The following is a 115,343-nucleotide window of genomic DNA, read 5'->3' as shown; positions in this document are numbered from 1 at the left end:
AGAAGAACTTGTTCAAAGTAAATCAGGACTTTTAACAACAATAGCTATTGGATTACACGGAAAAGTTCAATATGCTTTAGAAGGATCAGTATTTGTTGGAGGAGCTGTTATTCAATGGCTTAGAGATGAATTAAGAATTATAAGTGATTCTAGTGATACTGAATACTTTGCTACAAAGGTAGAAGATAATGGGGGAGTATATGTTGTTCCTGCCTTCGTTGGATTAGGAGCTCCTTATTGGGATATGTATGCTCGTGGAACCATAGTAGGATTAACACGTGGAACTAATAGAAATCATATAATAAGAGCAGCACTTGAATCAATTGCATATCAAACAAGAGATGTGCTTGAAGCTATGATAAACGATGTTGGATATGATATAAATTGTATAAAGGTAGATGGAGGAGCTAGTAGAAATAATTTCTTAATGCAATTCCAATCAGATCTAGTTGGTAAAAAGGTAATTAAGCCTATAATTACAGAAACAACAGCTTTAGGAGCTGCTTACCTTGCAGGATTAGCAGTTGGATATTGGAGTGATAAAGAAGAAATAGCTAAGTTATGGTTTGCAAGTGAAGAATTTGAGCCAACTATTTCTGAAGAGAGAAGAAATAAATATCATAAGAAGTGGAAAAAGGCTGTTGAAAGATCAAAGGGATGGGCACTTGAAGATTAAAAAAAGCCTGGAAACATTTACAGAAATATGATATAATTAAATAAAAGTTAATAAATAATTTTAATTTTGTGTGTAAGAGAGAAGAGAGCTAGACACAAAAAGGATATTCTTATGTCTTTTTTGAGTTTGGTTCTTTTTTATTTTTAAAAAAGGGAGCGATATTTAATGATTTATGATGTAGCAATTATAGGATCTGGAGTAATAGGTGGAGCAATATTTAGAGAATTAACAAAGTATAATTTAAAGGTTGTAGAATTAGAAAAAGAAAATGACGTTGCTATGGGAGCATCTAAGGCAAATTCAGCAATTGTTCATTCAGGATATGATCCTGAACCAGGAACATTAATGGCAAAATACAATGTTGAAGGAAATAAGATGTTTGATAAGCTTTGTAAAGACTTATCAGTTCCTTTTAAGAGAAATGGATCATTAATTATAGGTTTTGATGAAGATGACCAAAAAGAATTAGAGGTTTTATATAATAGAGGAATTCAAAATGGAGTAGAAGGAGTAAAACTTTTATCAACAGAAGAAGTTTTAGAAATGGAACCAAACTTAAATAAAGATGTAAAAGGAGCTTTATTCTGCCCAACAGGAGGAATTGTTGGAGCATATGAATTTACTATAGCTCTTTCAGAAAATGCTATAGATAATGGCGGAGAATTAAGACTAAACTCTAAAGTTGTTAGTATTGAAAAAGATGAAAATTTCAAAATAAAACTTGAAAATGGAGACGTAGTAGAAGCTAGATTTGTAGTAAATGCAGCAGGTATTTATGCTGATAAGATTCACAATATGGTTTGTGAGGAAGACTTTAAGATAACTCCTAGAAAAGGTGAATACTATGTTTTAGATAAGAGCCAAGGAAGATTATTTGAAAAGACAATATTCCAATGTCCAACTAAACTTGGAAAAGGGGTTTTAGTTACTCCAACAGTTCATGGAAACTTATTAGTTGGTCCAGATGCTATTGATACTTGTGATAAAGATTCAGTTTCTACAGAGTATGATGGATTAGCTAAGGTTAGAGAAGTTTCCTTAAAAACAACTAACAAAGTTAATTTTAGAGAAAATATTAGAAACTTTGCAGGACTTCGTGCTATAGCCGATAAGCCTGACTTCATAATCGGAGAAGCTAAAGATGTTAAAGGATTCTTTGATGTAGCAGGAATAAAATCACCAGGTTTAAGTTCAGCACCAGCTATTGCAGTGGATGTAGTTAAAATGCTTGGTGAAAGTGGACTAGCTTTAGAGAAAAAAGATAATTTCAATGAAAAAAGAGAACAAGTACACTTTATAGAACTTTCTCCAGAAGAAAAAGCAAATTTAATTAAAAAAGATAGTAGATATGGAAGAATAATTTGTAGATGTGAAAATATAACTGAAGGAGAAATTGTTGATAGTATAAATAGAACTTTAGGAGCTAGAACTATTGATGGAGTTAAGAGAAGATGTCGTCCTGGTTGTGGAAGATGTCAAGGTGGTTTCTGTGGACCTAGAGTTCAAGAAATAATATCTCGTGAAACTGGTATGAATATAGAAGAAGTGCTTTTAGATAAAAATGGTTCATATATAATAAGTGGAAAAACAAAGTAGGAGGATTTAGTTATGAAATATGATTTAGTAGTTGTAGGTGGAGGCCCAGCAGGATTAGCAGCAGCTTATGAAGCTCATGAAAATGGAGTAGAAAAAATATTAATTATAGAAAGAGATAAAGAACTAGGTGGAATCTTAAATCAATGTATTCATAACGGATTTGGTCTTCATACCTTTAAAGAAGAACTTACAGGACCTGAATATGCTGGAAGATTTATTGATATGGTAGAAGGAACTAACATAGAAGTTATGTTAGATACAATGGTTTTAGAAATAGAAGGAAAAATAATACATGCTATAAATATTGAAAAAGGATATTTAACAATAGAAGCAGAATCTATAGTACTTGCTATGGGATGTCGTGAAAGAACAAGAGGAGCTATAAGTATTCCAGGAGATAGACCATCAGGAATATTCACTGCAGGGGCTGCTCAAAGATTTATCAACATGGAAGGCTACATGGTAGGTAAAAAAGTAGTTATCTTAGGCTCAGGAGACATTGGGCTTATAATGGCTAGAAGAATGACTCTTGAAGGAGCTAAGGTAGAGGCTGTTGTTGAGCTTATGCCTTATTCAAATGGATTAACTAGAAATATTGTTCAATGTTTAGAGGATTATGGAATTCCACTATACTTATCTCATACAGTTATTGATGTTAAGGGTGATGGAAGATTAGAAAAGGTTATTATAGCTAAGGTTGATGAAAATAGACAACCTATAAAAGGTACTGAAATAGAATTTGATGCTGATACATTATTATTATCAGTTGGATTAATACCAGAAAATGAGCTTTCAAAAAATGCAGGAGTTGAATTAGACCTTAGAACTAATGGACTTGTAGTTTCTGAAAGTATGGAAACAAATAGAGAAGGTATATTTGCCTGTGGTAATGTTGTCCATGTTCATGACTTAGTTGACTTTGTAACTGAGGAGGCTAAGAATGCAGGAAAAAATGCTGCTAAATATATTAAAGGTAAAAAGAGATTAAATCATTTCACTGAAATAAAAAATGGAGAAAATATAAGTTATACAGTTCCTCAAAAATTTGAAATTGAATCTTTAGATGGAAATTTAAATGTATTTATGAGAGTTAGAAATGTATTTAAAAATAAACAAATAGTAGTTAGAGATGAAGAAGGAAATGTTATTCAAAGCTTTAAGAAACCTCATGTTGTTCCTGCAGAAATGGAGAGAATTACAATTCTTAAAGATAAGCTAAAAAATGCTAAAGGAGCAATAACAATTTCATTAGAGGATGGTGAATAATAATGGTAAAAGAATTAATATGCATAGTATGTCCTAGAGGATGTCATTTAACAGTAGATACAGAGTTAGAAAAGGTTACAGGAAACACATGTAAAAGAGGAGAAATTTATGGATTAAACGAGGTTAAAAATCCAACTAGAATAGTAACCTCAACTGTTAAAATAGATGGTTGTGATAATATGGTTATACCAGTTAAAACAGAGGAACCTATTCCAAAGGGAATGATATTTGATGTAATGAAGGAAATTAACAAGGCTTCTGTTAAACTTCCAATTAAAGTTGGAGATGTAATTATAGAAGACGTTTTAGGAACAGGTGTTAGTATAGTTTCTGCAAAAACAGTTTCATAAATAAATTAAGAAAGGTATCTGAGTTTTCAGATACCTTTCTCTTTTAATACATCTAATATTATATGTACATTAATTAGGATAGAATAAACAGTCCTAACTAGTGAGTAGCTTAAAATAGATATTTAAATATTTAAATTGATTATGACCATTTAACGAGTGTATGCCATTTATGTAAAGCACCTCATAGTAATAATATATTTAATATTTAAATTAATGATTAACCCTTAAATACAAATTTTAGAGTGTATGCCGATTTTGTAAGGCACCCCTTTATTTACAATTTAAGATATTAACTTTATATCTTTTTTGCTACACTATTATATTAACCAATATATTTTTTAATATGCATTAAATTAAAAAAATTCTAGAATACTTGGAATATGAAGAATTTTAAATAATATGATTCATCAGAGTTCCAAAGTATAGGATGGTCTGCACTTTGAGTTCTAACTTCTATTTGTCTTAAAGTTCTTCTAGCATCATGAGCAGCTTCGGCTACAGTTTTCTTTAATTGTTCTTCATCCATATAATGTGAACAAGAGCATGTAGCGAAGTAACCACCTTCTTTAACCATTTTTATTCCTCTAAGATTTATTTCTTTATATCCTCTTATTGCTTGCTTAACAGTATTTCTTGATTTTGTGAAAGCTGGTGGATCTAAAATAACAACATCAAATTGTTTTCCTTCTCTTGACCAATCTCCTAATACATCAAAAGCATTATGCTTTTCAAATTTAACCCTATCTTGAAGGTTATTAAGCTCAGCATTTCTAGTAGCACAGTCTACAGCATGTTGAGATACATCTATTCCTAAAACTGATTTAGCCCCTGCTATACCAGCATTTAAAGCAAAAGAGCCAGTATGAGTAAAGCAATCTAAAACATCCATATCTTTACATATTCTATGCATTGCAGCCCTGTTTTCTTTTTGATCTAAGAAGAAACCAGTTTTTTGACCATTTTCTAAGTCAACTATGTATTTAACTCCATTTTCAACTATTTGTATATCTGTATCAAATGGTTCAGTTAAGAAGCCTTTTCTTTGCTCTAAACCTTCTATTTCCCTAGTTTTTATATCACTTCTTTCATAGACACCTTTAGCACCGTATTCTTCAACTAGAATTTTAACTATTAGATCTCTATATTTATCCATTCCAAGAGTTGATATTTGAATTACATAATAATCTTCAAATTTATCAACTGTTAGACCAGGAAGGAAATCAGCCTCTCCAAAGATGAATCTACATGAAGAAGTATCTATAACTTTCTTTCTATATTCCCATGCAGTTTTAAATCTTCTCTTGAAGAAATCTTCATCTATTTCTTCATCTATATCTTTAGTCATTATTCTTATAGTTATTTTACTTCTGTCATTTATATAGCCTTTTCCTAAGAAATAACCTTTATGATTGTAAACTTCAACTATATCTCCGTTTTCATAATCTCCATCATATTCGTTTATTTCATCAATATATATCCAAGGTCTGCCTTGTTCAGCTTTTTTGTTTTTACCTTTGTGTAAATAAAACTTACTCGCCATTTAAATAGCTCCTTCCAAAATAATTCTTATAAGATTATAACATATTCTAGGCTTTCCAATAGGTTTAAAATGCATTTAAGAAAAATAAATTAGTACTTTAGAATAATAAGATAATATTTAATATATATTTCTAATAAGAGTAATTTTAAGGATTGAAAAAAATGATAAAAGCTATAGTTATTCCTACACCTAAAAGATTAAAGAAATACATAAGAGATACTGACTTTAAAAAGAAAGCGAAATCTTTTGTTACTCCAGAGAGAGCTATTATATATGGAACCATAGGAACAGGTGTAACCATAATGTCTCTAAGTGATGTACCAGCTAAACCTTTTGTTATAGGAAGTTTATTATATCATGGTGTTGCTTATGAAATTTTAGAAAAGTGGTATGATGAGTATGGCAATGATGAAGAGCTTAGAGAAATGATGATGCAAAGTAGAGATTATTGGAATAATTTTTATATGAGATTTTAAAATTTATTTAGAGACTATTATATATTATTTCTATAGATAGAATGATAATAATAGTCTTTATATATTTATTGGAAAAGTAGAATTATTTATAATAAATAAAACTATATACAATATAAATTTAAAATTAAATATGATTTGAATACAAATAAATAATATTGATTAGGTTTTTATGAAAACATGACCAGTTATGTATTAAAACATGACCAGTTATGCAAAATGTATTGAAAATATTTATGAGATAAATACAATAAAATTATGAAATATATGGAACTTGTTGAGTTATTATGAAAAATATCTTAAAAACTAGTTCTTTTCAAATTCATTATATTCTCAAAGTTTGAGAAGAGCAGTGTTCGTTTAATTTAACAGGTTATATTTAGAATTGGGGGGGAATTTATGAATAAAAAAATTAAAAAAGTTTTATTAGGTTCTATTTTAGGAGTTAGTATGATTAGTTCTTTAGCGTATGCTAAAACTAATACAGCTAGTTTATATTCAGGATCATTTCAAGCAACAGCAAAACTAACAACTGTTCATAATTATACAACTAATAATGTTGCTGATGCAAGAATCGATAGGACTTCAAAATTTGATCCTGAAAAGGGGGTTTGGGTAAGATTATGGTATAATGATATGTATAATATGGGGTATGATAAAGGGCAAAGATATGCTTCAGTACATGGTGAAGTTTGGAGTTGTAAAACATTTAACTCATATAATTACATAGTAAATTGGGCTAATACTGATATTGAGTATGATAAAGAAATAATTTCTCAAGCCCCTTAGTTTAAATTAAAAAGAGTTACTAAACTTATGTTTTAGTAACTCTTATGTTATAAGGAGTTCTATATGAAAAATTTAATATATATATCATTTAAGCAACTAAAAGCACATAAAATAACATCTATTTTTTTATTGATAGGATTTTTGATTTCCATATTGCTCATTTCTATAGGTATTAGTAGCATTGAACAAGAAAAGAATATGATACTACAAAGTAGTGAGGGTTTTAGTAAAAATACAATTATACTGAATGTTAGTGGTAGGAATTCAGACATATTTAAATCATTTTATGAAATTAATAAAGATTTAAAATTAGAAAATAGAATTTCTTTTAAAAATTTAAGTTGTTATATTGAGGGAAGTAGTGAACTTATAAATTCAATTACAGCCGAGCAATTTAATAATGAGTGGAAATATCCTTTGAAAAGTGGAAGATATTTTTCAAAAGAAAATATTTTAAACGGAGATAAAGTTGTTTTAGTAAGTGAAAATTATGAAGATTTAATAAAAGAAGGATATTTAAATATTGATGATGAAGAATATGAGGTTATTGGAATTATCGGAAATAACTTTGAAGATAAAATAGTAATGCCTATTAATTCATTGCCTCAAAAGGTTATTTCTGATGAAGATTATTCGCCAAAAGAAATTTACATAGATAACTTTGAGATGTATCCTACTGATATAGTACAGAAATTAAAAAGTAAATTTGAACTTGATAATATAAATGTTAGTTATGGAGATAATAGTTCTTTAAAAAATAACGTTAGGTTAGATTTAAAATCTAATCCAATTTTATTTTCATCACTTTTAATTTATCTTATTTCAATAATTAATATGATCAATTTATCCTTTTACTGGGTTAATGATAAAAGAAAGGAAATAGCCATAAGAAAATCTTTTGGTATAAGTAATAAAAATATAAGTAAGTTAATAATTACAGAGTTTATTGAGCTTACGTTAATTACAACAATAATTGCATTAATAGTACAGTTAATATTAAGTTTATTATTAGAGAACTTAATAAAAATTCCTTTAAGTTTAACTATTAATAATTTTATTGTAGCTATAGCTATTTCTATTTTTAGTGGAGTTATAACTGCAATAATTCCAATAATTAAATCTATTAAAGTACAACCTATAGAAGCGCTTAAATTATAGAAACTTTATAAACTTAAAGTGAGGTGAGTAATACTATTATAAATTTATTAGAAGTAGAGTTATAATTAAATTTTATGATAGTTTAATAATATGGATAAAATGAAGTTAATTTTAAAGTCTATGTTAAAAAAAAAGATTGTTGTAATACTAATGATATTTCAATTAACAGTTTCTTTATTATTATTATTTAATTTAATAATTTCGCTAAATAGTGTTAGTTATTTAGAAAATAAAATAAAAAATAAAATTGATACTGAAAGAAGTTATCATTTAATTGTAAATGTAAAATTGGATAGTGGGGAACAGTGCAAAAGAATAAATGAATTTGAAAAAGAAGTAAGCAATCTAAAGGGAGTAGACGGTATTGGTTCATATGATTATACTAATGTTGCATATGAAGAATTAATAAATGATGATGACTATTTAAAAATAAGGGATGAAATAACATTAGGTACATATTCTCAAAATGCTCTTGAAGCCTCTGATATAATAAATTTAGATTGGTATATGTTTAAATTAATGAACATAGAGGTTTCAGAAGGAAAAAATTTAATTGAAAATGATTTTGAATCAGTTAATGAAATTACACCAATACTTATAGGAAATAAATTTTCTAATGTAATAAATGTTGGAACTATATTAACAGATGAAATTACTAAAAAAAAGTATATAGTAAAAGGAATTATGAAAAAAGGTACAGAGTGGTTTAATGAAGGAACATACACTCAATCTGAATTTGTTAATTTAGATAATGAATTTTTAGTGCCTTATACCGGAACTGATAAAGATAATTTAGATGTATCAGGTGGAAGACTTCAAAGTATATTTTATAAATTAGATTCTAATATAAATAGTTCATCTACCAATAAGCAGATAGAAGATTTATATAAAAAAATAGTTGGAGAAAAAACTATAACTAAGAGTATTCAACAAGAAGTCGACTATTTTAATAAAAATGGAAAATCTGTTAGAGAATTTTTGATGTTTATAATAGGATTTTTATTTATTTCTTCTATTATTGGTATGAGTAGTGTTATGATTTCTTCTATAAAAAGTAGAGTTAGAGAAATTGGAATACAAGTAATGGCTGGAGCTAGTAAGAAATATATTAACAGTTTAATAATAGGAGAAATATTATTAATAAATTTAATAAGTTTAGTAATTGTATTAGCAATAAGTATTTTTATATTTGATAATATTAAATCTATGATAACTGTATTTATAATAAGCACAAATATCATAATTGTTATTACCTTATTAACATCTATACTTCCATTGATATTTTTAAAAAGATTAACACCAAAGGAATTGATTGGAGGAATTGAGTAATGGAAATTATAAGGCTTATAAATATTTCTAAAAAGTATGGCAAAGAAAATAGAACAACAGCTTTAGAGAATATAAATTTAACTATTAATAAAGGTGAATTTATAGCTATAATGGGACCATCAGGTTCAGGAAAATCTACATTGCTTAATATAATTGGAACTATGGACAAACCTAGTGATGGAAGTTACTATTTAAATGGAGTTGATATTTCTAATTTAAAAGATGAGGAATTAAGCAATATACGAAATAAGCACCTTAGTTTTGTTTTTCAGCATTTTGCTTTAATGAAGAATTATAGTGTTTATGATAATGTAGAATTACCACTAATATTTAGAAGAATGAAAAAGCGTGAAAAGCAAATTTTAATTGAAAGTACTTTAAAAGAATTAAATATTATAAATCATATAAATAAGAAAGTAACAGAGTTATCTGGAGGACAACAACAAAGGGTGGCTATAGCAAGGGCATTAGTTAGTGGTGCAGAAATAATACTAGCTGATGAGCCAACTGGTGCATTAGATCAAAAAACAGGAATTGAATTAATGGAACTATTAGTAAAACTAAATAGTGAAGGAAAAACCATAATATTGGTAACCCATGATGAAAATATTGCTTCATTTTGTAGCAAAAAAATTATAATTAAAGATGGTAAGATAATTGAATAAAAAACTTTTAAATGTTTTTATTTTATTAACTTGCATAGAAATTAACGATGAAATCATACTTCTAACGCTATATCCTTTCTGACCACGAGAGTTATATTTTTTTGAAGATTAAATATAATATCATTTAAATCTAATTGAGATAAAATCAGCTCTAATTTTATTTCGGTTTGAAATTTGATGATTTTATCAAATATAACTAAACAATTTTGTTGTATAATTATATTGAAAGTTTTTCCTTTATTTATTTAGATTTGTTTTCACTTATACTATACAACATTTCGTGTAAACTTTATTATCCTTTTGATTATAGAAGTGGACATGAGCAAATTAAAAATATGAATTTTACTCAAGTAAAAAATAACCTAGAATTTATTAGGGAAAATATATATAATTAATATAGACTTTATAGCTAGGGGTGCCTTTGGCTGAGAGATAACATTTCGTTATTAACCCTTAAAACCTGATCTGGGTAATACCAGCGTAGGAAAGCCTGTAGAAAGTTTTATAATAGTATTTTATATGTTTAGATTATTATAACTTTTTATAAATTAAGCTACATCCTACATGGATGTAGCTTTTATTTTTTATTAGAAATGTTATAACCAACTATGATTATAAACTAAAAAGTGTATGAAGTTTTTAGTTAGATTTTATAAAACTTTGAGGTAATTCTTATTTGGGCTATTAGGTTTAATCATAAGATTAAAGGAGATATAGAATATGAGATTTACAGAAAAATTATTAAAAGAAGCAATGCCTATATGGGAAAAGTATTTAGATCACCCATTTATAAAGGAAATTGGAGAAGGAACTCTAGATAAGAATAAATTTAGAGAGTATTTAGTTCAGGATTACCTTTATTTAAAAGAATATGCTAAAGTTTTTTGTGCTGGAGTAGTTAAAGCTAAAACTATGGAAGAAATGAAATTCTTTTATAATTCAACAAAGGGAACTATGGAGGATGAAACAGCGGTACATATAGAATATTTAAAAGGATTTGGTATATCAGAATTAGAAGCAGAGAAAAGAGAATATAAGAGTACTACTATAAGTTATACAAGCTATATGCAAGCAATAGCGTTAACCGGAGATTTAGATGAGATTGCTATTGCAACTTTACCATGTACATGGAGTTATAGCTATATAGGAAAATATATTTCAAAAAAATACTCTAACAAATTACAGGGGAATTTCTTTAAACCTTGGATTGATGAGTATGCTTCTGATGGATTTGATAAGTTTACAGATGAGTGGTTAGCTTACGTAGATAAAAAATGTTCAAACTTATCTGAAGAAAAACAAAAAAGATTAATAGATATATTTAAAAGAGCTAGTTTGTACGAACTTGATTTTTGGAATATGGCGTATGATGAAGGTGAAAAATAATGAGTGTTTATTTAGTAGCTTTAATTGGAATTTTAATATTAGGTTTATACATATTAGATTTAAGAAAACATAAAATTACAACAAGAGAAATTATCATGATTGGACTAAGTGTAGCTATTTCTTATGTGCTTTATATGATACCTTTAGTTAGATATCCTCAAGGTGGTGGAATAACTTTCTTTTCTATGCTTCCAATAATGCTTTTATCATTAGTATATGGAAGAACTGTTGGAGTTACAGGAGGATTGATATTTGGGCTTTTGAAAATATTAAACGGAGCTTTTATAGTACACCCAGTACAATTTTTACTTGATTACATACTGTCAAATATGGCTTTAGGACTAGCGGGATCATTTGAAATAGATAAGAAATATAAAATATTCTTTGGCTCACTTATGGCTGGTAGTATAAGTACTTTTGTAAGCATAATATCAGGAGTGATTTTCTTTGGTCAATATGCTCCTCCAGGAATGAATTTATGGATTTATTCAATAATTTATAATACAAGTAGTGCAGGAGTTGAAAGTTTATTAACAGCTATAGTGATAACAATAATGCCAATAAAAATGTTAGCTAAAAGAATGAAGCCTATAAATAATATATAGAAAATTTTAATAAGGAGTTGCATCATAATTAAATTAGATTATTTGATGCAGCTCTTATTTTAGTTTTGGAAGAAACTTGAGTTTATATTATAATGAAAATAAGATTTGTTTTGAAAAGGATGGATAATCGATGAATTTAATAACTCTTGAAAATATAAGTAAGAGCTATTCAGAAAAAATTTTAGCTAATAATGTATCTTTAGGAATAAATGAAGGAGAGAAGATTGGTCTTATAGGAGTTAACGGAACTGGAAAATCTTCTTTCTTAAAAATAGTTGCTGGAGTTGAAGAACCAGACGAAGGAACAGTAACAAAGGGAAATAGAGTAAGAATAGAGTATCTTGCTCAAACACCAGATTATGATGATAATGCTACTGTTTTAGAGCAAGTTTTTAAGGGTAACTCAGAGGAAATGAGAATATTAAGAGAATACGAAGAGTTACTTGAAAAAATAGATAAGGGTGAAGTTAAAGATAGTGATTCTGAAAGATTAATAAAGCTTCAAGGAAAAATAGATGCTTTAAATCTTTGGGATATGGAAAGTGAAGCAAAGAATGTTTTAACTAAGCTTGGAATAACTAATTTTGAAGAAAAAGTAGGAAATCTTTCTGGAGGACAAAAGAAGAGAATAATGCTTGCAGCTGCCTTAATAACTCCTTGTGAATTATTAATATTAGATGAGCCTACTAACCATTTAGATAATGAAACTATAAGTTGGTTAGAAGAATACTTAAATAGTAGAAAAGGCGCTCTTTTAATGATTACTCATGATAGATACTTCCTAGATAGAGTAACAAATAGAATATTAGAATTAGATAGAGGTAGATTATTTAGCTATGATGGAAATTATTCTGTTTTCTTAGAAAAGAAGATGGAGAGAATAGCCATAGAAAAAGCCAGTGAGGAAAAAAGACAAAATCTTATGAGAAAAGAACTAGCTTGGGTAAGAAGAGGTGCAAAGGCTAGAACTACTAAGCAAAAAGCTAGACTTCAAAGATTTGATGAATTAGTAAATCAAGAAGGATTTATTGAAAATGAAAATATAGAAATCTCTGTTATGGGAACGAGATTAGGAAAGAAAATAATAGAGATAGAACACCTAAATAAAAGCTTTGGTGATAAAAAGATTGTTGATGATTTTAACTATATAGTACTAAGAAGTGATAGAATAGGTATTGTAGGACCTAATGGAATTGGTAAATCAACACTTATGGGAATGATTGAAGGAAAAGTAGCACCAGATAGTGGAGAAATAATAAAAGGTGAAACTGTAAAAATAGCTTGCTTCTCACAGGAAGATACACATATGCATCCAGAGATGAGAGCTATAGATTACATAAAAGAAGCAGGAGAGTATTTACAAACTGCCACAGGTGAAAGAATAACTGCATCACAAATGTGTGAGAAGTTTTTATTTGATGGAACACTTCAGTGGACAATGATAGGTATGTTATCTGGAGGAGAAAGAAGAAGACTTCACCTTTTAAGAGTTCTAATGGAAGCCCCCAATGTGCTTTTACTAGATGAGCCTACAAATGATTTAGATATTGAAACTTTAAATAGATTAGAAGATTATTTAGACGATTTTGGTGGAGTTGTCATAACTGTATCCCATGATAGATATTTCCTAGATAGAATTTGTAATAAGATATTTTCTTATGAGGGAAATGGAAAAATAGATATTTATACTGGGAACTATGGGGATTATCTTCTAAGCAAAGAAGAAGAGGCTGTTAATAATAAAGAAAAAGAAGTGGCTGTGGATAAAAATAAAAAAGAGCCATCTGTGGATAAAAATAAAAACAAGGGCAAAGTATTGAAGTTCTCATTTAAAGAGCAAAGAGAATTTGAAACTATAGATGAAGAAATAATGACTCTTGAAGAAAAAATAGAAGAATTAGATTCTTTAATGGCAAAACATGCATCAGAGTATGGTAGACTTCAAGAACTGATGGAAGAAAAGGCAAAAGTTGAAGAAGAATTAGCATTTAAATATGAGAGATGGGAATATCTTAATGAGTTAGCAGCACAAATAGAAGAAAACAAAAAGAATAAATAAAATTTATTATCCTAGATAAGATATTACTTAAGTGAATAAATTAAATTTATATAAATTTGTAGAATTTCTAAAGATTCGATTATATACTAAACTAAAGTTAGAATATACTTAATACTAATATATTGAGTCTAAGGAACGAGAGTTGGTAAAAAGGGGAGCGCTTATGCAAAAGTATTGTAAAAATCAAAATAATATAAATATTTTATTAGATCATGAAAGTGGAAGAGGCTTTAAGGTTACTTTTACTATTAATGAAGAAGGAGAAAGTAATATATTAGTTATTACTAGAGCTCCAAAATCACATAATGCTGAAGATTTAAAAAAAGAGTTAAATAAGGCTATAAAATATTTAATGAATAATGAGGATGAACTTGGAATAATAAAAGAAATAAGTTTTGTATTCCTATTTCCTGTTATTGAATATAGCAAGGATGTGCTAGAAGAAGTTTATAATACCAAAGGCGAGCTATTCCTATGTGGAAATGATGGATTTATTGAGAATGGAGAATACTTAAAAAATGACTTAATAATATTTGAAAGTCTAATAAATAGTTCTCACATAATATTTGCTTGGGGAGAGCCAACGTCTAAAGATATTAGAAAGGTATATGAAAGTAGATTACATTACCTTTTAAAAGGATTTAAAGTTGTTAAAAATAACTGCTTTGATTTAAAGAAGTTTTATTATGTAGGAACACTTACAAATCAAGGATATCCTAGAAACTATAGTAGTTGGTCTAAAAATTTACAATTAAATGAATTTGAAATTTAAATAAAAAGGGCATGTATCAAAATAATCTTAAATTTGATACATGCTTTTTGTTTTATAAGCTTTAATACAAAATAAATATTATGTAAAAGTAAAAAAGAGTACCCGAGGGTACTCTTTTAGGGAGATACAAAATTAAAACAGTAAATAAGTTTTGCTTAAAAGAATTATTGGTTGTCTTCAATTAATTCTTCAATTTTGTCTCTACATCTGCAACCTTTGCAAGAACCTTTAGTTGCACCAGTTTTTTCAGCTACTGCTTCCACTGTGTGTGCACCATTTTTGATAGCTTCCTTTATCTTTGCTCTTGAGATTGCTCTGCAGATACAAACTTTAGTCATTTTATCAATTACTTGTTGATTTAAATTATTGTTATCATTCATACTATTTTCCTCCTAATTATATCAAAGTAAAACAGCACGATTAACAAAAGGGAATGGAATGTATTTGATGATTTAATTATAAGTTAATTGATAAGAAAAGTCAACATTAAATAATAAAAATTATTTATTAATTTTTATTATTTGATATATAAGTCTTAACTTATAATATTAGGTTGTACAAAAATAGAATTTTTATTATAAAAGCAAATTAAATAATTAATGAAAGCTTTCAAATATATGGATTTGTTTCGTTGACTTTTTAAAAGTGCTATTATATAATTTCTTTAAAGACTGTGAACAGGGCAAGTACTTATATAGAACCTTATTCAGAGAGTAGTTGGTTGGTGTGAAACTATAGGTATATTTAAGGAAAATCACCTGGGAGTTGGAGACTGAAAGGAATATATTCTTATTAAGTTATCCCGTATATCCACGTTACAGGATGCGAGCATTATAGGTGCTTTTAATTACCTATCATAAAAACGTAAAATTTTAATATTTATAATTGAATTATATAGATAGGTTTGAACTTTAGGTGGTATAGCGAATATAACTTCGTCCTTTTAGGATGGAGTTTTTTTTATTTTACTTAATTAAGTCTGGCTAAATAATCAATTATAAGTAAATAATTAAAATATTAAACAAGAGAAGGAAAGGAGTTTCAATATGTATAAAAAAGTTGAATTACCTAAGGGTTTTGTAGGCGTAGAAAAAGAAGTTGCAAACCTTTGGAAAGAAAGAAACATAATACAAAAGAACTTTGACATGAATCAAGATGGTGAATACTTTACTTTCTATGATGGACCTCCAACAGCTAATGGTAAACCACACGTAGGTCACGTATTAACAAGAGTTATGAAAGATATAATCCCAAGATACAAAGTTATGAAGGGATATAAAGTTATAAGAAAAGCTGGATGGGATACTCATGGACTTCCAGTTGAGCTTGAAATAGAGAAGAAGTTAGGAATTTCAGGTAAACCTCAAATAGAGGATTACGGTGTTGAAAAATTCGTAACTGAATGTAAAGATAGTGTATTCACATATGTTAGCATGTGGGAAAAAATGACTGAGCAAATAGGTTATTGGGTAGATATGGAGAATCCATATGTTACTTACCATAATCCATATATAGAATCAGTATGGTGGGCTTTAAAACAAATGTGGGATAAAAAACTTTTATACAAAGGTTATAAAACAATGCCTTACTGCCCAAGATGTGGAACAAGTTTATCATCACACGAAGTTTCACAAGGATACAAGGATGTTAAGGACTTAACTGCTGTAGCTAAGTTTAAAGTTAAAGGAGAAGATAATAAATACTTCTTAGCTTGGACAACAACTCCTTGGACTTTACCTTCAAACGTTGCTTTATGTATAAATAAAGCTTATGACTATGTAGAAGCTAAGCAAGCTGAAGGAGATGAAATCTTCATTTTAGCTAAAGAATTAGCACCTAAGGTTTTAGGAGAAGGTTTTGAAATAGTTAGAGAGTTTAAAGGTGAAGAGTTATTAGGTATGGAATATGAGCAATTATTACCATTTGTAACTCCAACTGAAGGAAAAGCTTTCGTAGTTGTTCATGGTGACTATGTAACTTTATCAGATGGTACTGGTATAGTTCATATAGCTCCTGCTTATGGTGAGGACGATAACTTAATAGGAAAGCAAAATGGATTAGCATTCTTAAACTTAGTTGATTTAAGTGGTAACTTTGTAGAAGAAGTAACTCCATGGGCTGGAAAATTCGTTAAGAAATGTGACCAACAAATAGTTGATTACTTAAAAGAACAAAATAAATTATTTAAAGCTGAAAAGCATACTCACTCATATCCACATTGTTGGAGATGTGACACACCACTTCTTTACTATCCAAAGGAAAGCTGGTTTGTTGCAATGACAACTTTAAGAGACAAACTTTTAGCTAACAATGAAAAAATAAATTGGTATCCAGATAACATCAAGAACGGTAGATTTGGTAAGTTCTTAGAGAATGTTATAGATTGGGGTATCTCAAGAGATAGATATTGGGGAACTCCACTTCCAATATGGGAATGTGAATGCGGACATAGAGAATGTATAGGAAGTATTGAAGAATTAAAAACTAAAGGAATAAATGTTCCAGAAGATATAGAACTTCATAAACCATACATTGATAAAGTTCATTTAAATTGTCCTCATTGTAATAAAGAGATGAAGAGAACAGCTGAGGTTATAGACTGTTGGTTTGATTCAGGATCAATGCCATTTGCTCAACATCACTATCCATTTGAGAACAAAGAATTATTTGAAGCTAACTACCCAGCTCAATTCATATCAGAAGCTGTTGACCAAACAAGAGGATGGTTCTATACATTATTAGCAATATCAACTGCTATATTTGATAGAAATCCATTTGAAAACTGTATAGTTTTAGGTCACGTTCTTGATAAGAAGGGCTTAAAGATGTCAAAATCTAAGGGTAACGTAGTTGATCCATTTGAAGTACTTGATTCACAAGGTGCTGATGCTACAAGATGGCATTTCTATACTGCAAGTGCTCCATGGTTACCAACTAGATTTTCAATAGAGGATGTTGCTGAAACTCAAAGAAAATTCTTAAGCACATTATGGAATGTTTACTCATTCTATGTTTTATATGCAGAGTTAGACAACTTCAATCCATTAGACTACAAAGATTTCGTATCAGATAACGTAATGGATAAATGGATAATGTCAAAACTTAATACTTTAGTTAAGGATGTAGACGATCATTTAAATAACTATAGAATAACTCAAGCTGCTTTAGAAATAGAAGAGTTTACTGATGAGTTATCAAACTGGTATGTAAGAAGAAATAGAGCTAGATACTGGTCAGAAGAATTAACTGATGACAAGATAGGTGCATACACTACTTTATACAGAGTTTTAGTAACTTTATGTAAAGTTGCAGCTCCATTCGTACCATTTATAACAGAAGAAATTTATCAAAACTTAGTAGTTAACTTAGATGAAAATGCTTTAGAAAGTATTCACTTAGGAGCATGGCCAGAAGTTGATGAAAAGGCTATAGATAAAAAATTAGAAGAAAAAATGGATTTAGCTTATAAGATAGTTAAACTTGGAAGAAGTGCTAGAAATGGTGCTAACATCAAGAATAGACAGCCACTTTCAAAAATGCTTCTTTCAACTTCAGAGCTTCCAGAATATTATGGAGACATAATTAAAGATGAGTTAAACATCAAGGAAGTAGAGTTAGGAGCTGACCTTTCTAAATATGTTAACTTCGAAATTAAGCCTAACCTACCTGTTTTAGGAAGAGCTTATGGTAAGTTAATACCAGCTATAAGAAAAGAAATAGCTTCAAGAAACCAAATGGAATTAGCTCAAAAAATTCAAAATGGTGGAGTAGAAGTTATCACTGTAGATGGAAATGAAATAGAATTAAATGCTGAAAACTTACTTGTAACAATGCAAGGATTAGAAGGATTCGCATTTGCTGGAGAGGGATCAGTTGGTGTTGTTTTAGATACTACTATAACTGATGAATTAAGAGAAGAAGGTCATGTAAGAGAAATCATATCAAAAATCCAAAACATGAGAAAAGAAAGTGGATTTGAGGTTGCTGATAAGATAACTCTTTACGTAGCTGAAAATGATATGCTTTTAGATGTAATCAAGAAATTTGAAGATGTTATAAAGAAAGAAACTTTAACTGAAGAAATTGTTTATAACGGAGATGCTGATTACTCAGAAGCTAAAGTAAATGGTGAAATATTAAAAATGGCTGTTTCAAAAAGAGCTTAATTAAAATAAAAGAGAGCAATTACTTGCTCTCTTTTTTATGTAATTTATTTAGTCCAAAGTTCTTTAGGTCCTTCATTAACTAACTTTGAAAATCCGCCCATCATATTATAAAGTTCTGTAAAGCCGTTATCCTCTAAAATTTCACAGGCTTGCATACTTCTAGAACCTCTTCTACAGTAAACAAGTATTGGTGAATCTTCATATCCATCAAGTTCATCTATAGAGAATAGTAATCTTCCTAAAGGAATAAGTTTGGCATTTTTAATATAGCCATCTTCTTTATACTCTTCTTCAGTTCTTACATCTAAAATTAGTAAATCTTTATTTTCATCCATTAATTTTATAGATTCTGTTATATCTATATCTTTATACATTAAAGTTTCCTCCTAAAAATTCTCTTTTAGCTATTATAAATTTTAAAAAGTATGGTTAATATATCAATAAGTAATAATATATTTGATTATACAACATAATTCAATTATTTTAGAAAAATTTATAATATATAATAATTTTTGCATTGAATTAATATTTGAATTTTATTACAATTATTAATAAGAAAACGTTTTTTTGGAAAAAATTTAAAAGGAATTTGACCAAATTGCAGAAATATACATAAATTCCTTGTATAAATGTAAAGTTATCATTATAATATTGAAGTATTAAGAAATAGATAGGTAATAAGTTAGAGTATAGGAGTTGAGTTAGATGGCTGCTTCAATTAAAGACGTTGCTAGAGAAGCTGGAGTATCAATAGCAACAGTTTCAAGAGTATTAAATGACATAGACGTTGTAAACGAAGAAACTAAGAAAAAAGTTTTAGAAGCTATAAAAAAACTAGGATATAGACCTAATATAGTGGCAAGAAGTTTAAAAACACATAGAACAAGAACTGTAGGTATATTAGTACCTGATATATCAAACCAAATATATCCTGAAATAGTTAGAGGTGCTGAGGACGTAGCTAACATATATAAATATAATGTAATGTTATGTAATTCAGACTTAGATTTAGAAAAAGAAAAAGAATACTTAAGAGTTCTTAAGGAAAAAATGGTTGATGGTGTTCTTTACATGAGTTCATCACTAGGAGAAGAAACTTTAAATTTAATAAATGAATTAGATTTAAAAACAGTTTTAGTTGAAAATGATGAGCAAAATGGTAAATTCCCAAGTGTAACTATAGATAATGAAAAAGCTACATATGAAGCTACTAATCATTTAATTGATAAAGGTATGAAAAACATAGCTTTCATAGGTGTAGAAGGTGACCTAAATAATGCTTGGGGTAAAAGATACAAAGGATACCAAGCTGCATTAAAAGATGCTGGAATAGAAATGAAAGAAGAATTAACTTACTTTAAAAACTTAAAGGTTAAGACTGGATATGATGCTATTTTAGCAATGCTTGAAAATGGTCAAAAAATAGAAGGAATAATCTGTGCTTCAGATGAAATAGCTATGGGTGCTATAAACGCTTTAAGAGATAAAGGAATAAAGGTTCCTGAAGAAGTTAGCGTTATAGGATTTAATGACATAGATTTAGCACATGTATTCTATCCAAAATTAACTACTGTATCACAACCAATGTATGATATGGGATCAATAGCTATGAGAATGTTAATTAAAATAATAAATAATAAACCTTTAGATCAAGATCATTTTGTATTAGATCATGATTTAATAGAAAGAGATAGCTGTAAGTAATTAATGCATAAAAAATGCATAATCATTAGGTAACATAAGATTAAATTATGTTACCTTTTTTTATTTATGGGAAAAATTAAATTTTAGTAAGGGAGGAGTTGGAGGTGAAAAATAAAAGAAAATTAATAATATTAGGTTTAATCCTTTTCTCATTAATATGTATATATATTGGAAAAAACTATATTGAGGGAAAAAAGCAAATAAATTCTCAGTCAGTTAATGTAATTGAAAATTTAGAAGAGGCCAAAGATGGGATACCAACAATAATAATGTTTAAAACAGATACTTGTCCTTATTGTGTTGAAATGCAAAAGGAGTTAAGTGATGTTTCAAAAGAAAGAGAAGGAAAATTTAATATTTACTATGCTAGGTTAGAAGAGGAGAAAAATATAGATTTAGCATATAAATATGATGCTAATGTTGTTCCAACTACTGTGTTTTTAGATAAAGAAGGTAATAAATTCTATGTTCATCAAGGACTTATGAGAAAAAATAATATAGAAGCTATTTTAAATTCTTTGGGGGTTAAATAGAATATGGAATTTTTAGCTTATTTTAATAGTAGTATATCTAATAATATATTTTTAGCCATAATACTATCATTTTTTGCAGGAGTAGTAGCATCTTTTAGTCCATGTACCATTTCATCTATTCCATTATTAATAGGATATGTTCAAGGTAGTGAGGTTAAGGATAATAAGAAAGCATTTAAGTATTCACTGATATTTTCAATTGGACTTGGAATAACATTTACTGTAATAGGCTTACTTACAGCCTTAATAGGAAAAGCTTTTTTAGGTGCAGGGAAGTTTTGGTATATAATATTGGCTTTTATTATGATAGGATCAGGGCTACAAGTTCTTAATATAATAAATTTATTTGGAGATAAAAAAGATGCTTGTAAAATCACTAAAAGAAGAGAGGGAATTTTAGATGCCTTCTTTTTAGGAATATTAAGTGGAATATTAGCATCTCCTTGTGCAACACCTATAATGGCAGCAATAATAGCCTTTATAGCTGCTAGTGGCAACTTAGTTATAGGAATGATAATGCTTTTAATGTATTCATTAGGTCATAGTGTTTTAATAATTTTAGCTGGAACATCCTTTGGATTAGTTGAGAAAATAGCCTACTCTGAAAACGGTAAAAAGATAGGAATGGTATTAAAAAATATATTGGGAACAATTATAATATTAGTTGGATTATACCTATTTTATCTTGGGGTATAGAAAATATGTAAAACAAATATACAGAAAGTGTTAAATTAAAATGAACTCGAGCAAAACTTATATTAATTTTGATATGATAATTATTAATATAAATTTTGATTGGAGGATTTTTATGGATCAAAATATAAATAAAAAATTATCTGTTGGACAATTTTTAAAATCTGTATTTAACATATTTATTAAAAATTTAGGTGATATAGCAATAATATCTGTGCTTTTTGCACTTCCTACTATTATAGGGCGAGGAAATGCTATATTTTCAGTAATTGGTATATTCAGCTTAGGATTCTCATCAATAGCTATAATAAAGTTAGCTAACAATTTTATTAGAGGTGAAAAGGTATCTTGGATTGAAACTATAAAATCAGCCTTTAAAAACCCTTTATTTCCTCTAGGAGTATTCCTTATACAAAACTTTGCTGTTTCTTTAGGCTCAAGCATATTTGCACCTTTAGGAATAGTAATATCAATCTTTTTTGTAATAGCTATGCAATGTTCTATATTTGAAAACATAAATGTAATAGAAAGTATAAGAAAAAGTTTTTTATTAGTAAAAAATAATTTTTTAGATATTCTTTTAAAGCAGTTTGCTTTAGTTTTTATAATTAACTTTTTTACAATGACCTTTGCAATGTTTTTAAATCAAAGTGTTTTATCAATAATAATATTTTCACTAGTTTTAAATATTATTACAGCTCTTACCCTAATAGGTGGAAATTTAATATATAAAGAAGTAACGGTTTAAGATTTTTAAAGACTATATAAGAGTCGAATTTATTTATCTATAGATAGTTAAATTTATGGAGAAAAAAAGTTTGATTTCCTATATAGTTTTTTATTTTTAAAATTTCACTGACTAAAAAATTAAAATTAATGTATAATAGAAAAGTTAGTATATATTTAAGAAATATAGATTAAAGGAGGAGAGGCTTATGAAGGATCAAAAATTATTAGGGGAAGAATCAGAATTAAAGCTTTTGATCAAGTATTCAGTACCAGCTATTATAGGTATGCTTGTAAATGCACTTTATAATATTGTTGATAGAATATTTATTGGACACATTCCTGGCGTTGGACCAATGGCTATTACTGGAGTTGGGATAACTATGCCAATTATGTCTATATTACTTGGTTTTGGAATGCTTATAGGGATTGGTGCTACTGCAAATATCTCTATAAAATTTGGGCAAAAGAAGAGAAAAGATGCAGAGAAAATATTAGGAAACTCTGTGGTCTTAATAACTATAATATCTTTAGTTTTAACTATTATTGGAATTGTCTTTGCAAACAGTATTCTACACTTATTTGGAGCAAGTGAGGCTACAATTTTTTATGCAAAGGAATATATAAATGTAATACTTTTAGGAACTATATTTAATTTAATGTCATTCTCTTTATACAGTACAATTAGAGCAGATGGAAATCCAAAGATGTCAGCTGCAGTAATGGTACTTGGATGTATTATAAATGTAATATTAGATGCAGTATTTATATTTGTATTTAACTTAGGGATAAAAGGTGCAGCTTTAGCTACAGTAATTTCTCAAATAGTTACTACATTAATAATGCTTTATTATTATACATTAGGAGGATCAAACTTAAAATTAAAATTTGAAACTCTTAAATTAGATTGGAGATTAGTTAAGATAGTTTTAGCTATAGGTGTAGCTCCGTTTTCAATGCAGATGGCTGCAAGTGTAGTTCAAGTAATAGCTAACAATGCACTAAGAATGTATGGAGGAGACTTAGCTATAGGAGCTATGGCGGCAATTTCTTCAATAGCAATGATATTTTTAATGCCTATATTTGGTATAAATCAAGGTTCTCAGCCTATAATTGGATATAACTATGGAGCTAAGAAGTATGAAAGAGCTCAAAAAACAGTTAAGTTAGCTATGATAGCAGCTACAACAATACTTGTTTTAGGAGGAATATTAATTCAAGCATTCCCAGCCTTAGTAATAAGTATGTTTAATTCAGACCCTAAGCTTTTAGAAATAGGAGTTCCAGGATTAAGAATATATTTATTTATGATGCCTATAATAGGTATATCAATAATAGGATCTAACTATTTCCAATCAATAGGTAAAGCTAAGTTAGCAACTTTTTTAAGTTTATTAAGACAGGTTATACTTTTAATTCCATTAACATTGGTCTTACCTAAGATTGCAGGATTAGGTTTAACAGGGGTTTGGTTAGCTGGTACAGTTTCAGACTTCTTATCTACAATAATAACTGGATTATTCATAATTAAAGAGTTCAAAAAAGAAGATAGTATAGAAGATGAAAAAGCAATTTAAAAAAAGCTGAGTTTAGAAATTTCTAAACTCAGCTTTCTTTTATATAATACCTTCGTCTTTTAATAAATCTTCAAGTTTTCTTACTTTCTCTGTTAGAGTAACGAATTTTTGCTTTAAATCATCTTTACTTAAATCATCTATTTGAACTTCAAGTTCTTCTACAGTTTTTAAAACTTCATCTATATCTTGTTGAGCTAATTTTAAATTTTTTTCGTTCATATAAAAAATTCTCCTTTTAAGTAAATTCGTTCTTTGTAGTTTTATGGTAACACTACTATTCTAACTATGCAAGGCATATATTATACAGAAATTACTTATGATTTAGGAGGAGAGATGATTAATTATATATGGTTTGCAATTATAGCCTTAGGATTGATTTTTAGCATAATGACAGGCCAGGGAGAGTTGATTACAACTGGCTTAACAGAATCTTCAGAAGGTGCTGTGAAATTTATAATTTCATTAGTAGGAATTATGTGTTTTTGGTGTGGAGTAATGAAGATAGCGGAAAAAAGTGGGTTAACATCTAAGGTTGCAAAACTATTAAACCCTATATTAAAAAAGATATTTAAGGAGAGTTCTCATAGTGATGAGGCTATGGGAGCCATAGTTATGAACTTAACTGCTAATATGTTTGGACTATCTAATGCAGCTACTCCCCTTGGAATTAAGGCCATGAGCGAATTAAACAAGATAAATAAAGAAAAGGATGGAAGAGCATCAAATGATATGGCATTATTTTTAGTCATAAATGCAGCTTGTATTCAATTAATTCCATCTACAGTTATATCAATTAGAGCAGCTGCTGGTTCAAGTGAACCTGCTAGTATAATAATTCCAGCTATTATATGTACTTTTACTGCATGCTGTGTAGGGATTATATGCTGTAAAATCTTGCAGAGATATTTTTAGGAGGGATACTTTTGATTGCAAATAACATAATTCCAATAATATTTCTTTTAATAATAGTCTATGGAATGTTTAAGGGAAGAAAAGTTTATGAATGGTTTTTAGAAGGGGCAAAAGAAGGACTAATGGTATGTGTTAAAATTTTTCCTGCTTTATTAGCCATGATGATTGCCATAAGAATATTTAAAGATGCTAATTTACTTAATTATTTAAATAATCTTTTAGAACCTATAGTTTCTTTAATAGGTTTACCAAAGGATATTGTTCCACTAGTACTAATTAAACCTCTATCAGGAAGTGGAGCCTTAGGAGTATATACAGAATTAATAAATACCTTAGGACCAGATACAAGGGAAGGATTAATTTCTTCTGTAATAATGGGAGGAACAGAAACGATATTTTATACTATAACTGTTTACTTTGGTGCTGTTGGAATAAAGAAAATAAGACATACATTTTGGGCGGCTTTAATGGCTGATATAACTGCTATTATAATGGCGGTATTAGTAGTAAGTATGTTTTTTGGATTTTAAATGAATAAAATAATTAAAAAATAGCAACATAATATTAAGGAAAAAAGAAGAACAAAAGATGATTTAATTTAAATATGAAAGTGCTTCAGAAATAATCCAAAATATTACAGAAATCGTTTAACTAAAATGTAAATATTTAAAGTTGATAAAAAAATCACAAAATAGTTAAAAAAATAACTATTTTTTGTCGATAAAATGTAAGAAATGTAAAAAAAAGTCTGGATTTTGATTTTGAAAGATGGTATTATAATCTCGTAAGGTTGGTAAAAAACTTTGCAGAGTAGATAAATAGCTTAAAAATAAAAAAAGATATGAAAAAAAGTTCTTAAATGGAATTTTATTAAAGTTAAAAACTTAACTAAATGCTTTTAATTAATTTTTACATATATTATGAAAATAAGAAACTAATCTATAATGAGGTGGGTATCATGAAAGTAACAAATGTAGATGAATTAATGCTTAGATTAGAGAAAGTTAGAGCAGCTCAAAAAGAGTTCTCAAAATTCTCTCAAGAGCAAGTAGATGAAATATTTAGACAAGCAGCAGTAGCAGCTAATAATGAAAGAATCAGATTAGCAAAAATGGCAGTTGAAGAATCAGGAATGGGTATAGTTGAAGATAAAGTTATAAAAAACCATTTTGCTGCAGAATACATATACAATAAATATAAAGATGAAAAAACTTGTGGAGTTATAGAAAAAGATGAATCATTTGGTATCACTAAAATAGCTGAGCCAATAGGAGTTGTAGCAGCAATCGTTCCTACTACAAACCCAACATCAACAGCTATATTCAAAGCTTTAATATCATTAAAGACTAGAAACGCTGTATTCTTTTCACCACATCCAAGAGCTAAAAACTCAACAATAGAGGCAGCTAGAGTTGTTTTAGAAGCAGCTGTTAAAGCAGGAGCTCCAAAAGATATAATCGGATGGATAGATGAGCCATCAGTTGAAATGTCACAAGTATTAATGGCAGAAGCTGATATCATACTAGCTACTGGTGGTCCAGGAATGGTTAAAGCAGCTTACTCATCAGGAAAACCAGCTATCGGAGTTGGAGCAGGTAATACACCAGCAATCATAGATGAGACAGCTCACTTAAAAATGGCAGTAAACTCAATATTATTATCAAAAACTTTCGATAACGGAGTTATCTGTGCATCAGAGCAAACTGTATTAGTTGTTGATAAAGTTTATGATGAAGTAAGAAAAGAGTTCGCTGATAGAGGAGCTTACTTCTTAAAAGATAAAGAAATAGATAAAGTAAGAAAAACAATTTTAATAAATGGTAACTTAAATGCTAACATAGTTGGTCAATCAGCATGGAAAATAGCTGACATGGCAGGTGTTAAAGTTCCAAAAGATACTAAAGTTTTAATTGGTGAAGTTGAGTCAGTTGAATTAGAAGAACCATTCTCACATGAAAAATTATCACCAGTATTAGGAATGTACAGAGTAGCTAACTTCGAAGAAGCTTTAGTTAAAGCTGAAAGATTAGTTGAACTTGGTGGATTCGGACATACTTCAGTTTTATACACTGATACAATGAAATCACAAGATAGAGTTCAAAAATTCGGTGCAACTATGAAAACTGGTAGAACAATAATAAACATGCCATCAACTCAAGGAGCTATCGGAGACATATACAACTTCAAGCTAGCACCATCATTAACATTAGGTTGTGGATCATGGGGTGGAAACTCAGTTTCAGAAAACGTTGGTCCTAAACACTTAATGAATGTTAAGAGTGTAGCTGAAAGGAGAGAAAATATGCTTTGGTTCAGAGTTCCAGAAAAAGTTTACTTCAAATATGGTGCTTTAGGAGTTGCTCTTAGAGAATTAAAAGATTTAAACAAGAAAAAAGTATTTATAGTAACAGATAACGTACTAGCTAGTCTAGGATATGTTGATAAAATAACAAATGTTTTAGAAGAAATAGGTGTAGATTTCAGAGTATTCTCAGAAGTTACTCCAGACCCAACTTTAGCATGTGCTAAAAAAGGTGCTGAAGCAATGAGAAGCTATCAACCAGATGCAATCATAGCTCTTGGTGGAGGTTCACCAATGGACGCTGCTAAGATTATGTGGGTAATGTATGAGCATCCAGAAGTTGCTTTCGAAGATTTAGCAATGAGATTTATGGATATAAGAAAGAGAGTTTACCCATTCCCAACTATGGGGCAAAAAGCTATGATGATTTCAGTTCCAACATCAGCTGGTACTGGTTCAGAGGTAACACCATTCGCAGTTATAACTGATGAAGAATCAGGAGTAAAATATCCATTAGCAGATTACGAGTTAACTCCAGATATGGCTATCATAGATGCTGAACTTATGATGAATATGCCAAAAGGATTAACAGCTGCATCAGGTATAGACGCATTAACTCATGCTTTAGAAGCTTACGTTTCAGTTTTAGCATCAGAGTACACTAATGGATTAGCTTTAGAAGCTATAAGATTAATATTCAAATATTTACCACAAGCTTACGCTGAAGGTACTACAAACATAAAAGCAAGAGAAAAAATGGCTCATGCTTCAACAATGGCTGGTATGGCATTCGCTAACGCATTCTTAGGAGTATGTCACTCAATGGCACACAAATTAGGATCAGAACACCATATAGCTCATGGAGTTGCTAACGGAATCTTAATAGACCATGTAATAAGATTCAACGCTGTTGACAATCCAAGAAAACAAGCTGCATTCCCACAATACAAATATCCAAATGCTAAATGGAGATATGCAGTAATAGCTGACTACTTAGGATTAGGTGGAAAGAACGAAGAAGAAAAAGTTAATAACTTAATCAAGGCTATAGATAACCTTAAGAAAATAGTTGGAATTCCTGCAACAATAGCTGACTGTGGAGTTTCAAAAGAATCATTCTACGCTACATTAGAAAAAATGAGTGAAGATGCATTCGATGACCAATGTACAGGTGCTAACCCAAGATACCCATTAATAAGTGAAATCAAGCAAATGTACATCAATGCTTTCGAAGGTAAAAAAGACAGAGTTTAATAGCTTTGAAATAAGATAATAATAAATACTCACTAGATTATCTAGTGAGTATTTTTTTCTATAAAAACATATAAAGATGTACTATTTGTTAAGATTTTAAATCTTATATATGGTAAAATTTAATAAATAGGAATTGGAGGGATTAAGATGAAAAGTTTAGTTTTTACTAAAAATAGAGAGAATTTATTAAAGAAACTAGAAGACAATTCATTGTTAGTTTTATTTGCAGGAGAGGCTAAAAGAAAAACGGCTGATGAATATTTTCCATTTACTCCAAACAGAAATTTTTATTATTTAACAGGAGTAGATGAAGAAAAGCATATACTAATGATAAAGAAAATAAATGGTGTAGTTGATGAAGTCCTTTATATACTAAAACCAAATTTAGAGCAAGAAAGATGGACTGGAAAAACTATAAGAGATTATGAAGCTAGAGAAGTTTCTGGGATAGAGAATATAAAATATTTAGAAGAGTTTAAAAGTGATTTAAATATGATTTTTACTAATGGAATTGCAGAAAATCTTTATTTAGATTTGGAAAGAGTTTCATTTGATGAAGAAATGAGTAAAAGTCAAAGCTTTGCAAAGGAAGTTAAGGAGAGATATCCTCAAATAGTTATAAAGGATGTTTATGGAGATATAGCTACCTTAAGACAAATTAAATGTAAAGAAGAAGTAGAGGAAATAAAGAAGGCTGCTAATATAACAGCTAAGGGTGTAGAACTTTTAATGAAAGAATGTAAGCCTGGAATGAAGGAATATGAATTAGAAGCATATTTTGATTTTTATTTAAAACAAAATGGAGTTAAAGATTATGCTTTTAAAACTATAGCAGCTGCTGGCGTAAATGCTGCTACTTTACATTACGTTGATAATAATAGTGAAATAAAAGATGGAGATTTAATTCTTTTTGATTTAGGTGCTCAAGTAAATTATTATAATGGAGATATTTCAAGAACATTCCCTGCTAATGGTAAGTTTACTAAGAGACAAAAAGAGGTTTATGAAGAAGTTTTAAAAGTAAATGAAGAGATAATAAATTCTATTAGACCAGGAGTTGGATTCTATGAAATAAATGATAAAGCAAATAATCTTTTAGCTGAAGCTTGTGTAAGATTAGGTCTTATAGAAGATAAAAAGGATTATAGAAAGTATTATTTCCACTCAATAGGACATAGTTTAGGTCTTGACACTCATGATGTTGGTAAGAGAGATATCATTCTTGAAGAAGGTATGGTTTATACTGTAGAGCCAGGATTATATATTGAAGAAGAGTCTATAGGAATAAGAATAGAGGATGATGTTTTAGTTACTAAAGATGGCTGTGAAGTTCTAACAAAAGAATGTATTAAGTCTGTAGAAGATATAGAAAAGTTCATGAGTAATAAATAATTTTATAATTAACATTATTTTAAGAATAATAAGCTTTAAATTTGAAGAAATTAAGAGTAAAATGTAATAAAAATTTAAATAGCAAACTATGGTTTAGGAGATGATTTCATGATAAATGAATTAAAAAAAGCTATATTGGCTGGAATTGGAACTGCAGCTACTGCTTATGAAAAAACAGATTCCTTTATACAAGATATGGTTGCTAAAGGGAAAATAACTGTTGAAGATGGTAAAGTTTTATCTGAAGAATTAAAAAGAGATATGGAAGAAAAAACTACACAAGCAACCAGTGAAATAATAACTAAATTAGACAACATGAAACCTTTCACAAAAGAAGATTTTAAAGTTATGTTTGATGAAGCTAATAAATCTAATTTAGAAGAAATAAATAAATTAAAAGAAAGAATAGCCGTATTAGAAGCTAAATTAAATGAAGAAGAAATTTAGGCTATAAAATAATAGAACTCTACAAGGTATATGAGGAGTAGAATTTATAGCTATGCAAATAGCTAGGATGATTAAGCTTTTCAGTGCCTTGTAGAGTTTTTATAGTTTATTATTTTATTATCTTATAGGAGGTGAATTTATGAGTAAGGGACAGAGTGCAAAAAGGTTGAAAGAAATAGTTAGAGTATTTACTTATTATGGTTTTGACTTTTTAATTTCATCAAAGTTACCTAATAGTAAAAAGGCTGAGCCAAGGCCTAAAGCACTTAGGGAGGCTTTAGAAGAATTAGGGGCAACCTTTGTTAAAATTGGACAAATATTAAGTACAAGACCAGATTTACTTCCTAAAGCTTATATTGAAGAGTTGGAAAAGTTACAGGATAATAATGAAATAACAGACTTTCATAAGGTAAAGGAAATATTTTATGAATCTTTTGGGACTGACATAAATACATATTTCTTAGAGTTTAGTGAAACTCCATTAGCTTCAGCATCAATTGCGCAGGTTCATAGAGCTAAATTAATAGATGGAAGAGATGTGGTAGTTAAGGTTCAGCATTATAAAATAGATGAAAAAATGAAGCTTGATTTAAGCATATTAAGAAGACTTAGCAAATTAACTTCTAATCATATAACGAATACATTAATTAATCCTGTTGAAGCCTTTAAGGAAATTGAAGATGCTACTTTAAAGGAACTTGATTTCGAAAAGGAAGCAAAGAATACTAAAAAATTTAGAGAGCTAAATAAAAATGTAGCCTGTGTTGGTGCACCTATAATTGTTGATAAGCTTACTTCTAAGAAAATTCTTACCATGGAATATATAGATGGTTGTAAAATAACAGATTTCAATATTTTAAAAGAAGAAGGATATGACTTTGAGGATATTGCGAATAAATTAGCAAATTCATTTTTTAAACAGGTTCTTGAAGATGGATTTTTTCATGGTGATCCTCATCCAGGAAACTTATTTATAAGAGAAGGTAAAATCTACTTTATAGACTTTGGTTTAGTTGGAACTTTAGAAACAAATTTAAGAAATTGGCTTAATAAGGCCATGATTGCTATGGTTTTAGGTGATATTGATACCTTAGTTGATTTTGTAAATGCTATAGGAATAAAAAAAGGAAAAGTTGAATATTCAGTATTGTATGATGATTTGAAAAATATAGTCTCAAAATATATAAACGCATCCTTAAAGACAATAAAAATATCAGATTTATTTAAAGAAATCTTTGAGATAGCAGAACGAAATAATATTCAGTTTCCAAGAGAATTAGTTACTTTAGTAAGATCTATAGTTATACTAGAAGGGGTTATAGCTAAAATAGATCCAGATTTAGAAATTATGGAATGTATTTATCCTTATGTAAAAGAAAGAAATAAAGAGGAAATGCTAAAAAGTTTAAATAAGGATAAACTTATAACTGAAGCATATAAGTTTGCTTCTAAGAGTATAGAAATTCCTACTAAATTTTCAGAACTTGTGGATAGTTTGACTAAGGGAAGAGCTAAGTTGCAATTTGAAATGAAGGGATTAGATAAGCCACTTACAGATTTAAATAAAATGGTAAATAGAATAGCTTTCTCATTAATAGTTGGATGTATGATAATAGGTTCCTCATTAATAGTTAATGCTAAAACGGGACCTACTTTTCAAGGTGTTCCTATTTTAGGATTAATAGGCTTTATAGTATCAGGAATTTTTGGATTGTGGTTATTGATTTCTATAATAAAATCAGGATTTTTTTAATAAATAGTTAATAAAGCGATTAAATACTTGAAAGAAACATAGTTATATTGTATAAATGTATACAATATAATAATTTAAAAGTGAATAATTTAAAAAGAGGTAGAGGCGCGAGAATCAAGATTACTAAAATGGAGTTAAGTAGCGTAGAAGTTTTAGGAAAGGGGTTATCGCCGAAGTTTTTGGCTAATACTTTAAGGCTAAATGCTGGGGTTGTATAGAATATATACAACACTGTCACAAAATGTGGAGAGCTATCATCTTAGGGAATTAAATAAATAAAAGTTTATTTGCAAAAGTAATTTTATTAAGTATTAAGACCTTAGGTTGATCAAGCCTAAGGTCTTTTTTGCAGAAATTTTATAATAAGAGAAAATAAGGGAACACCTCTGTAAATTAATTCACTGCATATTTAAGGGGGAATTTATAATGAGAAACAAAACTAGATTTAAAGTTTTTCTAACGGTTTTTGCAATGACAATGTTATGCTCAACATTAGTCTTTGCTGCTGAAGATGCTGCGGCAGTAAACTCAGCTAAGTTTGGAATGTGGACAGTGCTGCCACCATTAGTTTCAATTGTATTAGCTTTTTTAACTAAGAATGTTGTAGTTTCCTTATTCATAGGAACAATTACAGGATGTATAATGCTTCAATTAAATGGATTTAATATAATTACAGCGTTAACTCAAGGATTTATTGATTTTACTTATAGAGCTTTAAATTCCTTAGCTGATCCTTGGAATGCAGGGATAATTCTTCAGGTTTTAGTTATTGGAGGAGTAATTCATTTAGTAGCTAAAATGGGAGGAGCAAAGGCAATAGCTGAGGCTTTAGCAAGAAAGGCTAAGACTGTTAAGAGTGCACAACTTACAACTTGGCTTTTAGGCTTAGCAGTTTTCTTTGATGATTATGCTAACTCATTAATTGTAGGACCAATAATGAGACCAGTTACAGATAAATTAGGAGTTTCAAGGGAAAAATTAGCCTTTGTTATAGATGCAACGGCAGCTCCAATTGCAGGGTTAGCAATAATATCAACTTGGATAGGCTTAGAGGTTGGATTAATTGGAGATGCTTTAAAAAGTGTAGGAATACAAGCTGATGGTTTTGGAGTATTTTTAGAAACAATACCATATAGATTTTATAATATATTAATTTTAGCTTTTGTTGTTATATCAGCAATAACTTTAAGAGAGTTTGGACCAATGCTTAAAGCTGAGAGAAGAGCTAGAAGAGGAGAAGTTTTATCTACTACAGAAATTTCATCAGATAGTGAAGATTTAGAACCTATAGAAGGAATTAAATTAAGTGTTTGGAATGCAATAATTCCAATTGGAGTTTTAATAGTATCATCTTTAATAGGGTTTTATTATAGTGGATGGGTAACTATAATGGGTGGAGAAGATTTAGCCATAATAGAGCTTATGAATAATACACCTTTTAGTTTTGCTGGAATACAAGCAGCATTCTCAAATGCAGATGCTTCAGTAGTTTTATTCCAATCAGCTTTATTAGCAACTATAGTAGCTCTTATATTAGGAGTTGGTAGAAAAATATTTACTATTTCAGAAGGAATAGGAATTTGGATTGAAGGAATGAAAGGACTTTTAATAACAGGAGTAATTCTTATATTAGCTTGGTCTTTAAGTTCTGTAATTAAAGAATTAGGAACTGCTTCTTACCTGGTAGGAGTACTATCAGATGCAATACCAGCATTTTTATTACCAGCAATAATATTTATTTTAGGTTCAATAATAGCCTTTGCTACAGGTACAGCTTATGGAACAATGGGAATATTAATGCCACTTGCAATTCCATTAGCTTTTGCAATAAATCCAGAATGGAATTTTGTTATAGTAAGCACATCAGCAGTATTAACAGGTGCTATCTTTGGAGATCATTGTTCACCTATTTCTGATACCACAATACTTTCCTCAACAGGTGCAGGATGCGATCATATAGAACATGTTAGAACTCAAATATGGTACGCAGTATTTGTAGGAATAGTAACTGTATTATTTGGATATATTCCAGCTGGGTTAGGATTAAGTATTTTCATAGTATTACCTTTATCCTTAGTAGCTTTATTCATATTAACAATGATATTTGGTAAAAAAGTAGATGACAAAGTAGTTAGCAATTAAAAAAGAGAAGGATTTCCTTCTCTTTTTTAGTTAAATATATTAATTTGTTTTCTCTTCAGTTTTCTTTTGGTAAGGATAGACAACTCTATTAATTATAATAGCTATTATTACCCCAATAAATGTATCTAAGATTCTATTAAAAGCATAGTCATATGAGCCAACTCCCTTTAAGTTTGTCATTATGGCAAAAACAACTATACATGCACTATTTATTGCGCCTTTACAATTGAATAAAATACATAGGTAAATGGCTATAGTTGTACCTATGGCCGTTAGAAGAGCGTAAACAATAAAGTGCTGAATATTTAATACATTAAATATGGCTGTTAATAATAAACCAACAATAGCACCTAAAAATGTACCAAGCATTCTGTTTTTTCCCATTTTATATGAATTTTCGACTGTATCTTGCATGCACATCATTGCTGCAATACAAGCAAAAAAGGCGCTAGAACGGCCTAAAAGTTCAAATACTATAATGCATATAAATACTGAAAGAGAAGTTTTAAGGTTTCTAGCACCTATAGTTTGCAGGTTAAATTTAAACAAATATTTCCCTCCTAAATCATATTAGCTTTTCACATTAGTTCTTTTTATTTTCTTCCAGACTTTTTATATCATCTTTAACTTCTTTTTCAAGTCTAGAGATTTTTTCTTCTATATTTTCTAAATCTTTTTTTACCTTATTTTCATATTTATATATGTAGTTATTTATTAATAGAGCAATTATTATACCTATAAAAGTATCTATAATTCTATCAACTGCATAAGCATATGGAGCTTTACCATGTAAGTTTGTCATAATTGCTATTAATACTATACATGCTATAGAAACAGACCCTTTTCTGTTAAACACATTAAGCAGATAAATGGTTATAACTATTCCAATACCTGTTATTATTCCTGAAAATCTTGTAAGGTTAAAGTTTAAAGCTATAAAAGTTAAAGCTAAGCCAACAAGTCCACCAGTTATTGTACCAATCATTCTGCTTTTTCCCATTTTATATGAGTTTTCAACAGTATCTTTCATACAGATTACAGCGGCTATACAAGCGTAAAAAGGATATTCTCTGTGTATTAGCTCGAAAAATCCTATGCATAAAGTTACAGCCAAAGCTGTCTTTAAGTTTCTTGCACCTATTTTAGGTAAGGCTAAACCTTTCATTTTAATAATACCTCCCCGAGAAATTTATATATTATTATAGATAGTATATAACATTTTTATATTAATACAAATTATGACTTAACAAGAATTTTAAAGAATTCAAAAATAAAAACGATTGACATTAATGTAAAACTAATCATATAATTAAAATTGAGTAAGAAAATGCAATGAAGAGAAGAGTAATAAAGAAGATTGTATAAAAGAGAGCTGGGTTAGGTGAAAGCCAGATACATGAGACTTTATGAAGATGGACTTGGAGCAGACTTTTTGAGAATTTTAATTTTAGAAAAGTACGGTGGCAACCGTTATATTGCAGAGTAATAAAATAGGTTAAACTTAGGAGTTACTTAATGAGATATTTATGGTGACATAAATATGAAATAGAGTGGTATCGCGTAATTAACGCCTCTATGGGATTTCCCATAGGGGCTTTTTATATTTTTGAAATATTGGAAATAATAATAATTAAGAATACAAGGAGGAAGAAATAATGTGTAAAAAACCATATTACATTACAACGCCTATTTATTACCCATCAACAAATCTACACATAGGTAATACTTATACAACTGTAGCTGCTGATGCTATAGCAAGATTCAAAAGACTTACAGGTCATGAAGTAATGTTCTTAACAGGAACAGATGAGCATGGTCAAAAAATAGAAAGAATAGCTAATGAAAAAGGAATTACTCCAAAGGAGCATGTTGACGAAATAGTTGCAGGAATTAAAGATCTTTGGAAAATGATGAACATAAGCTATGACAAATTTATAAGAACAACTGATGATTATCATGTGAAAGCTGTTCAAGAGATTTTCAAAAAGTTATATGATCAAGGAGATATATATAAAGATTCTTATGAAGGTCTTTACTGTACTCCATGTGAATCATTCTGGACAGAAACTCAATTAGTAAATGGAAACTGCCCTGATTGTGGAAGACCAGTTGAAAAAGCTAAAGAAGAAGCTTACTTCTTTAAAATGAGCAAATATGCTGATAGATTAATTCAGTATATAGAAGAACATCCAGATTTCATTCAACCAGAATCAAGAAAGAATGAAATGTTAAATAACTTCTTAAGACCAGGATTACAAGATCTTTGTGTTTCAAGAACAAGTTTTACTTGGGGAATACCTGTAAGCTTTGATGAAAAGCATGTTATCTATGTTTGGATAGATGCATTATCAAACTACATAACTGCTTTAGGATATGGTCAAGAAAATCAAGAGTTATACAATAAATTCTGGCCTGCAGATGTTCACTTAATAGGAAAAGATATTTTAAGATTTCATACAATTTACTGGCCAATAATGTTAATGGCTTTAGGATTAGAATTACCTAAGCAAGTATTTGGTCATGGATGGTTACTTGTTGATGGAGGAAAAATGTCAAAATCAAAAGGTAATGTTGTTGACCCAGTAGTTTTAGTTAACATGTTTGGAGCTGACGCTGTAAGATATTACTTATTAAGAGAAATACCATTTGGTTCAGACGGATTATTCAACAATGAAATATTTATAAAGAAAGTAAATACAGACTTAGCTAATGACTTAGGTAACTTATTATCAAGAACAATAGCTATGGTTTATAAATACTTTGATGGAGTTATTCAAGCACCAACATGCAAGGAAGCTATTGATGATGAATTAATAAACTTAGCTTTATCTACTCCAGGAAAAGTTGAAGCTAGTATAGATGCATTAAAGATTCCAGAAGCTTTAGAAAGTATATGGACTTTAATAAGCAGAGCCAATAAATATATAGATGAAACAACTCCTTGGATACTTGCTAAGGATGAAGAAAAGAAAGAAAGACTAGGAACGGTTTTATATAACTTATTAGAAACTTTAAGATTTGTTTCAGTAATGATTTCACCATTCTTAACAGAAACAAGTGTAAAAATAGATGCTCAATTAAACACTAAAGTTACTACTTGGGAAAGTTTAAAAGAGTTTAATGGAACAGTTGCAGGAGATAAAGTAGTTAAGGGTGATGTTATATTCCCAAGAATAGATGTTGAGGAAAAATTAGCAGAACTTGAAGCTTTAAAACCAGCTCCAGTTAAACCAGCTAACGAAGAGTTAGTTAAAAATCCAATAAAAGAAGAAATAACTATAGATGACTTTGACAAGATAGATTTAAGAGTAGTTAAAGTATTAGAATGTGAACCAGTTAAAAAAGCTAAAAAGTTATTAAAACTTAAAGTTGATTTAGGTGGAGAAGAAAGACAGGTTATTTCAGGAATAGCACAATACTATAAACCAGAAGAGTTAGTTGGAAAGTATGTAGTATTAGTTGCTAACTTAAAACCAGTTAAATTAAGAGGGGAATTATCTCAAGGTATGATACTTGCAGCAGCACCTTCAGATGATTCAGAACTTCTATTAGTTAACCCAGGAGAAATGTTAACTGGAAGCCAAGTAAGATAGTAAAATTAAAAAACTCTTATATTCATACTAGATTGTGGAATATAAGAGTTTTTTTGTATCATAATATTGTAGATAGAATCATTTTAAGGGGGCTAATAAAATGAAAGTAATTATAGGTAATGCTTGGCCTTATGCTAATGGATCACTTCATATAGGAAGAGTTTCATCTTGGATGGCAGGAGATATATTAGCAAGATATCATAGGGCTAAGGGGGATGAAGTTATCTTTGTTTCAGGATCTGACTGTCATGGATCTCCAGTTTTAAATAAAGCCAAGAAGATTAATAAGTCACCAGAAGAGCTTATAAATAAGTACCATAGGGAATTTGTTAGATGTTTTAATAAATTAGGATTTTCCTTTGATATATTTACAAGAACAGATAGTGAGTATCATGAAAAGCAGGTGAAAAATATAATAAAAAGCCTTTATAATAAGGGATTTATATATGAAAAAGAAACAGAAGAATTTTATTGTCCAAAATGCTGTGATACCTTAGATGAATTTGGGATTAAAGAAGGACTTTGTAGTGAATGTAATAGTAAAGTTGAAGTTAGAAGTTCCAATAATCTTTTCTTTAAATTATCTTATTTTCAAGATTATATTCAAAATATGTTAGATGAAGAAGAGAGTTGGAGAGAAAATGCCATTAAAATAACTAAGAGATATTTAGAGGGTGGACTAAGAGATAAGATTCTAACAAGAGAAATTAATTGGGGTATAGAAGTTCCTGTAGAGGGCTTTGAAGATAAAAGAGTTTATGTTTGGATTGATGCTCTATTAGCTTATGTTACTGCATCTAAGAAAGTTATAGAGGAAAAAGGACAATCTTTAGAAGAATATTGGAACAATGAAGAAAGTATAATATATTTAGTTCATGGTAAGGAAAATATACCATTTCACACAACAATGTTTCCAGCAATGCTCTCTGGCATTGGATTAGAGAAAAGTGAAATTAGAATATTCTCTTCTCAATACTTAACTTTAGAAGGAAAAACTTTTTCTACCAATAGAAATTGGGCCATATGGGTGCCTTACATTATGGAAAGATATAATATAGATTCTATTAGATATTATTTAATAAGTAGAGGAGCGGAAGAAAAAAATTCTGATTTTACTTGGAGAGATTTTATAAATGCAAATAATAATGAATTGGTAGGAGAACTAGGAAACTTTACCAATAGAGTTTTAACCTTTATAAAGAAAAACTTTAATGGGGAAATAAAGGGAGAAGAGCTTCCTCTTCAATGGAAGAATTTAATAAGAAGAACTTATGCTTCTGTAGGTAATAAATTTGAAAATGGAGAGTTCAAATCAGGACTAAAAGAAATATTTAATCTTATAAAACAGGGAAATGATTTCTTTGACAAAAATAAACCCTGGATTTTAATAAATAATAACAAGAAAAAATGTGAAGAGGTACTGTATATTTGTTCTCAAATATTAGTAGCTTTAACTGATTTAATGAATCCTATAATTCCTTTTACTTGTGAGAAAATAAAAATGTTTTTAAGTATAAAGAACACAAAATGGAACTTTGAAGAGAGGAAGAATATAAGAGTTAATAGAGTTGAATTTTTATTTGATAAAATAGACAAGAAATTTGCTATAGAAGAACTAAATAGATTAAAAAATAAAAAGATATAAATAAAATAAGCCTTGCTTCTATTAATCTAGAAACAAGGCTTATTCTACATCTTAAGGTTTAAGGTTAGGAATTATTATATAGAAATTTTTTAAATTAATTAAACTTAATAGCCCTTGATATTTGCGTAAGGGGGACAAACTATTCAAGGGCCATTTAAGGGGTAAAATTAAATTAGTGTTTTAGCTACGTTACAATTATTATATTAAGCTTCTTATGTGGCATTTATGTGTCAAAAAGTGTACAAAAATATTAACATTTGATTTAAAGTAAATAACCTTTTAAACCCTCTAAATCTTTTATTTCTATTATGTTTTTTGAAAAGTCTATAAGCCCTGCATCTCTCATTTTCATAAGCTCTCTAGACAATGAAGGACGTTGGACTCCAAGTTTGTCAGCCCAGTCCTTTCTTGAAAATTCTAACTTTATAGTTGTAGATTTTTCTTTGTTATATTTTTTTAATAAGTAATTACAAATCATTTCTCTAATAGATTTCATTGTCACTTGTTTAAGTTTAGAACTTAGATTAAGAGCTTTATTTGAAAGAATTCTAAGTAACTCTCTTAAAAAAGCTTCATTTGAAGAGCATAGTTTATATATATAATCCTTTTTTATATGTAAAACTTGAGAATTTTCTTTAGCCACTACAGACATTGGGTAAAAGTTCCTATCTCCAAAAAGAAGATTTTCTCCAAAAACATTTCCTCTATTTAAGGTTGCAACCACTAATATGTTTCCGTTAGAATCTAACTTTTGAATTTCTATTTTCCCTTCTATAACTACACTTAAAAAATCGCAATACTCTCCTTCAGAAAACAATAAGTCTTCCTTTGAATAGGATTTTATTGAAGCGAAACCAGAGCTTAATAATTCTTGAATATCCTGATCGCTGAAGTGGGAAAATAACCTACACTCTTTTATATTAGATAATTTTTTAAAATCCATTTTATTCACCACCCTTAAAAAATAAGTAGTATTATATTAATATAAATATATAATATTTTACACTATTTAAGTGAATTTTAAATTGATAGGAGTGAAAATAGATGAAAATTTATATTATAGGAGCCTTAATTGGAGCAGTAATAGGCTACATAACAAACTGGCTTGCTATAAAAATGTTATTTAGGCCAAGAGAAGCAAAGTATATATTTGGTATGAAGCTTCCTTTTACACCAGGATTAATACCTAAAGAAAAAAGCAGAATAGCCAATAAGGTTGGAGAAACTGTAGGCACTCATTTATTAAATTCAGATAGCTTAAGCAAGGCTTTAAAGGATGATAAAATAAAAGCAAAATTTAATGAGGTTGCTAAAGAAAAAATTAATCAAGTTATTAATAGCAATTCAACTTTAGAGGAATCATTAAAAAATACTTTAGGGGAAAATTACTATGCTCTAAAGGGAAATATGATAAACAATATAGCTAAGACTATTTTAGAATCAATTCAGGAAGAGGAGTTTAAAAATAAGCTTAAGTTTTATATAGTAGATTCTATTAAAGAAAGACTAAATAAAAATCCTGAAAAGATAATTGATTTTATAAATAGCAATAAATTTAGAGAAGTAATAATAAATACTTTAGAGGAAGAAAAAACAAGAGACATAATAGGAAAAGCTCTTTTAAAAGAAGTAAAAACTTTAGAAAAAGAAGATTTAACTATTGAAGAAGTCATTCCAGAAAATATTAAACCTTACATAGAAGAATATGTAAAATCTCAAAAAGATACTCTTGTGGATATAATAAAAAATCTTCTTAGAGATGATGAGGTTTCACATAAGATAAAAAGTGCAATAAATGATAATATACCATCTATAGTATCAATGTTTTTAAGTGGAGATGTAATATACGGAAAGTTAGTTTCATTAGTTGATAAATCTTTAAGTGAAGAAGAAAATAAAGAGTATATATGTGATGCGGCTTTAGCTTTTGTACATGAAAGTATGAAGAAAAAAGTAAGTGATGTAATAAATAATGTTGGAGAAGAAAAGCTAGAGGTAATATCAGATGCTATAGGAGATAAGATTTCAAAAAAATTAAATACAGAAGAAAATATAGATTCTATAATAAGTAAACTAAATTGTAAAATTTCTTCTTTTAATAGTTATGAAGAAATTATAAAAGTGTTATTCAATGACTATGAAAATATTCTAATTGATAATATAGATTCAATGATTTCTCTAATTGTTAATAATAACCAATTATCTGGTGAAATAAGTAAAATAATTGAAAAGGTATTTGATAAATTTTTACAAAATTCCTTAAATGATATATGTTATAATAAACAAAACTTAAAAAATAGTATTATGAGTATTTTAGATAATTTATATAATGATTTTGTGGAAAATAAATCAGCTAAAGTACTAGAAATTGTGGATATTTCTTCAATAGTAGAAGAGCAAATAAATGCTTTTGAAGTGGATTATGCAGAAGAAATCATAATTGGAATAGCTAATAAAGAACTTAAGGCAATAACTTGGTTAGGAGCTTTATTAGGAGGAATTCTAGGAATTCTATCACCACTTTTATCTACAATTTATATGTAAAATTCAAAGGAGAAAATTATGAAATATAAAATATTTGATACACATGCACATTATGACTCAGATAGTTTTGATGAAGATAGAGAAAATGTAATAAAAGAACTACAAGAAAATGGAGTTATTGGGGTTTTAAACTGTGGATCTGATCTCTATGGGTTAAGAAAATCAGTTGAACTTGCAAAAGAGTTTGATATGTTCTATGCAGCAGTTGGTATACATCCAGAAAATGCAGATGAATTTAATAATGATGTTGTAAAGGAAATAAAAGAATTTGTTAAGCATGAAAAGGTTAAAGCCATTGGAGAAATAGGACTAGATTATTATTGGGAAGAAAATCCTCCAAGAGAAGTTCAAAAAGAAGTTTTTAGAGCTCAAATGAAATTAGCTGATGAATTAAATTTACCAGTTGTTATACATGATAGAGATGCTCATAAAGACACTTTAGAAATTATGAAGGAGTTTCCAAATGTAATTGGAGTAGTACATTGTTTTTCAGGTTCAGTTGAATTTGCAAAAGAGTGTATTAAATTAGGATATTACATTGGTTTTACAGGGGTTTTAACATTTAAAAATGCTAAAAAATTAGTAGATGTTTGTAGAGAAATACCTGCTGAAAGAATGCTAGTTGAGACTGACTGTCCTTTTATGGCACCAGTTCCTTTTAGGGGCAAAAGAAACAAGTCAGATTATATTGAATATATCATAGATAAAATGAGTGAAATAAGAGGAATTTCAGGGGAAGAAATGAATGAAATCTTATTAAACAATAAAAAGAGATTGTTCAAAATTTAATATAGCCATAACTAAACTAAAGAAAAATAAATGTAATAACATGGAAAGTACACTAATATAATATAGTGTACTTTTTTAAATATAAATCAACCGTTATTTACCCAATCCCTGTATAAGCAGAGGTCAATTATTTATTATAATTTACAACTAAAAGTATAAATTTTAGGAGTCATCAGATTTGACATACTTGAAAAGGTAATATATAATGTCGAAATGACTCTTGCCTAAAAGGGGGAAGATTATATGAAAAAAATAATTAAGGCATTGAAAGAGAAGGTTGCCTCGAAAAATGGAAAAATTGTATTAGGAGTATTTAGTTTAGTTTTAGTAAGTTTTATAGCAGTTTTAGTTACAGCACATAAGAATATAACCATAAACTTAGATGGTGAAAATTTAGAGGTTGCCACATTTAAAGGAAATGTACAAGCAGTTTTGAGTCAACAAGGAATTTACTTATCTGACAAGGATAAAATAGAACCAAGTTTAACAAGCGAGATTGCTGATAATGATGTAATAAGCATTAAGAAGGCAGTTCCAGTAGAAGTGATGGTTGATGGAAAAAATATAGAGATAGATTCTGCGGAAGATTCAGTAAAGAATATGCTGGTTAAAGAAGGAATTAATCTAAATGATTTAGACAAGGTAGAGCCTTCATTAGAAACAGAACTATCAAAGGATTTGAAAATAAAGATTACAAGAGTTGAAGAGAAGACCATAGTTGAAAAAGAGCCAATAGACTTTGAAACTGTAGTAAAGGAAGATGATAACTTAGAGAGTGGAGTTAAAAAGACTACTCAAGAGGGTTCTGCTGGAGAAAAGGAAATAACTATGAAGTTAGTTATGGAAGATGGAAAAGAAGTATCTAGAGAAGTAGTAGAATCTAAAGTTGTTAAAGAACCAGTAGATGAAGTAGTGGTTAAAGGAACTATGGAGAAATTAGTTCTTTCAAGAGGAAACGATAATATAAATTATAAAAAAGCAATGGTAGTAGAAGCTACTGCCTATTCTGGAGATGGAATAACAGCTACAGGAACTGTACCTAAGAGAGATCCAAATGGATTAAGTACAATAGCTGTTGACCCTAGAGTAATACCTTTAGGAACTAAGGTTTATGTAGAAGGATATGGCTATGCAGTAGCAGAAGACACTGGTGGAGCTATAAAAAATAATATAATAGATTTATTCTTAAATTCAGCACCTGAATGTAAACAGTGGGGAAGAAGAAATGTTAATCTTTATATAATAGCTTATCCTGGTGAATGGTAATACTAAGAGAGGGATTCTAAAAGAGTATTCTTTTAGACCCTCTATTTATTTTGTATTAAAGCATTTTATTGACAGTTAAATGAGATATAGGTAAATTAAATATAGTACATATAATAAGAAAGGGAGTTTTAACCTTGATTAAAGAAGTTATAGTAGTTGAAGGTAGAGACGATATAACAGCAGTTAAGAAAGCTATAGATGCTGAAATCATAGCTGTTGGTGGATTCGGAATAAATGCAAAGGTTATAGAGAGAATAAAAGAAGCTCAAAAAAGAAAGGGAGTTATTGTATTTACTGATCCAGATTTTGCTGGAGAAAAGATAAGATCAATAATCTCAAAGAGAGTTAAAGGCGTTAAGCATGCTTACATAGGAAGAGCAGAGGGAACTAGAGCTAAGGATGGAAACATAGGCGTAGAGAATGCGTCACCAGAAGCTATAATTAGGGCTTTAGAAAATGCAAAAATAACTTTAGAAGAAAAAAGAGAAGAATTTACAATACAAGATTTAATATACTTTGGATTATCAGCAGATCCAAAGGCTAAAGTGAGAAGAGAGTTACTTAGTAAAGAATTAAGAATCGGTTATGGAAATGCAAACCAAGTTCTTTCAAGATTAAATAACTATGGCATAACAAAAGAAGAATTTGTTAAAGCTATAGAAAAGATAGAAAAGATGATATAGGAGAGTAGTGAATGGATATAAATGAAATAAAAGATATAAAGACAAAAGAGCTTGTTCAGAAGTATAATTTTAGATTTTCAAAAAGCTTAGGACAAAACTTTTTAATTGATGATTCTGTTCCAAGAGATATAGTAAATGGAGCAGATGTTTGTGAAGATGATTTAGTAATAGAAATTGGACCTGGAGTAGGTACTCTTACTGTACAATTACTTAAAAGAGCAAAGAGAGTTGTTGCTATTGAATTAGATAGTTCACTTATTCCAATATTAACAGCTGAGCTTGGAGATAATCCAAAGTTTCAATTAATACATAATGATGCCTTAAAAGTTGATTTTAATGAAATTATAGGAGATGAAAAAAGCGTTAAGTTAGTTGCAAACTTACCTTATTATGTAACTACTCCTATAATAGTAAATTTATTAAAAGGTGGGTATAACTTTAAATCATTAACTATAATGATACAAAAAGAAGTAGCAGAAAGAATGAATGCAGAGCCTAATTGTAAAGATTATGGTGCTTTATCAATTTTAGTTCAATACTACTGTAATACTAAAATAGTTAGAAAGGTACCACCTTCATGCTTCATACCAAGACCAAAGGTCGATTCTATAGTAATAAGATTAGAAAGATTAGAAGAGCCAAGTGTTAAAGTTAAAAATGAAAAATTATTCTTTGAAATTGTTAGACATGCATTTAACATGAGAAGAAAAACTTTATGGAATGCAACTAAAAATGTAAAACTTCCTAAGGAATTAATGGAAAAGGCTTATGAAGAGGCTGGAATAGATCCTAAGAGAAGAGGAGAAACTTTAAGCTTAGCAGAGTTTGGTGCTCTTTCAGACGCAATAGATAAATATATGAATAACTAGAATATTTAGAGAGAATAAGAATTTTTAAATTTTTATTCTCTTTTTTTTTGTTCTCTCATATACTGTAGAGAATAAAATTATATTGGAGGGACCAGAGAATTGGCACATAATAAATCATATAGAACTTTTATAATATTACAAGAAGATGAAAAGGGGCATTCTATGGCTTCAGATAAGCCTTTAACTGGATATGCCAAGATAGAAACTAAGAATGATAAATGTAAAGTTTCTTTTTACGCTCAAAATTTAAAGAAAGATTACAAAGATTGTTATATGATGCTTATTTGTAACAAAAAAGATTTTAAGAAGAATATAAATCTTGGTCCAATGAACATAAATCAACAAGGAAAGGCAGAAATGAGTTTAGAATATGATTCTATCAACATAGGAGATTTAAATGTATCTTATGAGAATATAGTAGGAGCTGCTATAGGAAAAAATATTAATGGTAGAACAGTATTCTTTATGTGTGGATTTTTAAATAATCAAATGCCAAAGGATAATTGGAAGAATTATGAGATTAAGATGATAGCGGGAAAAGAAAAGTCTCATTATGATAAAAATAATAAAGAAGATGAATTGAAAAAAGAATGTCCTATTAATATGAAAGAGGATAAAATTAAATGTAATGATGACAAAGATTGTCATAAGGACAAAAAAGATAAAGATGAAAAAGATAATTATAAAGAATATTTAAAAGAAAAAGACAAGGATCATTTGAAAGAAGATAATAAAGAAAAGGAAAGCAAAAAAGAATATTGTAAGGATAAAGATGATAAAAAGGATAAAGATGATTGTAAAGAGCATTTAAAAGAAGAATATAAAGAGAAAAAAGATGACTGTAGAGGCAAAGAGAAAGAAGAGTGTAAGCACAATAATAAAGAAGATAAGCATGAAGAAAAATGTGAAGATAAGAAAGAAGATAATTGTGAGAAAGAAGACAAATATAAGAAAGAAGAGAAATATAAAGATAAAGACGAAGTAAATGATGATTGTAAAGATAAGAAGGAAGAGCAGAAAGAAGATAAGAACAAAGATAAACATGAAGAAAAGAAAATAGAAGGTTATAAAGAGTGTTATAAGGAAAAATATAATAGGGATGATTGGGACTATAGATCAAAATTACAAGAGTGTGATAGATTTATAAGTAAAATAGATTTAGAAAGAGAATATGATCCTTATGATGGAGAACGTTATGAGCTAGGTAGAAGATTTGCAGAGTACGAAAATGAAATAGAGCAAATGAAACTTAGAGATTGTAAGGAGAAAGAAGAAAAAACTTATGAAGTTGACTTTGATTGTCCTATAGGTGAAGTTTTAATGGGAGCTTTAGAAGGATGTAAGAAGGTTCCTAAATTTGCAGAGGATATAAAAAGATGTGCATGGTATAAGGTTGATGTTAGAAACTTCGATGATATGTGTAATATGTCAAACTATAATAAATACACAATGATGTATTATCCTATGATTAATTACTATCCTTATATAAGCAAAGCAGGTCATTTCTTCTTTGGTGTAAAGTGTGATAAGGATGGAGATATAAAATATATTCTATATGCTATTCCAGGAACTAAAGAGAGAAAAGATCAACCATATGGTGGTAGAACTGGTTTCGTTACATGGGACAGATATGGTAATAGCGAAAATGGCTATTGGATAATGTTCTATGATTTTGAAAACTCATCTGTAGTTATTCCTATGAAATAATCAAGATAAAAACTGTTTATATAGAAATGAATCTATATAAACAGTTTTTTATTTATGTAAGATTAATACTCTATTTAGTAATTTTTAATTAGTTGCTGAATATATTTTAAATATAGACTTTCATAAAAGGTGAAAAGAGGTGATTTTTTGAATAAAAAACAATTGGGGATAACCTTAATATTAATCTTGCTTATGATAATATTGGTAACTGGTGAAAATATGTTTACTAGAAATATAAAAAAAGTTGCATTAACAAATAATAATATTGAAGGGCTAAGTACATATACTGCCCTAGATGGTCTTTTAACCTATAAGTTACCTGACAGTTGGGATGTTGAAGAAAAAAAATATCCAGGAAATTATATTATTTATGATAATAGTTTTATAAGTGATACTATGGGATTATGGGGATATGTGCAGATTTTAAATTCAAATGATGATTTAGAAAAAATACTTGAGAAGGAAAAGGAAGTTATTGGTAAGAATGATATAAGTGACTATTTAGTATCTGATGAAAGCCTGAATGATGAATTAGTAAAGAAAGTAGTTTTCAAAGAAAAAAATGATAAGGGAATAACCTATTTTAATACTATTTATTATAAAAAGTTAGGAGAAAATAAGGTCATAAAAGTATTGTTTAGTGCAAGTGAAAGTAAGCAAAAAGAAGATTATTCAATTATATATAAAGCTATAATTGATAGTATAGAGCATAGGGAGTAGAAAATTTGATTTGCTTTAGTAGAAGTATTATAATTAAATTTAAAAGAGAAGCATAATAATATGCTTCTCTTTTAAATTTACAAATAAATATTGGAGGAGTTTATGAGGATTGTTTTAGGGGAAATCTTTGGACTTAAGATTTATAGCTATGGATTTATGATAGGATTAGGTATAATCTGTGCAACATTATTATTCTTAAAGCGAGGAACTCAAAGAGGCTATAACGAAGATAAGCTATTTAATGTTACAATCTTAACTGTTATTTCAGGGATTTTAGGAGGAAAAATACTCTACATAATAACTGAGTGGAAAACAGTTATTCAAGATCCAAGTTTAATATTTAGAGATTTTGGAAATGGATTTGTAATTTATGGAGCCATAATAGGAGGAGCCTTAGGAATCGCTCTATGCTCTTTAAAGAATAAGTGGAATGTATTAGAGCTTGCAGATTTAGTAGTGCCAGGTTTAGCCTTAGCTCAAGGATTTGGAAGAATAGGATGTTTACTTGCAGGATGTTGTTATGGGGCTGAAACTACAAGTTCTATAGGAATTATATTTCCAGCTGATTCATTAGCTCCAGCAGGGATACCATTATATCCAACACAAATCTTTTCGTCAATTTTTGATTTTGCCTTAGGTTTATTTTTACTATGGTATGGAAATAAAAACAAAGAAAAAGGAAAAACTATGAGCATGTATATGATAATATACAGTATAGGTAGATTCTTTGTAGAATTTTTAAGAAATGATCCTAGAGGTAGCGTAGGATCATTATCAACATCTCAATTTATATCAATATTTATATTAATAGGGGGTATATTACTATATAATATAAATAAATTAAAAGGGAGAAAAGAAACAAGTGAAAAATAAGAAATTAATTCTAGTAATACTTTGCTTAGTTTTAGGATTAGGCATTGTTGGATGTTCAGCTAAAGATATAAGCTCAAAATTTGTTGGGAGTAATAATAATGACTTTGAATATATAAAAGAAAATAAAGTTGATAAAATAGTTATTCAAAGTACAAGAGATTCTGGTTTTAGGTTTTTAGTAAAAGAAAAGTCAGTAATAGACAATATATACAGTATGTTATCTAAGGCTGAGGTTGTTAGCAAAAAGACAGATTTACCTCCAGATTATATTTTTGAAATACATGTTGGTGATGAAGAAAAGAAATTCTATTATGTAACAGGTGTAAAAAATAATGGAGAAGGTAATTTCTACGATGGAGATCACTTTTATAGAATATCTAAGAGATTAGATAACTATTTAATGCAAAATATGCAGGCGATAAGAAAACCTAGAGCTTTTGATGAAATATACTATAACTCAATACTTGAAGTAATGAAAAAAGAAAAAGATGAACTAAACAAAGATAATGCCAAAGTTGGTATTGATATACTTGGAGATAGAGATTGTACAAAATATATGTTATCATCAGATATTGAAGATTTTGAAAAAGATGTAAAAAAAGTAGTTCCAAATGCTTCAATAATGAACCATAATAGAGATGACTTTGATATAATAGTTACTGTAAGAAATTATGGTTATACATCTACTATGTTTAGAACTGTAATAACCATTGAAAACAGATTAACTCATTCAGAGAAAAAATTCTATGTAGATGGAGTTTATAAGAACTCTTGGGACATCAATGTTTATGATAGTTGGAAAGATGTTCAAAAGGAATGGGATAGATAACAGAATGGAGGATTTTTCTTATGGGAAGTTGTGCAAGTTGTGCAAATAAAGACAAATGTAGTTCAGCTAGTAAAGATGGAGGATGTAGTTCATCAGCACCAGCAAAATTAGGAACTAACTACGGAAATATTAAAAATGTTATAGGTGTTATAAGTGGTAAAGGTGGAGTTGGTAAATCAACTGTTACTGGAATATTAGCTACTCAACTAGCTAAAAAAGGATATAAAGTTGGAGTATTAGATGCTGATATAACAGGACCATCAATGCCAAGATTCTTTGGGATAAATGAAAAAAGAGCAGATATAGTTGCCATGGATAGTGAAGGTAAGCAAGTTAAATTTGTTCCAGTAAAAACTGAGCTAGGAATAAAAGTTATATCAATGAACTTACTTATGGAAGTTGAAGATGATCCTGTAATTTGGAGAGGACCAATGGTTACAGGAGTATTAAACCAAATGTTTAAAGATACTGATTGGGAAGAATTAGACTACTTATTAATAGATATGCCACCAGGAACAAGTGACATAACATTAACAGTAATGCAAACATTCCCTATAAAGGAATTAGTAATAGTTTCAACACCTCAAGACATGGTATCAATGATAGTTAAAAAACTAGTTACTATGGCTCATAAGATGAATGTTGAGGTAAGAGGAGTAGTTGAAAACATGGCTTACATAGAGTGTGAGTGTGGTAAAAAGATGAGAGTATTTAGCAAGAAATCTTCAGAAGAGCATGCTGAATATTTAGGACTTCCTTTAATAGGAGAACTACCAATAAACTTAGATTTAACTGAAGCCTTAGAAAATGGAAAAGCTGAAGAATATGTGGCTGAAAATCCATTATATTCATTAATTTTTGAAGGATTATATTAGTATAAATAAAAGAATGGATCAAAATAATTATATTATTTTGATCCATTCTTTTTATTTTTTAAATTAAGTTTATTATAAAGTAATATAAATTAAAATTTAGGGCATGATAATATTGTTAAGATAAAATTTTAAGGAGGCAATAATTATGAAAGCCAATGTAGATAAAGATACATGTATTGGATGTGGATTATGTCCAACAATAGCACCAGAAGTTTTTGATATGGACGATGATGGAAAAGCTCATGCAATTGTTGAGGAAGTTCCTGAAAATAGTAAAGAAGCAGCAAAAGAAGCAGAAGGTAGTTGTCCAGTAGCAGCTATTTCAGTTGAATAATAATTAAAATTAAAAGATTCTAAAAGATTATATAATCTTTTAGAATCTTCTTTAGTTGTAAAGATGTGAATATATTATTTTAAAAACTTCCAAAGCTTCTTTTATTTTAGGCTTTAATAAATGTTTTTTCTCTTCAAATTCTTTAAATCCTTCTGGCGTTAAAGAATATACTTTTTGGATTTTTCTTTTAGGATCATCCCAAGAACCAGTCACAAATCCTTGCTTTTCTAATTTTTTTAATAAAGGATATATACCACCGGTACTAGGAAACCAAAGACCATTAGTTTGTTCACCAATCTTTTGAGCTAAGTCATTTCCGTTAGTAGGTTGAATACTAAGAATATATAATGCATATATAGGAAGAAGCCCTTTAGTAAAGACTTGTCCTACAGCATCCTTTTCTTTCTGTACTTTTTTTAGGTTAGCTACCTGTTTCTTATATTCATCATAAAGGCGTTTTTCTTCAGCTTTTATAAATTCATCATTATACATAACTAACTTTCCTTTTGAATTGAAACCCCTACCATACCAGGGCCTGCATGAACCCCCATAGCAGCACCTATATCTCTTACTTGAGATTTTAATAAGTTAGGATGAGATTTGATTGAATCAAGAACTTGATTAGCTTCCTCTTCTGCCATACCATTAAGAATAGCTACATTGCATTTACATTCATCAAGGTGCTCTAAAATTATGCTAGCAAGCTTTTTCAAAGATTGTTTTCTTCCTCTTGCTTTAGAAACTGTTGTATAAGCACCATGTTCATCAACTGATATTATTGGTTTAAGATGAAGTAAATCTCCAACTGTTCCGGCAACTTTACCTATTCTTCCACCACGTCTTAAATATTCTAAGGTATTAAGAGTATAATACCCAGTTGTAGCTTCTCTTATGCTTGGAAGAGATTCAATTATTTCTTCAAAACTTTTTCCTTCCTTAACAAGTTCAGATGCTTTTAATACTATAGATCCTAAAGGATAACCTATTATTTTACTATCAAATAAGTAATATTTAAATGAATTACGTTCCTCAATAACTAATCTAGCAGCATTAAATGTACCTGATAATGAGCTAGATATAAATATACCTATTAAATGGGTGTATCCTTCAGCTTCTAATTTATCTAATACTGAATTTATATAGTCAGGACTACATAGTGAAGTTGTTGGTACTTCATTGTGTAGGTTTTCGTAAACATCAATTGGTTTTATATCAAAAATATCATTATATTCTCTGTCTTTATATATTATCTTTAAAGGTAATATATTTAAATTATATTCTTTTATTTCATCTATAGTTAAATCACAAGAGCTGTCTGTTATTATAGCAATTTTCTGCATTTTATATGCCCCCAATCATTTTATACTTACTAAATAAAATATAAATTATTAAAAATATTTATATTTCATTTAGTGAATTTAATAGCAAACCGAATAAATCAACATTTATAGAAATTAATTTGAATTAAGTTTAGCTTTAACTGAATTATATATCAATACTGATATCATTATCAATATTGATAATGGTATAAAGAGAGAACAATCTGTTAATAATATATTAAAACAGATTGTTCTCTTAGAAAACGGTTTACTTATGAACTTAATTAAGAATTTAATTGAAGAATAAAGAAGAATTTTTATCTACTATATTCCAAATTGTGTTACCTCTAGATAAGTAAATTGGATTACCATCTTCAGTTTTTAATATGGTTTTACTATTAGTGTCTTCTTTTTCCCAATGAATTTTTTCCATTCTTCCATTAGATAAAATATAACCCTCTCCAGTACCTATTAAATCAATATCTAAATGAGTATTATCAGATTGAAGTGACATATCAGTTATTTGCACAACTACATTTTTAAATTTAAGAGGAGAATTGGTATTTTTATCTATGGCAAGCTCTCCATCCATATACTTTTCATAAAAGCCATCTACATACTTATATGAGGTTTTATAATAATCACTTAGATTAAGTTTTATTTCAGATATATAGTTAGAAGAATTTAATAGAGAGTTATCTTTAAAGCTTAATGCATTATTTTTAGAATACTCATATCCATTATCAGAAATGAATTTTCTTATATTATTAGCTGAAGTATAAAGGTTATGAGGAGCTTTTCTTGTATTATCTCTCCAAAAAGCACTTCCATCTTTTATTTCATTTATACTATTTAATGATTTGTCACTAGAAATTGTAGCTAGTGCTTCTGCACTTCCACCACAATGTGCAAAGGGTAAGTCGTGTTCTTTAGAAATATCTAAAAAGTAGGGGCGTACGCTTCTTACTGGTCCAATAACATCAGGAGAATTTTCATAAAATACAGCTAAGAATCTAGGAATTCCTGCCTCGGCCATGGTTTCATAAACTATATCTGCCTCAGAAAGTCCGCTTTGAGGACGAGCTGCTCTAGAATTTTCAATTATACACATAAAAGGAATATTATTTATTGAATTTGATTCTAAGATCTTTCCTGTATATGGGCTAAGGGTTTCTAAAGATAACTCCTCCATATCAAAGTCATATGGATTTTCTTCATTCATTGTTAAATCAATAGATTTTAGTTCTTTTAATGTATCTATTTTTTCTGATGTTTTTAAAGGCATAATTAAATTTCCAAATATTAATCCAACTAATAAACTTAATATTAATTGAAAAGCAATTAATGCTATTTTCTTCATTTAAACTCCTCCTATGGATTACTTTTCATATAGTTATTATGTTACATTTTATGGAATATTATTCATCTTATGGAGAAGACATGAATAAGTTTTTAGTAATGTCAACTAAAGAAAAATTGAATATAGGCTAAAAAAAAGAAGGAAAGAGGGAGATAATAAGTATTTTTTTTAGTATAAGGATTTTTTAAAATTAGCATAACTAGTAATAGTAGAGTATAATGATTCGAGTACAAGATATAGTGGAGTGGAGGAATTGAAAATGCTACATGTTGTGAAAAGGGACGGTAGAGAATCTAGGTTTAATGCGGATAAAATAGCAAATGCAATAAAGAGAGCAGCCAATGAAGTTGGTATTGCAATAAGGGAAAGCCAAGTTTTAGATACTATACAAAAGGTAATTAATTATATAGAAATGTCAGGTAAGACAGATGTCACTGTTGAAGAGATCCAAGTTTTAGTAGAAAAGGCTTTAATGGATAATGGTTTTAATCAAGTAGCAACAGCATATAAGGCATATAGAACTGAAAGAACTAAAGTTAGAGAAATAAAATCAGACTTAATGAAAGCTATAAGTAAGATCGGAGTAGAGACTGATAGGGATAATGCTAATGTAGGAAATAACTTCTCATCAAAGCTTTTAAGAATAGCTTCAGAATCTAACAAATGGTATAACTTAGCTACAATGCCTAAAGAATTAGCAAAAGCTCATGAAAATGGAGATGTGTATTATCATGACTTAGATAGTTATAACTTAACTACAAACTGCTTACACATACCAACTGGTGAGTTATTACAAAGTGGGTTTAACACTGGATACGGAACTATTAATGCACCAAGAAGAATAGAGACAGCAGCTGAATTATCATGTATTTTATTACAATCAACTCAAAATGACATGTTTGGAGGACAATCACATCCAGACTTCGATAATGATATGAGTGTGTTTGTAGAACCTACAAGACAAGAAATAAGAGAAGAATACATAGGATTAGGCTTAGAAGGATCTAAGTTAGATGAACTAGTAGAGAAGAAATTAAGAGAAAGAGTACATCAAGCAATGCAAGGAGTTGTTTATAATCTAAACACTATGCATTCAAGAGCTGGATCTCAAGTTCCATTTAGTTCATTAAATTTAGGAATTCCATATAATGAAGATGCTGCTTTAGTTTGTGAAATATTCTTATTAGAATATGAAAAGGGATTAGGAAGAGGAGAACAACCAATATTCCCTAACATAATCTTTAGAGTAAAAGAAGGTGTAAATAGAGAAACAGAGGATCCATATTTCTATTTATATGAGTTAGCATGTAGAGTAGCAGCTAAGAGAATGAATCCAACTTTCATGAATATCGATGCGGACTTTAATAAGGAATACTATGATAAAGGATATATGCCAGCAACTATGGGATGTAGAACTTATCTTATGAAAAATGTTAATGGTGAGCCAGGATGTAAAGGAAGAGGAAATATAGCTCCTACAACTATAAACCTTCCTAGACTTGGAATATTAGCTAAAAAAGATATCAATAAATTCTTTGAATTATTAGATGACAGATTAAGAATATCTAAAGAATCTTTAATGCATAGATATGGAGTTCTTAAAAACTTAAGAGTTAAGGATTTACCTTTTGTGGCAGGTCAAGGATTAATGAAAGGTGCTGAGAACTTAGGACCGGATGATTCAATAGAACCAATTTTAAAACAAGGTACTTGGGGAATTGGATTTATAGGAGTTGCAGAAACTTTAATAGCCTTAACTGGAAAACATCATGGTGAAGATGAGGCTTCAAGAGAGTTAGGAATAAAAATAGTTGAAAGAATAAGAGAATATTGTGATAGATTAACTGAGGAAACTAAATTAAACTGGAGCTGTTATGCTACTCCAGCAGAAGGATTATCAGGTAAATTTATAAAACAAGATCAAAAAGCTTTTGGAATAATTAAAGGAGTAACAGATAAAGATTACTATACAAATAGTTATCATGTTCCTGTTTATTGTCCAATATCAATAAAAAATAAGATTGATATTGAAGCGCCATATCATAAATTATGTAATGGTGGACATATCAGTTATATAGAAGTTGATGATTGTCCAAATGCAGAAACTATAATGAAAATAGTTAACTATGCTTACAAAGAAACTAATATAAGTTATATGGGAATTAACTTTCATATAAGATATTGTAAAAATTGTGGAACATATCTTCATAACAATGAGTGCAAGTGTACTAAGTGTGGAAGCCAAGATATTCAAGGAATATCAAGGGTTACTGGATATCTAAGTCTTGATGAAAGATTTGGTCCAGGAAAATATGAAGAGAGAGAAGATAGACGTTCTCATTTAGAAGGTAATAAAAAAGCTTATCATTGTGTTTAATATTTTTAAGTAAATTATTTAAACAAAGTTTATAGAAAAATCTATGACATGTATTTTAGAAATTATCTTAATTAGGTGAATTTTTAGTACATGTGCATAGATTTTTATATTTAGAAATGATTTGAAATTTCTTCAATAAATTATTATTGACTATAAAGATTTATATGGTAAAATAAATAAAAAATAAAGTTTACTTCGTATAACTCTAATGATATGGATTAGAGGTTTCTACCAAGAACCGAGAATTCTTGATTACGAAGAAAGCCTCTTTGCTTTCTTCGTAATCAAGAATTTTTTTTAACCTTTTTTAGGATATAAGTTCTTTATTTAATATTAGAAATTTTAATTTTATTCATAAGATAAATAGTTAATTAAGGGAGGAAATATAAATGAATTTATTGAATTTACCAAAGATAGAATTACATTGCCATTTAGACGGATCCTTAAGAGTAGAGACTGCTATTGAGTTAGCTAAAAAAGAGGGAGTTAAGCTAGATAGCTATGAATATGATAAGGTAAAAGAATTATTAGTTATTTCAGAAGACTGTAATTCACTAGAAGATTATTTAAATAGATTTGCTCTTCCAGTAAGACTATTACAAAGAGCTGAGAACTTAGAAAGAGTTACTTTTGAGCTTATGGAAGATGCAAGTAAGGAAAATGTAAAATACATAGAAATAAGATTTGCTCCAATATTGCATTTAGAAAAAGGGATGACTCAAAAAGAAGTAATAGGGAGTGTAATAAAGGGAATAAGAAAAGCTGAAGAGCTTTATGACATAAAAGGTAATGTAATATTATCTTGTTTAAGACATCATTCCGTAGATAGTGTATATGAGGTAATTGAAGAGGGGAAAAACTTCATAGGAAAAGGTGTTGTTGCCATAGACTTAGCTGGTGGTGAATTAGAAGGTTTTGTTAAGCCTTATGAAGAAGCAATGAAGTTAGCAAGAGAATCAGGTTTTAGAGTTACAATACACGCTGGTGAAACTGGGTATGGTAAAAATGTTAGAGATGCCATAGAGCTTCTAGGTGCAGAGAGAATAGGTCATGGCTTATTTATATTTAATGATGAAGAGGCTTATAATTTAGTAAAAGAAAAAGGCGTAACATTAGAAATGTGCCCTAAGAGCAATATAGACACAAAGGGTGTGAATAAATATGAGGAGCATCCTATTTATAAATATCATAAAGATAATATAAGAGTTAATTTAAGTACAGATAACAGAACAGTTTCTAATATAAATCTTACTGAAGAATTTGAAAATGTACATAAGACATTTAATATAGATTTTGAAGATTATAAAAAGATTTATTTAAATAGTGTGGAAGCTTCCTTCTGTTCAGAAGAGTTAAAGGAAAAATTAAAATTATCTATAATTATATAAATTTAAAATAATCCACAGGCAAATAGAACTTAATTTACCTGTGGATTATTTTTTAATTCAACGACTGTGGATATTTTTCAAAAAATTATTCTGTGGATAAATTTTTGAACGTATTATTGTTAGTAATTTGGTGTACTTTCACTAAAAACTTTAGTGAGATGTATATTATACAATAAAATCTTAGTGAAATTCTAGTAAAAATCTGATAAATTTAAAAATTTTGAACCTAAATATTTTAAAGAAGTGTAAATAAGAGAAAGATTATATTGACTAAGAGGTAGATTTATTAGACAATTAATAGGATTTAAAAGCAGATGGGCGGCTAAAGACTACCCATTTGCTTTTATTTTTTTGTATTTTTTTAAAAGGGGGATTAAATTTCATGAAAGGTTTTAAGAACAAGGAATTTTTACCTACTATGATAATGATGGCTGTTCCTATAACAATTCAGAGTTTCATTACATCGTCATTAAATCTAGTAGATAATTTAATGGTAGGAAAGCTAGGAGAAGAGTCAATAGCCTCAGTTGGGTTAGCTAACCAATATATATTTATTTTTACCTTATGTATTCTTGGGATAAATGCTGGAGCTAGTGTTTTCATGTCTCAGTTTTGGGGCAAAAAAGATTTGAAAAATATTAAAAAAGTTTTGGGACTAGATATATCTATTGGACTTATAGTTTCAACTCTTTTTGCCTTAGGCTCTGGATTTTTTTCTTATGAAATTATGGAGATTCTTTCTAATGATTTAAATGTTATAGAATTAGGAGCTAAATATCTACAGATTGTTTCTGTAAGTTGTATATTTACTAATTTTACTCAAGCTTATTCTTCAGCTTTAAGAAGTACAGAGCAACCTAGTGTTCCTATGTATGCAAGTATAGTTGGAGTCTTGATAAATGCATTTTTAAACTGGGTATTTATATTTGGAAATTTAGGATTTGAGCCTATGGGAGTTAATGGCGCAGCTTTAGCAACCACTATTGCAAGATTAGTAGAGATGATATTTATAGTTTCCTTTGTTTATTTTAGAAAGAATAAGGTGGCATCAAGATTAAATGAGCTTATCTCCTTTGATTTAAATTTTGTAAAAATATACTTTAGAACATCTTGGTCAGTTATAGTAAATGAAATAGTATGGTCTTTAGGTATGACTGCATATTCTATAGCCTATGCTAGAATAGGAACAAATGCTGTTGCTAGCATGCAGATTGCTACCACATTAAATAATATGTTTATGGTATTACTAATAGGTTTAGCTACAGCTTCCTCTATAATGATAGGGAATAAAATTGGCTCTAATGAGGAAGAAATAGCAAGAGAATATGCTAAGGATATAGCTGTAATAGCTGTTTTAGTAGGATTTGTTTTAGGAATTTTAATATGGATAACAGCACCATTAGCATTAAAGCCTTTTAATGTAAGTGAAGGAACTTATTTAGATACAGTTAAAGTTTTAAGAATAATAGGATTGTTCTTTACAATAAGAGCTTTTAATATGGTTATGATTGTTGGTGTATTTAGAGGTGGTGGAGATACTACTTACTCTATGTTAGTACAATGTGGAACAATATGGCTTTATGCTGTACCAATGGCTTTCCTTGGAGCTACAGTATTTTCTTTACCTGTATATGGAGTATATTTCTTAATTTGCACAGAAGAATTCTTAAAGATAATCTTTGAGGTAGTAAGGTTAAAATCAGGAAAATGGATAAAGAATGTTATAAGTGATATTGAAGAAGATAAGGCTGATAATAATTTAATTACAGTATAAATAAAAAAAGGTTATATTAATAGTTTCAAAATAAGATTCTATTAATATAACCTTTTATTTATACTATTATTTCTTTTAATGGTAAGCAGGTTTTACTAGACATGATTTTAAGAAATTTATTACTATCTAAAAGATTTTTCTCTAAGTCATTATTTTTAGAACTCAGATTTCCTAGCCTATTACATAGTGATAATAAGGCAACATCATGAATATCTGCCGTGTTTATTAAATCTATTATGCTATAGGAGACTCTATTAATAATAAATATAGGTGCAGAATGATGCTTTACTAGAGATATAATTTTTTCGTTTAAGTAAGTATCATCACTATATTCTCTAAGGAATCTTCTTGTTATTTCTCCTCCAACTCTATCATGTATTGGGTTTAGAGTTCTTATTTTTCCAATATCATGGAATAAAGCTGCCCACATAAAAGCTTTTGGGTTATTAGATAAATCTTTGTATTTTGAAGCTAGGTCTACTACATTTAATGTATGGGTCCAAGGATTGGATTGATGGATTTGATTTTCCTTATTAAGTTGGTTGAAAATATTAAAAGAAGAATTTTTAAATGATTCTTCCTCTTTAATTTTATTTAAGAATATGGATGGTTTACCATCCTCTAATAAGTGCTTTTCTATTTCTAAAAATAAGTTTTGATTAGTCATTTTGTACCCCCTAATTAATACTTATTTTAATGATTAACAATAGTTAGCATTTTTAAACAGATAATTTTAAAAAAAGGAACATATAAATTATAGGAGGTAATTTTCTATGAGCAATACTATTAGGTTATCAGGAATAGCCTACGAGAGCTTAGTAAATGGTCCAGGAATAAGAAGAGTTTTTTTTTCACAAGGATGTAAACATAATTGTAAAGGATGTTTCAATCCTGATACTCATGATTTTAATGGTGGAGAAGAAAGAGACATAGATGAATTAATAAAAGACTTAGCAGATAATCCATTTATAGATGGAGTAACATTTAGTGGTGGAGATCCCGTAGAACAAGCTAATAAATTTATATATATTGCTAAAGCTGCAAGAGAATTAGGATTAAATGTTTGGAGTTATACAGGATATAGATTTGAATATCTATTAGAAAATGCTAATGATTTTAATAAGTGGAAAGAATATTTAGAAAACATTGATGTTTTAGTTGATGGAAGGTTTGATATAGACAAGAAAGAAGATGGATTAAAATTTAGAGGTTCTTCAAATCAGAGAATAATAGATGTTAAAGAGAGTCTAAAAGAAGGAAAAGTAATTGAATTAGAATTTTAAAATTAAGATTTTAAGAAATTTCAATTGTAATATGTTCATAATAGTTTATATAAAAAAGCTATGGTAAAATTATTTATATAAATTTTGGGAAGTGAAGATTAAATGCTTAAGGGGAGTAGAAAGCGTATATGTTGGAATTTGTTTTAAACAAAAATGAATTTGTAAAATGTAGAAAAGATTTTATAAGCAGAGAAATTTTCTTTTGGACTTTTTTTGAAATCATAGGGGCTATATTTGTATTTTTAATGACCATGGTTTTTATTAAAGCCAGCAAAAATCTAAACAATAGTTTTTATGTTGTTACATTATTAGCATGGTTTATTTTTTCTATAGTATGTAATATTAAAAATAAAAGAATAATAGAGCGTGATATAGAAGAGAAGGTTAGATTCTTAGAAAATAAAAATATGTTTGGTAACTGTAAAGTAGAGATTTTGAGCAATGGAATAAGAATTGTATATAATGAAGGAGCAGTAGAAAGAATATATCCTTGGAAAATTATAAGAGAGGTATTTTCTTTTAAAGAAAATATATATTTCTTTATATCTTCAATTGATTATGTTTCAATTCCAAAAGGAGCTTTCAAAAACAAAGAAGAGCGTATTTCTTTTTTAAACAAGATAAGTAGTGATAGAAATAATGTTAGAGAACGTATATTATCTATTATTGGATTAGCATAAGCTTAACTTTTTAGTTAAGCTTTTTTCTTATATTTATTTGGTAATCTAGGTTACATACTTTTTTATCATTTAGGTATATATTAAAGATAGATTATTAAAGGTAAGTGTGATATATTAATTATAAAAATTTAAAGAGGTGGAAAATAAATGTATAATTTTTTAGTGAAAAAATCAAAGTGTACAGAGACAGATGCATTATTAATCCCATATTTTGAAGAAAAAACGAATATACCTAATGAAGAAATAAACAATAATATAGATATACTTAAGAAAAAAGAACAGTTTAAAGGCGCTTATGGAGAAATATTTAATATAACTAGAACAACTGAGGATAATATACAAGATATTATATTACTAGGTCTTGGAAAAGAGACAGAGCTAACTAAAGAAAAAATTAGAAGAGCCTTTGGTAAAGCTGTAAATGAGATTAAGAGATTAAAAAGTAAAAGTGTATTTTTAAGATTTGATTCAGTAGAGGCTATTGGATTAGAAAATACATTAAAAGCAATGGTTGAAGGATTAGCCTTAGGATCATATTCATTTAATAAATATAAGAGTGATAAAAAGGAAGAGGTTGAAGTTACAGTTCATATTGGTGGACACAATATAAAGGAAGAAGAGGTAGAGCTTTGTGAGAAAGCTGTGAATGAGGCTGTTCTTCTTTCAGAGACTACTTGCTTAGCAAGAGATTTAGTAAATGAACCTGCTAATAATATGTATCCAGAAACTTTAGCTAAAGAGGTTAAAAACATAGGTTCTAAATATGGCTTTGAAGTTGAAGTATTTGATGAAAATCAAATAGAAGAATTAAAAATGGAATCTTTCTTATCAGTAGGAAAAGGATCAGATAATTTACCTAGACTTATAGTTATGAGATACTTTGGAGATAAGGATAATATGGATCAAAGACTAGCCTTAGTAGGAAAGGGACTAACATATGATTCAGGTGGTTATTCTTTAAAAACTAATGCTGGAATGGTAACAATGAAGGCTGATATGGGTGGAGCTGCTTCTGTTATAGGAGCTATTAGTTCCATAGCTAAGAGAAAGTTAAAAATAAATGTAATAGCTGTAGTAGCTGCTTGTGAAAACTTAATATCAGGTCATGCTTATAAGCCAGGGGATATTATAGGATCAATGGCAGGAAAAACTATAGAAATATTAAATACAGATGCGGAAGGAAGACTTACTCTAATAGATGCTGTAACTTATGCTATAGAGAAAGAAAAGGCTAGTGAGATAATCGATGTGGCTACATTAACTGGGGCTGCTGTAGTTTCCTTAGGAGAGGATGTTACAGCCGTAATAACTAATAAGGATGAGTTCTATGGAGAGCTAAGGGAAGCCGCTGAGGAGACTGGAGAAAAGGTATGGCAAATGCCTAGCTTTGAAGATTACGGTAAGCTTATAAAATCTAATATAGCAGATTTAAAAAATATAGGTGGAAAGTATGCAGGAACAATAACTGCAGGATTATTTATTGGAGAATTTGTTCAAAATAAACCTTGGTTACATTTAGATATAGCTGGCCCAGCATTCTCAGAGAAAAAAGGAGATTATTGTCCAGCTGGAGGAACAGGTGCAGGAGTTAGAACTTTATATGAATTAGCTAATAGAAGATGTAAATAATATAAAAAGTAAGAATTAAGATTATAACTTTTATTAATTTTAAAATCTGATAGTTAAGAAATAAGAATTTATTTTATAAATAAAAAAAGAAGTGGAATAATCCACTTCTTTTTTTAGAATTCTGCAGTACCAGTAGTTCTTGGGAATGGTATTACGTCTCTTATGTTAGCCATTCCAGTAATGTACATGATTAATCTTTCAAAACCTAGACCAAATCCAGAGTGAATAGTTTCACCGTATTTTCTAAGTTCTAAATACCACCAGTAATCTTCTTCATTTAAGTTTAATTCAGCCATTCTAGCTTTTAAGACATCAAGTCTTTCTTCTCTTTGGCTACCACCTATGATTTCTCCTATTCCAGGTACTAAGCAATCCATAGCAGCAACTGTTTTTCCGTCTTCATTTAATCTCATGTAGAATGCTTTAATATCCTTTGGATAGTCAGTTACAAATACAGGTTTTTTGAATATTTGCTCTGTTAAATATCTTTCATGTTCAGTTTGAAGATCTATTCCCCATTCAACAGGATATTCGAATTCTTTACCTGATTCTTGAAGTAATTTAACAGCTTCAGTATAAGTAACTTTTCCGAATTCTGAGTTTACAACATGGTTTAATCTCTCTAATAAGCCTTTATCAACAAATTGGTTGAAGAAAGCTATTTCTTCTGGACATTCATCCATAACGTATTTTATAACGTATTTTAACATGTTTTCAGCAACTTCCATGTCATCTATTAAATCAGCAAAAGCCATTTCAGGTTCTATCATCCAGAACTCAGCAGCATGTTTTACTGTATTTGAGTTTTCAGCTCTAAATGTAGGACCAAATGTATAGATATTTCTAAATGCTAAAGCAAAACATTCAGCATTTAATTGTCCTGAAACTGTAAGGTTAGTTTCTTTTCCGAAGAAGTCTTGTGAGAAGTCAATTCCACCTTCTTCTGCTATAGGAGGAGCCATCATGTCTAAAGTTGTTACTCTAAACATTTCTCCAGCACCTTCACAGTCTGAACCAGTTAATATTGGAGTATGAGTGTAAACAAATCCTTGATCTTGGAAGAATTTATGGATAGCGTAAGCTGCAACACTTCTTACTCTGAATGTAGCTGAGAAAGCATTACTTCTTGGTCTTAAATGAGCTATTGTTCTTAAGTACTCAAAAGTATGTCTTTTCTTTTGTAGAGGATAATCTGAATCTGACATTCCTTCTACTATTATTTCTTCTGCCTGAATTTCAAATGGTTGTTTTGAATCTGGAGTCTCAACTAAAGTTCCTATAACTGATATTGATGAACTTATAGGTAATTTAGAAATTTCTTTGTAGTTTGATATTTTAGCGCTATCAAAAACTACTTGAACGTTTTTAAAGAATGAACCATCGTTAACTTCTATAAATCCAAAAGCATTTGATGCTCTTAAAGTTCTTATCCAACCTGAGATTTTTACTTTCTTATCACTATATTCACTAGTGTTTCTGTAAAGACTTTTTACTAAAACTACATCTTTCATTATTATTTCCTCTCTTTCCTAATTAAGTTTTATTCCAAATAAAAAAGCCCTTCATCCACATAATTAATGGGACGAATGGCATTATTCGCGGTACCACCCAAATTGCTATAAAATAGCCGGCTTTATGAACACAAAAATGTTCTTCAAGTATAACGGCCTGAAACCGTCTAAGTCTACTCTCCTAAAAAGGATTTCGGTTAGAAACTCAGAGATGTTCTTCAAAATAGGATACACTGCAGAACTCACACCGTAATCTGCTCGCTGATAGTTACTTCCTAAGCTTACTCTTCTCTTCATAGTAAATAAAATCGTATTTAGTTCGATTAATAATGATTTTACAATAAAACATTAACATTTGCAATATTAACCACATAGAAATATATAGATATAGTATGTAATATAGGAGTTTTTATGTGCAATTTTTTTGAAGAAAAGTTTGAACAAATAAACAAATTTAAATATTTAATGACTTTAGCTGGAGAAAATAATCAGGCTAGACTATATAAAGAAAAAATAGAAGATATTTTTAAAGAATTTCAAAGTGATTATATAAGAGAAGAGACCACTGATATGCTTATTCTAACAAAGGAGGAATTAGCAAATTTTAATGGAGAAAATGGAAATCCGTCATATATTTCTATAGATGGTATTATATATGATGTTTCAAATGTAGAATTATTTAAACAAAGTCCTTATAATAATTTAAAATTTGGCACTGATGTAACAGAGGCCTTTTATGAGTTAAATGATGGAGATGAATCTATATTAAGAGATATTCCTATGGTAGGGCTTTTAGCAGAGCCTGAGGAAGCTGAAATTATGGATGGAGTAGAAGAGTATTATCCACAACAAAGGCTTAAAATAATGAGTTCAGAAGAACTTGAAAAATATAATGGAGAGAATGGAAATCCAGCATATGTGGCTATTGAAGGAATAGTTTATGATATAACTAATTTATCAGTTTTAGAGCTATTTAATGAGACAAATTTAAGATTAGGTTCTGATATTACTAAGGAATTTAAAACTTATTATAGAGGAGATAAGGAGCTTTTAAAGGAAGCTAAAGAAGTAGCAATATTACATGATTTTAATGAAAGTCAAAGGGGAAAACATATTGAACGCAATCTTAAGGATTTAACTTTAAAGGAGTTATCAAAATATGATGGAAAAAATGGAAATCCAGCTTATGTAGCGGTTAATGGAGTAATATATGATGTTACAAATGAAGATATTTTTAAAAAAAGTCCACATAATTCAGTAAATTTAGGAAATGATATTACTAAAGAATTTAAGGGGTGTCATAATGCAGATGAAAGTGTATTAGCTAAGTTGCCTATAGTTGGTAAAGTTATATACGATAGAGTGACTTTTGACGAACGTTGTGCTAAGGAAGTTAATATAAATGAACTTAGTAATTATAATGGAAAAGACGGAAAACCTCCTTATATAGCTATATTTGGTACAGTATATGATTTAACTGATGTAGATAAATGGCAAGAAAAAAACATAAAAGTAGGGTGCGATTTAACAGGACAATATAAAGAGGTTTATGGGAATGATAAATCTCATTTAAAAAATCTAAAAGTTGCAGGAGTTTTAACTTGTAGTTTAAATGATTATTAAAAATAAAGGCTAGATTCACTTATGAACTACTTAGTATAAAATTGAAATATAGTAGTTTAAGTTTAATCTAGCTTTTTATTTATTCTTTACCAAATTCATAAGAGTATATTAACTTTTGTGGGAAGTTTTTTAATTCCATATCTTTCATAGTTCTTTTAAATTCATAAGGAACAGTTTTCATTTCTACTTTTAATTTAAATTCATTTGAAAAATCTAATATAACATAAGTAGCATGAGGCTTACCGTTTTTAGGTTTACCAACACTACCATCATTTATAATAACCTTATTACCTATTTTCTTGGCGTATGGAATATGGGTATGAGCACAAACTAACACATCTTCCTTAAGCTCATTCATTATTTCATCTAATTCAGAATAATCTTCACTTAAATATTCATTTATTTTTCTTGGACTACCATGGACAAATTTTATTGATTTTCCACATACATTCATTGAAAGATTATCAGGTAAGTTATCTAAATAGTATCTGTTAGATGTTCTTAGTTCTTCTACAGTCCAAGGAAGAGAAAATGAGTTTATATCTGTGTCTCTAATGTATGTATAATCATTATCTACAACAGAAGCATCATAGTTTCCTTTTAAACATAAAATATTTCTTCTTTTTATAAGAGCTATCACTTCATTAGGATGAGGTCCATAACCAACTAAGTCTCCTAAACATATTATAGAATCAATATTTTGGTTATCTATGTCTTCTAAAACTTCTCTTAAGGCATATAAGTTTCCATGTATATCTGATATTACTGCTATTCTCAATTTTAAGACCTCCTATTTGTTAAAAAATTTTACTATAAATATTATATAACAATTTAGTGGACAAAATAAAAAAATAAATATTACAAATAAATGTAGATTATTAGATAATTTGAAATTATGATATAATTTATTTAAAGAATTTTAACTATTAGAGAGGAGCGATTAAGGTGAAAGAAGGAAGAGTAAAAAGAATTTTAGAAGCTATGAAGGCAAATGATATACCTCAAATGTTAGTTTCTTCACCTGCATCAATATTTTATTTAACAGGTAAGTGGATATCACCTGGAGAAAGAATGATAACACTTTACTTAAATACAAAGGGTGAACAAAAATTTATAGTAAATGAATTATTTCCAATAAATGAGGACTTAGGTATTGATATTTTATGGTACAACGATACTATGAATCCAATAGACATCTTAGATAAGATAATAGATCATGAAGAATTATTAGGAATAGATAAAGATTGGAAGGCACATTTCTTAATTCAATTATTAGATAGAAAGTCAGCAAAGAAATTTGTTAATGGATCTCCTATAGTTGATAGAGTTAGAATGAGAAAAGATGATGAAGAAATAGCTTTAATGAAAGAAGCTTCAAGAATAAATGATATTGTAGTAGAAAAAGCAATAAAGAGTTTAAAAGAGGGTATGACTGAAAAAGAAGTAGTAGAAGTTTTAGGAAAAGGTTATGCTGAATATGGATGTCAAGGATATTCTTTTGAACCAATCGTTGCTTTTGCAGCTAATGCAGCAGATCCACATGCAGAGTCAGGAGAACAAAAATTAGAAAAAGGTATGGGAGTTCTAATAGATACTGGATGTAGAAAAGATTATTATTGTTCAGATATGACTAGATGTGTATTCTTTGGTGAGCCAACAGAACATCAAAAAGAAATATTTAATACAGTTTTAGAAGCTAATAAAAAAGCTATAGATATGATTAAACCAGGAGTTAGATTCTGTGATATAGATAAAGCTGCTAGAGACGTTATAGAAAATAAAGGTTATGGCAAGTATTTCACTCATAGAACAGGGCATTCAATAGGAATAGAAACTCATGATTTTGGTGATGTTGGATCAACTAATACTGATGAAGTTAAACAAGGTATGATTTTCTCAGTAGAACCAGGAATATATCTTCAAGGAGATATGGGAGTAAGAATAGAAGATTTAGTATTAGTAACTGAAGATGGATGTGAAAGATTAAATCACTTAAATAAAGAACTAGTTGTTATTAAATAATAATTAAAATAAAAAGAAACATTCTTCAATTGAAGAATGTTCTTTTATTTTTAAGTAATTTAAATTTTTCTAATTATTAAGCACTAAATAAAATACCTGCTATAGTAGCTGTCATACAAGTAGCTAATACACCACCTAAAAGTGCTTTGAATCCTAACTTAGCTATAGTTGGTTTCTTTTCTGGAGCTAATCCACCGATACCACCTAATTGTATAGCAACTGAACTTAAGTTAGCGAATCCACAAAGAGCATAAGTTAATATCATTATAGTCTTAGGTTCTAAAGTACCATTTGCTATATAGTTTGATAATTGTGAGTAAGCTAAGAATTCATTAACTGCTAATTTAATTCCTAGTAAGTCTCCAGCTACGAAAACATCTTTAGTTGGAACTCCCATTATAAATGCTAATGGAGAGAATAATCTACCAAGAATCCAGTTTAAGCTTAACCAAGGTGCACCAAATACTCCACCTATTGCTCCGAATAAAGCATTAATCATAGCTATAAGAGCAACAAATGCAAGAAGCATAGCACCAACATTTAAAGCTAATCCTAAACCTTCTGAAGCACCATTTGCAGCAGCTTCAATAACATTTTCGCTTTCAACTTTAAGGTCTAAAGTTCCGCCACCTTTAGTTTCAGGAACTTCAGTTTCTGGAACTAGTATTTTAGCTAATATTAATCCGGCAGGAGCTGCCATGATTGATGCTGCTAATAAGTTACCAGCGTTAACACCCATAGCTACATAACCAGCCATAACACCACCGGCAACAGTAGCCATACCACCTACCATAATTGCACATATTTCTGATTTAGTCATGTTCTTTATGTATGGTTTAACTAGTAGAGGAGCCTCTGTTTGGCCTAAGAAGATATTACCAACTGCACTGAAAGTTTCAGCACCACTTGTTCCTAATGCTTTAGAAACACCTTTAGCAATAACTTTAACTACTACTTGAACTATACCTAAATGATAAAGTACACTCATTAATGATGAGAAGAAGATAATAGTTGGTAAAACTTGTAGAGCAAATATCATACCGAATTTGTCTGTATCAAGTAATGGTCCAAATAAGAATGAACTACCTTCTTTAGTAAAATCTAATAACTTAGTTATTCCGTTACTAATCCATTCAAATACTGCTCTACCAGCAGGAACTTTTAGGATTAATAAAGCGAAAATAATTTGTAATAAAAGACCTGTTCCAACCAATCTCCAGTTGATCTTCTTTCTATTTTCAGAAAAAAGAACAGCTATACCAATAATACAAATAAGACCGATTACACCAATAAACCTATCCACATTTATTCTCCTTTTCTTATGTTTTTATACTAGTTTTATATTTAACAAAAGTTAAAAAATATATTTATTTAACTTTTTATTAAATCTCTTTTATAATGTTAGTCATTAACTCTATAAATGTCTTTCTAACTTTAGCTGAAGTTTCCATAACTTCTTCATGATTAAGTGGTTGTTCTAAGATACCGGCAGCCATGTTAGTCATGCATGATACACCTATAACTTTCATTCCACTGTGGTTAGCTATTATAACTTCAGGAACTGTTGACATACCAACTGCATCTGCTCCTAATATTCTAGCCATTCTTACTTCTGCAGGAGTTTCGTAAGTTGGGCCACTAAACATAGCATAAACACCTTCTCTTACTTCTATTCCTAAATTTTTAGCTATATCTTTAACTTGTGATCTTAATTCCTTATCATATGCATTTGACATATCAGGGAATCTAGTACCGAACTCACTTAAGTTTTTACCTATTAAAGGATTTGATCCTGATAAATTTAAGTGATCTGATATTATCATTAAATCTCCAGGAGTATAATCTTTGTTAACTGCTCCAGCGGCATTAGTAACTACTAAAGTTTCAACTCCTAATAATCTCATTACTCTTACTGGACAAGTAACCTCTTGCATTGAATAACCTTCATAGTAGTGGAATCTTCCTTGCATTGCAACAACTTCTTTGCCTTGGAATTTTCCTATAACTAATCTTCCAGCATGACCTTCAACTGTAGATACAGGGAAGTTTGGAATTTCATTATATGGATAATATTCTGCATCTTCGATTTGATCAGCTATAGCTCCTAATCCAGATCCTAAGATTAATCCTATTGTTGGATTATATTTGCTTTTACCTTTTATGTACTCAGCAGCTGTTTTAATTTTGTTTGATAAATCCATAAATCTACACCTCTTAATGAAAAATTTGTTTTAGTAATAATTTTAATTGTGGAATATTTCTAATATGTGGTAACGCTTACTTTAAAATGTATAAAATTCTAAATTAAACTTATAATTATTTTATTAACTTCTCAGAACCTTTTAAAACAAGTTCAGGAGTTATTGTTATACTATTTAATTCTTTTTTGGAGTTAGTATTTAAAGAGTCTATTAATAAATTCATACTAATCTCTCCAAGTTCTCTAGTTGGACCATTTATATGGCTAAGATTTACACCTAATGTATCTAATATAGGTATATTGTCAAAAGAAATTAATGAAATATCTTTTGATAACTTAAGGTTTGCTTCTCTTAAAGCTTTTAAGCAACCTAAAGTCATAAGATTATTACATACAAAAATTGCTGAAGGTCTATTTTTCATTGATAAAATTTCTTTAGTACATTCATATCCACTTTCTTCTTCATAATCTCCGTAAAAAATCAGTTCACTATTTATTGGGATATTGTTCATTATCAATGCTTTTTCATAGCCTAATAATCTATCTTGAGCTGGTTTAGATGTCATACGACCAGTAATTATAGCTATATTATTATGATTAGCCTTAATTAAAGCTTCAGTAGCATCATAGGAACCTTTAATGTTGTCCACAAAAACGCCGTTAAAATTATGATATTTAAGACTACCATCAACCAATATAACTGGTATCCCTAAATTTGTAATAGCCTTTAAATATTCACTATTTAAATCATTTTCAACGGAGGTTGGACAAATTATAATACCTCTAATTCTTTGTTCTTTTAATGTATTAATAGCTTTTATTTCTTTATCAATACTTTCACTAGAATCACAAAGAATTAAATTAAGGTTATTTGCTTCTGCAACATCACTTATTCCTTTTATTATTGATCCAAAGAATGGATTTGTAATATCAGGAACTATAACTCCAATAGTATTAGTAACATTTTTTGAAAGGCTTCTAGCAATGGCGCTAGGAGTATAATTATATTTATTTATAACTTTCATAACTTTTTCACGAGTTTCATCTTTAACATAGCCAGAATTATTTATAACTCTTGAAACTGTTGCTAAAGAAACGCCCGCTTCTTTTGCAATATTATTAATGGTCACAGACATGATATTCTCCTCCTTGTACATTATTATAGATTAACTAACAAAATAATTAAACAAATATTTTCCTGTTAAAAAATTAAATTTTAATTAAATGTGTTATCGCTTACATAGGATTGCACAAAAAAAGGAGAATCACTATATGTAAATGATAACATTATTTTTAACATAATGCAAATAAAAAAAGACTATTTTATTAAAAAATAGTCTTTTTTTATTTTATTTTAAGAAAAGTTCACCAACTTTAACTACATCGCCAGCTCCGACTGTTAAAAGTAAGTCGCTTTTTGATAAGTTAGCCTTTACATATTCTAATGCCTCTTCATGAGAGTGTACATTTGTACATTTAACTCCATGAGCTCTTATAGCGTCTCCTAATTGATTTGAATTTATTTCTCCTAAATCTTTTTCTCTAGCTGCGTATATATCCATTAAAACAAGCTCATCACAATCATCAAAGCATTTAACAAAATCATTGAAAAGAGTTTTGGTTCTTGTGTAAGTATGTGGTTGGAACACACATATTATTCTATTATGATTCATTTTTTTAGCTGTACTTAATGTAGCTTTTATTTCAACAGGATGATGAGCGTAATCATCAATAACAGTTACATCATTTTTAGTACCTTTATATTCAAATCTTTTATGAGCTCCTCCAAATGATGATAGTCCTGAAACTATTGCATCAGCATTTATATTAAATATTTCTGCTAAACATATAGCTGATAATGAGTTTGATACATTATGCATACCAGGTACATTTAAAGAAAGAGAAAGAATTTTTTCTTCATGTCTAAACACATCGAAAGTAGTACAACCTTTTTCATTAAACTCTATGTTTCTAGCTTGTATATCCCCGTTGTTAATTCCATAAGTTAATACATTACATTTAGCTACTTCAAGAACTTCCATAACTTTTTCATCATCAGCATTTCCTATGATGTATCCATCATTAGGTATAAGTCTAACGAATTGTTTAAATGTATCTTTTATATGATTTATGTCCTTATAGAAATCTAGATGATCTGCATCTATGTTTAATATTATTCCAACATAAGGGAAGAATCTTAAGAAACTTTGTTTATATTCACAAGCTTCTGTTATAAAGTATTCACTGTTTCCAACTCTAAAGTTTCCATGAATAATATCTAAATCTCCACCAACTAATATTGTAGGATCTAAATCTGCGCTAAGGGCAACATGTGAAATCATTGAAGTAGTAGTAGTCTTTCCATGAGTTCCAGCTACAGCAACATTGAATTTATGACCTTTCATAATTTGTCCTAAAAATTCAGCCCTGTCCATTAAAATAAGATTATCCTCTTTAGCCTTAATTATTTCAGGGTTATCGCTAGGTATTGCTGCAGTATATACAACTACATCAACATCTTGTAAATTATCTTTACTATGACCTATGTATATTTTTGCACCTTCTTCTTTTAATCTATTAGTAATTTCTGATTCTTTTGAATCAGATCCTGAAACTTTGTAACCAGCGTTAAGTAATACAGCGGCTAAACCACTCATACTAACTCCACCAATTCCTATGAAATGAACTTTTTTATTAATATCTTTTAATAAATCGAAAGCCAAGATATCAACTCCTTTACTTATATACACTAATAATTATATACACTTTTTTGGAAAAGCACACAAAAAAATTCTTTTTAAAATTATTTTATGAAAATTTATTTGTTTTAGTGCAAAAATAATTTACAAATACTTATATAATAACTTAATAATTATCAAGAAAAAAGTCTTAAAATTCGCAATGAGTGATACATAACTGGTTAACAGTATTAACAAAGTTTGTTATAATTATTTTAAATGCAGAATAAGAAGGAAAATATTTATAAAAATATATGTGTTTTATAAAGAATAAAATATGAATTATAAGTGGAAAATATATACTGGAAATTTATATAGGTCAGGTGATTAATATGGAGAAGTTAAGTAGAAATAGTAGAGTATCGATTATAACAAAAGTTCTTATAGAAAATCCTAATAAAATAATAGGATTAAATAAGTTTTCAGATCTTTTAAACGCAGCTAAATCAACTATAAGTGAAGATATAGTTATTGTTAGGGAAGTATTAGCTAAATTTTCTATGGGAAAAGTTGAGACAATAGCTGGTGCAGCTGGTGGAATAAGATATATTCCAGAAGTAGGAGAAGTAGAAAAAAGAAAGTTTTTAGAAGAGTTATGTGAGATTGCAAGTGAAAGCAATAGGGTTGTTCCAGGTAATTTTTTATATGTTACAGATATAATGTTTAATCCAAGTATAATAAGTAAAGCTTCAATTATATTAGCATCTTATTTTCAAGATATGGATATAGATTATGTAATAACTGTGGAAACTAAGGGAGTTCCATTAGCATATGAAGTAGCGAAATGCTTAGGAGTACAATTGATAACAGCAAGAAGAGATAGTAAAGTAACAGAAGGATCTACAGTTTCAATAAACTATGTTTCAGGAACATCAGGTAAGATACAACAAATGTGTTTATCTAGAAAATCATTAAAGCAAGGAAGTAAATGTATATTTATAGATGATTTTATGAGAGGTGGCGGAACTGCTAAGGGTTTAGTTGATCTATTAAAAGAATTCGATTCTGAGCTTATGGGAATTGGAGTATTAATAGATAATAAATTATCAACAAATAAAATAACTAAAGACTACGTATCTTTAATTGATATTGTTGAGATAAATGAAGATGGAGTGAAAATGGTACCATCTATGTAATTTCTAACAGTTGTTGTGTTAAAGAATAATTTACAAAAAATATGAAAAAAAGAAGGATTTCTATATTTTTCATAGAATATACATAATAACAACAACTGGAGGTGTACCATAATGAATATTACAGATGTAAGAATTAGAAAAATATCTGCAGAAGGCAAAATGAAAGCCATAGTTTCAGTAACTTTTGAAAATCAATTTGTAGTACATGATATCAAAGTGATAGAGGGACAAAATGGACTTTTCATAGCAATGCCTAGCAGAAAGACACCAGATGGAGAGTTCAAGGATATAGCTCACCCTATAAATACGGAAACTAGAGAGCAAATTCAAAAAGCTATTCTTGATGAATATGAAAAGGTTAAAAACTTAGAGGTACAAGAATAATTTTAATAAAAGGAAGATATCTTCCTTTTATTTTTTTTGTATAACATAACAGATTGTATGTAAATGGCATTAATAAGTTATTATTGAAATAAGCAATTTATTAACATATAATTGAAAATGAGAAATTTGAAGATTTCTTAAAAAAAGAAGAGATTAAATTTAAATAGTATAGCTTATATAATAAAATGAGTATCACAAAGAGGTGTTTTTATGAATAAATGTGCTATAATATTAGCAGCAGGTCAAGGAACTAGAATAAAATCTAAGTTACCAAAAGTTCTACACAAAGCTTGTGGAAAAGAAATGGTTAATCATGTTATCGATGCTATGAGAAATGCAGAGATAGAAGATGTTAATGTAATAATAGGAAAAGGTGCTGAATTAGTTAAAGAAAGAACTACATCAAGAAATGTTAGTTATTCTTTACAAGCAGAGCAGCTAGGAACTGGCCATGCTGTTAAATGTGCAAAAGACTTTTTAGAAGGAAAAACAGGAGTAGTAGCTATATTCACAGGAGATGCTCCTTTAATAAAGCCTGAAACTGTTAAGAATTTAGTTGATACACATATCAATGAAAAGAATTCAGCTACACTGCTAACATCAGTGATAGAAAATCCAACTGGCTATGGAAGAATAGTTAGAAATGGTGAATCAGTTGAAAAAATTGTAGAACATAAAGATTGTAATGAACAAGAAATAAAAATACAAGAAATCAATGCAGGAATGTATTGTTTTGATATAGAAAGTTTATTAACTTCTTTAGAACAACTTTCAAATGACAATGCTCAAGGAGAATATTACTTAACAGATGTTATAGAAATATTAAAGAAAGAGAACAAGAAAGTTGGAGCAATGATCACAGATTTTGAAGAAACTTTAGGGGTTAATTCAAGAGCTGAGCTTGCTAAAGTTGAAAGCATAATGAGAAATAGAATAAATAGAACTCATTTAGATAATGGAGTTACTATAATAGATCCTCTAAACACATATATAGAATCAGAAGTAGTTATTGGTAAGGACACTATAATCTATCCAGGTAATGTTATAGAAGGAAAAACATTAATTGGAGAGGATTGTGTTTTATATCCTAATTCAAGAATTAACAATAGTACAATAGGAAATGGTGTTGAAATTCAAAGTTCAGTTATTTTAGATAGTAAAATAGGTGATGAAACAACTGTAGGACCATTTGCTTATGTTAGACCAGAAAGTAATATTGGAGAACACGTTAGAATTGGTGATTTTGTTGAAATTAAAAAATCAACAATTGGAAATAATACAAAGGTATCACACTTAACTTACATTGGAGACGCTGAAGTTGGAGAAAGATGTAACTTTGGATGCGGTACAGTTGTAGTTAACTATGATGGAAAGAAAAAACACAAAACAATCATAGGTGATGATTCATTTATAGGATGTAATACTAATTTAGTTTCACCTGTAGAAGTAAAAGATAATACTTATATAGCTGCAGGGTCAACAATAACTAAAGAGGTTCCAGAAGGAAGTTTAGCAATAGCAAGAGCTAAACAAAAGAACATAGAGGGCTGGGTTGAAAGAAAAAAGCTTAAATAAGCATTAAATATACAAATGCCAAAGGCTAGGTTTAATTTTAAGGAGGTCTTCACTAAATGGAAAATCATTCAAAAAACATAAAAATATTTACAGGTAATTCTCATCCAGAATTAGCTAGAGAGATTGCAGAGGCGCTAAACATTCCTCTAGGTAAAGCTGAAGTTGGTACTTTCAGTGATGGAGAAATATCAGTAAATATAAAAGAAACTGTTAGAGGTTGCGATGTATTTATAGTTCAATCAACTTGTAGTCCTGTAAATAATAACTTAATGGAGTTATTAATAATGATAGATGCATTTAAAAGAGCATCAGCAGGAAGAATAAATGCGGTTATACCTTATTATGGATATGCTAGACAAGACAGAAAAGCTAAGTCAAGAGATCCAATAACAGCTAAGTTAGTAGCTGACCTATTAACAGCAGCCGGTGCAGATAGAGTTCTTACTATGGATTTACATGCATCACAAATTCAAGGTTATTTTGATATACCGGTAGATCACTTACTAGGATCACCAATTTTAGCAAAATACTTTGTTGATAAAGGACTAGCTGATAGAGATGATGTAGTTGTTGTTTCACCAGATTTAGGTTCAGTAACTAGAGCTAGAAAGTTTGCAGATAAACTTAATGCTCCAATAGCTATAATTGATAAAAGAAGACCAAAAGCAAATGTATCTGAAATAATGAATATAATAGGAGATGTTAAGGACAAAGTTTGTATCTTAATAGACGATATGATAGACACTGCAGGAACAATAACTAATGCAGCTAATGCTCTTAAAGATTTAGGAGCAAAAAATGTATATGCTTGTTGTACTCATGGAGTATTATCAGGTCCTGCATTCGAAAGAATAAATAATAGTGCAATTGAAGAGTTAGTTATGTTAAATACTATAGCTCTTCCAGAAGGAGAAGGTTTAAATAAGTTTAAATCATTATCAGTTGCACCAATTATGGCAGATGCAATAAATAGAATTTATGATGATGAACCATTAAGTGGATTATTCCAAGACTAAAAAAAGAGCGCATATGTCGCTCTTTTTTTTATAAAATCACTAAAAATTGAAACTTTTTTTTAAACAAAAACGTTTAAATTTGATTAAAATGTAAAAATAAAATAATTTTGTTAATTATAAATTGATAAAAATCAATAAATGTTTTACACTTTATTTATATACATTAATAATATGTTAAATGAAAAATATTTCATGTTTTTAAAGTATAAAATTGCACAAAATAAGGACAAATGTAGAATAGTTACAGAAAGGATTTTAAGAGGTGAATTTTATGGAAGGTTTATTAGGAAAGATTTTAATTGTAGACGATGATGAGAATATATGTGAAGTCATAAAAATGTATCTAGAAACTACAGGATATAACGTTAAAGTAGCACATGATGGAAAAGCTGCTAAAGAAGAATTTGTTAACTTTAGCCCTAACCTAGTTGTGTTAGATATGATGCTACCTGGAATTGATGGAATGGAAGTATTAAAGTGGATAAGAAAAGATAGTAACGTTCCAGTAATAATGTTAACTGCTAAAGGAGAAACTTTTGATAAGGTATTAGCTTTAGAAATCGGTGCAGATGACTATGTAGTTAAACCTTTTGAACCAAAAGAATTATTAGCTAGAGTAAAAGCAGTTATGAGAAGATATTCAGGAGAAGAGCCAGATAATGTAGTATTAAACTTCCCAGGTTTAACTATAGATGCTAACTCATATAAAGTTATATACAATGGAGAAGAAGTTAAGACTCCTCCTAAAGAATTTGAACTTTTACACTATCTTGCAAGTAACAAGAATAAAGTTTTCACAAGAGATCAATTATTATGTGAAGTTTGGGGCTATGATTACCCAGGTGATTCAAGAACTGTTGATGTTCACATAAAGAGATTAAGAGAAAAATTAAACGGTGGAGAAGACTGGCAACTTGAAACTGTTTGGGGTGTTGGGTATAAATTTGAGGTGAAATAATGAGATGTCGTGGCTTAGTTCCAAAGTTAATCTTAACACTAAGCGTAACAATATGCATTACTTTCTTTATTGTAGGTATAATACTTTCTAGCTTGTTTAGAGAAGAATATTATCAAGAAAGATTAAAAACTTTATCTGGAGAAGCAGAAGTTATAGAACAAGTTGTAAATTCATTTATGAATAGTGAAACTACTTTAGGTGAATTAGATAAATCTATATCATTTATAGGAGATTCATTAAAAGCAGATATTTATTTAATTGATAGTTATGGTTACATATATTCAGTTTCTAATGAAAAATATGATTATTTAAAGCGCACAAAAATAGATGATGATGATATGAAAACATTAAAGGAGAATATTCCTATAGAGGAGAAGAAGAAAAATGAATTTATATATTCTAAACCTATCTTCTACAAAGGGGTATTTACAGGAGCTGTTTCCATAGTTACTCCTTTAAGTGCTTTATCAGATTCTCTTGTTAGAATTAATCAAATTGTATGGATGTGTGTAGCTATAGCTATAATTTTTTCTGGATTAGCAATATATTTTATTTCAAAAAAGATAATTATAAAACCTTTAAAGGTTATAAATAATGCTGCTAAAAAGATTGCTAATGGAGAAATTGGAAATAGAGTTAATGTTTCTTATGATGATGAGGTTGGTGAATTAGCTGAATCATTTAATATAATGGCAACTTCTATTGAGGAAGCAGAGCTAAATAGAAGAGAATTTATATCTAATGTTTCTCATGAGCTGAGATCACCAATGACATCAATTAAAGGCTTTATAACTGCCATATTAGATGGAGTTATTCCTAAAGATAAAGAAGAATATTATCTTGTTATAGTAAATGATGAGATAAGTAGATTAACTAGACTTATAAATGACTTACTAGATTTATCTGCTATGCAAGCTGGAAAACTAGAGTTTAATATAAGTGAGTTAGAATTAAATAGAATTATAGAGACAACTGTATTAAAGATGAATCAAAAGGCTGCAAGTAAAAATATAAAAATTGAAGTTCTCTTAGAGAGCGAAAAATTATATGTTTATGGAGATAATGATAGATTAATACAAGTTATTACTAACTTAGTTGATAATGCAATAAAATACTGTGATGAAAATGGTGAAGTTAAAATATCAACTAAAACAAAGGGAAGTAAGATTATTGTTAGCATATTTAACACTAGTAAAGGAATAGATGAATATGATTTAACTCATATTTGGGATAGATTTTATAAAGTTGACAAGGCAAGAAGTAATAAAACTAGTACAGGGTTAGGATTATCTATTGTGAGAAATATAATACTGCAACTAGAAGAAGAAATTTGGGCTGAAAATGTCAAAGATAAAAATGGTGAAATAAAAGGTGTTAGATTTAATTTTACTTTAACTAAAGTTAAATAAGTATTGCATAGGGGGTCTTTATGGGGAATTTTTTTAAGAACTCTAAAAAGGGGAAGGATCTCCATGGAGTAAATGAAAAAAACTATGACAATATAGTTATAAAAAAGGATAAAAAGAGATTTTGGATAAGAAACTTATTAAAGTTAAGTGGCTTTATTACTTTAGTTATTTTAGTAAGTTTTCTTGCATTTAGGCACTATACGAAAGATTTAAATATAAAAGAGCAAAAGGCAAGTCTTTTAAATGAAATAAAAGATGGTAGATATGATATAACTAATTTAGCAAATAAATCAGGATCTAGTTTAGTTACAATTGGTGATGATAAAAATAATTTATCTATAAAAAAAGATGATGGTAAAAATGTATCAGGATCTATCATAAGAACAGATGGATATATAATAACTAGCTATAGTGCAATAAAGGAATTTTCAAAAATCTATGTAAAAATATCAAGTAATGATATAAGTCCTTTTGAAGCTGTACTGGTTGGATTTGATGAGGATACTGATATTGCAGTATTAAAAATAGGGGCTAATGGATTAAAAAGTATTTCAACATCAGAATTAGAGGTTCTAGAAATAGGTGAAAAAGTTGCAACATTAGGGAACACAATATGTGAAGAACCTGTAGGATTCGTATCCAATGGAATAGTAAGTGCTCCTATAAAGAAAAAAACTATAGGAGAAGCAGGGCATTCTGATTCTAAGGTTTTTGATCTTATAGAAACTACGTCTTTAATAAATGCAGACAATAATAGTGGCATATTATGTGACTATAATGGAATAGTTATTGGTATAAATAGTTTGTATTTTACTAATAAAATTTCGAAGCCAGGAGTATATTATGCACTAGAAATAAATGATGCTTTAAGAATAGCAGATTCTATAATAAGAGACGGTGGAATTAGTGCTAGTGTAACATTAGGTGTTACAGGATCTACTGTTGCAGATGAAAAGAGTAATGTTTATGGAATTTATGTAGAAGATGTTGATAAAGGTAGCAATGCTTTTAATGCAGGAATAAAGCCAACAGATATAATAGTTGAAGCTGATAATCAGAAGGTTAAGAATATAGAAAGCTTAGCTGACTTATTGAAGAAACATTCTGTAGGTGACATAATTAAGCTTAAAGTTATAAGAGGAGATACCGTAAAAGATATTTCTGTAACTTTAAAGTGATTAAAAGAATATAACCCTTCACATAATTTAGTGAAGGGTTTTTTGTTGTTTTATATTAATAGTAAAAGTATAATTAAAGAATGATTTAATTAAAAAATAAGAATTTAATCAACATGGAGGTTAATATGATTTTAATAGTTGGATTAGGAAATCCGGGAAAACAATATGAGCAAACTAGACATAATATTGGATTTGATGTAATTGATTATATGGCAAATAAGTATAATATTGATGTAAATAGGGAAAAATTTAAAGGTATCTGTGGTGAAGGATTTATAGAGAATAAAAAGGTTATTTTATTAAAACCTTTAACATATATGAACTTAAGTGGAGAAAGTATAAGAGAACTTGCTAACTTTTATAAGTTAGAAGATGATGAAATAATAGTAGTTTATGATGATATAAGCTTAGATATAGGAAGACTAAGAATAAGAGAAAAAGGTAGTGCTGGGGGCCATAATGGAATAAAGAGCATAATACAAAATCTTGGTGGAGATAAATTCCCAAGGGTTAAAGTTGGTGTAGGACAACCTAAAGATAACTTAGTAAATCACGTTTTAGGGAAATTCTCAAAGGAAGATAGGGAACATATAGAAAAAGTTATTCCAGTAGTAAGTGATGCAATAGTTGAAATTGTAAAAAATGATGCTAAGGAATCAATGAATAAATTTAATGGAGTTAATATAGAATAATTTATTTATTTTAGAATGGTGGTGTTTAGATTGAGGTTACAGGGGTTAATGGCTCCCTTATTAAATAGTGATGCTTTTCAAAAGGTTAAATCCTTTATGGAAGGCGGTAATTATCCAGTAATGATAAATGGTTTATCTGATTCAGGGAAATCATATTTTATAAATGGTATATATGAGGAATCAGATAAGCCTATAGTTGTTGTTACACATAATGATATTGAAGCTAGAAATATATATGAGGATTTATCTTTTTACTTACCTAATGTGTATTATTTACCTTCAAGAGAGATTGTGTTTTACAATATAGATGCTATTTCTGGAGATTTAAGATGGGCAAGATTAAAGGTTATAAAGGAAATGCTAAGAAGCACTAAAAAAATTATAGTTACTTCTATAGATGCTTTTGCAGCAACTTATACACCTAAGGAGCTTTATAAAAGTCATATATTAAAAATTAAAGTTGGAGATGAAGTCGATTTTAAAGAGATTTCTCATAAACTTATTGAATCAGGTTATGAAAGATTAGAAACAGTTGAAGGAAAAGGTGAATTTTCATTAAGAGGAGGAATATTAGATGTATTTCCTCCTAATTCTGCTAATCCTTTTAGAATAGAGTTATTTGGAGATGAAGTTGATTCTATTAGAACCTTTAATGTAGAATCACAAAGAAGTATAGAAAAAGTAAAGAGAGCAGAAATATTCCCTGCTAAGGAAGTTATATTAAGTAAAGAAACTATAGAGCATGCTGTAGAGAAGATGAGAAAAGAACTTTCTGAGTTTGAAAACAAAGTTTCTGATAAGGAAATAAAAGAGAGACTTAGAAAATTAATAGAAAGAAACATAGAATCATTACAAGAAAATTGGAGTTTTGAGACTATAGATAGCTATCTACCATTTTTCTTTGATAAACCAGCAACACTATTTGATTATTTAAATAATTATACCTTTATAATTGATGATGCTAAAAGATGTAAGGGAAAGCTAGAAAGTACTGTATTTGAGTTTACTGAAAATTATGAAGCTTTCTTAGAAAGAGGAAGTATATTACCTTCTCAAATTAATTTAAGCTTAAGTGCTGAAGTGGTAGAAGAAGCATTTAAGGGGCATAAAGTGATAAATTTAGTTCCTTTTGGAGATGGTGGATTTATAGAAAATTTCAATAAAGTTGAAGTGAAACAAAGTACTAAGAGTGGATACCAAGGTCAACTTGATATGCTTATAGATGATATAAAAGAAAATAAGAAAAACGGATTTAGAACTTTAATACTTTCAGGAACAAGACCAAGGGGAGAAAGATTAGTAAACACTTTAAGAGAGTTAGAGATAGAAAGTGTATATAAAGACGATGTTGATGAAATAAATAATGGAGAAGTTGTAATAACTTTTGGAGAGCAGAGTAAAGGGTTTGAGTACCCTGATATAAAACTTTGTTTAATATCAGATAAGAGTGTTTTTGGTGAGGGTAAAAGAGCTAAAAAAACTAAGAGGAAAAAATCAAAAGGTGTATCTAAAATTAAGAGTTTTGCTGAGTTAAAGCCTGGAGACTACGTAGTTCATGTAAATAGTGGTATAGGTGTTTATAAAGGTATAAAACAAATAGAAGTTCAAGGACATAAAAGAGATTATTTGGATATTGAATATTCAAAAGGTGATAAGTTATATGTGCCAGTTGAACAATTAGATTTAGTTCAAAAATACATTGGATCAGATAGTGCTTCTCCTAAGATAAGTAAATTAGGAGGAAATGAGTGGCAAAAAGCTAAGGCTAAGGTAAGAAAATCAATAAATGACATAGCTGGTGACTTAGTAAAATTATATGCTGAGAGATCAACTGTAAAGGGCTATAAATTTTCAAAGGATACTCAATGGCAAAAGCAATTTGAAGATGAATTTCCATATGAAGAAACACCAGACCAATTATCAGCTATTGAAGATATAAAGAGCGATATGGAAGCAAACAAAGTTATGGATAGATTACTTTGTGGTGATGTTGGATATGGAAAAACAGAGGTTGCCATTAGGGCCGCATTTAAGGCTGTAATGGAAGGAAAGCAAGTAGCATTTTTAGTGCCTACAACAATACTAGCAGAGCAACATTATAAGAATATGAAAAAAAGATTTTCTGGATTCCCTATAGCTATTGATATGATAAGTAGATTTAGGACTAAGAAGCAACAAACAGAAACTTTAAAAGCTTTAAAAGAAGGAAATGTTGATATATTAATAGGTACTCATAGACTTGTTTCTAAAGATATTCAGTTCAAGGATTTAGGTCTTCTTATTGTGGATGAAGAGCAAAGATTTGGGGTAGCTCAAAAAGAAAAGATTAAGAGTTTTAAGAAGAATGTGGATGTTCTTACTTTAAGTGCAACGCCAATACCTAGAACTCTTCATATGTCACTTACAGGAGTAAGAGATATTTCTGTAATAGAGACTCCACCAGAGAATAGATATCCTATTCAAACCTATGTTGTAGAACAAAATGATCAACTTATTAGAGATGCAATTTTAAGAGAAATTAATAGAGATGGTCAAGTTTATTTTGTTCATAATAGGGTTGAAAGTATTCAAGAAGTAGCTAACTATATACAGGAGCTTGTTCCAGAGTGTAAGGCAACTGTTATTCATGGACAAATGACAGAGAGACAGTTAGAAACTGAAATGATAGACTTTATGGAAAGAAAGTATGATGTTTTAGTATGTACTTCTATAATAGAAACAGGAATTGATATTTCAAATGTAAACACAATGATAGTAAATGATGCAGATAAAATGGGACTATCTCAGCTTTACCAATTAAGAGGAAGAGTGGGTAGAAGTAACAAGGTTGCTTATGCATATTTCCTATATCAAAGAGATAAGGTATTAACTGAGGTAGCAGAGAAGAGACTTAAAGCTTTAAAAGATTTTACAGAGCTTGGATCAGGATTTAAAATAGCCATGAGAGACCTTGAAATAAGAGGAGCTGGAAATATGATGGGTTCAGCTCAACATGGGCATATGGCTGCCATAGGATATGATTTATACTGTAGAATGTTGGAAGACACTATAAAAATTGTTAAGGGTGAAATAGAAAGAGAGCCAGTAGAGACAACTGTAGATTTAAAAGTGGATGCATTTATTCCTTCAAGTTATATAAAAGATGAAATTCAAAAGATTGAAGTATATAAGAAAATTGCGGCTATAGAAAATGAAGAGGATTATGAATATGTTAGAGAGGAATTAGAAGATAGATTTTCTAATATACCAAATACAGTTTATAATCTTATGGATATAGCTTATATAAAAAGTAAAGCTAAACTTTTAAATATTGAAGAAATAAAAGAAAAGAATGAAGATATAATATTTATCTTTGAAAGTAGAGAAAGAACAGATAAGAGAATATTTAAAGTACTTTTAGAAGAATATAAAGATGATATATTAATTGAATTTGGAGATAAACCAACAATTTTATATAGAGTTAAGGATAAGAAAAAAGAAGATGTTTTATCTACTTTTAAAGAGATGTTGGATAAGTTAATAGCTTTAAATAATTAATAATTTATAAATTGAAATATTACTGTAACATTGATATACTAAAATAGAATTTGACTAGAATATTATGTAAATTTTAATAGGAGAAAGGCGAGGTATTAAAATGGTAAGTGTAAAAAAAATAGTCGCATCTGCACTAGTGGGAGTTTTAATGTTTAGTGCTGTTGGGTGTAATATGGTAGAAAAAACTCAAGCCGCTATTGATAAGACGACTGTAGCTACAGTTAACGGAGAGAAAATAACTTTAGGAGAGGTTGATTCGCATTTAAAAGGAGTCTTTACTCAAATGAAAAGCCAATATGGCGATAAGTATATGGATGATCCTCAAGTTGCACAACAAATATTACAACAAAGACAAAGTGTAGTACAGGGATTAGTAACTGACAAAGTTTTAGCTATTGAAGCGGATAAATTAGGAATAAAACCATCAGAGGAAGATATTAAGAAAAAAGTAGATGAAAAATTTGATAATATCAAAAAAGGCATGGGAGATAATTTTGACAAAGCTTTAGAAGCAGAAGGATATACAGAAGATACATTCAAGGATGTAATAAAAAATCAAGTTATAAATGAAGCTGTTCAAGATTATATTATTAAAGATGTAAAGGTAACTGATGAGGACGCACAAAAATACTATGATGAGAATAAACAACAGTTTGTAGCTAAGGAGTCTGGAGTTCTTACAAAACACTTATTATTTGAAAATGAAGAAGAGGCTCAAAAAGCTTATGATGAAATTCAATCAGGAAAAACAACATTTAATGATTTATTTGCAAAATATGAAAATAATAAATTAGAGAATAAGAAACCTATAGCAGAAAACCTAGGAGTAGTACCTGCAGAAAACTCAGGATTAGTTCAAGAATTTGTAGATGGATTAAAACCATTAAAAGAAGGAGAAATATCTAAGCCTATAAAAACTCAATTTGGATATCATATAATTCAAGCTGGAGCTACTTATGAAAAAGGAGCACAGTTACCATTTGATGAGGTTAAATCACAAATAATACAAATTTTAAAACAGCAAAAGGATTCAGAAAAGTTTAAAGCAGATATGGATCAATGGAAAAAAGATTTAAATGTTAAAGTTTATGATGATAAATTAAAAGAAGGATTAAAAATAAGCAAATAGTTTTTGTTAAGACTTATGGAAGTTATTCCATAAGTCTTTTTTTTAGAATTTTTGATAAATGTTTTCTTAAATTGGCTATTAAATTTAAAGATGACATAAATATAATCAATGTGCATAAAATTTCAAATAAATTAAATACTATTAGTGTAGACAAAGATTAGTGATTAGTATTTATACAGGGAGGTACATATAAATGAAAGCTACTGGAATAGTAAGACGTATTGATGATTTAGGTAGAGTTGTAATACCTAAAGAAATAAGAAGAACTTTAAGAATAAGAGAAGGAGATCCTTTAGAAATTTTTACTGATAGAGATGGGGGAGTAATATTAAAAAAATACTCACCAATAGGGGAGCTAACAGATTTTTCAAAAGAATATGCTGAAGCTTTACAACAATCTACAGGTCATATAATTCTTATATCAGATAATGATGCATTTATATCTGTAAGTGGAACTTCTAAAAAAGAGTTTTTAGAAAGAAAAATAAGTGATGAGTTAGAAGATATAATGGATAAGAGAAAATCAGTAGTATTAAGTGCTACTAATAAAAACTTAATACCAATCCATGGTGACGATGATGAAAGTAAATATAGTGGGCAGGTTATAGCACCTATATTAGCTGAGGGTGATGCTATAGGATCAGTGGTTATACTTTCTAAAGAAGGTAAAGCTTTAGGAGAGGTTGAACAAAAACTAGCAGAAACAGCAGCTGCATTCTTAGGCAAACAAATGGAACAATAATAAAGCTATCATAATTAAATATTTGTATTTTAAATAGTAATAATACCTCTGAATTTAAAATAATATAAAATGAGACTTAATTTAGAGAAAGTAAATCCTTACTTAAATTAAGTAATATTAAATCCACGCACTTTTTATAGTATTTTAATATAATTTGGTTAATTTAAATTTGGAGGTATTTTATGAAGAAACAATCCCTTATAAAAGGTAGTCTTGTACTTGCTTGTGCTGGTATTTTAGCCAAGTTTCTTGGTTTATTTTTTAGATGGCCATTAATAATGTTAATAGGAGATGAAGGCTTAGGATATTATCAAATGACCTATCCTTTGTATATGCTTTTTGTTGCAATTGCAGCAGGAATACCTATAGCAGTATCTAAATTAGTATCTGAGAAAAATGCTCTAGGAAAGTATGAGGAAAGTTTTCAGGTAATAAAAGAAGCTTTAAAGGTAATGGTTTTACTAGGAATAGGGACAAGCATATTTTTAGCTGTAGGTGGTAAATTTCTTTTACCATTTTTAAAATGGGATGATAAGGCCTATTACTCTATATTAGGAATTTGTTTAGCTCCTACTTTAATAGGAATAATAACCCCTATTAGAGGTTTTTTTCAAGGATTTCAGAATATGACTCCAACGGCTATATCTCAAATACTAGAGCAAATAGGTAGAGTTATAGTTGGTGTTGGATTAGCTTATATATTAATAGATAAAGGAATTGAATATTCTGCAGGGGGAGCATCCTTTGGAGCCGTAGCTGGAGCATTTGTAGCAGCCTTATATTTAATTCCTAAATATAAAAAAATAAAAAAGAGTTTTAAACTAGGGAAAATAAAAGGGAGTCATAAAATATTTATGGAAATAATAAATATAGCTCTTCCTATATCTATAGGTGCTGCTGTAGGAAGTGTTATGGGGGTTATAGATTCTGTCTTAGTTCCTCAAAAACTTTTGCAAGCTGGATTTACAGTCCAAGAGGCCACTGTTTTATATGCTCAGCTTACAGGCAAAGCTACTGTGTTTACTAATATTCCTATGACATTAGCAACTGCATTAGCTGCTTCAATAATACCTATAATTTCTGAATTATATATTCTTAAAAATAAAGTACAAGTTAAAGAAAAAATAGATACTACAATGAAATTATGTATGATAGTTTCTATTCCGTGTTTTTTAGGTTTATTTTTTATGGCAGAACCTATAATGAATCTTTTGTTTCCAGGAAAAGCTGATGGATTTATGATATTAAAATATTTATCGATTAGTGTTCCATTTTTAGTTGGAACGCAGATAACAACATCTATATTACAAGGAATGGGATATTATTATAGACCTGTTTTTCATCTTTTTATAGGGTGTATATTAAAAGTATTATTAACTATGAATTTAATACCTATAAGATCTTTAAATATTTATGGTGCTGTAATAGCAACAATAATATCTTATTCTGTGGTATTAATATTAAATTTAATATATATGGCTAAGAGATTTAAATACGCTCCTAATATAAAAGATGTAATAATAAAGCCTATCTTCGCATCAATTTTAATGATTGGTACAGTTTTATATTTATATACACAAGCTTTAAAATATAGTGGAAGTAACAGTATATCTTGCTTAATAGCTGTATTTGTGGGTATTATTATATATATGATATCATTGTTTGTACTTAAAATTTTTAGCGTAGAAGAAATAAAGGGACGACTAAGAAATTAATTTTTATAAGTTGCGAAGGAGAATATGGAATGCTTAAGATAATGGGTCTAGGGCCAGGTGCCTATGAAGCATTAACAATAGGTGCTTTAAAAGAATTAAAAAACAATAAAAATATATATTTTAGAACAGAAAAACATCCTACAGTGGATTTCTTAAAAGATGAAGGAATTAAGTTTGAATCATATGATCATGCATATGAAAAATATGATAGCTTTGATGATGTATATAAATATATTGCAGAGGATTTAATAACTAAAATTAAGGATGATGAGGATTTAATATATGCAGTGCCAGGTCATCCTTTAGTGGCAGAAAAATCAGTAATTAATTTAATTGAATTATGTAAAGAAAATAATATTCAGTATGAAGTTTTGCCAGCAGTTAGCTTTGTAGATGCTATGATGGAAGCTCTGCAAGTAGATCCAATAGAAGGTGTAAAAATAATTGATGCCTTTGACATGAAAAATCAAATATTAGATAAGCGTGTTGGAACTATAATAACTCAAGTTTATAATAATTTTATAGCTTCAGAAGTTAAGTTAAGACTTTTAGAAGGATATGAAGATGATACTGAGATAATATTTGTAAGAGCGGCTGGAGTTGAAGGTTTAGAGAGTATAAGAAAAATACCTCTATATGAATTAGATTGGCAAGAAGATATAGATTATTTAACTTCAATATATATACCTAAAGATTTAGGAAATAAAAAAGATTTTCAAGATTTATTAGATATTATAGAAACTTTAAGAAACCCAGGTGGATGTCCTTGGGATAGAGAGCAAACTCATGAGAGTTTAAAGAGCGCTCTTTTAGAAGAATGCTATGAAGTGATAGATGCTATTGAAAATGAAGATGAGGATGCTTTAATAGAAGAGCTTGGCGATGTTTTACTTCAAGTTGTATTCCATGCTTCTATAGGCAAGGAAGATGGATATTTTGATATTATGGATGTAATAGGTGGAATATCAAATAAAATGATAAATAGACATCCTCATGTATTTGGAAATGAAGAAGCAAATACTTCAGAGCAAGTTTTAGTAAATTGGGATGAAATTAAGAAAGAAGAAAAAGGTATTAAAACTTTAACAGAAGAAATGCAAAACATAGCTAAATCTCTTCCAGCTACAACAAGAGCTTATAAGGTTCAAAAGAAAGCAAAAAAGGTAGGCTTTGACTGGGATGATGTAAACTGTGCTATGGATAAGGTAAAAGAGGAATTAAATGAAATAAAAGAGGTTTATAATTGTGAAGATAAGTCAATAATAGAAGGTGAAGTAGGTGACTTACTTTTTGCTTGTATAAATGTGGCAAGATTCCTAGAGATTGATGGAGAATTAGCTTTAGATAAGACAATTAAAAAGTTTATAAATAGATTCTCTTATATTGAAAATGAAGCAATAAAAAACAATAAGAATTTAAAAAATATGACTTTAGAAGAGATGGATAAACTATGGGAAGAGGCTAAAACAAGTGAAAAATAAGTGTTTTTACTAATTTATGGCTTATTAAAATGAAAAAAAGCATAAATTTTAAAAAAAATGCAAAAATATCAGTATTTTTAGGGCAAAAATTGAAAGTATTGACTATACAAAGAAAGAAATATATATTATGATAATATAAGTTGATACTAGTTCATTTTGATAACTGGTAAACAATTATTGCAGTAAACTAACTGGAATTTTAAGGAGGATGTAAAAGTGAATAAAGCAGAATTAATAACAAGCATGGCTGAAAAAAGCAACTTAACTAAAAAAGATGCTGAATTAGCTTTAAAAGCATTCATAGAAAGCGTTAGCGAAACTTTAGAAAATGGTGACAAAGTTCAATTAGTTGGATTCGGAACTTTCGAAACTAGAGTAAGAGCTGAAAGAGAAGGAAGAAACCCAAGAACTAAAGAAGTTATAAAAATACCTGCTTCAATAGCTCCTGTATTCAAGCCAGGTAAAGAGTTAAAAGAAAGAGTTAACGCTTAATTTTAGATATTTTAAGTTTGGTTAATTTAACTTTAAAAAAGCCCGAGTTATTACTCGGGCTTTTTTATCTACTAATGAAGTTTCTTTAAAGTAAAGGAGGATATCCTATGAGATTAGATAAATATTTAAAAGTTTCTAGAATAATTAAAAGAAGAACAGTTGCTAAGGAAGCTTGTGAAAGTGGAAGGGTAATAATAAATGGAAAAGTTGCAAAACCTTCAAATGATATAAAAGAAGGGGATATAATAGAAATATTATTTGGAAACAGAACTTTAAAAGCAAGAGTTATAAACATTGCTGAGCATGTTAGAAAAGAAAATGCTAAAGAGATGTATGAGATATTAGAAGGCGAAGAAGATAAAGAATAATATGGTTCACTTAAAGCTTTATTATTAAAAATGACTAATATAATTTAAAAGATTATATTAGTCATTTTTTTGTGTAAAGATGAATAATCATAAGTTAGGGAAAATATTTTTTTACATAGGAGGCTTTCTTATGACTGATAAAAAAAGTGAAAATAAAACAATACAAGGTGCAAGCAGTTTATCTTTAGAAAATAGAAAAAATTTATCTATTACAGGTGTAAATGAAGTTATAAACTTTGACGAAGAAAAAATAAGTTTGAAAACAGATTTAGGTCCATTATTAATAAAGGGATCTGAATTAAAGATGAATAAATTAGATGTTCAAAATGGGGAGGTTATAATAGGAGGATTTATTAGTAATATTGATTACTTAAATAAAAAAAATAAGCGTAAAAGAAATATAAATTTACTTTCTAAAATATTTAAATAGGTGGGAGATATGCTTTTAGATATAAATATTCAATTTAAAATTGTTATTTTTGCAATATTATCTGGAATAATAGTTGGATTTTTGTTTGATATTTATAGAGAATTTAGAGGAGTTTGCAAAAATAAAATATTAATAACAATTGAAGATATATTATTTTGGATATGGTGTAGTTTAATTGTATTTGTATTTTTACTAAAATATAATTATGCACTTCTAGGTGTGTATGTATATGTGTTTATGGGGATAACTTTAGTTATTTATTTAAAAACATTATCTAAATATTTTAGAAGAATACAACATAAAATTCTAGCTATACTATTAAAGAATATAAGAATAATATTTAAAAATATAAGATATGCATTTAAAAATACATTTACGAATTAAAAAGTTAATTCATAAGGTAAAAATTGCTTGAATTAAGCTATAATAGTGTTTACAATAGACTTATATCATACCGTTGCAAGTATGGGGGTATAAGAGTGAAAAAAAGAATGAATTTAAAAAATATGGTAATAATTATATTAATTGCTATATTGGTTATTTCTTATGTTAGACAAGAACTTACAATGAATAAAATACACAAAGACATAGAAGCCAAGCAAACTCAGCTTAATGAGCTTCAAGATAAAAATAAGAAGTTACAAGATGAGGTAAACCAATCTTCAACAGACGAATACATAGAGAGAATGGCTAGAGAAAGATTAGGTATGATTAAAGATGGCGAGAAGGTTATTACTAACTCCGATTCACCTCAAGATAAGCAAAATAATTCTGAAGAAAAAAACAATCAGAATAAATAAGGTTATTATTAAAAATAACATATATTTTATTTATAAATTTAAGGAGGAAACTTTTAAACATGACCTTAATGGCAGGAAACATATTAGAGGGTAGAATAATTAACATCACAAACTTTGGTGCGTTTGTTGAAGTGGAAGGAAAGACAGGTTTAGTTCATATATCTGAAGTAGCAGATACTTATGTTAAAGATATAAGAGAGCATCTTAAAGAAGATGACAAAGTTAAAGTGAAAGTAATATCAGTTGATGATAAAGGCAAAATAAGCTTATCAATAAAGCAAGCTATGCCACCAAAGAAGAAATCTGTTAAACCTGCAGATTTTGATTGGAATAATGAAAAGAAAGCTAAGCCAAAACAAAACTTTGAAGATATAATGTCAAAGTTTTTAAAGGATAGTGAAGAAAGACTTCAAGATGTAAAAAAACATCAAGATGTAAAACAAAGAAAAAGAAAATCAATATAATATTTCTTAAAATCCCTTAGAGTATATCTAGGGGATTTTAAATTTAGATTTTATATTTTGTATTTGTAGAATTTTAACATTGATTTAAAATAGAATTTCAATAATAAAAAATAAAATATAGATTATGATAAAAACATTTCTTCATTTTAATTATTTTTAAGCTTAATTTTGGGTGTTATATAGTTTTTTCTAAAAAACTATATATGATTAAGGATATTTTTTTATGATTTTTTTTAACTGAATGCTAGATTTCATGAGGGTTTGTTAATATTTATAATAAATTTTATAAAAAACTTTAAAAAATATGTTGACAGTATGCTTATGCTTATGTATAATAAATCTTGTCGTTGGGAAACACGATGACATGCCGAAGTGGCGGAACTGGCAGACGCACAGGACTTAAAATCCTGCGRTGCTAACACAYCGTACCGGTTCGATTCCGGTCTTCGGCACCACAAYATCGCGGGGTGGAGCAGCTGGTAGCTCGTCGGGCTCATAACCCGAAGGTCGTAGGTTCAAGTCCTGCCCCCGCAACCACATGGCGGGATAGCTCAGCTGGCTAGAGCATTCGGTTCATACCCGAAGGGTCGCAAGTTCGAATCTTGTTCCCGCTACCATTTAAACTTAATATATGCCGAAGTGGCGGAACTGGCAGACGCACAGGACTTAAAATCCTGCGATGCTAACACATCGTACCGGTTCGATTCCGGTCTTCGGCACCAAAACTCATCTTAAAATAAGATGAGTTTTTTATTTTTCTTTAATATATAATTATCTTTTTTATAGATAAAAATATACTTTATTCAACAAAAAGTTTCTTTAGTAAATTATAAAAAAGATAATATATTTCTTAAAATTCATATCAATTTGATGATTTCCAATTTAATGGTAATTAAATTATAAATCTTATATAAAAAAATATAAATTTCACAAAATTTTTGTTTTATTATGTCTTAAAAAAATAAAATATTAATCTATATATTTACAAAATTTTCCTATTAATCTTGCTATAATGTTGATAAAGATAGAAGGTTAGGAGGATAAATATGCAATATGGAGTTAAAATTGATAATTACAAAAGAGTAAAGGATTCAGAAAATGTAAAAAATAATATGAAAATAGAAGCTTCTAATATTGGGCTTATTATGGCTATGGTTGCAGGTGTTTTAATAAGTAGAGTGTATTTAGATATGACTTTTGGAGTAGTTCAAGTATTAGCTCCATTTGGATTAGCATATTTAATTGCAATAACAAATTATGAAAGAAAATATATATTATCATCAAGTTTAGGAGTTATAGTAGGGTATATTACCTTGTTTAATAAGGTTAGCAACTTTTCAGCTTACATAATAATATCAACTATAGTTACCATAATTTCTATGAGTAAACTAAATAAAAAGGCTAGAAATATAGCAAGTTTTATTATTGTATTTTCAGGATTATTTGTTTATGGAGTTTTAGTAGGAAGTTCAGATATAATTTTACACTTAATAGGTGCAATTTCAGTAACAGCCTTAGTTTTTCCTATATATTATGTTGTGAGTTATACATTAAAATGCATAGAAGAAATAAATACTCAACACTTTTTTTCAATAGATGAAATTGTAAGTATAGAATTATTTATATGTTTATTAATAGTTGGAATTGGAACCCTATCAATAAATGATATTAGCTTTAGAAATATAGCAGCTATACTTTTTATTGTAGCTTTAGCCTTTATTTCAGATACTAATATGGGTGCTGGAGCAGGTATAACTATGGGGATAATATTAGGGTTTGCTACAGGAAATCTTATGGAGAGCATAGCTATTTATGGAGCTTGTGGGTTAGTTGCTGGAATATTTAGAGAGTCAGGAAAGCTTTTTACAGCCTTATCATTTAACATAATTTTTGTAATAGTAACTTTATATTCTGGAGTGTTTAATAATATTTCATTTATAGAAGCCTTAGTTGGAACAGGTATATTTCTTTTAATTCCTAAAAAAATATATAATAAAATTTCTTTAGAAATAAATAAGGATAAAAAGGTTGGGCATTTTAGTGAAGTTAGATTCGCTGAATTTAAGGATGAATTAACTGAAAGATTGAAAGATTTTACTGAAGTTTTATCTATAATGGGTAAGTCATTAAATAATCTAGTTTGTAATGATAAATTGGCTATAAAAAATAAGGGTAATGCATTGGTTGAAAATTTATCAGATAGAACTTGTAGTGATTGTGATATGAGATATATGTGTTGGAAGAGAGAACTTCATCAGACTTACAATGCTTTTTCAGATTTAATAAGAAATTATGAAAATAATTCAGGTACTTTTCCTCATGAGCTTGAGAAAAAATGCATAAAGAAATATGCCTTAGTGAAAAATCTAGAGGACATAATGAATATCTATATGGTAAACGAAACATTAAAGAGTAGATTAGGAGAGGGAAGAAAAATCTTATCTAATCATATAAATAATATGTCAGTTACAATTAGTGAAATAGTTGATGAATTTGGAAATGAACTTCATCTATGTACTGATGTAGAAAAAAGTATTAAAAAGGCTCTTTTAAAATATGGTGTTAATTTTGGAAGTTTAATATGTTATAACGATAAAAATGGAAGGATTAAAATTAAGATGCAAATGGAGAATTGTATGGGATCTCAAGCTTGTATAAAAACAGTTCTTCCTATAATAAGCGAAACCATAGGAAAAAATATGAGTATTGGAAGTGAAGGATGTAATATAAATAGCAAAAATAATATGTGCGAGGTTGTTATTGAAGAAGCTCCTAAATATCATATTAATTCTCATGTAGCAGTTGCAACTAAAGAGGGAGAAAAGTTCACTGGAGATTCATATTCATATGGTAGAACAAAAGATGGTAATTATATAACTGTAATATCAGATGGTATGGGGTCAGGACCAGAAGCAGGACTTGAAAGTAAAGTTTCTGTAGAAATAATAGAGAAATTTATGGAAGTTGGTTTTGATGAAAAAATAGCTATTGATGCAGTTAATGCAATTATGAGTATAAAGTTTAGTGAAGATGAAAAGTTTTCTACATTAGATATGAATAAGATAGATTTATATACTGGAAATGCTAAGTTTATGAAAGTTGGAGCTATAGAAAGCTTTATAAAGAGAGGAAATAAAGTAGAAGTTATAAATTCAAATACTCTTCCATTTGGTGTTTTAGAAGAACCAGATGTAGATACTGTTGAAAAGCAAGTAGGAAATGGAGATGTAATAGTTAGTATAAGTGATGGTATTTTAGATGTTAAAAACGATGGAAGTTTTGATACTACATGGTTAATTGAATTTTTAAAGAATACTAAGTATAGACAACCTAAAGATTTATCAATAGCTATTTTAGAAAAAGCCAAGGAGTTAAGTGGAGGAAAGGCTAAGGATGATATGACAGTAGTTGTATCTAAGGTTTTTGGAATAAATTAAGAAAAGGAGAGTGTATAAGAACTAAATAAAATCTATAATTTATTTCATGTATAGATTTTACTTAAAAGAAGAGTTCTTATGCACTTTCTTTTATTTTTAAGTAAATAATTAAATTTATTATTTAAAATTAATTATACGAACTTTTTTAAGAACATAATGGATTTTTTATGTGTTATAATATTAGGGCAAAATATAATATTTATGGAGTGAGTTACAATGAAGAAAAAGGTTATAGATTTTATAAAGGAAAACTCCATGATTGAAAGTGGAGATAAGGTTTTAGTAGCTTTATCAGGTGGTCCAGACTCAGTATGTTTACTACATATTTTAAGTGAACTTAGGGAATTATTACACATAGAAGTATATGCAGCCCATGTGAATCATTGTTTAAGAGGAGAAAGTGCTTTAAAAGATGAAGCTTATGTAGAAGAACTTTGTAAGAATTTAAATATAAAATGTTTTGTAAAAAGAGTAGATATAAATAAGATAAGTGAAGAACAAAACATTTCTACAGAAATGGCTGGAAGAGAAGAGAGATATAAATTCTTTGAAGAACTAAAAAATGAATATTCATTAGATAAAATAGCTATAGCACACAATGCTAATGATCAAGCAGAAACTCTTATTATGAGAGCTTTAAGAGGAACTGGTATAGAAGGATTAGTTGGAATTAAACCAGTTAGAGATGGTATTTTCATAAGACCTATATTGATTTTAAGAAGAAAAGAAATAGAAGAATACTGTGAAATAAATAATTTAAATCCTAGAATAGATGAAACTAATTTAGAAGAAATATATTCTAGAAATAAAATAAGGCTTAAGGCAATACCATTTATAGAAGAGAATTTTAATCCTGATATAGTTGCTACTTTAAATAGATTAGCTTATAGCTGTAGTAAGGATGTAGAGTTTATACAAGAAGAAGTGGAAAAGAGATTTCCTAAACTTTGTATAAAGGAAAATCACAGCATTCTTATTAAAGAAGAAGCCTTTAATGAAAAGGAAGCTCTATTAACAAGAATAATAAAAAAGGCATTATTTGAAGTAAGTTCTAAACATAATAACTTTGAATTAAAACATATACAGGACATAATTGCCTTAAAAGATAAAGGGACAGGAAAGCAAATTAACATAACTAATGGGGTAATTGCTTTAAATGAATATGGAGATATAAGAATAAAATTAGTAGATAGCAAAAAGGCTAAAGAGAATAAAGTTTTAAATTTAGAAAATATTAAAGATGAACTAGATAAAAATCAAAAAGTTGTAATAGAAGATGATATTTTAGGAAATTATGAATTAATAGTAGAAGATTTAAAAAAAGGTGAAAAATTTTCAAAAGATAGATTTATAAAGTCTTTTGATTATGATAAAATTTCCAATATAGATATTAGATTTAGACAAAATGGAGATAAAATAATTCCTTTAGGAATGAAGAGTAGCAAAAAGCTAAAAGATATATTTATAAATAATAAAATACCTAAAGAAGAAAGAGATTTTATACCCTTAGTGCTATTTAATAATGAAATAGCATGGATTGTAGGATCTAATGTTAGTGAAACATTTAAAGTTACAAATAAAACTAAAAAGGTAATTAAAATTACTTTTAAAGGAAAGGAAAATTAATTATGATAAGAGACATAAAAGATGATGTTAAAAAAGTTTTATATTCAGAAGAACAATTAGCTAAACGTGTAAAAGAGATGGCTGAAGAAATTAGTAAAGATTATGCTGGAAAAGATTTATTAGTTGTTGGTATCTTAAAAGGCTCAGTATTATTTACTTCAGACCTTATTAAAAATATAAGCATACCATGTGAAATAGATTTTATGGCTGTTTCAAGTTATGGCAACTCAGCTCAAACTTCAGGAGTTGTTAGAATATTAAAAGACTTAGATAGTGATATAGAAAATAAGCATGTTCTTATAGTTGAAGATATAGTTGATACAGGAACCACTTTAAGCTATCTTTTAGAATATTTAAAGGCTAGAAAAGCAGCAAGTATAGAAATAGTTGCTCTATTAGATAAAGAAGCTAGAAGAACTTCAAATGTTTCAGCAAAATACAAAGGATTTGATGTACCAGATGAATTCATAGTTGGATATGGAATAGACTATGCTGAAAAATATAGAAATTTACCATTCATAGGTGCTTTAAAAGAAGAAATTTACAAGAAGTAATTCAAAATATTGTAAAGTAATATTTCTTATGTTAAAATTCATTAAAAATGATAGTCAGAGAGGGGGGCATAGAGATGAAAAAATTACAAAGTATGATTACTTATATAGCTATTTTTGCTGTAGTGCTTATGTTTGCATTTGCTTTTTATAGAAATGGAACTCAAGGAAAAGTAATATCATATAGTGAATTTAAAGAAGCGTATGTAGAAAATAAAATTGAAACAATGACCATAAAAGAAGATAAAATGTCAGTTGATGGGGTTTTTAAAGATGGTAAGAGGTTTACTTCATATGTTTCAAATAAGATGTTAGACAATCTTTTACAAGAGACTCAAGGGGTAGAAACTGTAATAAAGTATACTCCACCTAATAATATGGGAATTTGGATTAGTTTCCTTCCAACAATACTTATAATAGGTTTAATAATCTTTGGTTTATTTATGTTCACACAGCAAGCTCAAAACAGTGGTGGAAATAGAGGGGTAATGAATTTCGGTAAAAGTAAAGCTAAGATGGCTAATTTAGACGGAAAGAAAGTTACATTCAAAGATGTTGCTGGTGCTGATGAAGAAAAAGGTGAATTAGAAGAGATTGTTGATTTCTTAAAACAACCTAAGAGATATATAGAAATGGGAGCAAGAATACCTAAAGGAGTTCTTTTAGTAGGGCCTCCAGGAACAGGTAAGACACTTCTTGCAAAAGCTATAGCAGGAGAAGCTGGTGTTCCTTTCTTTAGTATATCAGGTTCAGATTTCGTTGAAATGTTTGTTGGAGTTGGTGCTTCAAGAGTAAGAGATTTATTTGAGCAAGCTAAGAAAAATGCTCCATGTATTATATTCATAGACGAAATCGATGCTGTTGGTAGACAAAGAGGTGCTGGACTTGGTGGCGGTCATGATGAGAGAGAACAAACATTAAACCAATTACTAGTTGAAATGGATGGTTTTGGAGTTAATGAAGGGATAATTATGATAGCTGCTACAAATAGACCAGATATCTTAGATCCAGCATTATTAAGACCAGGAAGATTTGACAGAAGAATTTTAGTAGGTGCACCTGATGTTAAGGGTAGAGAAGAAGTTCTAAAGGTTCATACAAGAAATAAGCATCTATCAGAAGATGTAGATTTAAAAGTTTTAGCTAAAATGACACCAGGATTTAGTGGCGCAGATCTTGAAAACTTAACTAACGAAGCTGCATTATTAGCAGTTAGAGGTGGTAAAAGTAGCATAGATATGGCAGACATTGAAGAGGCTATAACAAGAGTAATAGCTGGACCGGAGAAGAAGAGTAGAGTTGTTAGTGAATATGATAGAAGAATCACTGCAGTTCACGAATCTGGTCACGCTGTTGTAAGTAATGTTCTAGAGTATGCAGATCCAGTTCATGAAATAAGTATAATTCAAAGAGGAATGGCTGCAGGATACACAATGAATTTACCAGAGGAAGATAGAACTCACACATCTAAGAAACAACTTAAGGATAAGATGGTTGAACTTTTAGGTGGAAGAGTGGCTGAGAAATTAGTTATTGGAGATATAAGTGCCGGTGCTAAAAATGATATAGATAGAGCTAGTCACATTGCTAGAAGTATGGTTATGGAATACGGAATGAGTGATGTTATTGGACCTATATCATTTGGTAATAGCGATGGTGGAGAAGTATTCTTAGGTAGAGACATTGGAAAGAGTAGCAACATAAGTGAAGAAACTAGCGCTAAAATAGATGAAGAAATTAAGAAATTAATTGATGAAGCTTACAATAGAGCAGAATCTATATTAAAAGAAAATATCAATAAATTAAATGCAGTAACTGATGTGTTACTTCAAAAAGAAAAAATTGATGGTGATGAGTTTAGAGAAATATTTAAAAACTCATAGTTAAAAGAGGTACTTAAGTACCTCTTTTTTTATAATTATTATTTAATTAAGAATTGTTTTATATTATAATTTCACTAAAGATATTTTAATAATACGAACAATTTTTATAAAATATATAAAATTGTTCGATAAAACTCTTTGTTTTTTAATAAATTATGGGTATAATATTAAGTAGATTACTTTGGAATGAGGTGCGGAATTATGAAAAATGATATTGAAATAGCACAAAGTGCTAAAATGGAGCCAATAATAAATATTGCTAAAAAAATAGGTCTTGAAGAAGATGATATTGAGCTTTATGGAAAATATAAATGTAAGATATCTTTAGATGCAATAAAAAGACTAGAAAATAATAAGGATGGTAAGCTTGTTTTAGTTACAGCTATAAATCCAACACCGGCAGGAGAGGGAAAATCTACTGTTACAGTAGGATTAGGACAAGCGTTAAATAAAATAGGAAAAAATACTGTTATAGCCTTAAGAGAGCCATCATTAGGACCTGTATTTGGAATAAAAGGTGGAGCAGCTGGTGGTGGATATGCTCAAGTAGTTCCTATGGAAGATATAAATCTTCATTTTACAGGGGATATGCATGCAATAACTTCAGCTAATAATCTTTTATGTGCAGCTATAGATAACCATATTCATCAAGGTAATTTATTAAGAATAGATTCAAGAAGAATTGTATTTAAAAGAGTTATGGATATGAATGATAGAGCTTTAAGAAATATAGTTGTTGGAATGGGTGGTAAAATAAACGGATTCTTAAGAGAAGATGGATTTATGATCACTGTTGCATCAGAAATAATGGCTATATTATGTATGGCTAGTGATTTAGAAGACTTAAAAGAGAGAATGGGAAATATTTTAATTGCATATAACTTAGATGGAGAGCCTGTTTATGCTAAGGAATTAGAAGTTCAAGGAGCTATGGCTTTACTTATGAAAGATGCCATAAAACCTAACCTTGTTCAAACTTTAGAAAATACTCCAGCAATAATTCATGGAGGACCATTTGCAAATATAGCTCATGGATGTAATTCAATAATAGCAACTAAGACAGCTTTAAAAATGAGTGATATAACTATAACAGAGGCTGGCTTTGGAGCAGATTTAGGTGCAGAAAAATTCTTAGATATAAAATGTAGATACGGAAATTTAAATCCTGATTGTGTAGTTTTAGTAGCTACTATAAGAGCTTTAAAACATCACGGTGGAGTAAAGAAAGATGAATTAAATATATCAAATGTAGATGCTTTAAATAAAGGAATGAAAAACTTAGAAAAGCAAATAGAAAATATAAAAGCTTATGGAGTACCAGTTGTTGTTGCTATAAATAAGTTTATAACTGATTCAGATGAAGAGGTTAAAGCTATAGAAGACTTCTGCAAAAATATAGGAGTAGAGGTTAGCTTAACAGAAGTTTGGGAAAAAGGTGGAGAAGGTGGAATTGATTTAGCTAATAAAGTTATAAAAACAATGGAAAGTGAGCCTTCAAACTTTAAGATGATTTACGATTCAGAAGAATCAATAAAGGATAAAATACTAAAAATAGTTCAAACTATATATGGCGGAAAAGGAGTAAACTATACTCCTCAAGCTCTTAAACAAATAGCTGAAATTGAGAAATTTAATTTAGATAAACTTCCAATATGTATGGCTAAGACACAGTATTCATTATCAGACAATCCAAGTCTTTTAGGAAGACCTGAAAACTTTGATATAACTGTTAAAGAGGTTAGAGTTTCAAATGGAGCTGGATTCATAGTTGTTTTAACAGGCGATGTTATGACAATGCCAGGTTTACCTAAAGTTCCTGCTGCTAATAGAATGGATATAAAAGACAATGGAGAAATAGTAGGATTATTCTAAATGTTTAGATAATTTTAAGGCTTATATGACACTGTTAAAAAAATAGTCATATAAGCCTTTTTTTATTTAAAAACTAGTAATTGTAATTGCTTGACAAATGTATAGTAGTTGTTAAAATTAATATTGTTATATAAAGGGTACATGGTATTTTCCGGACAGCTTTATTAGCTGTCTTTAATTATATTAAGGTGGTGTAAAACACATGATTTTATTAATAGATGTAGGTAATACAAATATAGTTTTAGGGATTCATGATAATGAAAAATACATAGCATCATGGAGAATATCTACAGATTCTAAGAAAACATCAGATGAATATTCAATACAAGTTATGCAACTATTTAATCAAGCAAAATTAAATCCAGAAGAGGTTGAAGGAATAATAATTTCTTCAGTAGTTCCTAATATAATGCATTCTTTAGAAAACATGGTTAGAAAATGTTTCTGCAAAGAACCTATTGTAGTAGGGCCTGGAATAAAAACTGGAATTAATATAAAATATGATAATCCTAAAGAGGTTGGAGCAGATAGAATAGTAAATGCTGTAGCTGCTTTTGAAAAGCATAAAAAACCTATGATAATAATAGATTTTGGAACAGCAACAACATTCTGTGCTATTACTGAAAAGGGAGATTATTTAGGTGGAAATATATGTCCAGGAATTCAAATTTCAGCAGATGCTTTATTTGAGAGAGCTGCAAAGCTTCCAAGAATAGAACTTGAAAAACCAAAGAGTGTAATTTGTAAAAATACAGTTACAAGTATGCAAGCTGGAATAATTTATGGATATATTGGAAAAGTTGAATATATAGTTAAACGTATGAAAAAGGAAATGATGGACTTAGGAGAAAAAGAACCATTTGTATTAGCTACAGGAGGGCTAGCTAAACTTGTTTATAGCGAAACGGATGTAATTGATGAAGTAGATCGTAAATTAACTTTAGAAGGGCTTAAGATTCTTTACGAAAAAAACAAGGAGTAGAAAGTAATGAAAATATCAAACATAGTTTTAGAAAATAATGTTTTCTTAGCACCTATGGCAGGGGTTACAGATATATCTTTTAGGGGATTATGTAAAGAGATGGGTGCAGGAATTGTTTGCACTGAAATGGTTAGTGCAAAGGCATTGTACTATGGGAGTGAAAATACAAAAGAATTAATGAGAATTGCAGATGAAGAAAAACCGGTATCTTGTCAGATGTTTGGAAATGATCCAGAGATAATGGCTTATGTCACTGAGAAGCATTTTAATACAAATGATGATATATGTATAATAGATGTTAACATGGGATGTCCTGCACCTAAGATAGTAAAAAATGGTGAAGGTTCAGCCTTAATGAAAAATCCTAAATTAGCTTATGAGATCATGAGTAGCATAAAAAAAGTTGCAACAAAGCCTGTAACAGTTAAGTTTAGAATGGGTTTTGATGAAGAAAATATAAATGCTGTTGAGTTTGCTAAAATCATGGAAGAAGCAGGAGTAGATGCCATTGCTGTACATGGAAGAACTAGGGCTCAAATGTATGAAGGAAAAGCTAACTGGGATATAATAAGACAAGTAAAGGAAGCAGTTAATATTCCTGTTATAGGAAATGGAGATGTATTTACTGCGGAGGATGCTTTAAGTCTTAAAAATCAAACTAACTGTGATGGAATTATGGTTGCAAGAGGAAGTATGGGAAACCCATGGATCTTCAAGCAAATAGTTCAGAAATTAAATGGAGAAGAGGTTTATATGCCTACTCCAGAAGAAAAAATAGATATGTGTATAAGACACTATAATTTATCACTTAAATATGATGGAGAGTATAAGGCTGTAAGAGAAATGAGAAAACATGCAGCTTGGTATATAAAAGGATTAAATAATTGTACTGAAGTTAAGAATAGGCTTAATTTAGAAGCAGATCCAGAGAAGATTATGGGTATCCTTAATGAGTATAAAGAATATTTAATGAAAAATGATTTATAATATTTATCATAAATGGGGATATAACTGGATATAATAAAGCATCAGTAAAATATTAGATGTTTAATTTATACAAATAAAGGTGAGAATTAAAGCTAAATAATGATTTTTTATTTAGTGTATTCTATCTTATATAATATATAGTTTGACATAATAATCTTTAGGAATTATAATAATTTGAATAATTAGGCTTAATAATCTTAAAGTTTTTATGAATTGTATATTAACAGGTTAAGTTTAAATATGATATTATAATAATATGTTCAAAGGGGAGAAAGAAAATGAGCGAAAAGAAACATATAATGACATATGAAGGTGTTAAAAAATTAGAAGATGAATTAGAATATCTTAAAACAGTAAAAAGAAAAGAAATAACTGAAAAGATAAAAGTTGCTTTAGGATACGGAGATTTAAGTGAGAACTCAGAATATGATGAAGCTAAAAATGAGCAAGCTTTCACTGAAGGAAGAATAATTCAGTTAGAAAACATGCTTAAAAATGCTGTTGTTGTTGATGAGTCAGAAATATCAACAGATATAGTTACAGTTGGATCAATCGTTAAGGTTATGGACTTTGATTTTGATGAAGAAGTTGAGTATTCAATAGTTGGTTCAGCAGAAGCAGATCCAATGAACTTTAAGATATCAAATGAATCACCAGTTGGTGAAGGGTTAATGGGTAAAAAAGTTGGAGATGTTGTAGAGATAGAAGTACCAGGAGGAACTACTAAGTTCGAAGTTCTTGGAATAAGAAGATAGATAATATAGATGGAGGGATTTTTAAATGTCAAATGAGGAAATAAATATTCACGAAGCAGAAGAACAATTAAGTGAACAAGAGATGTTAAGAAGACAAAAGCTTGTTGAATTACAAGAAGCTGGTAAGGACCCATTTGATGTATACAAGGTAGAGAGAACACACTCTTCTGCTGATGTAAAAGATAATTTTGAAGAGTTAGAAGGTAAAGAAGTAAAAGTTGCTGGAAGACTTATGTCAAAAAGAGGTCAAGGTAAAGTAGTATTCGCTGATTTAGCAGATTTACCAGGAAAAATTCAATTATTTATTAAGATTGATAACGTTGGAGAGGAAGCTTTAAAGGAATTTAAAACTTTCGATTTAGGTGACTGGGTTGCTGCAACTGGAGAAGTATTTAAAACAAAAATGGGTGAAGTTTCAGTAAAAGTAACTTCATTTGAATTAATCTGTAAATCTTTAAAACCATTACCAGAAAAATGGCATGGTTTAAAAGACCCAGACTTAAGATACAGACAAAGAGAAGTTGATATAATAACAAACCCAGAAGTTAAAGATACTTTTATTAAGAGATCACAAATAGTAAAAGCAATAAGAGAATTCTTAGATAATAGAGGATTCTTAGAGGTTGACACACCAATTCTTTCACCAATAGCTGGTGGAGCTGCTGCTAGACCTTTCATAACTCACCACAATGCTTTAGATATAGATATGTATTTAAGAATTGCTACTGAGTTATACTTAAAGAGATTAATAGTTGCTGGATTTGAAAAAGTTTATGAAATGGGTAAAAACTTCAGAAATGAAGGGGTTTCAGTAAGACATAATCCAGAATTCACTGCTATAGAGTTATATGAAGCATATGCTGATTACAATGACATGATGGAAATCATGGAAAACATGATTGCTTATGTTTGTGAAAAAGTAAATGGATCAACTAAAGTTACTTATGAAGGAACTGAAATAGACTTCACACCACCATGGAGAAGAATTACTATGGTTGATGCAGTTAAAGAATTTGCTGGTATAGATTTCAACGAAATTAAGAGTGATGAAGAAGCTCAAGCTATAGCTAAAGAGAAAAACTTAGAATTCCCTAAACCATTAGATAAGGTTACTAAAGGTGAAGTTCTAAATATGTTATTTGAAGAATATGGTGAAGATAAATTAATCCAACCTACATTCTTAATAGATTATCCAGTAGAGATATCACCTCTTACTAAAAAGAAAAGAGGAAATGAAATGTTTACTGAGAGATTTGAAGGATTTGTATATGGTAGAGAAGTATGTAACGCATACTCAGAGCTTAACGATCCAATAGTTCAAAGAGAAAGATTTGAACAACAAGCTAGAGAAAGAGAATACGGAGATGATGAAGCATACATGTTAGATGAAGAATTCATGAGTGCTTTAGAAACTGGTATGCCTCCAACAGGTGGATTAGGAATAGGAATAGACAGAATGATAATGTTCTTAACTGACTCTTCATCAATAAGAGACGTTATATTATTCCCAACAATGAAACCACAAAAATAGTTTATATAAAGTAGAAGTTTACTAAAAAGTAGACTTCTATTTTTTATTTTATTTGAAGGGAAAAAGCCTAAAAAAATTCCTGATTATTTTTAAAATCTACTTAAAAAAACTATTGTATTTTATTTGAAATATGATATAATAAAATTGTAAATGTTCCTCGGTAGCTCAATGGTGGAGCACTCGGCTGTTAACCGATAGGTTGGAGGTTCGAGTCCTCTCCGAGGAGCCATTTTTTTTATCTAAAATTAATTAAGAAAGAATTTATAAATATATAAGCTTTTGTATGTTTATAAATTCTTTTTTTATTGACATATAATTTAGTTTTGATAAAATTAAGAGTATAACTAAATATGTACTATGATGAAGAAGAGTAGTTTTAAAATCTTTTTTAGAGAGATAACGGTTGGTGAAAGTTATTAAAGGTTTAAAATGAAGGGAGCTTTTGAGTACAATTATTTTGAGAGATGAGCTTTTGCTAAAAAGGGTGGAACCGCGGAATTTTATTTCGTCCCTTTGAATGTAATGGCTTTTTTTATTTATATAAAGCCCTTAGGCTGTTAATCTAGATGAGTATTTCTAGCAGTGAATAAAACTGTTAGAAATATTTCTCAAGGAAGTTTAAAGTTCTTTATAAAGTGAAGAATTAATATAAAATAAGTTATTTAATATAAATGGAGGTAATTGTAATGGCAGTAGAAAAAACTATGGATAAAATAGTAGCCTTATGTAAAAACAGAGGATTTATATTCCCAGGTTCAGAAATATACGGTGGACTTGCAAACTCATGGGATTACGGCCCACTAGGAGTTGAATTCAAAAATAACGTAAAAAGAGCTTGGTGGAAAAAGTTTGTTCAAGAGAGCAAATATAATGTTGGATTAGATTCAGCTATATTAATGAATAGAGAAGTTTGGGTTGCATCAGGTCACGTTGGTGGATTCTCAGATCCTCTAATGGATTGTAAAGAATGTAAAGCTAGATTCAGAGCAGATAAATTAGTTGAAGATCATATGACTGCAAACGGAGCAGAAGTTGCTACAGCTGATGGATGGAGCAATGAAGAGTTAATGGACTACATAACTAAGAATAACATAGTTTGTCCAAAATGTGGAAAATTAAACTACACAGATATAAGAAAGTTCAACTTAATGTTTAAAACTTTCCAAGGAATAACTGAAGACAGTAAAAACGAAGTATATTTAAGACCAGAAACTGCTCAAGGTATATTCGTAAACTTCAAATCAGTACAAAGAACTACAAGAAAGAAAGTACCATTTGGTATAGCTCAAATTGGTAAATCTTTCAGAAACGAAATAACTCCAGGTAACTTCACTTTCAGAACTAGAGAGTTCGAACAAATGGAGCTTGAGTTCTTCTGTAAACCAGGAACTGATTTAGAATGGTTCAACTTCTGGAAAGATAGTTGTTGGAACTTCTTATTAAACTTAGGAATGAAAGAAGAAAACATAAGAATGAGAGATCATGGAGAAGAAGAATTAAGCTTCTACTCAAATGCTACTTCAGATATAGAATACTTATTCCCATTTGGATGGGGAGAACTTTGGGGAATAGCTGATAGAACAGACTATGACTTAAATAAGCATGCTGAACACTCAGGTCAAGACATGACTTACTTAGATCCAACAACAAATGAAAAATATGTACCATATGTTATAGAGCCATCATTAGGAGCAGACAGGGTTGCATTAGCATTTTTAGTTGAAGCTTATGATGAGGAAGAATTAGAAGGAGCTAATGGAAAAGTAGATGTAAGAACAGTTATGCACTTACACCCAGCTTTAGCACCATTTAAGGCTGCTATATTACCACTTTCTAAGAAATTATCAGAAAAAGCTGATGAGGTATATGCTGAATTAAGCAAACACTTCAATGTTGATTATGATGAAACAGGAAGTATCGGTAAGAGATATAGAAGACAAGATGAAATAGGAACTCCATTCTGTATAACAGTTGACTTCGATACTTTAGAAGATGGATGTGTAACTGTAAGAGACAGAGATAACATGGAACAACAAAGAGTTAAAATAGAAGATGTAAGAGCTATAATAGAAAAAAGCTTAGAATTCTAGTTTAAAAGCAAAAATAAAAACTTATAAATATATTACTTACATATATTTATAAGTTTTTTTTATTTATGATTTTAAAGTACTAAAGGACATAGTTATGAATTTTGTTTTACAATTACGGACAAATGTATTTTTCGTGATATAATTTTATATGAAATTTATTGAAATGCTTTAAGGGAGACTGAAATATTATGATAAATGAAAAAAGAGTTTTAGAAAGTTTTTTAGATTATGTCCAAATAGATAGCGAAACTTATGAAGAAGGTAATTTTGCTAAAAGATTAGAAAAGGATTTAATGGAAGCTGGATTAGAAGTTGAATTTGATAACAGTGGAGAAAAAATAGGTTCAAATACAGGAAACTTAATAGCTAAATTAAAAGGTAATGTAGAAGGAGAAACTATTCTTTTTGCATGTCATATGGATACTGTTAAACCTGGTAAAGGAATAAAGCCAATAATAAAAGATGGAGTTATATATAGTGACGGGACAACTATATTAGGTGGAGATGATAAAGGTGGAATAGCTGCTATAGTTGAAGCCTTAAGAGTAATAAAAGAAAACAACATAGACCATGCTAATATAGAAGTTGTATTTACAATAGCTGAAGAAACAGGTCTTTTAGGAGCTAAAAATTTAGATTATTCAAAAATAAGTGCAAAAAAAGCATTCCTTTTTGATACAAGTGGAGATCCAGGATTTATAACTACAATAGGACCTGCTCATGATACTTTAAAGGTTACTATAAAGGGAAAACCTGCCCATGCTGGAGTTTCACCTGAAGAGGGAATAAGTGCAATTTCCATAGCTTCAGATGCTATATCAAACATGAAACTTTTAAGAGTAGATAAAGATACTACTGCTAATATAGGAAAAATTTCAGGAGGAGTTGCTAATAATGTAGTTTGTCCTGAAGTAATAATAGATGCAGAAGCAAGAAGTACAGTTACAGAAAAATTAGATGCTCAAACAAAACATATGGTAGAAACTTTTAAAGCTTCTGCTGAAAAATTTGGTGGAGAAGTTAATATAGAAGTAAATAGAATGTATGGTGCTTTTGTTATAGATGATAATGAAGATATAGTTTTACATGCAAAGAGAGCATTTAAAAACTTAGGCATAAATGGAGAAACTAAAGCCTCAGGTGGTGGAAGTGATACAAATATATTTAACTGTAATGGAATAAAGGCAGTTAATCTTTCAAGTGGTGAAAGAAAGCCTCATACTTTAGAGGAACATATGAAAATTGAAGATTTAGGAACAATATCAAAAGTGGTTCTTGAATTAGTTAAAGAAAGTATAAATAAATAATTTTAATTTTAAGGATGAAGAATTTTCTTCATCCTTTTTCATAAGTTTTTTTAAGTGTATATTTATTTTGGAGGATTTAAAAAATTAATTATAATCAATAATATTTTAAAATAGATAAATTTATGAAAATAAGTGGTATTATATATAATAATTATTTTTATTTGGGAGGTTGCTATGAGTATGAGTTTTTTAAATAAAGGAAATAAAATAGGGATAATAAGTTGTTCAAATGGAATTAGCATAAAAAATAAAAACATAATAGATGAATTAAAACTTAATTTAAAAAGTTTAGATATAGAGATGGTTGAAGGAGATACACTATATGCAAAAGAATATAATCTTTTTAGTGGGACAGGAGAAGAAAAAGCTAGAGCTTTAGAAAAATTATTTTTAGATAAAGATATAAAAATGATTTTTGATATTTCTGGTGGAGATTTAGCTAATGAAGTTCTAGATTTTTTAGACTTTAATTTAATAAAGGAAAATCCTAAACCTTTCTTTGGATATAGTGATTTAACAGTATTGCTTAATGCTATATATTCTCAATGTGATATAACTACTTATAATTATCAATTAAGAAATTTAATTGGTAAGTTTAAAGAGGAGCAAATGCAAAATTTTAAGGCTTCTTTTATAGAAGGCAAAGAGGATATATTTAATTTAGATTATGAATGGATAAATGGAAGTTATCTTGAAGGAATAGTTGTTGGTGGTAATATAAGATGTTTATTAAAATTGGCAGGTACAAAATATATGCCTGATTTTAAGGATAAAATATTGTTTTTGGAAAGTTTTAGTGGAAATTCAGCTAAGATGGTAACTTATATAACTCAATATAAAAACTTAGGTGTTTTTAATGAGGTAAAAGGAATAATATTAGGCGAGTTTACTGAAATGGAAAGAGAGGATTTAAAGCCTGATATAGTAGAAATATTAAAGAGAGTTATAGGAAAAATTAATATTCCAATATTAAAAACAAGTAACCTTGGACATGGTGCAGATGCTAAATGCATACCTATAGGAAAATATTTAATCTTTAAATAAATGACTTTATTAAATTATTTTGATAATATAATATATTATGAAACAATGAAGAATTTTTATAGGTTGTTAAGAAATCAGGGGGTTTATTAAAAATGACAGTAAATGAGCAAAACTTAAAAGAAGAAGCTTTAAGATGCTTAATGTGCAAAAATCCAAGATGCAAGGCTAATTGCCCAATAAGTACACCTATTCCAGAGGTAATAGGATTATTTAAAGAAGATAAAATAAAAGAGGCTGGGGAAATTTTATTTGAAAACAATCCTTTATCAGTAGTTTGTTCCATAGTATGTCCTCATGAAAATCAATGTAAGGGGAATTGTATAAAGGGAATAAAGGAAACACCAGTAAACTTTAGTGAAATAGAGAGAGAAATATCAGAAGAGTTTTTAGATAATCTAGAACTTACTCAAGATACTATTTTAGAAGATAAAATTGCTATAATAGGTGGAGGTCCTGCGGGAATAACAGCTGCATTTATATTAGCTAAAAAGGGATATCAAGTAACAATATTTGATGAAAATGATAAAATTGGTGGAGTATTAAGATATGGAATACCAGAGTTTAGACTTTCTAGAGATATAATAGATAAATATGAAGAGGCACTTCTTAAGTTAAATGTTAAAATAAGACCTAACACTTTAATAGGAACAGTTATAACTTTAGATATGTTAAAAAGTGATGGTTATAAAGCGATATTTATAGCAACTGGAGTTTGGAATCCTAAGACTTTAAATGTTAAGGGAGAAACTTTAGGTAATGTTCACTATGCTATAGATTATTTAAAAGCACCAAAATCATATAATCTTGGAGAGAGAGTAGTTGTAATTGGGGCTGGAAATGTTGCAATGGATGCTGCTAGAACTGCAAAGAGAAATGGTGCAGATACATATGTGCTTTATAGAAAAAGCTTTGAAGATATGCCAGCTACTAAGGTTGAAATAGAAGAGGCTAAGGAAGATGGTGTAAAATTTGAACTTTATAAAGCTCCTTTAGAGATTTATGAGGATGGAGTAAAATACATACAAACAGAAAGAGTAATTTCTGAGGATGGAAGAGTATCATTTAAAACCTTAGAAGGTAGTGAAGGTGTGTTTAAATGCGATTCAATAATAGTTGCCATAAGTCAAGCTCCTAGAACTAATATAGTATCTAGTAGTAGAGAGCTTTCAACAGATAAATATGGCTTAGTGGTAACTGATGAAAAGGGAATAACAACACTTAATGGAGTTTTTGCTTCAGGAGATGTTGTAAGTGGTCCTAAAACTGTAGTTGAGGCAGTTGCAAATAGTAAAAAGGTTGCTTATGCTATAGATGAATTTTGCAAAAATAATTAAAAAGTAATTAATTTTAATATTGAATTAAATAATAAACAAGGCTGTAGGAAGTTTATATAAAATAAATTTTCCTACAGTTTTTTATGTAATTAAAAGAGCTAAGCATTGAATTAATAATAGATTAAGCTTGTGCAGGAAAAGAAATTATTATTTAACTCTAAATAAAAAACTCTAGAATTTAATTTAGATTTTACTAAATTGTTCTAGAGTTTTATAAATATTATTTATATTACATTTTATTAACGAGTTTTAGGTTTAAATCCATTAGCTCTAAATCCAGGTCCATCAGAAACTATTCTACCTATACCTCTAATTTTTCCAGAGATACATTCTCTACAATGAGCAGGTGTATCGCCTGTACATATTTTACCTGGATATAAGGCATAAAGTTTTCTATATTCACCTTCAGTAACGTTAGGCATTACTACATTTGCTCCGCATTGAAGAGCTATTACTCTTCCTTGTTTATTTAATGTTTCCATAGCTGTTGTAGCAGGAATATTTATATCAGGTAAAAGTAATCTAACTATAGCCATTACTTTTAGGGCTAATTCAAATTGTCCACCTTCAGCATCTTTTAGTGGAGTATCTTCATTTGGAATAAATGGTCCTATACCATTCATATCTACATCAAGTTCTTTGAAAAATAAAATATCATCAGCTAAGGATTCTATTTTTTGACCAGGAAGACCAACAAGACAGCCACTTCCTACTTCATATCCAAGTTTTCTTAAGTTTTTAAGACATTGAATTCTATTTTCATGACTCATACCTGGATCAAGTTCTTCGTATAATTCTCTATCTGTTGTTTCAATTCTTAAAAGGAATCTATCAGCACCAGCTTTTTTTAAGGCTTCATATTCTTCAAAAGGTCTTTCACCTATACTTAATGTTAAGGCAACTCCTAAAGCTTTAAGATCTTTAACTATAGGAACTAAACGCTCAACAGTATAATAATCATCTTCACCGCCTTGAAGAACTAAAGTTTTATATCCATAACCAACGGCTTTTTTTGCAAAATCTATAATCTCTTCATGAGAAAGTCTATATCTATTAAGATTTTTATTATCTCTTCTAAGACCACAATACATACAGTTTCTTTTACATATGTTAGTGAATTCTATAAGTCCTCTTAAATGCACTTCATCACCAAGATATTTTTTTCTAACTTCATCAGCAGCTTTAAAAAGTTCTTCATTTATAGAATCATCTTTTAATAAGGCTATAATTTCATCTCTTGAAAGTTCATGAGTTTCTTTTGCTTTTTGTATAATAGTATTCATATTAATCCTCCTAATTAATCTGGGTATAAGGATTTTAGATATTAAAAATTACTCTTTTTATCCTAAAATAATTATTAATTAATAATTATAATTTAACAAGCTCTTTTAAACAATATAGTTAAAAATAGATTAATAATTTATTATAACATGAATATTTTTAGAAAATCATCACTAGAACAAAATAGAAGAATTCTGAATAAGTTATAATAATATGGAATGGAAAATTCCATAGTGTTATAATTAGAAAGAAATGGGATACAATTTATAAAGAACCATTATTAATATTGGTAAAAATTTTGGAGGCCACAAAATGAAGAGAGACTTTAATGAGTTTAAAGAATTTATAAAGGGAAAAAATGTAGCAGTTGTAGGAATTGGGGTAAGTAATATACCTCTTATAAAGTTTTTAGTTAAACTAGGAGCTAAAGTAACTGCTTTTGATATGAAATCAGCTGAAGAGTTAGGTGAAATTTCAAAAGAATTTGAAATATTAGGAGTAAATTTAGAACTTGGAAAAGGTTATTTAGATAGATTAACTGGATTTGAGGTTGTATTTAAAACACCATCTATGAGAATAGACAGTGAAGCTTTAGTAAGATGTAAAAATCAAGGTGCATATATTACTTCAGAGATGGAGGAATTCGTAAGATATTGTAAAGGTAAAGTTTACGGGGTAACTGGTAGTGATGGTAAAACAACAACTACAACAATAGTGTCTAAGTTATTATCACAAGAGGGATATAAAACTTGGACAGGAGGAAATATAGGTACTCCATTATTCTCAAACATAGAAGAAATAAAAGAAGAAGATAAAGTTGTATTAGAATTATCAAGTTTTCAGCTTATGACTATGGATGTTGAAATTGATGTAGCAATAGTTACTAATATAACTCCAAATCACTTAGATATGCATAAAGATATGCAAGAATATATTGATGCTAAGAAAAATGTTTTCAAATATCAAAGAGAAAATGATCTTTTAGTAATTAATGATGAAAATGAAATAACTAAAAATTTAGATAAAGAAGCAAAAGGAAAAGTTGTTAGATTTAGTTCAAAGAAAACAGAAGGAGAAGATGCATACTATAAAGATGGAAAGTTATATGTTCATGGTAAAGAAGTATGTAAAAAAGATGATATAATCATAAAGGGAATGCATAATGTAGAGAATTATTTAGCTGCATTCTTAGCTGTTTATGATGAAGTATCAATAGAATCAATGAAAAAGGTAGCAGAAACTTTTGGAGGAGTTCATCATAGATGTGAGTTCATAAGAGAAGTTGATGGAGTAAAATATTATAATGATTCTATAGCATCAACTCCAACAAGAACTTTAGCTGGATTAAAAGCTTTTGAAAAACCAGTTATACTTTTAGCAGGAGGATATGATAAACATGTACCTTTTGAGCCTTTAGCTTATGAAGGATATGAAAAAATAAAAGCTATAGTATTATTTGGAGTAACTAAAGAAAAAATAAAAGCAGCTTTCAAGAGATTAGAAGAAGAAAAAGGAATTCATGTACCAGTATACTCAGGAGAAAGCTTAGAAGAGGTAGTGAATATAGCTAAATCAATAGCTGAAAATGGAGATATAATAACACTTTCACCTGCTTGCGCAAGTTTTGATATGTTTAAAAACTTTGAAGTAAGAGGAGATAAGTTTAAGGAAATAGTAAATAATATATAATGAGATAAATATATCTTAAAATGAGCCATATTATGATTTTAGTTTAATTAATTATATGAAATTATTAAAGCTAAAAAAATAATATGGCTTATTTTTATTTGAATTTTAAATTGTTTTTATGTATAAAATATACTTCAGCAGACAATAATATATATGTCTCTTATGAAAATAGATAAAAACGCAACCTGGAGTATCAATAGTTGGATTTTAAACTAAACATAAGAAAAGTTAAGTATTTAAAGAATATTTTAGTAAAAGCTTGTTATTTATAATAAAATGTTATTGCTTATGATGGTAAGATAAATCTCGTCGCTAAGAGACACAGAAACAACTTAACAAAACAAATTAAAAGTTTTGAAAAAAGTTGTTGACAAAGTTTCAAAGTGATGTTAAACTAAGAAAGTCGCTTGAGGGCGACAAAGGAATGGTCTTTGAAAATTAAACAGAAGATATTAACATAAACCAGCAATTCTTTTATAAGTAATATGAGTATAGATTAAACTTTTAAATTGAGAGTTTGATCCTGGCTCAGGATGAACGCTGGCGGCGTGCTTAACACATGCAAGTCGAGC

98 protein-coding genes, 5 tRNA genes, 1 rRNA gene, 3 riboswitches and 4 other annotated features (1 of these 111 running past the window's edge) are annotated in these 115,343 nt (G+C 28.9%); of the genes, 86 read left to right on the top strand and 18 right to left on the bottom strand.

From position 1 onward, the window contains the following. The 4 genes from glpK to ACYUCG_RS11775 all read left to right on the top strand — a co-directional run. A protein-coding gene (gene glpK / locus ACYUCG_RS11790) for a glycerol kinase GlpK (protein ID WP_460268675.1) crosses the window boundary here: on the top strand, nucleotides 1–676 show its final stretch. Its footprint begins 827 nt before the window's first position; 676 of the gene's 1,503 nt are visible here — the last part of the coding sequence; the start codon falls outside the window, past its left edge; it ends in the stop codon at nucleotides 674–676. A 165-nt stretch (nucleotides 677–841) separates the two neighbouring features. Next, nucleotides 842–2,272 carry an FAD-dependent oxidoreductase gene (locus ACYUCG_RS11785; RefSeq protein ID WP_460268674.1) on the top strand — a complete coding sequence of 477 codons (1,431 nt, stop codon included), beginning with the start codon at nucleotides 842–844 and terminating at the stop codon, nucleotides 2,270–2,272. A gap of 12 nt (nucleotides 2,273–2,284) precedes the next feature. Further along, nucleotides 2,285–3,538, top strand: a complete 1,254-nt coding sequence (locus tag ACYUCG_RS11780) for an NAD(P)/FAD-dependent oxidoreductase (RefSeq protein WP_460268673.1) — start codon at nucleotides 2,285–2,287, stop codon at nucleotides 3,536–3,538. A gap of 2 nt (nucleotides 3,539–3,540) precedes the next feature. Further along, on the top strand, nucleotides 3,541–3,888 hold the full coding sequence (locus ACYUCG_RS11775; protein ID WP_060796364.1) for a DUF1667 domain-containing protein: 348 nt from the start codon (nucleotides 3,541–3,543) through the stop codon (nucleotides 3,886–3,888). 364 nt (nucleotides 3,889–4,252) lie between these two features. Here ACYUCG_RS11775 and ACYUCG_RS11770 read toward each other — a convergent pair whose 3' ends face one another. After that, nucleotides 4,253–5,428 (bottom strand): class I SAM-dependent rRNA methyltransferase, encoded by a 1,176-nt coding sequence (locus ACYUCG_RS11770; protein WP_011010960.1) that lies wholly within the window; start codon nucleotides 5,426–5,428, stop codon nucleotides 4,253–4,255. Between the two features lie 161 nt (nucleotides 5,429–5,589). Between ACYUCG_RS11770 and ACYUCG_RS11765 the strand changes: the two genes are divergently transcribed. From ACYUCG_RS11765 to ACYUCG_RS11725, 9 genes are all read left to right on the top strand, one after another. After that, nucleotides 5,590–5,904: a hypothetical protein gene (locus ACYUCG_RS11765; RefSeq protein ID WP_139934328.1), complete on the top strand. Its 315-nt coding sequence runs from the start codon at nucleotides 5,590–5,592 to the stop codon at nucleotides 5,902–5,904. 396 nt (nucleotides 5,905–6,300) lie between these two features. Beyond that, a complete protein-coding gene (locus ACYUCG_RS11760; RefSeq protein WP_139934211.1) occupies nucleotides 6,301–6,690 on the top strand; it encodes a hypothetical protein in 390 nt (129 codons plus the stop codon). Between the two features lie 63 nt (nucleotides 6,691–6,753). Next, nucleotides 6,754–7,848, top strand: a complete 1,095-nt coding sequence (locus ACYUCG_RS11755; RefSeq protein ID WP_139934210.1) for an ABC transporter permease — start codon at nucleotides 6,754–6,756, stop codon at nucleotides 7,846–7,848. A 120-nt stretch (nucleotides 7,849–7,968) separates the two neighbouring features. Further along, a complete protein-coding gene (locus ACYUCG_RS11750; protein ID WP_283691925.1) occupies nucleotides 7,969–9,177 on the top strand; it encodes an FtsX-like permease family protein in 1,209 nt (402 codons plus the stop codon). Next, nucleotides 9,177–9,842, top strand: coding sequence for an ABC transporter ATP-binding protein (locus ACYUCG_RS11745; protein WP_139934208.1), 666 nt, complete (start codon nucleotides 9,177–9,179; stop codon nucleotides 9,840–9,842). Before ACYUCG_RS11750 ends, ACYUCG_RS11745 begins: the two co-directional genes overlap by 1 nt. Before the next feature lie 401 nt (nucleotides 9,843–10,243). Continuing rightward, nucleotides 10,244–10,346, top strand: a riboswitch (TPP riboswitch). Nucleotides 10,347–10,562: 216 nt separating this feature from the next. Then, nucleotides 10,563–11,228, top strand: a complete 666-nt coding sequence (gene tenA, locus ACYUCG_RS11740) for a thiaminase II (RefSeq protein WP_110035093.1) — start codon at nucleotides 10,563–10,565, stop codon at nucleotides 11,226–11,228. Continuing rightward, on the top strand, nucleotides 11,228–11,833 hold the full coding sequence (gene thiT, locus ACYUCG_RS11735) for an energy-coupled thiamine transporter ThiT (protein ID WP_110035094.1): 606 nt from the start codon (nucleotides 11,228–11,230) through the stop codon (nucleotides 11,831–11,833). The genes tenA and thiT overlap by 1 nt, the downstream gene beginning before the upstream one ends. Before the next feature lie 130 nt (nucleotides 11,834–11,963). After that, complete coding sequence (locus ACYUCG_RS11730; RefSeq protein WP_460268672.1) at nucleotides 11,964–13,892, top strand: ABC-F family ATP-binding cassette domain-containing protein; 1,929 nt, start codon at nucleotides 11,964–11,966, stop codon at nucleotides 13,890–13,892. A 163-nt stretch (nucleotides 13,893–14,055) separates the two neighbouring features. Then, nucleotides 14,056–14,664, top strand: coding sequence for a DUF1643 domain-containing protein (locus ACYUCG_RS11725; RefSeq protein ID WP_003467949.1), 609 nt, complete (start codon nucleotides 14,056–14,058; stop codon nucleotides 14,662–14,664). 164 nt (nucleotides 14,665–14,828) lie between these two features. On the opposite strand, the gene ACYUCG_RS11720 is transcribed toward ACYUCG_RS11725, so the two are convergent. Further along, nucleotides 14,829–15,044 (bottom strand): (2Fe-2S)-binding protein, encoded by a 216-nt coding sequence (locus tag ACYUCG_RS11720; protein WP_003456903.1) that lies wholly within the window; start codon nucleotides 15,042–15,044, stop codon nucleotides 14,829–14,831. A 284-nt stretch (nucleotides 15,045–15,328) separates the two neighbouring features. Beyond that, nucleotides 15,329–15,610, top strand: a binding site (T-box leader). A gap of 100 nt (nucleotides 15,611–15,710) precedes the next feature. On the opposite strand from ACYUCG_RS11720, the gene ileS reads away from it, so the two are divergent. After that, a complete protein-coding gene (gene ileS, locus ACYUCG_RS11715; protein ID WP_415342242.1) occupies nucleotides 15,711–18,830 on the top strand; it encodes an isoleucine--tRNA ligase in 3,120 nt (1,039 codons plus the stop codon). 44 nt (nucleotides 18,831–18,874) lie between these two features. Here ileS and ACYUCG_RS11710 read toward each other — a convergent pair whose 3' ends face one another. Further along, the gene (locus ACYUCG_RS11710; protein ID WP_060796358.1) at nucleotides 18,875–19,204 is read right to left on the bottom strand and encodes a rhodanese-like domain-containing protein; all 330 of its coding nucleotides are present in this window, start codon (nucleotides 19,202–19,204) and stop codon (nucleotides 18,875–18,877) included. 331 nt (nucleotides 19,205–19,535) lie between these two features. Between ACYUCG_RS11710 and ACYUCG_RS11705 the strand changes: the two genes are divergently transcribed. The 5 genes from ACYUCG_RS11705 (at nucleotide 19,536) to ACYUCG_RS11685 (ending at nucleotide 24,063) form a co-directional block, all read left to right on the top strand. After that, entirely contained in the window at nucleotides 19,536–20,534 is a 999-nt protein-coding gene (locus ACYUCG_RS11705) for a LacI family DNA-binding transcriptional regulator (RefSeq protein ID WP_003450596.1), read from the top strand. 104 nt (nucleotides 20,535–20,638) lie between these two features. Then, nucleotides 20,639–21,067: a thioredoxin fold domain-containing protein gene (locus ACYUCG_RS11700; RefSeq protein ID WP_460268671.1), complete on the top strand. Its 429-nt coding sequence runs from the start codon at nucleotides 20,639–20,641 to the stop codon at nucleotides 21,065–21,067. A 3-nt stretch (nucleotides 21,068–21,070) separates the two neighbouring features. Beyond that, nucleotides 21,071–21,763, top strand: a complete 693-nt coding sequence (locus ACYUCG_RS11695; RefSeq protein WP_460268670.1) for a cytochrome c biogenesis CcdA family protein — start codon at nucleotides 21,071–21,073, stop codon at nucleotides 21,761–21,763. Nucleotides 21,764–21,875: 112 nt separating this feature from the next. After that, nucleotides 21,876–22,508 (top strand): hypothetical protein, encoded by a 633-nt coding sequence (locus ACYUCG_RS11690; protein ID WP_003463058.1) that lies wholly within the window; start codon nucleotides 21,876–21,878, stop codon nucleotides 22,506–22,508. Between the two features lie 187 nt (nucleotides 22,509–22,695). Next, nucleotides 22,696–24,063, top strand: a complete 1,368-nt coding sequence (locus tag ACYUCG_RS11685) for an MATE family efflux transporter (protein ID WP_460268669.1) — start codon at nucleotides 22,696–22,698, stop codon at nucleotides 24,061–24,063. Between the two features lie 39 nt (nucleotides 24,064–24,102). Here ACYUCG_RS11685 and ACYUCG_RS11680 read toward each other — a convergent pair whose 3' ends face one another. Further along, complete coding sequence (locus ACYUCG_RS11680) at nucleotides 24,103–24,282, bottom strand: hypothetical protein (RefSeq protein WP_003450573.1); 180 nt, start codon at nucleotides 24,280–24,282, stop codon at nucleotides 24,103–24,105. A gap of 114 nt (nucleotides 24,283–24,396) precedes the next feature. Between ACYUCG_RS11680 and ACYUCG_RS11675 the strand changes: the two genes are divergently transcribed. From ACYUCG_RS11675 to ACYUCG_RS11645, 7 genes are all read left to right on the top strand, one after another. Continuing rightward, a complete protein-coding gene (locus ACYUCG_RS11675; RefSeq protein WP_124040646.1) occupies nucleotides 24,397–24,975 on the top strand; it encodes a nucleoside recognition domain-containing protein in 579 nt (192 codons plus the stop codon). Between the two features lie 11 nt (nucleotides 24,976–24,986). Further along, entirely contained in the window at nucleotides 24,987–25,505 is a 519-nt protein-coding gene (locus ACYUCG_RS11670) for a spore maturation protein (protein ID WP_060794493.1), read from the top strand. A 428-nt stretch (nucleotides 25,506–25,933) separates the two neighbouring features. After that, nucleotides 25,934–28,531, top strand: coding sequence for a bifunctional acetaldehyde-CoA/alcohol dehydrogenase (gene adhE, locus ACYUCG_RS11665; RefSeq protein ID WP_460268668.1), 2,598 nt, complete (start codon nucleotides 25,934–25,936; stop codon nucleotides 28,529–28,531). A 147-nt stretch (nucleotides 28,532–28,678) separates the two neighbouring features. Next, a complete protein-coding gene (locus ACYUCG_RS11660; RefSeq protein ID WP_060794494.1) occupies nucleotides 28,679–29,923 on the top strand; it encodes an aminopeptidase P family protein in 1,245 nt (414 codons plus the stop codon). 108 nt (nucleotides 29,924–30,031) lie between these two features. Beyond that, on the top strand, nucleotides 30,032–30,370 hold the full coding sequence (locus ACYUCG_RS11655) for a phasin family protein (RefSeq protein ID WP_060794495.1): 339 nt from the start codon (nucleotides 30,032–30,034) through the stop codon (nucleotides 30,368–30,370). Between the two features lie 139 nt (nucleotides 30,371–30,509). Continuing rightward, nucleotides 30,510–32,123, top strand: coding sequence for an ABC1 kinase family protein (locus ACYUCG_RS11650; protein ID WP_139934197.1), 1,614 nt, complete (start codon nucleotides 30,510–30,512; stop codon nucleotides 32,121–32,123). A 92-nt stretch (nucleotides 32,124–32,215) separates the two neighbouring features. Next, nucleotides 32,216–32,385: riboswitch (Lysine riboswitch) on the top strand. A 164-nt stretch (nucleotides 32,386–32,549) separates the two neighbouring features. Then, entirely contained in the window at nucleotides 32,550–34,265 is a 1,716-nt protein-coding gene (locus ACYUCG_RS11645) for a Na+/H+ antiporter NhaC family protein (RefSeq protein WP_003473591.1), read from the top strand. Nucleotides 34,266–34,304: 39 nt separating this feature from the next. Here ACYUCG_RS11645 and ACYUCG_RS11640 read toward each other — a convergent pair whose 3' ends face one another. Beyond that, nucleotides 34,305–34,814 (bottom strand): FUSC family protein, encoded by a 510-nt coding sequence (locus ACYUCG_RS11640; protein WP_415319417.1) that lies wholly within the window; start codon nucleotides 34,812–34,814, stop codon nucleotides 34,305–34,307. A 34-nt stretch (nucleotides 34,815–34,848) separates the two neighbouring features. Then, nucleotides 34,849–35,430, bottom strand: a complete 582-nt coding sequence (locus ACYUCG_RS11635; RefSeq protein ID WP_283704923.1) for an FUSC family protein — start codon at nucleotides 35,428–35,430, stop codon at nucleotides 34,849–34,851. Between the two features lie 158 nt (nucleotides 35,431–35,588). Then, nucleotides 35,589–35,843, top strand: a binding site (T-box leader). A 77-nt stretch (nucleotides 35,844–35,920) separates the two neighbouring features. Between ACYUCG_RS11635 and metG the strand changes: the two genes are divergently transcribed. Then, nucleotides 35,921–37,858 (top strand): methionine--tRNA ligase, encoded by a 1,938-nt coding sequence (gene metG / locus ACYUCG_RS11630; RefSeq protein WP_460268667.1) that lies wholly within the window; start codon nucleotides 35,921–35,923, stop codon nucleotides 37,856–37,858. A gap of 100 nt (nucleotides 37,859–37,958) precedes the next feature. Continuing rightward, the gene (locus ACYUCG_RS11625) at nucleotides 37,959–39,503 is read left to right on the top strand and encodes a methionine--tRNA ligase (RefSeq protein WP_460268666.1); all 1,545 of its coding nucleotides are present in this window, start codon (nucleotides 37,959–37,961) and stop codon (nucleotides 39,501–39,503) included. A 262-nt stretch (nucleotides 39,504–39,765) separates the two neighbouring features. On the opposite strand, the gene ACYUCG_RS11620 is transcribed toward ACYUCG_RS11625, so the two are convergent. Next, nucleotides 39,766–40,446: a Crp/Fnr family transcriptional regulator gene (locus ACYUCG_RS11620; RefSeq protein WP_283681480.1), complete on the bottom strand. Its 681-nt coding sequence runs from the start codon at nucleotides 40,444–40,446 to the stop codon at nucleotides 39,766–39,768. A 101-nt stretch (nucleotides 40,447–40,547) separates the two neighbouring features. On the opposite strand from ACYUCG_RS11620, the gene ACYUCG_RS11615 reads away from it, so the two are divergent. The 11 genes from ACYUCG_RS11615 to ACYUCG_RS11565 all read left to right on the top strand — a co-directional run bounded on the left by ACYUCG_RS11615 (nucleotide 40,548) and on the right by ACYUCG_RS11565 (nucleotide 50,992). Beyond that, nucleotides 40,548–42,047 carry a DUF445 family protein gene (locus tag ACYUCG_RS11615; protein ID WP_460268665.1) on the top strand — a complete coding sequence of 500 codons (1,500 nt, stop codon included), beginning with the start codon at nucleotides 40,548–40,550 and terminating at the stop codon, nucleotides 42,045–42,047. Between the two features lie 18 nt (nucleotides 42,048–42,065). After that, the gene (locus ACYUCG_RS11610) at nucleotides 42,066–42,836 is read left to right on the top strand and encodes a TatD family hydrolase (protein WP_460268664.1); all 771 of its coding nucleotides are present in this window, start codon (nucleotides 42,066–42,068) and stop codon (nucleotides 42,834–42,836) included. Nucleotides 42,837–43,079: 243 nt separating this feature from the next. After that, entirely contained in the window at nucleotides 43,080–44,102 is a 1,023-nt protein-coding gene (locus ACYUCG_RS11605) for a ubiquitin-like domain-containing protein (RefSeq protein WP_003456850.1), read from the top strand. 134 nt (nucleotides 44,103–44,236) lie between these two features. Next, the gene (gene rnmV, locus ACYUCG_RS11600) at nucleotides 44,237–44,785 is read left to right on the top strand and encodes a ribonuclease M5 (protein WP_460268663.1); all 549 of its coding nucleotides are present in this window, start codon (nucleotides 44,237–44,239) and stop codon (nucleotides 44,783–44,785) included. Nucleotides 44,786–44,796: 11 nt separating this feature from the next. Beyond that, on the top strand, nucleotides 44,797–45,654 hold the full coding sequence (rsmA, locus tag ACYUCG_RS11595) for a 16S rRNA (adenine(1518)-N(6)/adenine(1519)-N(6))-dimethyltransferase RsmA (RefSeq protein ID WP_003450598.1): 858 nt from the start codon (nucleotides 44,797–44,799) through the stop codon (nucleotides 45,652–45,654). Between the two features lie 99 nt (nucleotides 45,655–45,753). Continuing rightward, entirely contained in the window at nucleotides 45,754–47,361 is a 1,608-nt protein-coding gene (locus ACYUCG_RS11590; protein ID WP_460268662.1) for a hypothetical protein, read from the top strand. Between the two features lie 147 nt (nucleotides 47,362–47,508). Then, nucleotides 47,509–48,081: a hypothetical protein gene (locus ACYUCG_RS11585; protein WP_283704918.1), complete on the top strand. Its 573-nt coding sequence runs from the start codon at nucleotides 47,509–47,511 to the stop codon at nucleotides 48,079–48,081. Nucleotides 48,082–48,183: 102 nt separating this feature from the next. Continuing rightward, nucleotides 48,184–48,954: a prolipoprotein diacylglyceryl transferase gene (locus ACYUCG_RS11580; RefSeq protein ID WP_460268661.1), complete on the top strand. Its 771-nt coding sequence runs from the start codon at nucleotides 48,184–48,186 to the stop codon at nucleotides 48,952–48,954. Then, entirely contained in the window at nucleotides 48,944–49,783 is an 840-nt protein-coding gene (locus ACYUCG_RS11575; RefSeq protein WP_240298882.1) for a hypothetical protein, read from the top strand. Before ACYUCG_RS11580 ends, ACYUCG_RS11575 begins: the two co-directional genes overlap by 11 nt. 20 nt (nucleotides 49,784–49,803) lie before the next feature. Further along, entirely contained in the window at nucleotides 49,804–50,658 is an 855-nt protein-coding gene (locus ACYUCG_RS11570; protein ID WP_460268660.1) for an Mrp/NBP35 family ATP-binding protein, read from the top strand. 145 nt (nucleotides 50,659–50,803) lie between these two features. After that, the gene (locus tag ACYUCG_RS11565) at nucleotides 50,804–50,992 is read left to right on the top strand and encodes a ferredoxin (protein ID WP_060794506.1); all 189 of its coding nucleotides are present in this window, start codon (nucleotides 50,804–50,806) and stop codon (nucleotides 50,990–50,992) included. 51 nt (nucleotides 50,993–51,043) lie between these two features. Here the strand turns inward: ACYUCG_RS11565 and ACYUCG_RS11560 are convergent, their stop codons facing one another. From ACYUCG_RS11560 to ACYUCG_RS11550, 3 genes are all read right to left on the bottom strand, one after another. After that, entirely contained in the window at nucleotides 51,044–51,484 is a 441-nt protein-coding gene (locus tag ACYUCG_RS11560) for a PadR family transcriptional regulator (RefSeq protein WP_003450702.1), read from the bottom strand. Nucleotides 51,485–51,486: 2 nt separating this feature from the next. Further along, a complete protein-coding gene (locus ACYUCG_RS11555) occupies nucleotides 51,487–52,332 on the bottom strand; it encodes a DegV family protein (RefSeq protein WP_283681471.1) in 846 nt (281 codons plus the stop codon). Nucleotides 52,333–52,603: 271 nt separating this feature from the next. Beyond that, complete coding sequence (locus ACYUCG_RS11550) at nucleotides 52,604–53,671, bottom strand: DUF3048 domain-containing protein (protein WP_460268659.1); 1,068 nt, start codon at nucleotides 53,669–53,671, stop codon at nucleotides 52,604–52,606. Nucleotides 53,672–53,930: 259 nt separating this feature from the next. Between ACYUCG_RS11550 and ACYUCG_RS11545 the strand changes: the two genes are divergently transcribed. The 3 genes from ACYUCG_RS11545 to ACYUCG_RS11535 all read left to right on the top strand — a co-directional run bounded on the left by ACYUCG_RS11545 (nucleotide 53,931) and on the right by ACYUCG_RS11535 (nucleotide 59,210). Then, entirely contained in the window at nucleotides 53,931–56,048 is a 2,118-nt protein-coding gene (locus tag ACYUCG_RS11545) for an anaerobic ribonucleoside triphosphate reductase (RefSeq protein WP_240298879.1), read from the top strand. 175 nt (nucleotides 56,049–56,223) lie between these two features. Continuing rightward, nucleotides 56,224–56,323: riboswitch (purine riboswitch) on the top strand. A gap of 114 nt (nucleotides 56,324–56,437) precedes the next feature. Next, nucleotides 56,438–57,436, top strand: a complete 999-nt coding sequence (add, locus tag ACYUCG_RS11540) for an adenosine deaminase (RefSeq protein ID WP_460268658.1) — start codon at nucleotides 56,438–56,440, stop codon at nucleotides 57,434–57,436. Nucleotides 57,437–57,818: 382 nt separating this feature from the next. Then, a complete protein-coding gene (locus tag ACYUCG_RS11535) occupies nucleotides 57,819–59,210 on the top strand; it encodes an MATE family efflux transporter (protein ID WP_283681469.1) in 1,392 nt (463 codons plus the stop codon). A 58-nt stretch (nucleotides 59,211–59,268) separates the two neighbouring features. Here ACYUCG_RS11535 and ACYUCG_RS11530 read toward each other — a convergent pair whose 3' ends face one another. Further along, the gene (locus ACYUCG_RS11530) at nucleotides 59,269–59,877 is read right to left on the bottom strand and encodes an HD domain-containing protein (protein WP_315632997.1); all 609 of its coding nucleotides are present in this window, start codon (nucleotides 59,875–59,877) and stop codon (nucleotides 59,269–59,271) included. A 106-nt stretch (nucleotides 59,878–59,983) separates the two neighbouring features. On the opposite strand from ACYUCG_RS11530, the gene nrdG reads away from it, so the two are divergent. The 3 genes from nrdG to ACYUCG_RS11515 all read left to right on the top strand — a co-directional run bounded on the left by nrdG (nucleotide 59,984) and on the right by ACYUCG_RS11515 (nucleotide 62,802). Beyond that, nucleotides 59,984–60,493 (top strand): anaerobic ribonucleoside-triphosphate reductase activating protein, encoded by a 510-nt coding sequence (nrdG, locus tag ACYUCG_RS11525; protein ID WP_283681467.1) that lies wholly within the window; start codon nucleotides 59,984–59,986, stop codon nucleotides 60,491–60,493. A gap of 128 nt (nucleotides 60,494–60,621) precedes the next feature. Then, nucleotides 60,622–61,173: a YcxB family protein gene (locus ACYUCG_RS11520; RefSeq protein ID WP_060794525.1), complete on the top strand. Its 552-nt coding sequence runs from the start codon at nucleotides 60,622–60,624 to the stop codon at nucleotides 61,171–61,173. 147 nt (nucleotides 61,174–61,320) lie between these two features. After that, nucleotides 61,321–62,802 carry a leucyl aminopeptidase gene (locus ACYUCG_RS11515; protein ID WP_415342228.1) on the top strand — a complete coding sequence of 494 codons (1,482 nt, stop codon included), beginning with the start codon at nucleotides 61,321–61,323 and terminating at the stop codon, nucleotides 62,800–62,802. Between the two features lie 113 nt (nucleotides 62,803–62,915). Here the strand turns inward: ACYUCG_RS11515 and asnS are convergent, their stop codons facing one another. Next, nucleotides 62,916–64,313: an asparagine--tRNA ligase gene (asnS, locus tag ACYUCG_RS11510; RefSeq protein ID WP_270206494.1), complete on the bottom strand. Its 1,398-nt coding sequence runs from the start codon at nucleotides 64,311–64,313 to the stop codon at nucleotides 62,916–62,918. Between the two features lie 64 nt (nucleotides 64,314–64,377). Then, nucleotides 64,378–64,619: a binding site (T-box leader), on the bottom strand. A 105-nt stretch (nucleotides 64,620–64,724) separates the two neighbouring features. Here asnS and ACYUCG_RS11505 point away from each other — a divergent pair. Continuing rightward, a complete protein-coding gene (locus tag ACYUCG_RS11505; RefSeq protein WP_240298874.1) occupies nucleotides 64,725–65,936 on the top strand; it encodes a cytochrome b5 domain-containing protein in 1,212 nt (403 codons plus the stop codon). Nucleotides 65,937–66,015: 79 nt separating this feature from the next. On the opposite strand, the gene ACYUCG_RS11500 is transcribed toward ACYUCG_RS11505, so the two are convergent. After that, a complete protein-coding gene (locus ACYUCG_RS11500; RefSeq protein WP_060794528.1) occupies nucleotides 66,016–66,714 on the bottom strand; it encodes a metallophosphoesterase family protein in 699 nt (232 codons plus the stop codon). Nucleotides 66,715–66,881: 167 nt separating this feature from the next. On the opposite strand from ACYUCG_RS11500, the gene ACYUCG_RS11495 reads away from it, so the two are divergent. Continuing rightward, complete coding sequence (locus tag ACYUCG_RS11495; RefSeq protein WP_460268657.1) at nucleotides 66,882–67,958, top strand: M24 family metallopeptidase; 1,077 nt, start codon at nucleotides 66,882–66,884, stop codon at nucleotides 67,956–67,958. 76 nt (nucleotides 67,959–68,034) lie between these two features. On the opposite strand, the gene ACYUCG_RS11490 is transcribed toward ACYUCG_RS11495, so the two are convergent. The 4 genes from ACYUCG_RS11490 to murC all read right to left on the bottom strand — a co-directional run bounded on the left by ACYUCG_RS11490 (nucleotide 68,035) and on the right by murC (nucleotide 72,881). Continuing rightward, entirely contained in the window at nucleotides 68,035–69,261 is a 1,227-nt protein-coding gene (locus tag ACYUCG_RS11490) for a NupC/NupG family nucleoside CNT transporter (protein ID WP_240298872.1), read from the bottom strand. Between the two features lie 79 nt (nucleotides 69,262–69,340). Beyond that, nucleotides 69,341–70,159: a purine-nucleoside phosphorylase gene (locus ACYUCG_RS11485; RefSeq protein ID WP_025647897.1), complete on the bottom strand. Its 819-nt coding sequence runs from the start codon at nucleotides 70,157–70,159 to the stop codon at nucleotides 69,341–69,343. A gap of 115 nt (nucleotides 70,160–70,274) precedes the next feature. Beyond that, a complete protein-coding gene (locus ACYUCG_RS11480) occupies nucleotides 70,275–71,294 on the bottom strand; it encodes a LacI family DNA-binding transcriptional regulator (protein WP_025647899.1) in 1,020 nt (339 codons plus the stop codon). A gap of 213 nt (nucleotides 71,295–71,507) precedes the next feature. Further along, a complete protein-coding gene (gene murC / locus ACYUCG_RS11475) occupies nucleotides 71,508–72,881 on the bottom strand; it encodes a UDP-N-acetylmuramate--L-alanine ligase (protein WP_460268656.1) in 1,374 nt (457 codons plus the stop codon). Between the two features lie 347 nt (nucleotides 72,882–73,228). Here murC and purR point away from each other — a divergent pair, with 347 nt between their 5' ends. The 37 genes from purR (at nucleotide 73,229) to ACYUCG_RS11290 (ending at nucleotide 111,801) form a co-directional block, all read left to right on the top strand. Next, complete coding sequence (purR, locus tag ACYUCG_RS11470; RefSeq protein WP_060795094.1) at nucleotides 73,229–74,032, top strand: pur operon repressor; 804 nt, start codon at nucleotides 73,229–73,231, stop codon at nucleotides 74,030–74,032. 111 nt (nucleotides 74,033–74,143) lie between these two features. Next, complete coding sequence (gene spoVG, locus ACYUCG_RS11465; RefSeq protein ID WP_057258181.1) at nucleotides 74,144–74,416, top strand: septation regulator SpoVG; 273 nt, start codon at nucleotides 74,144–74,146, stop codon at nucleotides 74,414–74,416. Nucleotides 74,417–74,626: 210 nt separating this feature from the next. Then, nucleotides 74,627–75,991, top strand: coding sequence for a bifunctional UDP-N-acetylglucosamine diphosphorylase/glucosamine-1-phosphate N-acetyltransferase GlmU (glmU, locus tag ACYUCG_RS11460; RefSeq protein WP_460268655.1), 1,365 nt, complete (start codon nucleotides 74,627–74,629; stop codon nucleotides 75,989–75,991). 56 nt (nucleotides 75,992–76,047) lie between these two features. Next, nucleotides 76,048–77,007, top strand: a complete 960-nt coding sequence (locus ACYUCG_RS11455; RefSeq protein WP_060795098.1) for a ribose-phosphate diphosphokinase — start codon at nucleotides 76,048–76,050, stop codon at nucleotides 77,005–77,007. Nucleotides 77,008–77,278: 271 nt separating this feature from the next. Further along, complete coding sequence (locus tag ACYUCG_RS11450; RefSeq protein ID WP_003450635.1) at nucleotides 77,279–77,965, top strand: response regulator transcription factor; 687 nt, start codon at nucleotides 77,279–77,281, stop codon at nucleotides 77,963–77,965. Further along, complete coding sequence (locus tag ACYUCG_RS11445; RefSeq protein WP_460268654.1) at nucleotides 77,965–79,374, top strand: sensor histidine kinase; 1,410 nt, start codon at nucleotides 77,965–77,967, stop codon at nucleotides 79,372–79,374. The genes ACYUCG_RS11450 and ACYUCG_RS11445 overlap by 1 nt, the downstream gene beginning before the upstream one ends. A gap of 20 nt (nucleotides 79,375–79,394) precedes the next feature. Beyond that, on the top strand, nucleotides 79,395–80,552 hold the full coding sequence (locus ACYUCG_RS11440; protein ID WP_139934176.1) for a S1C family serine protease: 1,158 nt from the start codon (nucleotides 79,395–79,397) through the stop codon (nucleotides 80,550–80,552). Between the two features lie 125 nt (nucleotides 80,553–80,677). Then, a complete protein-coding gene (gene pth / locus ACYUCG_RS11435) occupies nucleotides 80,678–81,244 on the top strand; it encodes an aminoacyl-tRNA hydrolase (RefSeq protein ID WP_003450588.1) in 567 nt (188 codons plus the stop codon). Between the two features lie 30 nt (nucleotides 81,245–81,274). Continuing rightward, nucleotides 81,275–84,781, top strand: coding sequence for a transcription-repair coupling factor (mfd, locus tag ACYUCG_RS11430; RefSeq protein WP_460268653.1), 3,507 nt, complete (start codon nucleotides 81,275–81,277; stop codon nucleotides 84,779–84,781). Between the two features lie 100 nt (nucleotides 84,782–84,881). After that, nucleotides 84,882–85,910 (top strand): peptidylprolyl isomerase, encoded by a 1,029-nt coding sequence (locus ACYUCG_RS11425; RefSeq protein WP_081092147.1) that lies wholly within the window; start codon nucleotides 84,882–84,884, stop codon nucleotides 85,908–85,910. Between the two features lie 193 nt (nucleotides 85,911–86,103). Continuing rightward, nucleotides 86,104–86,652 (top strand): stage V sporulation protein T, encoded by a 549-nt coding sequence (gene spoVT / locus ACYUCG_RS11420; protein WP_003450655.1) that lies wholly within the window; start codon nucleotides 86,104–86,106, stop codon nucleotides 86,650–86,652. 182 nt (nucleotides 86,653–86,834) lie between these two features. Further along, entirely contained in the window at nucleotides 86,835–88,367 is a 1,533-nt protein-coding gene (locus ACYUCG_RS11415) for a putative polysaccharide biosynthesis protein (protein ID WP_460268652.1), read from the top strand. Nucleotides 88,368–88,396: 29 nt separating this feature from the next. Further along, nucleotides 88,397–89,848, top strand: a complete 1,452-nt coding sequence (yabN, locus tag ACYUCG_RS11410; protein ID WP_460268651.1) for a bifunctional methyltransferase/pyrophosphohydrolase YabN — start codon at nucleotides 88,397–88,399, stop codon at nucleotides 89,846–89,848. Between the two features lie 216 nt (nucleotides 89,849–90,064). Then, a complete protein-coding gene (locus ACYUCG_RS11405; protein WP_003450698.1) occupies nucleotides 90,065–90,340 on the top strand; it encodes an HU family DNA-binding protein in 276 nt (91 codons plus the stop codon). A 107-nt stretch (nucleotides 90,341–90,447) separates the two neighbouring features. Then, nucleotides 90,448–90,708, top strand: a complete 261-nt coding sequence (locus tag ACYUCG_RS11400) for an RNA-binding S4 domain-containing protein (protein WP_003450572.1) — start codon at nucleotides 90,448–90,450, stop codon at nucleotides 90,706–90,708. 130 nt (nucleotides 90,709–90,838) lie between these two features. Further along, the gene (gene yabP, locus ACYUCG_RS11395; RefSeq protein WP_060795111.1) at nucleotides 90,839–91,138 is read left to right on the top strand and encodes a sporulation protein YabP; all 300 of its coding nucleotides are present in this window, start codon (nucleotides 90,839–90,841) and stop codon (nucleotides 91,136–91,138) included. Nucleotides 91,139–91,147: 9 nt separating this feature from the next. Next, nucleotides 91,148–91,522, top strand: a complete 375-nt coding sequence (gene yabQ / locus ACYUCG_RS11390) for a spore cortex biosynthesis protein YabQ (protein WP_060795113.1) — start codon at nucleotides 91,148–91,150, stop codon at nucleotides 91,520–91,522. Nucleotides 91,523–91,617: 95 nt separating this feature from the next. Continuing rightward, nucleotides 91,618–91,938: an FtsB family cell division protein gene (locus tag ACYUCG_RS11385; RefSeq protein WP_060795115.1), complete on the top strand. Its 321-nt coding sequence runs from the start codon at nucleotides 91,618–91,620 to the stop codon at nucleotides 91,936–91,938. A gap of 59 nt (nucleotides 91,939–91,997) precedes the next feature. Continuing rightward, the gene (locus ACYUCG_RS11380; RefSeq protein ID WP_003450336.1) at nucleotides 91,998–92,402 is read left to right on the top strand and encodes a S1 domain-containing RNA-binding protein; all 405 of its coding nucleotides are present in this window, start codon (nucleotides 91,998–92,000) and stop codon (nucleotides 92,400–92,402) included. 366 nt (nucleotides 92,403–92,768) lie between these two features. Beyond that, nucleotides 92,769–92,857: transfer RNA gene (locus ACYUCG_RS11375), tRNA-Leu, on the top strand. A 6-nt stretch (nucleotides 92,858–92,863) separates the two neighbouring features. Then, nucleotides 92,864–92,939, top strand: a tRNA-Met gene (locus ACYUCG_RS11370). A gap of 3 nt (nucleotides 92,940–92,942) precedes the next feature. Then, nucleotides 92,943–93,019 (top strand) — tRNA-Met (locus tag ACYUCG_RS11365). 16 nt (nucleotides 93,020–93,035) lie between these two features. Continuing rightward, nucleotides 93,036–93,124 (top strand) — tRNA-Leu (locus ACYUCG_RS11360). 324 nt (nucleotides 93,125–93,448) lie between these two features. Continuing rightward, nucleotides 93,449–95,839: a stage II sporulation protein E gene (gene spoIIE, locus ACYUCG_RS11355; protein ID WP_460268650.1), complete on the top strand. Its 2,391-nt coding sequence runs from the start codon at nucleotides 93,449–93,451 to the stop codon at nucleotides 95,837–95,839. Nucleotides 95,840–96,055: 216 nt separating this feature from the next. Continuing rightward, nucleotides 96,056–97,465, top strand: a complete 1,410-nt coding sequence (tilS, locus tag ACYUCG_RS11350) for a tRNA lysidine(34) synthetase TilS (protein ID WP_195381804.1) — start codon at nucleotides 96,056–96,058, stop codon at nucleotides 97,463–97,465. Between the two features lie 2 nt (nucleotides 97,466–97,467). After that, complete coding sequence (gene hpt, locus ACYUCG_RS11345; protein WP_081092172.1) at nucleotides 97,468–98,019, top strand: hypoxanthine phosphoribosyltransferase; 552 nt, start codon at nucleotides 97,468–97,470, stop codon at nucleotides 98,017–98,019. Nucleotides 98,020–98,093: 74 nt separating this feature from the next. After that, nucleotides 98,094–99,899: an ATP-dependent zinc metalloprotease FtsH gene (gene ftsH, locus ACYUCG_RS11340; protein ID WP_060795996.1), complete on the top strand. Its 1,806-nt coding sequence runs from the start codon at nucleotides 98,094–98,096 to the stop codon at nucleotides 99,897–99,899. A 201-nt stretch (nucleotides 99,900–100,100) separates the two neighbouring features. Then, nucleotides 100,101–101,771, top strand: a complete 1,671-nt coding sequence (locus tag ACYUCG_RS11335; RefSeq protein ID WP_060795997.1) for a formate--tetrahydrofolate ligase — start codon at nucleotides 100,101–100,103, stop codon at nucleotides 101,769–101,771. Between the two features lie 202 nt (nucleotides 101,772–101,973). Beyond that, on the top strand, nucleotides 101,974–102,753 hold the full coding sequence (locus tag ACYUCG_RS11330) for a type III pantothenate kinase (protein WP_003450343.1): 780 nt from the start codon (nucleotides 101,974–101,976) through the stop codon (nucleotides 102,751–102,753). Nucleotides 102,754–102,759: 6 nt separating this feature from the next. Further along, nucleotides 102,760–103,740: a tRNA dihydrouridine synthase DusB gene (gene dusB, locus ACYUCG_RS11325; RefSeq protein ID WP_003459360.1), complete on the top strand. Its 981-nt coding sequence runs from the start codon at nucleotides 102,760–102,762 to the stop codon at nucleotides 103,738–103,740. A 278-nt stretch (nucleotides 103,741–104,018) separates the two neighbouring features. Continuing rightward, nucleotides 104,019–104,495, top strand: coding sequence for a transcription elongation factor GreA (gene greA, locus ACYUCG_RS11320; RefSeq protein ID WP_003450338.1), 477 nt, complete (start codon nucleotides 104,019–104,021; stop codon nucleotides 104,493–104,495). 25 nt (nucleotides 104,496–104,520) lie between these two features. After that, the gene (lysS, locus tag ACYUCG_RS11315) at nucleotides 104,521–106,026 is read left to right on the top strand and encodes a lysine--tRNA ligase (RefSeq protein ID WP_003450333.1); all 1,506 of its coding nucleotides are present in this window, start codon (nucleotides 104,521–104,523) and stop codon (nucleotides 106,024–106,026) included. A gap of 154 nt (nucleotides 106,027–106,180) precedes the next feature. Beyond that, nucleotides 106,181–106,255: transfer RNA gene (locus ACYUCG_RS11310), tRNA-Asn, on the top strand. A 119-nt stretch (nucleotides 106,256–106,374) separates the two neighbouring features. Next, nucleotides 106,375–106,542 (top strand) — a binding site (T-box leader). A 170-nt stretch (nucleotides 106,543–106,712) separates the two neighbouring features. Beyond that, nucleotides 106,713–108,116: a glycine--tRNA ligase gene (locus ACYUCG_RS11305; RefSeq protein ID WP_003450306.1), complete on the top strand. Its 1,404-nt coding sequence runs from the start codon at nucleotides 106,713–106,715 to the stop codon at nucleotides 108,114–108,116. 188 nt (nucleotides 108,117–108,304) lie between these two features. Then, entirely contained in the window at nucleotides 108,305–109,423 is a 1,119-nt protein-coding gene (locus ACYUCG_RS11300; RefSeq protein WP_460268649.1) for a M20/M25/M40 family metallo-hydrolase, read from the top strand. A gap of 174 nt (nucleotides 109,424–109,597) precedes the next feature. Next, the gene (locus ACYUCG_RS11295; protein ID WP_460268648.1) at nucleotides 109,598–110,467 is read left to right on the top strand and encodes a S66 family peptidase; all 870 of its coding nucleotides are present in this window, start codon (nucleotides 109,598–109,600) and stop codon (nucleotides 110,465–110,467) included. Nucleotides 110,468–110,559: 92 nt separating this feature from the next. Continuing rightward, nucleotides 110,560–111,801, top strand: a complete 1,242-nt coding sequence (locus ACYUCG_RS11290) for an NAD(P)-dependent oxidoreductase (protein WP_460268647.1) — start codon at nucleotides 110,560–110,562, stop codon at nucleotides 111,799–111,801. 239 nt (nucleotides 111,802–112,040) lie between these two features. On the opposite strand, the gene hydE is transcribed toward ACYUCG_RS11290, so the two are convergent. Next, nucleotides 112,041–113,084 carry a [FeFe] hydrogenase H-cluster radical SAM maturase HydE gene (hydE, locus tag ACYUCG_RS11285; RefSeq protein ID WP_460268646.1) on the bottom strand — a complete coding sequence of 348 codons (1,044 nt, stop codon included), beginning with the start codon at nucleotides 113,082–113,084 and terminating at the stop codon, nucleotides 112,041–112,043. 310 nt (nucleotides 113,085–113,394) lie between these two features. On the opposite strand from hydE, the gene murD reads away from it, so the two are divergent. Beyond that, entirely contained in the window at nucleotides 113,395–114,771 is a 1,377-nt protein-coding gene (murD, locus tag ACYUCG_RS11280; RefSeq protein WP_110021359.1) for a UDP-N-acetylmuramoyl-L-alanine--D-glutamate ligase, read from the top strand. Nucleotides 114,772–115,276: 505 nt separating this feature from the next. Next, nucleotides 115,277–115,343: ribosomal RNA gene (locus tag ACYUCG_RS11275) — 16S ribosomal RNA — on the top strand; the annotation flags it as partial.

The sequence above is a fragment of the Clostridium sp. CTA-17 genome (assembly GCF_054767895.1).
This window is presented reverse-complemented; position numbering and strand designations above follow the sequence as displayed.

Bases quoted from the DNA above. Each gene is read 5' to 3' on its own strand.
- ACYUCG_RS11785 (WP_460268674.1), top strand. From the start codon at position 842: ATGATTTATGATGTAGCAATTATAGGATCTGGAGTAATAGGTGGAGCA.
- ACYUCG_RS11780 (WP_460268673.1), top strand. From the start codon at position 2,285: ATGAAATATGATTTAGTAGTTGTAGGTGGAGGCCCAGCAGGATTAGCA.
- ACYUCG_RS11775 (WP_060796364.1), top strand. From the start codon at position 3,541: ATGGTAAAAGAATTAATATGCATAGTATGTCCTAGAGGATGTCATTTA.
- ACYUCG_RS11770 (WP_011010960.1), bottom strand. From the start codon at position 5,428: ATGGCGAGTAAGTTTTATTTACACAAAGGTAAAAACAAAAAAGCTGAA.
- ACYUCG_RS11765 (WP_139934328.1), top strand. From the start codon at position 5,590: ATGATAAAAGCTATAGTTATTCCTACACCTAAAAGATTAAAGAAATAC.
- ACYUCG_RS11760 (WP_139934211.1), top strand. From the start codon at position 6,301: ATGAATAAAAAAATTAAAAAAGTTTTATTAGGTTCTATTTTAGGAGTT.
- ACYUCG_RS11755 (WP_139934210.1), top strand. From the start codon at position 6,754: ATGAAAAATTTAATATATATATCATTTAAGCAACTAAAAGCACATAAA.
- ACYUCG_RS11750 (WP_283691925.1), top strand. From the start codon at position 7,969: ATGTTAAAAAAAAAGATTGTTGTAATACTAATGATATTTCAATTAACA.
- ACYUCG_RS11745 (WP_139934208.1), top strand. From the start codon at position 9,177: ATGGAAATTATAAGGCTTATAAATATTTCTAAAAAGTATGGCAAAGAA.
- tenA (WP_110035093.1), top strand. From the start codon at position 10,563: ATGAGATTTACAGAAAAATTATTAAAAGAAGCAATGCCTATATGGGAA.
- thiT (WP_110035094.1), top strand. From the start codon at position 11,228: ATGAGTGTTTATTTAGTAGCTTTAATTGGAATTTTAATATTAGGTTTA.
- ACYUCG_RS11730 (WP_460268672.1), top strand. From the start codon at position 11,964: ATGAATTTAATAACTCTTGAAAATATAAGTAAGAGCTATTCAGAAAAA.
- ACYUCG_RS11725 (WP_003467949.1), top strand. From the start codon at position 14,056: ATGCAAAAGTATTGTAAAAATCAAAATAATATAAATATTTTATTAGAT.
- ACYUCG_RS11720 (WP_003456903.1), bottom strand. From the start codon at position 15,044: ATGAATGATAACAATAATTTAAATCAACAAGTAATTGATAAAATGACT.
- ileS (WP_415342242.1), top strand. From the start codon at position 15,711: ATGTATAAAAAAGTTGAATTACCTAAGGGTTTTGTAGGCGTAGAAAAA.
- ACYUCG_RS11710 (WP_060796358.1), bottom strand. From the start codon at position 19,204: ATGTATAAAGATATAGATATAACAGAATCTATAAAATTAATGGATGAA.
- ACYUCG_RS11705 (WP_003450596.1), top strand. From the start codon at position 19,536: ATGGCTGCTTCAATTAAAGACGTTGCTAGAGAAGCTGGAGTATCAATA.
- ACYUCG_RS11695 (WP_460268670.1), top strand. From the start codon at position 21,071: ATGGAATTTTTAGCTTATTTTAATAGTAGTATATCTAATAATATATTT.
- ACYUCG_RS11690 (WP_003463058.1), top strand. From the start codon at position 21,876: ATGGATCAAAATATAAATAAAAAATTATCTGTTGGACAATTTTTAAAA.
- ACYUCG_RS11685 (WP_460268669.1), top strand. From the start codon at position 22,696: ATGAAGGATCAAAAATTATTAGGGGAAGAATCAGAATTAAAGCTTTTG.
- ACYUCG_RS11680 (WP_003450573.1), bottom strand. From the start codon at position 24,282: ATGAACGAAAAAAATTTAAAATTAGCTCAACAAGATATAGATGAAGTT.
- ACYUCG_RS11675 (WP_124040646.1), top strand. From the start codon at position 24,397: ATGATTAATTATATATGGTTTGCAATTATAGCCTTAGGATTGATTTTT.
- adhE (WP_460268668.1), top strand. From the start codon at position 25,934: ATGAAAGTAACAAATGTAGATGAATTAATGCTTAGATTAGAGAAAGTT.
- ACYUCG_RS11660 (WP_060794494.1), top strand. From the start codon at position 28,679: ATGAAAAGTTTAGTTTTTACTAAAAATAGAGAGAATTTATTAAAGAAA.
- ACYUCG_RS11655 (WP_060794495.1), top strand. From the start codon at position 30,032: ATGATAAATGAATTAAAAAAAGCTATATTGGCTGGAATTGGAACTGCA.
- ACYUCG_RS11650 (WP_139934197.1), top strand. From the start codon at position 30,510: ATGAGTAAGGGACAGAGTGCAAAAAGGTTGAAAGAAATAGTTAGAGTA.
- ACYUCG_RS11645 (WP_003473591.1), top strand. From the start codon at position 32,550: ATGAGAAACAAAACTAGATTTAAAGTTTTTCTAACGGTTTTTGCAATG.
- ACYUCG_RS11635 (WP_283704923.1), bottom strand. From the start codon at position 35,430: ATGAAAGGTTTAGCCTTACCTAAAATAGGTGCAAGAAACTTAAAGACA.
- metG (WP_460268667.1), top strand. From the start codon at position 35,921: ATGTGTAAAAAACCATATTACATTACAACGCCTATTTATTACCCATCA.
- ACYUCG_RS11625 (WP_460268666.1), top strand. From the start codon at position 37,959: ATGAAAGTAATTATAGGTAATGCTTGGCCTTATGCTAATGGATCACTT.
- ACYUCG_RS11620 (WP_283681480.1), bottom strand. From the start codon at position 40,446: ATGGATTTTAAAAAATTATCTAATATAAAAGAGTGTAGGTTATTTTCC.
- ACYUCG_RS11615 (WP_460268665.1), top strand. From the start codon at position 40,548: ATGAAAATTTATATTATAGGAGCCTTAATTGGAGCAGTAATAGGCTAC.
- ACYUCG_RS11610 (WP_460268664.1), top strand. From the start codon at position 42,066: ATGAAATATAAAATATTTGATACACATGCACATTATGACTCAGATAGT.
- ACYUCG_RS11605 (WP_003456850.1), top strand. From the start codon at position 43,080: ATGAAAAAAATAATTAAGGCATTGAAAGAGAAGGTTGCCTCGAAAAAT.
- rsmA (WP_003450598.1), top strand. From the start codon at position 44,797: ATGGATATAAATGAAATAAAAGATATAAAGACAAAAGAGCTTGTTCAG.
- ACYUCG_RS11580 (WP_460268661.1), top strand. From the start codon at position 48,184: ATGAGGATTGTTTTAGGGGAAATCTTTGGACTTAAGATTTATAGCTAT.
- ACYUCG_RS11570 (WP_460268660.1), top strand. From the start codon at position 49,804: ATGGGAAGTTGTGCAAGTTGTGCAAATAAAGACAAATGTAGTTCAGCT.
- ACYUCG_RS11565 (WP_060794506.1), top strand. From the start codon at position 50,804: ATGAAAGCCAATGTAGATAAAGATACATGTATTGGATGTGGATTATGT.
- ACYUCG_RS11560 (WP_003450702.1), bottom strand. From the start codon at position 51,484: ATGTATAATGATGAATTTATAAAAGCTGAAGAAAAACGCCTTTATGAT.
- ACYUCG_RS11555 (WP_283681471.1), bottom strand. From the start codon at position 52,332: ATGCAGAAAATTGCTATAATAACAGACAGCTCTTGTGATTTAACTATA.
- ACYUCG_RS11550 (WP_460268659.1), bottom strand. From the start codon at position 53,671: ATGAAGAAAATAGCATTAATTGCTTTTCAATTAATATTAAGTTTATTA.
- ACYUCG_RS11545 (WP_240298879.1), top strand. From the start codon at position 53,931: ATGCTACATGTTGTGAAAAGGGACGGTAGAGAATCTAGGTTTAATGCG.
- add (WP_460268658.1), top strand. From the start codon at position 56,438: ATGAATTTATTGAATTTACCAAAGATAGAATTACATTGCCATTTAGAC.
- ACYUCG_RS11535 (WP_283681469.1), top strand. From the start codon at position 57,819: ATGAAAGGTTTTAAGAACAAGGAATTTTTACCTACTATGATAATGATG.
- ACYUCG_RS11530 (WP_315632997.1), bottom strand. From the start codon at position 59,877: ATGACTAATCAAAACTTATTTTTAGAAATAGAAAAGCACTTATTAGAG.
- nrdG (WP_283681467.1), top strand. From the start codon at position 59,984: ATGAGCAATACTATTAGGTTATCAGGAATAGCCTACGAGAGCTTAGTA.
- ACYUCG_RS11520 (WP_060794525.1), top strand. From the start codon at position 60,622: ATGTTGGAATTTGTTTTAAACAAAAATGAATTTGTAAAATGTAGAAAA.
- ACYUCG_RS11515 (WP_415342228.1), top strand. From the start codon at position 61,321: ATGTATAATTTTTTAGTGAAAAAATCAAAGTGTACAGAGACAGATGCA.
- asnS (WP_270206494.1), bottom strand. From the start codon at position 64,313: ATGAAAGATGTAGTTTTAGTAAAAAGTCTTTACAGAAACACTAGTGAA.
- ACYUCG_RS11505 (WP_240298874.1), top strand. From the start codon at position 64,725: ATGTGCAATTTTTTTGAAGAAAAGTTTGAACAAATAAACAAATTTAAA.
- ACYUCG_RS11485 (WP_025647897.1), bottom strand. From the start codon at position 70,159: ATGGATTTATCAAACAAAATTAAAACAGCTGCTGAGTACATAAAAGGT.
- ACYUCG_RS11480 (WP_025647899.1), bottom strand. From the start codon at position 71,294: ATGTCTGTGACCATTAATAATATTGCAAAAGAAGCGGGCGTTTCTTTA.
- purR (WP_060795094.1), top strand. From the start codon at position 73,229: ATGGAGAAGTTAAGTAGAAATAGTAGAGTATCGATTATAACAAAAGTT.
- spoVG (WP_057258181.1), top strand. From the start codon at position 74,144: ATGAATATTACAGATGTAAGAATTAGAAAAATATCTGCAGAAGGCAAA.
- glmU (WP_460268655.1), top strand. From the start codon at position 74,627: ATGAATAAATGTGCTATAATATTAGCAGCAGGTCAAGGAACTAGAATA.
- ACYUCG_RS11455 (WP_060795098.1), top strand. From the start codon at position 76,048: ATGGAAAATCATTCAAAAAACATAAAAATATTTACAGGTAATTCTCAT.
- ACYUCG_RS11450 (WP_003450635.1), top strand. From the start codon at position 77,279: ATGGAAGGTTTATTAGGAAAGATTTTAATTGTAGACGATGATGAGAAT.
- ACYUCG_RS11445 (WP_460268654.1), top strand. From the start codon at position 77,965: ATGAGATGTCGTGGCTTAGTTCCAAAGTTAATCTTAACACTAAGCGTA.
- ACYUCG_RS11440 (WP_139934176.1), top strand. From the start codon at position 79,395: ATGGGGAATTTTTTTAAGAACTCTAAAAAGGGGAAGGATCTCCATGGA.
- pth (WP_003450588.1), top strand. From the start codon at position 80,678: ATGATTTTAATAGTTGGATTAGGAAATCCGGGAAAACAATATGAGCAA.
- ACYUCG_RS11425 (WP_081092147.1), top strand. From the start codon at position 84,882: ATGGTAAGTGTAAAAAAAATAGTCGCATCTGCACTAGTGGGAGTTTTA.
- spoVT (WP_003450655.1), top strand. From the start codon at position 86,104: ATGAAAGCTACTGGAATAGTAAGACGTATTGATGATTTAGGTAGAGTT.
- ACYUCG_RS11415 (WP_460268652.1), top strand. From the start codon at position 86,835: ATGAAGAAACAATCCCTTATAAAAGGTAGTCTTGTACTTGCTTGTGCT.
- yabN (WP_460268651.1), top strand. From the start codon at position 88,397: ATGCTTAAGATAATGGGTCTAGGGCCAGGTGCCTATGAAGCATTAACA.
- ACYUCG_RS11400 (WP_003450572.1), top strand. From the start codon at position 90,448: ATGAGATTAGATAAATATTTAAAAGTTTCTAGAATAATTAAAAGAAGA.
- yabP (WP_060795111.1), top strand. From the start codon at position 90,839: ATGACTGATAAAAAAAGTGAAAATAAAACAATACAAGGTGCAAGCAGT.
- yabQ (WP_060795113.1), top strand. From the start codon at position 91,148: ATGCTTTTAGATATAAATATTCAATTTAAAATTGTTATTTTTGCAATA.
- ACYUCG_RS11380 (WP_003450336.1), top strand. From the start codon at position 91,998: ATGACCTTAATGGCAGGAAACATATTAGAGGGTAGAATAATTAACATC.
- spoIIE (WP_460268650.1), top strand. From the start codon at position 93,449: ATGCAATATGGAGTTAAAATTGATAATTACAAAAGAGTAAAGGATTCA.
- tilS (WP_195381804.1), top strand. From the start codon at position 96,056: ATGAAGAAAAAGGTTATAGATTTTATAAAGGAAAACTCCATGATTGAA.
- hpt (WP_081092172.1), top strand. From the start codon at position 97,468: ATGATAAGAGACATAAAAGATGATGTTAAAAAAGTTTTATATTCAGAA.
- ftsH (WP_060795996.1), top strand. From the start codon at position 98,094: ATGAAAAAATTACAAAGTATGATTACTTATATAGCTATTTTTGCTGTA.
- ACYUCG_RS11335 (WP_060795997.1), top strand. From the start codon at position 100,101: ATGAAAAATGATATTGAAATAGCACAAAGTGCTAAAATGGAGCCAATA.
- ACYUCG_RS11330 (WP_003450343.1), top strand. From the start codon at position 101,974: ATGATTTTATTAATAGATGTAGGTAATACAAATATAGTTTTAGGGATT.
- dusB (WP_003459360.1), top strand. From the start codon at position 102,760: ATGAAAATATCAAACATAGTTTTAGAAAATAATGTTTTCTTAGCACCT.
- greA (WP_003450338.1), top strand. From the start codon at position 104,019: ATGAGCGAAAAGAAACATATAATGACATATGAAGGTGTTAAAAAATTA.
- lysS (WP_003450333.1), top strand. From the start codon at position 104,521: ATGTCAAATGAGGAAATAAATATTCACGAAGCAGAAGAACAATTAAGT.
- ACYUCG_RS11305 (WP_003450306.1), top strand. From the start codon at position 106,713: ATGGCAGTAGAAAAAACTATGGATAAAATAGTAGCCTTATGTAAAAAC.
- ACYUCG_RS11300 (WP_460268649.1), top strand. From the start codon at position 108,305: ATGATAAATGAAAAAAGAGTTTTAGAAAGTTTTTTAGATTATGTCCAA.
- ACYUCG_RS11295 (WP_460268648.1), top strand. From the start codon at position 109,598: ATGAGTATGAGTTTTTTAAATAAAGGAAATAAAATAGGGATAATAAGT.
- ACYUCG_RS11290 (WP_460268647.1), top strand. From the start codon at position 110,560: ATGACAGTAAATGAGCAAAACTTAAAAGAAGAAGCTTTAAGATGCTTA.
- hydE (WP_460268646.1), bottom strand. From the start codon at position 113,084: ATGAATACTATTATACAAAAAGCAAAAGAAACTCATGAACTTTCAAGA.
- murD (WP_110021359.1), top strand. From the start codon at position 113,395: ATGAAGAGAGACTTTAATGAGTTTAAAGAATTTATAAAGGGAAAAAAT.